The sequence below is a fragment of the Megasphaera sueciensis genome (assembly GCF_050219315.1).
Taxonomy (GTDB): domain Bacteria; phylum Bacillota; class Negativicutes; order Veillonellales; family Megasphaeraceae; genus Megasphaera_A; species Megasphaera_A sueciensis.
In genome coordinates this window covers 2,767,231-2,882,573 of sequence record NZ_CP116939.1, presented here as the reverse complement: position 1 = coordinate 2,882,573, position 115,343 = coordinate 2,767,231, and the positions used below count along the sequence as shown (strand labels likewise).

The following is a 115,343-nucleotide window of genomic DNA, read 5'->3' as shown; positions in this document are numbered from 1 at the left end:
CGTACCGGAAATTCGGGGTGATACCACGATTGCAGTATCCCAGTTTACCCCTTCCTTTATCATATAATATGCCACATCAATTTCTTGGGGGGCATCCCACGACAAGGTTATTTTCGTCCGATCCATTTTTGATTGTACAGCCTTAAAATTTTCCACATCTAAAGGTTGTATGAATGCCACAAAATCAATACCGGCAACCGAGCTAACATATCCCGCCACTGTAACTGTCTGCACCATGTAATGCCATGTACCATTTCCGGGAAGGGCTACGGTAAGTTTAATTTCTTTTGTTTTAGCTACAAGTATCCCGACATCCCATGAATTGCCATACTTTACAGCATAATAGGCAATATCATTACCACTCGGAGCCGTCCATGACAATACGGCTTTAGATTTATCCTGTACGGACTGTTCCATAGCTAAATTAGTTACTGCTGCCGGTTCCAGCGTAACCTGTTCTATCAATTTCACCGGATTGATACTATAAAATCCTTCTGCATTAACCGCTTTGATCCAGAACGTGTAACTACCCGAAGCCGGTACTGTATACTGTGTCGTGGTCGCTTTGGTTTTTGTGATAATGACGATACCCTCATCCCATGAATCCCCCATACGGATTTCATAGTATGATAAATCCACTTCTGTATTAGCAGACCAGTCAAACACCGCCATAGACCGGTCCGCATCACGCTGCTGCACCGTAAAATCGGTTACATCTGCCGGTTCACAAGTGATTATTTCCGTCACAGTTATCTGGTTGGCCGATTCATTGTCACTGTTATCTACGGCAACAACGGCAAACGTATATGTCCCAGACTTAAATGCGGTATACGTATAGGTTGTATCCGTCAAAATATTACTTATCAGTACCCCATTGACATACACTCGGTATCCTTTGAGGTCAACATCGGTGTTCGCTTTCCAGTCAAGTTTAACTTGCGTTCTATTGGATACAATCGAAGAAGCCGTCAATCCCACTACATCATTCGGTGGCGAATCCCATCCCGTCATAGCAATATTTGCTGTCGTAAATGCAGAGTTGATGCCACCCAAGGAAGCGCAGACTTTTACATAATAGGTTCCCGGTGGATTGACATCGGTTATTTCAGCCGTCATGCTTTCCGTAGAACCCCACGATTTCCAAGTTACTCCGTCATCAGAATAATATACATAAAATTTATCTGTTCGTTGTCCTTGCACTATATTCCAGGCAGCACGCAAAACATGATGTTTCGTACCATCAGCCATACAATAATTATATTCTGTCAGCTTTACCTCTGTTGGCGGTTTAAACGCCGTAGGGTTTGTATAATCAATAACAGGATATTTACTATAATCTATGGCATAAACTGCTTCATCGTATTCTGCAACAGTAAGTGTCACCCGGTTGTCACCGTCCCGTTCTGTTTTAATAATACGGAATGGTTTTACGGCTTTATCCACTAATCCAAAAGCATATGGATCATATTGTACTGGCATTTTTGCACTGTCAAAGGCAGTCGTTACGGTAAGTGTATTGGTCGTTGTATCTACAGATATCGGCACCGTTTCCACTTTCACAATAGTATCGCTGACCGACAAACTGATCAGAATCATATAGGTCGTATCCGCCGATAATTCTACTTCTTTATCAAGTATAACCGTGTTCCCACTGGCAGATACAATTCTGCCGCTTGCCATTCCTAATTGCGATACGGCATGGTTATACCCGATGATATCCCCATACTGGCATACAATACCCGCAATATCAACACCAAAACTGATGGACTGTACTTGCCGTTCATTCGTAGCCAGATAATAGCAGCCTTCCCTATGTGCCTGTGACCGCCGTTTCACGCCAAACAACGTAACTTGCGGAGTATTATCCTGCACGGTTAAGTCGTTGGCATAGGTAGGCGAATAAATCTTCATAGGTGTATTCTTGAAGTCATTATCTGCATCGTTGTAGATAAGCTCAACTGCTTTTGCTCTGTCCGATACCAATGCAAAACTTCCTTTCACACTGGATACGGTCGTCTGTCCTTCTCCAAATATCTGGCAAATCGTTCCCGGCTTATCCACGGTTATCCCATATTGGGTACCATGTCGAATGATAGCAGCATGGCCAACGGCAGCGGCTTTTTGTGCTGCTGTCCATGTAGTAATTGCCGTATTATAAAACGCGTCGAACTCAAATCGTGCTTCCGTGCCGCCGTTGTTGTTGTCAATCTGGTCGTCTGCATACGCGGCTGCTTCTACCCATTGATCATAATATTGGGTGAAATTTTTCTTATCGCTCCCTTCTACCACGTACTCGAATTGTCCCGTATTGATATTTTCTAATAATTTACATTTATGAAGTATTGCGTAGGCTGCCCATATTGGATTTCGTGCACTCTTTGCTTCATAAGCAGACGTATTCGGATTCCATACATATACCGTATTACGCCATTGCCGCCAGTTTACATTCGGCAGACTGCCCGACAATTGGTTTGTTGCCTTAATTCGCAGGGCAACAAGGACTTTACCGGGATGTGTCTTAGCCCCGTCATAAATAAAAGACGATAACGTATTCCACTGCATGTAGGTACAATACCGTGTCCCCGTTGGTAAATTTTCTCCAGTCACCCGCACATCATATTGTCCGGCTGTAAGATTTTGTGCAATGGTATAGGTCCGATAGATAGCCGAATTCGTACCTTTTTCCAGTTGATACGTGTTGGCAACATAATTATTATTTACAACCGGGTTAATCCAGTCCGTATCTCCCGTCTTTCGATATTCGATACGGAAATTGACTTTTTGTTTGCCATAATTCCCATCAGAATTAACATAATATATACCGCTTGGAAATTCTATCGTTACATCCAACCGTTGCGCCTTACTGGTTTCTGTTGTCCTGACAACAGATTTACCATTAACAATTTGCATTCCCACACTTTGGTCCAATACAGAATCCGGAAAAAAAGAAATTGGTTTTTGATCATTCGTTCCCAGTCTTGTTTCGATTTGCACATCATCAAAACTGCCATCTTCTAATCCAGTCGTCCCAATCCGTAAATCAGTTATTTTATCTACCGGTCCCCAGCCACCACACAGGAGTAAATCCAAATACTGAACATTACTGTCTTCATCATCACTGTTGTTGGTTTCTACATGTTCTTCCAATAACTGCGGGGTTGGCATAACTTCGCCGAATGTTTCTCCAATTACCCCACCTTCCGTTGTCTGTACTTCCGGTAAATTCCAACCATAATTTGTTTCGCTGCTTTCATTGGTTTGATCAATATGGCATATACTGTTTATAACCCTTCCGCCTAACGTAATAACAGCACCGGCAGCTAAGGTCCGCAACAATACCGCTCCAAAGGCTTTTGTACCACCAAACCATGTTGCCCCAATTCCACCGGCATATACCGTCAGCGCAATCATTGCCGCCCAGCCGAGGACTTGCATTACTCCTTTTCCCATATGTGGAGTTACGATAAGCTGACCGCCGCCTTGCGGATAAAAATTTTCCGGATTAGGAACTAAGTAGCCATTGTAATAAACTATTTTACCCGTTGGATCTAAATACGAAAAAACGGTACCATTGGTAACAGGTACCGTACGGATTGTTCTGTTTTTTGGTTCAAATGGATTTTTTATCTCCATTATTTGTATGGTCTTTTGCGAAATCACCATTAATTCACGTTTCATACGCTGCCTCCGTAGGCCAATAATATCCAACAATCCGCGGTCCCCATCGTTTGATGCGATCAATTACGACGCCGGTCTGTTCGCTATATGCGTGGATAAATTTTCCGTTCCCTATATATATCCCGCAATGGTTCGCCCATCCGGTATCCAATAGCCGGATCACCACCAGACAGCCTGATATCGAATGATCTAATTTTTTCCATTCCTGCCGACCATCTGCCATATAACAAGCTACGTCCTGCGTTGCTTCACTGCTGCAGACATAATCTTTTAATACAATTCCTTGCCGCCGGAACAGTTCTACTGCGAGACCCCAGCAATCATACCCGTGCCCATCTCTGCCACCATTCCTAAACGGCAGTCCTACTAAGTCATCATATTTAAACACTATTCATCCCTTCTTCCCCGCCAAACCGAGCTGGAATCAAACACGAGCCTGCCGTATTGTTGCAGCTTGTCCCCGATCCATTATATCCGCACCGGACAGACTTAAACTTGTACGGACAATATTGTGCCGCATACGTGGCAAAGGGAAATCGGTTCTTGATTTCCGGCGAAGAAGTAAGCTTGAATGTGATCCACTGTTCATCATACGATGTATTGTCAACGATAAAATCAAACTCATCCAGTGGAGTAGTCGTATCCAGATAGTTAGCATGGACAATATAAATAGTGACTTCTGCACCGCCAAACCCTTTGTTTTTTTGGATATATTTCTGGAGCAGCCCTTCACAGTTGCTGATAGTGATCTGCAAGCTTGGTTCTTCCTGCCCATCCACTGTTGCCATTCCAATATTCAAAGGATATCGAGTCCATATCTTTGCGTTCCACGTCACATCTTCTGTATTGCGGGCTAAGTAGATAGGTTCGTCCAATTCCTTATACGTTACTTTAACGAGTGCTAAAAATGGCGCATCACTCGCTAATTTATTCTTTTCGAGTATGGCAAGTAAAGGCCAGTTTAACATGTTATACCTCCTCAAATGTTAGCGTTCCATACCAACCGTTTGGTGGATCTAACTTAAAATTAAATTCTCCGATAAATCGCATTACATATGTCTTTCCGTCACTATAATTCGTAAAGTTGAATGAAGCAGATGTTCGTACTGATTCCCAAAAACTATTTAACGTCTGAAAATCTGCATCGGACAAACGCGTCCACGTATAAACAAACGTGTGAATAACTTTCGTTGTCCGTGGCCGTGTTACTTTATAATTGGCATCTGTTGTGGTAGAGATGGTGCTGTCCGTCATTTTATAACTATAGGTATCGCCGGAATCACTCGCATAAGGAACTACGGGTTCCGGTAATGTGTTTGGGAACGTATACATTATTTCACCCCCATTGCCGCTTTTAGCGCGGATAAGGAACCGCCATGATTCGTCAGAATTTTATCTATGTTGATATTAAACTGATATTCTCCATATTCATCCTGTGTGACGGAATCCACTTTGACATCGGCCCCGCTATTATTCGTAATGTTGACCTGCGGTGCACTACCGCGGCTGTTCATATTTTTACTGATGCCGTTGGCAATACCAGAAAGCGTATTCGTATTGAGCGGCAAAATAGCTTCCTTGTCTTTCCCTTCGCCTACCATGGAAAGCGTAGGAGCTGTAATAACTCCCCCATTAGCAAAAGCGGGTACAGATATTCCGATACTGTCCAAAATAGAACCCAAGCCGGACAAACTATTGGAACCCGAACTACGGATGCCTCCTATTGCATACGGCGCTACTCCATTTAGCACCGTCCCTAACACACTCGAAGAGGTACCTCCTGTCAAATATTTCCCAAAAATAGATTCTGTTACTCTGGCAGCTGCCATTTCTGCCACGATCTTTTCAATGGTAGTTAAAATTAAGTTGCCAAAACTCTGTAGCAAATCATCTACACTGTTAATATTGGAACCCAGACCAGTAAAAACTCCTTCCAGGCCATTATCAAAGGATTGTGCTACAGATGCCATCTGTGCCGTCATATTTAAATTACTTTTATCCCACAGATCATAATATTCCTTCAGTGCGGTTTTATTAGCAGCCCATTGTTTCGTGGTATTATAAGAATCCGTGTCTTTCATGAGTTCTTGCAGTCGTGAAAAATCGTCATTATCAATAGCAGCATTGACATTTTTCCCGTAGCTTTCCATTTGTGCGTCTTTTTCTTTTTTCTGAAGAGCTGACAAACTGGCAGCATACCAGTTATCAATAGCAAGTTTGGCCTGTACATCATCCTTAGTCTGCTGCACTGCCTTGATCCGTTCCTTACGTTCTTTATCCAGTTCAAATACAGCTAAATTATAATCAGCCACCGCCAAATCTTCATAATTTCCATGTATCCCTGCATAGATTTTAGCAAGATCATCCTTGAGCTTCATCCATGATTGCCGCCACTGCTGGGTAACTTTGTCAATCTCAGATATTTTATATTGGTCAAGCAATTTCTGCGGTTTGGAAATATCAATACTGCTATCCACATTCTTGATTTTATCAAGCGTATCCTGATATTTTTTTACAGATGCAAAAACTTTTGCTATGCCTGCTTCATAAGCAGTACCGGTATCAGTTGCAACAGTCTGTTCTAACTCATTGGTAGTAGTTTTTAAGTCTTTATTAGCTTGCATTATTTCCTGCCGGTGCTTTTCTAATTGTTTATCAATACCCGATTCTGTTTTATCTGATTTATTCACATCCGCCAAAAAATCCGTATAGGAATGAGTTTGTGTCCAATTTACAAAATTTCCATACCGTCGCTGGGCATCTTCCGGATTACTGTTCCTGCCAGAACGAATATAGTTATCTTCCACCAAATTATAGGCTGTATCCATATCGATATTGCTGCCCATGGCTTGTAACCCACTCAGAATATTAGCGTAGGAATGGTAATGTTCATACCCACCTGCTGATGCATCTGGATTTAATAATTCTTGGGCCGTAAAATCTGCATTTCCTGCCAATGTAAAAGCAGTTGAACCTTCTGTGTTACGTAAATGGTCCAGTCTATCAAGCCGCCATTGGAAGGCACCTTCCGAACCTCCATCGCCCGGAGTATCGCTAACATCAAGGTTTTCAAGAGTTCCGTTCGCGCCGCCTGATTCAGACGGGGCAATGCCGCCTAACACATACGATGTCATAGGATCAACCCCGCGTCTAGCTATTTCTACTGCCAAACGGTAGGCATCTGACCATGTAGATGAATCTGTCCCAGCTTTTGGTGTTTTTTCATGGGTACTTTTACCAGAACCAGTTCCTAAATTACCAAGATCGCCCACATCTATATTCCCGGCAGCCGCTTCCGCGTCTTTTATCTTTTGTTCCGCTAACTCTTTTTGGTAATCAGGATCATTTTTATGACGTGCCCACCATAGATTCTGCAACCCTGCATTTTGATCTGGATCTGTTTCTAATGTTTCTGAATCATCCCCAGCTGCACTTACACCGGATCCGGTCGGATCTTCTACCACACTTTCATTTGCATTCGGAACGTTATTCGTAGGTTGTTTGTAAAACTGGCCATTTTTTTCGAGATACGTTGTACCATCCAATACATACGTTTTATTTTCTATTTCTTTTTCTTTGGCGTGAAAATACTGATAGGCACAATAGGCCGCGTATAACGCTGCCGCCGCAACACCCATCCAGCCGCCAGCCATCAGAGATAACGCTGTTGTTACTTTACTTATGGCACTCGGAAGGCGTGACACGGCTTGTTCAGATTTAACACCTGCTTCTACCGCTTTATTGCCTGTAAGTTCATGCTCAACGCCTAATTCTTTGGCAGAATTTTTCGTATTATTGATACCACCCATAGCCGCGATATTGGCAGTTACCGTTTCAGCCCCTTCGACTTCGGCAGATTCGCCCACCAATGCATTACTGGAAATAACACCTTCATTACTAGCAATTTTTTCTTTGTTAGCTCCTACCTGTAATACCGCTGAATTTTCAGCCGCTTCTCCAGTCAAAGTTGTTGATTCAGATACAGCTGCATTACTGGTAATCACCCCTTCATTGCTGACTATTTTTTCTGTATTGGCAACCGCATGCAGTCCGGCAGATGTTTGTGCGGCTACCCCGGTCTGCGTAAGCGAACCATCAATGACTGCTGCGTTTTCTTCGGCAGCTGCATTCACGGCTATAAAGGCTGTCGTCATATTCGCACGTATTTTTTCTGCTGCGGTAGAGGCTGCTACCCCTATTTCCGCAAATTTCTGTGATAAAAATGTCTGTGTTTCTTCCGCAGACAGATTCTGCTGCTTTGCCGTTGCAATAGCGTCCTTACGCATCTTTGCATAGGTTTTATCACTATCTTTAATGGCACTATTGATCTGGCGGTTCTGTGTTTTAGTGAGTTCCGGCTTATCTGGTTGTGTAGGACTCATCATGGCCCCAACTGTACCAGCCACACCTTTAGCAATATTTATCCCCGACTGTAACAGTTTGAATGCCTTATAATACGCCAACAATTTAACAAATTCAATGGATAAACCGGCCACTTCCTGCTTATTTTTATCGAGCCATGCAGCACCTTCCTGCAAATATGGCAGGATTTTAGGGAGAATTTCCATCACAACGGGCGCAAATGCAGCACTAACTCCAATGCCTACCTGCTCCGCCTGCAGCTTCATGGTCTTTAATTCAAGGTCAATCTGGTGCATCTCTTCCGGATCCAAGGTAATCGGTTTTACTTTAGCCGCCGCTTCCGCCGCTTCCCTATAATCCATCAACGTTTTCTGTAACGCCAACCCTCTGGCACCCAGTGTATTCATCAGAAAAGCTTGTCCCTGCCCGCTTTTCAACGCTTTATTATATCCAATAGACAATTGTTCTAGCTGCTGATTGAGCGGCAATAATCTGCCGTTTGCGTCTGTAATAGATACGCCACAGGCCTGTAAGGTAGCCTGGGCCCGCTTCCCTTCCGTTGAATTTTCCGACAGGGACTTATCCAGCCGCATCACCGCTTTTGCTGCTGTTTCCGAACTCGTGCCGGTAATAGCCATGACATGACTCAGTTCAATCGCTTCATTGGTGGAAATCCCATACTGCTTCGTTAAATTATAGAGCGCATCACCGGCATCCACGGCTTCATCCACTAATTTTTCAAGACCAAATCCACCGGCAGCAACTGCCGTAATTGTTTTCAAATTCCAAATGAAGGAGTCTAATTTTTTCGTGGATCCTTCGACAGAATTTGCAAAATTATCAATCGGATTAGTGGAAAACGTTTGATTGATTGCTTGCTGTGATTTAGTTAATTCGGTATTCAGTCCACTGGAATCCGCCCCGATTTTTACCATTAAGTCTGCAATAGTTGACATGATATCCCTCCTTCCTTATAAATTGAATGTCTTTTTAAGTTCTGCCTGATCTTGTTTCAATTGTTCATCCGGTGTTTGCGTAGGATGAATCGTTTCCACCATACCTTTATAGACACGCACAAAATCAAAGTCTTTCCCACACTGTGCCATTAGCAACCATGTAGTAAAATATGCCTGTTTACTATCGCGTTCCTTGGTACGCACCTCATATCCATCCAGTAATTGATAAAATTCTTTCATAGATAAACGGTCAAACTGTTCCGGTAACAACTGCAGCGGTCCGAATGCTATTTTTTCGGCTTCCCCTGCCCATTCTTCAATACTGTCAACAACTCTGCCATTTCTTTTTCCTTGTTCTCCAGCACGTGCTTTGGGATAAAAAAACCAGTTTCAAAATAGGCTAATATAATGAACCCGCCTAATGTATCAATATTACATTGATCTTCCTGTGAACAATATGAATCAATCAAATCATATATTTCTTCTTCCGTGCGTGGCTTATCATGCAGTCCATATTGCAGAGATGCAATAATAACATCAATTGTCATTCTGTTTTCGACTACAGCAGGGCCGCGCATAATAATAGAATTTAAAGAGCGGCCAATTTTCCGTTCAATTTTACGCATGTCTCCAATCGTAAAATATAATTCGTGCTTTTTGTCGCCAATTTTAAGTATTTTGGTATTTTTCATGGGAACCCCCTATAAAAATAAGGCGTGACTGTGTAAGCCACGCCTATGTATGCATTTTAAAAAAATATTATGCTGCTGCGGTTACCGTAATCGTAATCGCAATAGAACCGGCTGCAAACTTCGCAGTTAGGGTTTTAGTTCCCACCGCTAACGTTGATAAATAGGTTCCTTTTAGCGTCAGTACTCCTTCTGCAAAGGTGTAATCTGTATTGGCAATCAGCGGCTGTTCTGTTTCATCGATCAACGAACGGATGGTACAATCTGTAGGCGTCACTGTAATCGTCTTATCCGTAGTTGCCTTACTTACGACAGACAGTGTCGGAGTTGCAATCGTAGCAGCATCTGTAGTCTGAATATCTGAAATAGCTCCATAGCCTTCTAACGTCATCTTTAATGTCTGTATCGCATCACTGGCATTGGAGTCATTATATCCCGTAATGTTGGCCCAACCGGTCCGATACGAGCCGTCGGGATATTCCTGCCGGATAAATACAGGCTTACGATTTCGATAGCAATAATTCAATATAGTAAGGGAATCGTCGTTTTGAATCAACAGGCCATCGTAATCAATCGTCCATGATAACATGCCCGGAACTTTTTTAGCCCAATTCCCGGACGATTTATCCGTAGCATCCAACGAATCTGCTTTTTGATTCATGGCTGAATTTTTTTGACCGCCTACTAACAACCACGTCAACGGATTTTGCGAAAGTGCTACATATAATAAGGTATCTTTACCCGCTGCTGCTTTTGTGTTTTGTGATGCAGCAGGTAAATTCTGTAAATTTTTTTCTGTTAAAGACATAATTAACCTCCTAATTGTTCCAGTTTATACTCTATAAGCAATATGCCATGATAGGCACTGGTTTTATCTTCATACCGTTCTCCCAGTGCTTGACATAATGCAATGTGCGCAGTACCTATTTGTTTATATCCCCGCAAAGATAATTGATATTTCGTTACGAGTGTTGTTACATCATCCAATATGCCGTTAATTTCTTTCTTGCCGCCCGCATGGGACCAAATATCAATCTGCTGACTGACATTATGCATAGTACCTGTCTTATTGTCGTCTATATTGGCATCATGAAATTCGCCTAACCAAATATATGGAAACGCTTCTGTACCTGTTGGAATTTTGTCATATACAGGCACCGTTTGTCCGTTGCTCAGCAGTTGATACACTGCCGACTGTACGGCATTAAATGGAATATGCTGTATCATTTAGTAATCACATCCTTGATAGCCGATTCAATCGTAGGCCGGACCGTATCCATGGCAGGTTTCATAAACGGCTTGGCCGCTCGATATGGGATAATCGCCTTGGCCATGAACCAACCATCCGCACCGGGATGCAGTGCTTTCTTTTTTACCGGGATTTCAACGGAACCTTTGGTCCCCAGTTCTATTAAATGAGCCACCGGATCATTTGATTCCACAATGCCCTGCGTACCTTCTGCGGAATTACTAATGCTTTCCTTGATATTGGCTTTTAAATTACCTGTCTTCATCGGTGCAAGTTGGACAGATATCTTATATACCTCATTTGTTTTATCCCGAACAACTTGTCGAATACCTTCCTGCGTTTTCTGGTTATATTGACCAATCTGCGACATAGCCTTATACACCTCATCCGATATATTGGCCTTAACAAATCTAATCATTATGTATCACCACCTGACAGGTAAGCGTCAAAATAGCAGCACTGCTATAATCAATGTGCAGAATAGTATAAAACATACCATTATATTTAACACTCCACCCATAGGTAATGTCTTTCCTAAGCCGAATAATAATCCCTTGCGTAATAGCGGAGGCAGGACCACTTTGCGCATTCACAGTCCAAAACTTAGGCTTAAGTAGTTTAGCCCATACGGTTTGTACTAATAGGGGATCACCGTCTATAAAACCACCTTGTCCATCAGGAACGGATACCGGTTTATATAAAGATACTCGTTTATTCAGTTCTTGTACTCTAATAGATTCATCCACTAACATCACTCCAGTACTGCATTTGAGCAATCAGCGTCCGAACCGTATAGCTATAATCCAATCGTTCTGCAGCCCCTCTATTGTCATAAAGTTCTGTAATAATAGCCAACGATACCGTTTTAGCCAGCTGTTTGAAATCATCATTGGCTAAATTAGTATCATAGTTATCAACAGCTCCCCGCAGATATACATCTGCCGTATTGATAAAACCATTTATCATATCGTCTTCTACATCATCATCAATACGTAAATACACTTTAGCTTCTGCCAAAGTCACTGGCAATCCGACCATAGTAACTCACCTCATTACTATTTAGAAGTAATGCTATACTGTCCGAAATACAGTGCGCCTGTATCAACTGCCGTAACGCCGAACCGTTCAATCGCTCGAACAAAAATAGCATTCGATGTAAAACCGGCTTGATCGGATACCGCAACTTCTACCCCTACGCGATCCCAAAAATATACTAAGTCAGCCATAGAACCAATGAGAAATGGTACTTTAGTCGTTCCGGCTGTCGAGGTATCACTGGTAAGCAACGTATCTTTTAGAACAACCACTTTACGACCTTTAAATAAATATTGTGTGGGATCTGCAAGAGATTGTGTAAGCAGCGGGCGCTTATTGGCATCTACCAAATTATCCAAGTAGTCATACCCGGTCTGGTTGGTAAAAATAACCGCATTCGCCGAAATAGCCGGATCCAGTTCTTTATTCAAGGCTGTCGCAATTCCGGTATAATCGCTAATACTATGCTTAGTAAGCCCATTAATGATGCCTACAATTTGTGCATTTTCTGTATTGACAGATTTTTGAGTAAACCGGCGGCCAACAAGTCCCATCAAATCCACATCAATATCTTGTAACAGTTCACGGGCAATCGGAATGATATCGCCATAGTCAGCCGTTGAAAATTGGATCTGTCCAAAGTCTAAGTCATCCTGCTTAATCGCATTCAATTCTTCAAAGGCAGTTAATGTTCCATCTTCATGTCCAATCGTCGGCATGGTTCCTTTACGGCTTGTCACAGAGACGATATTACAATACGGTTTTAACGCCTGATAGGCACGCCGAAATTCCAAAATCTGTTGAAATTGTTCTGTCGGAACTAAATAACCACCTTTAGTATCTGTACCACCAGCTTGTCCCGGTGTCCCTACGGCATCTAATACTTTTTGCTTAGAAAATGTATCTATAAATGCCTTTTCCTGATCAGATGGCTGCGCGAATTTAAACACATTATCTAAAATCAGATGGTTGAATGCCCGATTACGAATTTTCTTTTCGCTCACTTTATCTACCTTATTGATTGCTTTCGTCGGACCACTCACAAAATTTTCAAACTGGGATTCTTCCAACGTTGCCTGTGTCTTATAATCTCGGATCAGATCATTTAAAACTTTGGCTTCCGCTGCCGCATCATCCCATTGTTCCTTGCCTTGTAACGCTTCTACCTTGGTACGTTGTGCCGTAATCTGTTGTTTTATTTCATCAGACTTTTTCATGTTATATCATCCTCCCATTTAGTAATGACATTGAAATAGCAAATTTTTTACTTTTTAATTCGTTTTCAGCCTTAATTTTGGCGATTTCCGCCATTTTCGCCTGTTTTTCCTGCATTTTTTTAGCATTTGTATGATTAAAAGCCAGTAAATTTCTAACATTTTCCGGCATATTCTTGAAATATTTCGTCATATCCCCTGCATATGCTACTTGCTGCGCAATAGGTGATACTATTTCTATATCGAATTTTTCAGCCGCTTCTGACGCCGTATACCATGTTTCAGCTTCCATATCGGCCCGAATATCATCGATACTTACGCCTTCCTTAAGGTGATTACCATATGTCGTTAACATGGCTTCCTGCGCTGCCAGTAATCCATCAATACCGCGCTGCATATCATCGACATTCCCCATTACCCCGGTCATAGGCCGATGGATCATCAACATCGCATTTTCCGGCATGACTATTTTTTTAGCAGCCATCACAATCACACTGGCAATACTTGCCGCCCATCCATCTATATAAGCGGTTACATTTCCCTGATGACGGGCAATCATATTGGCAATAGCTATCCCGCAGCTGACAAAGCCGCCATCGCTATTAACATATACGTTTATATCCCGTCCGGATAATGCTTCTAATTGTGTCCGTACATCTACAGGGAATATATAACCGGCCCCTATCCAGTCCGAATACGAGTCATCTACGATATCACCGTAAATATATATATCTGCCGATGTTTCCGTTTGGTTTTTAATCTGCAGGCATTTTAGTTTGTTCATTTCCTCCCTCACCCCCTTTCGCTTTGTATGCCGCGCCAATATCCGATAATTTTGTATAGGTCCCGTTTACCAGCAAATCATCTCCGCTTTTATCTGGCGGCATATTATTGAGCCTCCGTGCTTCATTCGGTTTCATAATAGTGCCAGCCACATAGTTCCGCAGTATGGTGCTTTGCTGCAGCGGATCACCACGCAAAATGGTATTGACATTAAAATAAAAGCCCATACCTTTTTTCTGCTGCTTGATTGTCAGCAGTTTCCGGTTGAGCTCTTGTTCATATTCTGTAATATTGTATAAAAGTGTATCTACATAAAATGTTAAATTCTGCATGGAACTGTTATTATACGAGCTGTTTTCATACAGATTTAAATGATTCGGCATTACCCCAAAGGCAGCGGCAATTTGCAAACTGGAGAATTTCTTGATTTCAAAGAATTGCGCATCTGTCAGTTTTAAATCTAATGCCGATACATCCCATCCAAAAGGGACCGGTATAATACGATCTGTTTTAAGCCCTGCTAAGTTGACTAAATCTTTGGTAATTTCTTTTTGTCTGGCACTGTTCAAATCTCCTACATATTTCACAACCAAATTTGCCGTTAGGCCTCGTTGATACAAGTCATTTAAAAATTGCTGACTGGCTTTATTTCCTGCCATATTAGCGGCTAATATTTCACGGACACTTTTACCGGCAAGTCCCCATCGTTCCGTAATCCAACTCCGTACATGAATCATATCTTCCGGAGCTATCCAAAATGTAGTACCCGTCAACGTATCCAAATAGGTATAATAATAGGTTCGCTGCGTAAAAGAATGAGTCTCATTAATCCAAATAGTCACACAGCGTGGATCCAACGGATATAATCCTTCCAAACTGCCATCCAAATTTCGATTGATGTAGGCGTAGCCATTGCCATAATGATTTCGGCAAAATTCGAGAGTTGTAATCATTTGTGCCGGAGTCATAACCGCGTTTGGCTGTATATTGAGAGATTGATAGGACTCGTGATTCGTAATTCGGTTTTTATTCTGGTCCATTAAGTGAATCGGCATCTTAGCTAAAGATTCAGCCAATTTTTTTAAACACGTAAAATATGTAATTTCACCAATATCCGGTCCGTTTGCTGTATCTGTCTGTCGATTAAAAAAAGCATTGATATCCGATAGGGTAAGTGTTTTACCACCAGAATCATCTGCCATATCCGACACATGCCGTAATGCCCAACGATCTAACCATTTCAAGTATTGTCACCTCCTCCCAAGATATGATCCATAATTTCATTTGCCTGTTCCGCCGTAAGTCCGACTTGATTTTTATCTAACCAATACAAATCCCAGGCATCCAAAATACTATCCACCGTATCAATCCGTTCTGTCTGCGTCTTTTTGTCGACTTTGATTTCTCCAAAACTGTTCTTATCGACAATCGCATTGACAACCGACCACGTCAACAATGCGTTCCGCTTGTCGTACAATACCTGATGCGCTTTGACAGATAACTGAAAATCTACGGTACAATCATTGAGTGCCCGTGCCGACTGCTTTACTTCCGTTAAGTCACACGCTAATAATTCCCCTAAGTCAGATAAAAAAGCAGCCGCATTATGATTGTCATAGCCCACACCGATAATGTCGATATCATAGACTTGGATAAGTTTGGCCAAGTGCGCAATAATAAACTTGTAATCCGTCTTAATCCCGTACATACCGGTTGTTAGTGTTAACAACTTACGATGTACCCAATCCCGATACGGTGCTTTATCCGTCCGTTCATGCTCCTGCAGTCGCAATTTAGGCATGAAACTATGTGAATAGAGATAAATTTTTTCATCGTCTAATGGAAAAAGTAAAGCAATCGAGGTCAAATCACCGCCGGAACTTAGGTCAATTCCCAAATAGCAAGAACGTCCTTTCATATCAGCAATAGTTAATTCACTGGCACATGCTTTCCAATGATCTAAGTTAATCAGCTGACCTCCCGCGTATTTCACCCAGACATTCAATGATTTCGTCAAAAAATTAATTAAATCATCCCCCTGCTTTTCTTTAGCATCAATTGCTTTTTCTGCCATACGGGCTAACATTTCTTCATCCAGCGTCAGATCATCGGTCCATAGGTTAAGCGGGTTGGCTTTTGCCCAGTTCTGGGGATTCCAACAATCGTCATCTTCATCCATTTCCGCAATATACACAAACAAGGATTCTTTTTCGACTACACCTGCTAAAACCTTCTTTGCAAATTCATACTGCGCATAACAAGGACCATTTAAATCAAAACCCGCAGTTGTAATTGCAAGTGTCAGGGCATTATCCACTTTAATTTGCCCATCTCGCATGAGTGCATACATCTGATCTGTCGGATGGGCGTGGTATTCATCAATAACGGCCAAGATACTACGAAAGCCATCGGCTGATTTTGTATCACGCCCGATGGCTTTAATTGTCGTACCAGTCAGTAAACTGAGGATGGTATGATCGTACTGTTTAATTTTATATAACTCTTTTAAATCTCCATCTGATTCGATAAATTTATCTACTTCATCCCACACGATGTTTGCTTGATCTTGCTTTGTTGCCGTACAAAAAATACGTCCATACTGATATCCAGAAAACGATGCAAAATCATTACATAACTCCCCGGCAAGGAACGATTTACCGTTCTGTCTGCCTACTTGAACATACCCTTCACGAAAACGTCGTAAATGGCTGCGTTTTTTTCGCCAGCCAAACAGGCTGCCAATAATAAAGTTTTGAAATCCCCGTGTTTTGAGCTTCTGCGGAACATCGCCTTCGCCAATCGTTAATTCATTGGCGATATTGATATGTTTTTCCGCTTCCCTCACATCAAAAATATAGGGGAAATTCTTCTTGGCCATGTCGTTTAGATGCCGCTTACACGCCAAATATTCACTATGTCCTGCCAATCGTACCCCTGAACAAATTAATTTTGCATATGCCGTCGTTCGATCTTGTGCCATTATCCATTCACATACTTAAGATATTTATTGACAGCCTTGTCTTGCTTAACAGGTACGACTAATTTTAAGCGGTCTGTCGTGGCCATGCCTAATTTTGCAGAACAGTCCATGATCTGGCGAACATATTTTGTTTCGGCTTCCAAATAAGGGGACACCGTTTCATACCGGCCATACTTATTTTCACGATAGCCGATTTCTCCGTAATCACCCTCTTGAATATGCATAGCGATTTTAGTATACCGGCTCCATGCGTTAGCATAAATGGCAAGAATGCTGCGGTCAAGGTTGTCCAGAATGTCGATTTTCTCGCATTCATCGACAACTCGAATAAATTCTTCCTTGCCTTCTTCATCTAACCATTGAGGCGGTAACAATGCATCGCGTGGAAGTTTAAGCTTTTTTTCATTTTCTTTCCGGGCGGTCCGTTTTGCCTTCCCGATCTTGCCTGTACTAATATCAATTACTTTTCTCGGTCTTCCTGCAGCCATCATTATCACCCCCTGATTTTTTGATTTTGAATTTCTGGCATTTTTTCAAAAGAATAGGCCATACGCGGTCTGGCTTTCGAACTTAAAAACTTTTTTGCACTCCCCCGGCTATAGCAAGCAATACTTTCTGCATCTTGACCTTATCCTGCACCGACTTATTATAGGCTGCATGGATGGCCGCGTGGGTTCGGGCACTCACGTAAATTAAATTATGCACATCAAATGCCCGCTGCGGATTCTCTTCCACGGGAATAATATGATGTGCAATCGTTCCTTTTACAATATGATGTTCTATTACTTTCGCATATTCATCCAGACCGGCGGCCCGTTGTTTTACCTGCATACGGATAGGCTTCCAAAGTTTCGAATGATACACAACTTTGCCTATTGTATTACGGCGATATGTATCGTATTCCTTATGCCGGTTATGATTACAGATACAAGTGCTACCTTCAGAATATTGCTTGCCGCAATAAAGACATATCCTTGTTAACATACTCACTACCATCTCATTGTCTTGTTGTTGAAATTTGAAATAAAAAAGCACCCAGATTAGTGAGTGCTAAAAAATTCTATTCTACTATATCAAGAATTTGTTCTACAGATAAATCATATGTTTCATTTGGTATTCGACTAGCTTTTGTCAACATTTTTTCATACTTATCCATAGTTGTACAATGAGAATTTAAATCTTTATCTTTTAACTCTTCAAATCTATGCATATATTCTACAATAAACGTTGCAATAGAATATTCTCCTTCATTGTTTCCATCAAAACCATCAAAACATAATTCTTGTGTATTTGTTTTATCTAACACTCTTCTTTTATCATCGTCAGGCAATTTTTCAAATGATGTTTGAATCCTTCTCCATAAGGATAATATATCCCACACTTTATCTACTTGTTCTTTTGGAGGTTCTTCTTCATTTAAAAATGAGTATTCAGCATCAAGCGCCCATGTATTACCACTTGTTATAGCTTGTCGAATAAGCACAGGATCAAATCCAGTTTTAATATGGGTTTGTCAAGTTAAGTGTGTAAGTTTTTTTAGGTATCATAAAAGAAGATGCGTTACCAGTGATTGCTGGCTTTAAAATTTCTCGTATTTCAGGATACGAGCTTGCAGCTTATCATCCATAGCCAACTGGTTTCTGACCATCGCCCAGTTCTGGATATGATGCCCTTCCCACTTGGCATAGAGTTCCTTTACCCTGAGATAGAGAACCTTGAAGACAGATTCCTCGCTGGAGAACGAGCCCTTCTTGGTGACTTTTCGGAAGCTGGAATTCACGCTCTCTATCGCATTGGTGGTATACATCACCTTCCTTACGGCACTGCCATAGTTGAATAGTTGCTGGACATGCTGCCAGTTCCGCTTCCATGTTTCTACCGCACCGGGGTACTGGCTCCAGGCCTGCTTGAACCGCTCGAATTCGGCCTCAGCACTCTTCAGGTTCACGGCTCCATAGACCTTCCTGAGCTGGGTCGTGTAGGCCTTGTAATCCTTGGATGGGATGTACTTGATGGAGTTGCGGATCAGATGGACGATGCAGCGCTGCACGACCACCTGGGGGAAGATGGACTTTGCTCCCTCTTCCAAACCGGAGACACCATCCATGCAGATGAATCCGACATCTTCAACGCCACGGGCCTTCAGCTCATCGAATATCTGCATCCAGTTATGTTTGCCCTCCGTCTCGTTCATCCAAAGGCCCAGGACATCCTTCGAGCCATTGATGTCATAGCCGAGGATGACGTAGACAGCGTGGTTCTTGGTCTCATAATCCTTGCGTACAGAGACGTACAGGCAGTCTACGAACAAGAAGGGGTAGAAGGGGTTCAGAGGACGTGTCTGCCAATGCTGGACTTCGTCCATCACTCGGTCTGTGATGTTCGAGATGCTCTCTGCGGACAGCTCGAATCCATAGATGTCATCAATCGTCTTGGCAATATCCCGCTGGCTCATGCCGCGTGCATACATGGCCAGTACCTTGCTCTCGATCCCTGTGACATCCTTGGTGCGTTTGGGGACTACCTGGGGCTCGAAGGTAGATTCGCGGTCCCGTGGGACGCGGATGGGGACCTCGCCGACCGAAGTCTGGATGGTTTTCTCCGTATAGCCATTCCGACGGTTGGAGGTTTCCTTCTTGCTATGATCATTGGAGCTATACCCGAGATGGTTATCTATCTCGCCCTGCAGCATAGCTTCGAAGATAGGACCGAACACGTCCTTCAGCGCTATCTGCATGTCTTCCTGCGTCTTCGGCTGGTATTGTTCCATGATGAGCTTGGCGATTGCCTGGCCTTTCTCACTCGGGTTTCTACGTTTCTTCATCAGTGCTGTACTCAATTCCTTTCAACCTGCTTTCTGATAGTGTACCGCACCTCGACAAAAAAATGAAGTGCGTAAGTTAGTAAATTGGTTACCGGTAACTTACACACTTCATTTTACACTCCCTTTAATATCTAATTTTTCATAAATATCACATACCATACAAAGATTAATTTTTTCTGAAATTGTCATCATTACTCCTCCTTATTAGCTAATATATTATAAAATAAATTTTTAATTATCAACATTTAACTTCACTCAAGTAGGGAGTCTTAGTCTTCTGCACCTATTTTTCTATAATGTCATTATACCACACATTTCTTGTCCAAACCTGCTACAATTCTGCTATAAATCTGCTACAATAAAAAAGTTATCCACAATAAAATATATTTTATCTATCCTGACATAAGGGAGTGTAAAATGAAGTGTGTAAGTTACCGGTAACCAATTTACTAACTTACGCACTTCATTTTTTTGTCGAGGTGCGGTACACTATCAGAAAGCAGGTTGAAAGGAATTGAGTACAGCACTGATGAAGAAACGTAGAAACCCGAGTGAGAAAGGCCAGGCAATCGCCAAGCTCATCATGGAACAATACCAGCCGAAGACGCAGGAAGACATGCAGATAGCGCTGAAGGACGTGTTCGGTCCTATCTTCGAAGCTATGCTGCAGGGCGAGATAGATAACCATCTCGGGTATAGCTCCAATGATCATAGCAAGAAGGAAACCTCCAACCGTCGGAATGGCTATACGGAGAAAACCATCCAGACTTCGGTCGGCGAGGTCCCCATCCGCGTCCCACGGGACCGCGAATCTACCTTCGAGCCCCAGGTAGTCCCCAAACGCACCAAGGATGTCACAGGGATCGAGAGCAAGGTACTGGCCATGTATGCACGCGGCATGAGCCAGCGGGATATTGCCAAGACGATTGATGACATCTATGGATTCGAGCTGTCCGCAGAGAGCATCTCGAACATCACAGACCGAGTGATGGACGAAGTCCAGCATTGGCAGACACGTCCTCTGAACCCCTTCTACCCCTTCTTGTTCGTAGACTGCCTGTACGTCTCTGTACGCAAGGATTATGAGACCAAGAACCACGCTGTCTACGTCATCCTCGGCTATGACATCAATGGCTCGAAGGATGTCCTGGGCCTTTGGATGAACGAGACGGAGGGCAAACATAACTGGATGCAGATATTCGATGAGCTGAAGGCCCGTGGCGTTGAAGATGTCGGATTCATCTGCATGGATGGTGTCTCCGGTTTGGAAGAGGGAGCAAAGTCCATCTTCCCCCAGGTGGTCGTGCAGCGCTGCATCGTCCATCTGATCCGCAACTCCATCAAGTACATCCCATCCAAGGATTACAAGGCCTACACGACCCAGCTCAGGAAGGTCTATGGAGCCGTGAACCTGAAGAGTGCTGAGGCCGAATTCGAGCGGTTCAAGCAGGCCTGGAGCCAGTACCCCGGTGCGGTAGAAACATGGAAGCGGAACTGGCAGCATGTCCAGCAACTATTCAACTATGGCAGTGCCGTAAGGAAGGTGATGTATACCACCAATGCGATAGAGAGCGTGAATTCCAGCTTCCGAAAAGTCACCAAGAAGGGCTCGTTCTCCAGCGAGGAATCTGTCTTCAAGGTTCTCTATCTCAGGGTAAAGGAACTCTATGCCAAGTGGGAAGGGCATCATATCCAGAACTGGGCGATGGTCAGAAACCAGTTGGCTATGGATGATAAGCTGCAAGCTCGTATCCTGAAATACGAGAAATTTTAAAGCCAGCAATCACTGGTAACGCATCTTCTTTTATGATACCTAAAAAAACTTACACACTTAACTTGACAAACCCTGACATAATGCAATGAATATCAGCTACATATTTTTCTATATCATTAAAAGATTTAATAGTATTATATGTAATGGTAATTTCTTTTATAATTCTCATACTTTTTTGCATAATCTGATCCATATCTTTTATATAGTTTTTAAAATCATAAGATGATGTTGTTATCTCTATATCTCCATCAGCTTTAGTTGATAAATCATTTAAATTTCTTTTTCCATGATTCTTTCTTAAGGAATTTATACATACTAATAATTCTATAGTCTGAACCAAAATACTTTTATCCAACCCACCTAAAAATTCTTTTATATCATTAACTTCAATATTAGGAAATTTATTTTCTAGTGGCAACTTACTAAATTCATTTATTTTAATTTTTTCCATATATTGATTTTTCTCCACACAATATTTATCTAGTAAAGTTGCGCAATTTAAAATAATTTGATATAAAAAAATTTGTAACATAATAGCATTTCCCTTACTCTGCTCTTCATCTTTTTTCCTTTGCAAAGACAATTGAAATTTGTATGTAACACAACTACCAACTATTATGCCTATAACTCCCAACAAATCTCTAATTTCCATAAACAGTTATCACCTTTTCTTATAAAATATATAAATAGATTTTTTCTTTAATATGATAATATCATAAACCACAACAAATTCAAATCTTCAAATTCATCTGCACTGGAATATCGCCTGGACCAAATATCATCTCGTCCAATATCTCTAATACCTTTTCACTGCGCTTACGACAGTACCCTTCTGAGCAATTCACACAGGCAGCCGTCATTTTCCATGACATTTCTTTTATATATTTGTTGCAAACAATCATACGGTCTGATTCTGTCAATGCTTCCAATGATCTGTTTAACCGATTTATGATGGGTTCCTTTTCGTCAAGTTCTGCACGAAGCGCAGCAATTTTATCTGGGATAGCTTCTTTTTCTATGAAAATTCTTTCTTCCTGGCTTACGTTGGTATTACTGCCACACGGTGCAGGAGATAACGAGGACACCTTAGGTGCAGCATTCAACGGAAGTTTAGCTTCATAGTCAACAATATCGCCTTTTACATTGGCAATATACGTTGTAATCTCCTGATAATGCTGCAGATAATATTTAACGGAAGCAATATTCTCCTGTTTCATTCTTTATCTCCTTTCATGATAATGCTATTGTTCCACCGGTTTCAGCCAAGCCTCTATCCGTGGTTGATCATCATATAATTTAACTGCTCGAATAGACACAATTCGGCTATCGTCAGTAAATAATATCTTTGACTTTTGAAATCCCATACCATCCAATACCACCTTGATATAGTTATCGGTATCCGGTTTAGTGGATGGGTATAACCGATGCTCCCGTGCTGCCCGCTGTTTGGCCTTAGAAAACGACTTAGGAATACTCCGGTAAATATATAGGGCAAACTGTAACGGACAGTCTAACGGCAACGTATACCCCTTTTGCTTGGCCATGTACATGAGTTGTACTGTTTCAGCACAAATGGTATTTTTATAGTCTTTTGATTTTTTAGGATCGTAAGCATGAACATGTCCACCAAATACAGAAAAACGTGGCCGCTCTTGAGCAAATGGCTCACCATAGACGGTAATACGCATCGCGCCGGTCTTGTCATTGATATAACAACTCATAAAACCATCCTTTCTGTGATATAATCATCCTAAAGGAGATGAATCATAAATGGATACAAAAATTGACTGTTTAGTTCCAACAGGAAATGGTAATCAAACAAAGAGTATCGTAAACTTTAAACTTCCTAATACTTGTCCAATATGTGGATATGGAATAGCCCCTGATATGATAGAATACTCTACACCTCTACATATTCGAAATGTTCAAAATGAAAAACAAATTGGAATTTTATTACAATGTACACATTGTGATAATTTATTTTTTGCTTTATATGAAATTAAAATACTATCAGAAGCAACTGTGGTAAGTACTGCCAGATGCATTTCTAACTTAAAAAGAATAGAACCAAATGACTTTACTAAAATTCCTATACCAGAGGGAATGAAAGATTATTATCTTGATTTTTACGAAATTTACTCACAAGCTGCCAGAGCAGAAACATTAGGTTTAAATAAAATAACAGGTATCGCTTACCGTAGAGCTTTAGAAAAATTAGTTAAATCTTATGTCCCTGAAATATTCCCTGATGATAAAGAAACTATTTTATCAGAAACATTAAGTCAATCCATTGCTCGAATAAAAGATCCAAAGATTGAAGCTCTTGCTAAAGCTGCTTCTTGGATTGGCAATGATGAAACACATGAAATAAAAAAACATCCAGATTATAATGTGGAAGACATGAAAGGTTTTATTCTCTCATTATGTCATTTAATTTTATCAGGAAAAGAAGCAGATAAAGCATTATCAATGATAGATAAACATTGAGAACCATTTAATTCTCCAATTTTAACCCCACTAAGAGAGTAGAATTCTTCTACCCGCTTGGTGGGATTTTTTTCTGTTCCATCCCCCTGTGCTGATTCAATACAAATTACTGATATAATTTTTGCCCCGTCTATTCTTGTTTTTTCGAACCCATATTCATCTTTCATTCTTTATCATCCTCCCATTTAGGACCTTGCCGTTGACTCACCCCATTAAAGTTCAATACTAAGGATGTACTTTTCAGCCTGTCATAAATTCGTTCTTGATACTGTCCCATTAAGCCGTCGGCATTTAAATTTGTGGTAATAATAATCGGCAGCATCCGGTTATACCGTTCGCTGATAATCGCATCTACCTTCGTAATTACCCAATTGTTCTGATACTCCGTGCCTAAGTCGTCTAACAATAATAATGGCGTATTTCGGATCCGGCTTTCAAAGTTCAGCAGATCTTCCGGTGATCCTTTCTTACCCATGGTCAGCATCTTATCCAGCAGCGATGCCATACTGATAAAATAACCGCCGCCATAATGTTGGATCGTTTCCTGCAGGATAGCTACAGCCAGCGTTGTCTTCATTGTTCCGACAGGTCCTTTCATTAATAACCCGATGCCACGTCGTTTGTACGTTTCAAATTTATCCGCATAATTCTTACATCGCTGAATAGCATTACTTAATTCGGTTGGATAGGTACGTAACTGATCGAATGTACAGTTCCAATACCGCCGTTCAATCCCATGGGCAACAAGTTTTTTATGATAGTCGTCTTTACAACGTGTCAGGTTCTTTGGACCAGTCAATGGCGGCTGACTTGGCTGTAGATGTAATGCCACCATTTTTTCTTGAAATTTGGTGCATGTGTTTGCTATTGGTTCCAGTTCTGCCATGTAATGCATCTCCTTCTTCATCATATCCGTGCTGCTGCCAAGAATTCAGGATACCGGCAATGTAACTTAAATTTGGTTTACCGCGAACCACCGCTCGTTCAATTGCCTTCAAACAAGAATCCTTCCCATAGGTTTCTACCAAATCCATCAACTTGTCTGATTCAATCGCATTCATGACAGGTCGGATATTATCTTGATAGCTCTTGGCCACAACAGCAAATGTTTCATCGTATTCCGTAGTAGTAGGTATATCTACTTTACTTTCCTTTACTCTACTTTGTGATGAAATGTTGTCATTTTTTGTAGAAATGTCTACATTTTTATCTAAAATGTTAACATCATGTTTACATTTCCCGTTTAAATGCATACTTAAAGAAGACATGCCGATTTTTAGATTTTTAAAGTCTGCCGGATCGACCAACAACAATTGCTGATCGACCTCAACAGATTTCCTTCTCTCACATGCTTTAAAGAAGCGTTCCTGTATGCCGTGGGATGTTAAGATTCCGAGCGAATCAAAAAGGGTTTCATCGAAAAAACCGCGTTTGATCAATTCATTCACAACTTCATTTACTAAGCCAGGGGTAAACTCTTTTCCCGCAACTTTCGCGAATAAGTATGATGAATCCTCATCCCACTTTACGAAGTACCCGTTACGATAAATCCGCGTTAGCAGGCGTATCGCACATACTTCACCTTTAATTCCAAATCTGGCAGAAACAAACTGAATCTTCTCGTCTTCAAAGAAGTCTACATCCAAAGGGAAATAATCAATTCCCTTTTTCATGGGTTATCTCCTATGCTTGCGTTGGTGACTGCATATTATTCGCTGTTACTTTTCCAATATTCACAATATTGCCTTTCGGATCGTCGCGGAACGGATCCTCATCTCGCTCTTCATCCGGCTGTTCGTTTTGCCCCTCAAATAGCGACATTTGCGCCCGCTTACCCTGTAAATAATTTTCTGTAAGCTGCTGCAGCGTCTGCAGAACCTTTACCGTATCCTCATTAAAATAAGATGCTGATTCTTCCGTGTTCTCCGTTTTACAAGACCGGATAGGTGTATTAATGGCAATCTGTGTTTCGTTTACATCTAACTTACTGGATATAATGGCCGACATAGTACCATCTTTGCCGTACTTGTATGTAACGCCGTATGGATGGATACGATCCTCAAATTCTTTAGGATTAAAAGCTAAAATCTGAAGTACCGGATCAAGCAGTTTATCGAGTGTGCTATAAAAAGCCGGTTCGGCTTGTTCATCGAATGTACCCGAATATTCTGCCGTATGTCCATCTGCTGTCTTAGAAAATTCAACGCTTATTTTTCCGGCATTTTCACTATACTTGACCTTTTTAATCTGCATACTACTCGTCTGTTCCATGATTATTACCTCCCGTTATTCCCGAACCCATATTCCAACATTTAACAGCACATTCCGCCGTACTACATAATTTAGTATGTACCCCACATTGAGGACATTTTACTTGGTATGCGGAATACTGCTTTGTAATTTTACTTTTTACAACACTCGGTACCGATCCGCATTCCCTACAATTGGCTAATAGATAATTTTCTCGTTTTACCTTTTTGCTCATGTTCTCTCCTTTTAAAATACATATACAGCTGCGCCAGTTTCTTCCTCCACACGCCGCTTAAAATCCACTGCGTCACTGTTGGCATTGCTCAGATGCAACAAATAAATTTCTTTTACACCGCGTAAATCATTGGCTTGCAAGAAAGCCAGCAATGTATCAATACTCATATGCGTCTGCAGTACCCGTTCGCTCACGAAGTACGGTAATTTACTGGTTTTAGCATTGTTGGCCAAGGCATCAAAACTGTAATTTGCCTCGGCCATAATGTAATTGATAGAATGAAATCTATATTTGATATATGCGGTATCGGTAAAATACAGCAGTCGTTCTCCCGTTATTTGTGATTCTATCAGATACCCGTAACATTCCACATCGTGCTGACATTCAAACGCCCGGAATGCAAATGTTCCAATGCCATATGGAACACCCGCTTTTGCTATCTTTATTTCTGGAAACAATGCGCATACATCGTGATTGCTAAATACTTTGATGCCGCGCCGCAGCAGTTCCGGAACCGCTTTGGCATGATCACCATGCCGATGTGTGATCAATACTGCTGCAATACTGCTCGTGTGGAATCCGCAACGCTCCTGGATCTTCTTGAAAGGAATCCCAGCGTCCAGCAGGATGACGGTTTTGCCGTCTGATACATAATAGCAATTACCGCTGCTGCCGGATGCAAGTACTCGGATAAAAATCAAAACGTCGGTCCCCCCACTGGATCCGGCGCAAGATCGGCACGTCCTGCGGCTTCATTCATATCCTCAGTATCTTTGAACATATCATCGCCCATGCGGTCAATCTCATCAAACGGTTCTGTTGCTGGTGGTAATTCCGGATTAGTCGTTTTCTTCGTTGAATTTCGTACATTCTGACTGGAATGAGTATTTTTCCTGCTGTTTTTCTGCATATTTTCAGTTAAATTTGGTACACTTTCGGACGGTACCGGTATTGACTGTTCTTGTGATATTCCTGTCAATCCCTGTGCCAATTGTTGCTCTGGTTCTTCAAATGGTACGCTATTTGCCTCTATCTCAATGGCTTGCTGTACCTCATCATTAGCTGCATTCAATCGTTGTTCCTGCTGCTTCATGTACTGGTAACTGTCGTCAATTTTCTTGGGATCAATCAATATATGTTTGGGAGAATATACCTCACGCATCATGGTCTTTTGGCACATTTCCTCCAGCCATCCTTCTTTCTGTTCCTCGATTTGTTTTTCTTTTTTCCATACTTTCAAAGATCCGCCCCAAAAATTCGCACTGGCATATTTTGGTTTCCGTTTGAGTATGTCGGCCATGCTCATCATAACCAGTTCATTCTTTTTCGGATCTTCATATTCGATATAGCCGAATGCCCCAATAATCTCGCCGCGGTCAAATGGATTTTCAATGTCAAATTCATAGCTTTCGACAGGATTACTACGACTTTTCATAATTGGTTTAAATGTATCTGCTTTATGTACAATTTCCACGGTTACATTCGTCGGCTTATCAAGGGCATATTTCAAGGCAATATATCGTTTTCCCATATACCCAATCATTAGTGTGATGTCATAACAGTTTTCCTTGTTGTTTTTATAGGGGATCGGAAAAAGAAAATTGTCCTGCATCATATCAAGTCCCAGTTGCGCATAATGTACCACGTCCATACATAAGTCACGTACATTGACGTTACTCCAGCTATACGGCAATAGATTGTCGTACTTATGGTCTCTATTCGCATCATTTTTCCGTACCCGTTCCTCTTCCGAATTCGTAAGCGTCCGATCAATTCTAATAAAATATCCTTGTAAAATTTGTTTTTGGTAATCTGTTACGCGAATTTGCCCGATGTTATTTGTAAATTCTTTCAATACCTGCTGTTGAAATCGAATACTTAAACTTAACTTGTTTTCCGATTTTTGCATTGTTTTCTCTGCCATATATATTCACTCTCCTATTTATTTTCTACTCGCAGCGTTGCATCGTCCGGTGATACAATCAATCGGATCAATTGCGTGTTATCTGCATTCTGTATCACCGTTACACTTTCTGCCCGATCTATAAATACCGGCAAATGTATGTTGTAAAAATCAGACAGAACACTGATGATGTCCATCCCCGCATTCACCTGTGCAGCCGTATTTGCGCTGCGATAATCCACCCACGCACCTACTTCGTTCTGCACCATCGGTTCACAGAGTTCTTTTAAACCACCATTGAGCTGTTCCTCAAAAAGTTTAAAGTGTACGAAATGAAATCGATTGTTGATATTGTCCGTGATCATCCGCACCTTGGCCCGTGTGAATTCGTCACATAGGTACAAACCATGTTCCAACTCTTCAAGGTCTGCGCCGTTCTGCCGTTGTTCCTGCTGCAGTTCGTCAATACGCTGCTGTGCGCGTTTGGCTGCATCAATCGCCGCAAGCGTTCTATTCGTTACCTGTATTTGAATTTGCAAAGCTTCTTTCTGTTGCTTCTTTTTTTCTATCGCTGCGCTGATGACCGTGTTGGAATCAATGTTCTGGTCCTCTAATTCTCGTAATTGCTGCATGGATTTAATATAAATTTTCGTGTTCTCGAATTGGAGCTGATTTGCCAGAATCCGATGGACTGCCTCCTTGTTTTTATCAATCACCATTTTGTCGGCACCGATTTGCTCCATACTCTTTTTAATGGTATTGATTTGTGCTTCTAACGATCCAATAACTTCTTTACCACACAATTTGCCGCGTTCGTTGATATTTTCCAAATGAGCGGATTTTGCTGCATTGAATTGCTTCCGCATTTCTGCTACCTTGTCGGCAGCTAGTGGCCGGTGGCAGGTGGGGCATATCTGTTGTCCTTCATCCCACTGTGATGCCTGCACTTCTGAGAATTCTCGCAGCAATCGGTTACGTTGCTGCTTCATGTCCTCGACGGTTGCGACCTGTTTCTTTAGTTCTGCGGATGCCTTGGCGTATTCCTCATCCAGAGCATATCCCTGTTTTTGTATTTTAGCTTGCTGGGCATATTGCTTCTGGTATTCGGCACTTACCTTCTCAGTGAATGCCATCCGGGATTGTTCTAATTCCGTGGATAAGGCAGCAATTTTTTTCTGTATAGCAAGCGCCTGTGTATCTCCGTTCTGTATTTCACGGATATCGGCATCAATACCATTGCTTTGTTCCTGCAGCGTGGCGATTTTTTTCTGAATTTTCTTTTCATCCGGCAGCGTTTCTGGAATACTCTTGGTTACCTCGTCAATACGGGCTGGCAACATTTTTAAATTATCGTTAAGTTTACGCCGCTGATCCATCGCAATTTTTTTGTACTCATCGGGAGTGTACATTTGACCTGATGTTCCCGGCTGTTTAAGAAATGTCTGCAAATCGGCAAGCTCCGGTGTCTGTGCAATTACTTCTTCGTCCGTCATGTCACCGCAGACCTCAAATAATACCTTGCGGCGTTCCTCGACATTCATCACTTCGGGAAAATAGTCGTACATTGTCAAAAGCTTTGCTATTTCCAATGTTCCCCCACATAATGATTGAATTGTTTTAGTATAAACATTTTCCTTGTATGGAATATCGTCCACCCAGTAATCTGTCGTATTCCCAGAAAATGTTTTTGTCTTGGATCCTTTTTTCTTTGACCAGATTTCGTAAAAGTCTTTCTTTAACCGTACGATCCGGCCATTCTCGGCCTGAAATGTAACCTCGGCTAGATGGTGCAGATCATGTACGCCTACGGTTTTAGGATTAAAATCTTTTTCGCCTGTAGCTGCTTTGCCAAACAACAGCCAACTTACCGCGTTTGCTATGGTTGTTTTGCCAGTGCCATTTGCACCATAGATGTTGGTTACTATGGGACCGAAGTCGATATCCAGCTCCTTGATACCACGAAAATTTTCAAGGTGTAACCGTGTTATTTTCATATGTTCACTCTCCCTTGATGTTGAATACTCGTTCTAATTGAGTGACCGCCCATGCCAGGCATTCGTAATCTTGTTTGTTTTTCGTCATCTGTGCATGATTTCGTATTTCAATTAAATGAATCAAGTACTTGTTTACAGCTGTCATTTGCTAAAATCTCGCTTTCTGTGATACAATAATCACGAAAACATTTAAGTAATTACTTGTTGCTGCTCATTGCCGTGAGCAGCTTTTTACTGTATATTTTTCTTGCCTGCAAATGGTGAGGAAATGTTGCTTAATCGCTTTTCCATAAGTATCATTTGCGGTAAATCGTGTGCAAGGCTTTCTAAATTAATAGCCGGTTCTATTGCAGCTAAAAGCTGAACAGCAGCTTGCAATACGTCTCTTGATGTTGCTTTTGAGATTAATAATTGTATACCGCTTTCATCTTTTACCATTCCCACGATAGCACACCCATTATCTGCTGCCTTACAAAACATTTGTTTTATTTCCCTACTGTGGTCTTCCGTTTTCTGATCTGTCATTATGATCAATCTCCTTTTTGTTTTTATGGCACATTGCAGAATCCATAGGCTAGCAGACATCCCAATCCTGCATAAAATGCTAAATACCCGATTACCTGCAATGCGTCCTTCCATGTGGTCGGCTTTCCCATTTCGGCCCGTGTCCGTGCTGCCGCATTCTCGATCACTTCGTCATGCAGATTGTCGTAGTTGTCATTCACAAATAGCCACGGCGTTCCGATCGTATCCTCTGCTTTATTCATCCTTCGTTCACCTCATTTCTCTTGGCTATACTGTCAAGCCATTGCCGGATCTGCCAACCACAAAAACGAATTTCAGATTTTTCAGTAAGTTTGACATGCGGGATTTCTCCGGAATAGGCCATTTTATAAATCACCCTATTGTCCACGTGTAGCAGTTTTGCCATCTGCGGAGCCGAATACAATTGATCATAAATAATTGTGCCTTCCATATTGGTTCACCTTCTTTCCGTGTGGTATAATCTCCTCTAAGGAGATGGCTATAATGTTAACCAAAAAAGAATACGAAGTATTAAAATGCATATCTAAACATAAGTACACCGAACTAGAATATTTAATTCGTAATATGGATAGTTCCGTCAACTTCCGTATAAGTTCTCTTCTTAAATCAGGTGCTATAACACGGCCAAAAACAACAAAATTCGAAGGAATGGATGTGCCTGAAGATATATATGCTATTACCGATACAGGTATTGCTTTACTACAAGATTACAAAGACATGCACTTTGAAATTTATTTTTGGCGCGGTATTCCCATTTTGATTTCACTGATTGCTTTAATTTTCAGTGGAATAGCACTAGCGAAAGCACTACAATGGATATAAAGAGAATTATCAATGAAAATATTAACGAAAACTTATCACTCGGATGATCCTGATAAAATTGTTTCCCTCTTTGAAAGAACTTGAATAGATTTAAACACCACTGGTTCAAAATTCTCACTTCCTCTTATAGTGATATAATCATCTCAAAGGAGGTGATTACAATGCAGATTAATATTGATTTGTTACGTGACATACTTATTGACGTCTCTGATTGCCCAACTCCTACGGTTCGTAGTAATCGTTCTTTTACGTATCCCGAAATCCCGCAGGGAATGATTGATTACCACATTCATATATTAATGGATGCTCATTACCTAAAAGGTTTAGACGCTAGTTCAAAATTAAATCCATACCAATATCTTGAACTAGAACTAACGCTTGCCGGTCAATCTTTTCTTGATTCAGTAAAAAATGATACCGTTTGGGCAAAGACTAAAGATTATCTAAAGGAGCATGCCATAGAATTCAGCTTTAATGCAGTTTCAGTCATTGCAGCTAAATTTACTTCCGGATAATTTTGAAAATTCTCCATCAATTGATTCATCTAATGCTTGAATCAGTCGATGGATTTTTTTTGCATCCCATCCAGATATTTCTCTCATCTTTTGTAATAACTGTTCTCGTAAATCCACGAGTGCACACAGCCTCAATAACTGAAAACGGCGCGTATCTTGAGGTTCTTCCTTAAGCATCCTTCTCACCTCCTTTTCGTGATATAATCATCTCAAAGGAGATGATTATTGATGACTATTGATGAATTAAAAAAAGAATTTCAAGATATAAACCTTCATTTAGATGAAGAGTCTAAAAATGTTCGAGATTTAGAACATTTTAACGAATTATATGACAGTTTTTTCAATGCACTCGGAGAAACCCAAGATGCAATACTTAAATATCTAAAATCAAATTAGTGTTTAAGAACGGTTGACAGCAATCAATCGTTCTTTTCTTTTTCAGAAGTTAATACAATATCTACATCTGTTTTACGAGCTATTTCTCGTGCTATATCCCTCATGGAATCCAACTGTGCTCTTAATTTAATTATTTGTTCTGCAATCTCCTTATCCGGAATAACTATTTTCCCAATCATCCTCTCTCACCTCCTCTTTATGAAAATTAATTTTTATATTTTTTAGCCAATAATGTCGGAAATATGTAAAACCCTGTTATTTAAACTGTTATTGGATAATACATTACTTGTTATGCAGTGTTTTTTCTTTGTTCAATTTTTTGAACTTTAGGTGTAAAAAAAAATTCTTTTAAATCATTGTTTTGACCGTTCAACAATTTGGTTGCTTGTGTCATCTCCCCTTGATTAAAAAATATATGATTATTTAATTTAAGAGATAATGTTCTTTCAGACATATTCATTGCTCGTGCAAAAGCTTTTTGCGTTCCATATATTTTTACAATAGCGCCTTTTAAGGTACTATAATCAAATTTAATAATCACTTCTCTCACCTCTTTTCTTGGTTCAATTTATTGAACTTTATAGTCACAGTATACCATACATAAAAGCTAAGTCAAGAATAAAAGTTCAATAAAAGTAACTTTTTAATTCAAAATGTTGAATTAAAGTTCAACTAGTAGTATAATAAAAAAATAAGAAAGGGATGAATATAATGGTTAAAACAACAGCGAAAAGATTAAAAGAAGCATTAGATATGCGTGGTTTAAAACAAACTGATTTAGCGCAATTAACAGGATTACCAAAGTCTGCAATCAGTCAATATATATCTGGAAAAATAGAACCAAAACAAGACAAACTATATATTTTAGCAAAAACTCTTAATGTAGATGTTTTATGGTTAATGGGAATTGATTCCTCTACTAATAAACAAGATGGTTGTTCAGATAAAACCCTCTACTACAACGATCCAGAAGTTGCCGCCCTCGCTGAAGCCCTTCGTACCAATCCCAACGGAAGAATTCTTTTTGATGCATCTAAAAACCTAAAAAAAGAAGATATTCAATTTATCGTAAATATGATTAATGAATTAAAGAAAAAAGAAGGTATCGATGATTAATGAACGTGATTCTTATATACAAATCTATGCCAGTTGAGATTAAGGCATTAACCCATACAAATACAGATGGGACGTATACTATTTTTGTTAATTCACTTGTAGATCATAATGTACAAGTAAAAGGTGTTTTACATGAAATAAGCCATATTCAAAATGGTGATTTTAATTCCGAAGCCCATGCAGATGTCTTAGAACATTTATTACACAATCATGAAATAAAAGAATCCGATTTACCTTATATCCAATTTTTCGTTGTTGCATAACTAATAATATTGATCACACATATATCAATAACTAGGCATTCTAAAAAAAGGGGGAACACTTTATGAATGACATCTTAACAGAAATTAATGAACTGGAAATCGAGCTACGAAGTCTACGTCCTTTAAATAAATCCGAACTAAAACGTCTGCGTGATGAATTCATTATCGAAACAACGTATAATTCCAACGCCATTGAAGGTAATACACTAACACTACGGGAAACCGCTTTAATTTTGCAAGAAGGCATAACAATTGCAGAAAAGCCTTTGCGTGACCATCTTGATGTTATTGGTTTTAAAGATGCCTTCTACTATATTATTGATTTAGCCTCTCATAATGAACCATTAACAGAACAAACTATTAAAACAATTCATTCTCTCGTTCTAATGAATGACCGGGGAAATCGCGGAAAATATAGAAATGTTCCGGTCCGTATTCTTGGTGCTCTTCATACCCCACCGCAACCTTATTTAGTACCACCAGCCATAGAACAACTTATACAGCATTATGAAGAATGGAAACAAACAAGACATATTATTGAAGCAGTTGCTCTTTTTCATCTTGAATTTGAATCCATTCATCCTTTTATTGATGGGAATGGAAGAACTGGCAGATTGCTTTTAAATTTCGAACTTATCAAAAATGGTCTATTACCAGTCGATATAAAATTCACTGATCGCCGCGAATATTACAACTGTTTTGACGAATATCATACTCACAACAACAATCCCCAAACATTAATTTCTTTGATTGCAAAATACGAAAAGGAAGAATTAGAACGCTATATTCAGATTATCGAAAAATAAAAAATCCCGTCACCGGCGGCAACCAATAACGGGAAAACGCAATCGCACCAATCTCAAAGGAGTTGATAGCCATAGTCAAAATATATCAAAGTAATTCAACTAAAACAAAATAATATTGTACACTTCTCTTTATACTGTTATAATGAAAAAAAGGAGGTATTAAAATGAATAATCAAATTGAAATTAAAATTGATATGAAAGAATTAAAGAAAAGATACGATGAACATGCCTCCCGCTGTAAAAAAATATCTGAGGAGGTAGGAAAATGGGGAAAGAAGACAAAACCGGATCTGAGCTTTTTGAAGATTCAACGTTGATTGATTTTTTGTATGTAGATAAAGAACGTGTTGATTCGTTAATTTCGCAAATACGTAATGGAACCCTGAGAAGTGTGACCAAGACAACAGGCACTTCTGAGGGTTCTTCTATTTCTGGAAACGGTTCTGTTGGGGTTGTCTCTGGAAAATATTTTTCAGATAATAAAAGCAACGAAAAATCAGAAGAATATTATGACCCTTATCACAGCCAACTTATCAACTTATTAAATGATTTAGCGATTCCTTCTTTAGTAGAATTTCCAAACCCATGTATCGGAAAACTAGTTGTAATTGAGGCTCCCATAAAAATTCGTGACATGCGTTCCATAAAATCCCTAATGCCTATGGTTACTAAAAATCTTGCTATGTTTAAAATCCCTCAAGATAAAGACACTCGCAAAGGCATTAAACTAATGCAAGACATGATTTTTGCTATGGATGATGCAATAGAATTATCTATACCCTTTTTAGGCACACCTATTAACGGGACATTGCGGGAAGGATGTTTATCAATTAAACAATCTGATTTAAATAGAACATATGGTGTAGACTTACCCGGCAAGTGGTATACACTAGGCATTTTAGATGTATCTTCTACGCAATTGACCGTTCCATCTGATGATGCTAAAACATTAGAAGATTTTGTTGATATCTGTTCTAAAGCTTTAAATCAATTTTATTCTTCTACCCAATATTCTATTACTCCGATTTTAATTTATAGAACAATTAATTATTAATTGTTCTCATAGGTTTTTTTCTTAGTAGATTTTTATGCCTATATTATAGACACAAAGTAGCTTTACTACAACTACGGCAATGGAAAATGAACGACAATAAAAAATCCCCCACTGTGCTGGAACACAATGAGGGAAAACGCAATCGCACCACCTATCAAAATGGGCTGATTACTTGTTTAGTATATCATATCAACCCTTTATTCACTATACTTAAAGGAGTTGATTTTTTATGATTACACAAAAATATGGACATTATTATGTCGTTATCGTATATCGAGATTTTTCGGGTAAAAAGAAACGTAAGTGGTATAAAGTAGACGGTGGACACCGTGAAGCAGAAAAAATGGAACGCCATCTTCTTACTGATCGTGACGATGGTGTTCTGCTTCAGGCATCTAAAGATATCCCAGTTTTGAAAGAATATCTTACCGATTGGCTGGATACATCTATAAAACCTCCCGCAAGATCATTAGGAACCTATGAAAATTATAAATATTGTTCTAATAAAGTAAATGCTTATCTGGGCAGTACTCGACTTGATCGATTATCACCTTTACAAATATCAAAGATGTATCGAAAAATGATGACTGACGGCCTTTCTGCTTCAACCGTACGTATGATTCATCGAATGCTTAGAGCAGCCTTGAATAAAGCTGTAAAATGGGGAACATTAACTAAAAATCCTGCGACAGTAGCCGACATTCCCGCTATGACAGAATCCCCCGCTAAAGCATACGACCATGATCAGGCACTTGCACTTCTAAGACAGTCTGAACAAATGGATGTGCGATATAATCTAATCATTTCCCTTGGTATGTTATGTGGTCTTCGAAGTTCTGAGTCATGCGGGCTGCGTTGGCAGGATTACGAAAAAGAAACAGGGAAACTTTATATTCAGCATAACCTGTGCCGCCATGATATGGAAGGCATAAATGAAAATGCGTATGAATACTGTCATAAATCCGGCAATACATGGTATGTTCTCGATAAGGTTAAAACAAAAGCTTCTGAAGCCACAATACGACTGCCAGAATATGTAGGTGATCTGCTTAATAAACGTAAATTACAATATGATACTTTTCATCTAAAATTAGGACCAGTATATCATGACGATAATTTTATCTTGTCCAATGATGTTGGCGATCCATATGACAACCACTACATTTACTATGTTGTACATAAAGTAATTGAGGAATATAATATTTCACATCCAAATGATCCATTACCTATTATCCGGGCTCATGACCTACGTCACACTGCTGCTACTTTATTACTTGAATCTGATATTAATATCAAATACGTAAGTCGACAATTGCGGCACTCTTCAACAACAATAACACAAAATTTATACCAACATGTCACTGACAAAATGGCATCCATAACAGCGGATGCAATGGATAATCTTGTGAGGTCAAAAAGCGATAATTCATCTACACCGTTATCTACACCTTTGGTAAAAAATGCGCATCAGTGATATAGTGGCTTGATAGCAAGAATGTGACAACCATGCTATCTACACAGTCTTATACATTCTGCAACAACACCCCTTAGAGAACTCTTAATCAGGGTGTCCAGGGTTCGAGCCCCTGGTGGTCCACCATAAAAAAAATGATAACCATGCCGTTTTCCCGGTATGGTTATTTTTGTTTTTAAGTAATATTTCAATCTTTCTACCGCATTTTCTACCGCAATCAACAAAATTTTGCTTTTAGGTATATTTTGGTCATGCAAAAAAGAGGCCCTATTTTTTAAGTAGGACCTATTTTCTATATAATATTTACTACGGATAAATGCCATGACTTCTTGCGTGTCTAATCTTTTGTTGTAATACTCGATCTAAAACCGGACGTTCTGTTTCATCGACAACCGGTAATAATCCTTGTAAATCTTGCACACTTAGAATATCTACACCTTGTTCTAAGAACTTTAATATGTTTTTACACCAGAGTGTTTTATAAAGTGGAGGAAAAACAAAGCCCCACTTTTCAGCAGGGCCTAACAATATTTGCATCAATATCTATTTATATGTTTAATAAACGCATCCACATATTGCTGTAAAAATTCCACAGTACCTTCTATAAAGGTGCCATCATCCTTTAACAGTGTATTTACCTTGCCTAAATAAACTTCCGGTTGCTGTAAAAGGGGTACATCTAGAAACATAAGAGATTGCCTTAAGTGATGGTTTGCTCCAAATCCACCATATGCCCCCGGCGACACTGACATAACCGCTCCTGGTTTTTGTGCCCATTTATTTTGTCCTGTAGGGCGAGATGCCACATCCAATGCATTTTTTATGGCTGCTGGAATAGAACGATTATATTCTGGAGTAACAAATAAAAAAGCATCATATGTTTCAATTTCGTTTCGGAAAGATACGTATTCTTCAGGTGGAACTGTTTCATCAAATTCTTCGTTATATAGCGGCAAATGACTTATATCAACTAAAAATCCTTCATACCCTTGTGGTAATAATGCGATAACTTGTTTAGCTAGAAGAAGACTATAAGCTTTTTTACGCAAACTTCCTACAATAACACCAATTCGTCTAGACATATTGCATTCCCTCTCTTTCAAATTCAAATCACTTAACAGTACATCCTTATATTTATATTCTATAACAAGATATTAAAGTTTATTATGAGCTCTATCACAAAATGGTTAATTTTTATTTATTATAACATAATGGAGAAATACTTCTATAGAAAAACAATATTTTTTATAATTTGCTATGTATAACATAGGTTTTATTCCAAAAGAACAAAAACGAAGTGAAATTTAACAATTTTTGACAGTAATCTCTCCCCGTATCATGACGATACGGGGAGTATTAACATAGTATTTACTACTAATAAATATTGCGACTTCTTGTATGTCTAATTTTTTGCTGTAATACGCGGTCTAAAACTGGATGTTCGCTTTCATCGGAAACCGGCAATAGTCCCTATATTCTTTTGATATAATCTGCAAAAAACTAACTTCTGAAAGCACTGTAGATAAGAGGAAAATCAAATATACTTTTCAATACAACAAAAAAACTTGATGAGAAAATAATAATCATCTTCTCATCAAGCAGGATAGTATTAAAAAAAATGAAACTAATTGAAAATAAATTTTTCTGATATTATTTCTCCCTGAATAGCCTATGTTTAAAGCAATTTGATAAATTTTTACTGTAGTTTATTTCCTAAATTAGTCCATGTCGATTCTTTGTTTTTAAATCTAACAATTTCATCTACAGCCCCCGTTCCCATACGGATAAGGGCATCGCTGGTATTGGCTCCGTTATGCGGCGTACCTACAAAGTTAAAAGATAAAAACAATGCATGATCTTTCGGTACGGGTTCTTCAACAAATGCATCAATCGCTGCTCCAAAAATTTGTTTATTATCTAGTGCCGTTGCTAACGCTTCTTCATTTACAATCCCTCCACGAGAAGCGTTAATAAGAACCGCATTTGGTTTAAACATACTAAATTCTCTCGTATTTACCATATTCCGAGTTTGATCATTTAAAGGAACGGAAATCGAAATAACATCACACGTTTTATAAATATCTTCAAGATTTTCGGTGTAGTTAAACCCCATTTCTTCTGTTTTTTCCCGGCCTAAAAAAGGATCATATGCTAATACTTCCATATCAAATCCTGCCTGTAACCGTTTACCTACAATAGCACCTATATGTCCAATGCCAATAAGTCCTATCCTTTTACCGGAAATTTCATGACCGCTGAGAAACATTGGCTGATTTTTTTCCAATCCTTTTATACAAGCTAAATGGCTGGCTGTAATCTTGCGTGCACAATCAAGAATAAGGCCAATAATAAGTTCAGCAACAGAGTTTGAATTTGCTGTCGGTGTATTGGTTACAACAATACCTTTCGATTTTGCATAGGAAATATCAATATTATCTACACCAACACCATGTTTAGCAATAATTTTCAACTTTGGCATATGATCTATAATTTCTGGAGTCATTTTATACGTACGAACAATTACAGCTTCTGCCTCCGCAAAATTTTTAATTTCCGGGTCATTCCAGGTTACAACTTCCAATCGTTTCTTGGCATAGGCCAAGGCATCTTTAGAAATTGGGTCAAAAATATAAGTCTTCATGAACTATAGCCTCCTAGTTTTCATCTTCGAACTTAACTTGTTTCTGAATCGGTTCAATCATAGTAATTAACAATACAAATGTAATCAAAGAAATTATTGCTAAGAATACAAATACCGAATTCCAGCTAAAGGTATCCAATATAACGCCAACTACAAAAGGCGCAAAAGCTCCTCCTAAAGAACCTGCTGTATTTACTATTGAAGCTGCAAATGGACATTTTTCTTTTGTAGTAATACCCATTGGATAAGCTAAAAACATCGAATACCCTAAATTCAAAAATATACCCGCTACAAGCAATAGCAACCCCAGCGCAGTAGGATCAGCCGGTGCATATAATAAGGAGATCATAAGAAATACCGTACTGGCTGCCGTAATAAGCATTGTTGGTTTACGGCGGCTTTGAAACAGTTTATCTGAAATAATACCGCCAAGTAAATTGCCAATAACAGCTCCGACCCATGGCGCCGACGCTACAAGACCTACTTTAATAATAGAAAAATGCTTTACATGAACAAGATATGTAGGAATCCAAGTCATAATAGTATAGGTAATCCCTACCAGGAAAAAATACCCAAGTGCATCTGCCCATATATTCCATGACCTAAGAACGTCTTTATTAGTGGCCAGTGGATTAATAACGCGAGTACGAATCAGCGCATCAAGCGCATGATTTTGTTTAGCAGGTTGTATACTGTTACTTTTTGTTTCTTTCTTAACAGAAACTGCGGAAGTATTAATATAGTCAATCTCTGCTGCATTAATAAATTTACTATTTTCTGGACTATTACTAACAAAAACATACCATAGCACCGCTAAAAAAATACCCGGAACCGCAAATACATAAAATACTTCACGCCAACCATATGTCATGATAATCCAAGCACAAAGGGGTGGCACAAATGCCGGAGAAAATTTGATAGACGCCATAAACACGCCGGTAGCAATACCTTTCTCTTGTTGCGGAAACCATTTATTAATAGTAGAAAGACATCCAATATTGATTGGGCCTTCAGAAAAACCAAGCAAGGCTCTTGCCGCTTTTAAATGCGTTCCCGAATTTGCCAATCCCATAATTAACGTAGCTGCAGAAGTAAGAACAACTGCCAAAGAAAATAGTTTTTTAACACCATATTTTCCATATAAATGTCCTGACGGGATTTGTACCACCGCATAAGTAATATAAAAAAAACTAGCCATAGCGCCTATATCTGTATTGGTTAGATTAAAAGATTCTTTCAAATATGGCACAACCATCCCAATATTAGAACGATCTGCACCTGCAACCATGTAAATTAAAAATATTAACGCTAAAACGAGCCAGCGAACTTTTGTCTTTTTCATATTCAAAGACTTTGCAATCATTATATATCCTCCTTATCCCAACGTATTTGCAATTTCTTCCATCAAATCTTTTGATGGATTTTTTTGATTCTTAGCCGACACTTCTACGATTAGTTTATATAAATCAACATCTTTTTCCATCGCAACTTTTTTAAAATTTGGTAAAAAGCTAGAATGGCAGCCGGAATATCCCAGAATCAAATCAATCGGTGAAATAGGATTATGATATCCTTCCTTTTCCATAGCAGGCATCAATTCCTGATCAATAAAATGTAACAAGGTATACAAATCATATTCTTGTACTTTTCCTTCCCGGCGGAACATGGCAATCGCACCTTCTGTCGTAATATTTCCTGCACTGCGGGCCATTCCCATAAGTCCACAATCAATAAAATCAGCCCCGCTGCCTTCTGCTGCAAGCGCATTTGCCATTGCCAGTCCTAAATTGCTATGACCATGAAATCCTACCGGTATCGTCACTGCTTCTTTAAGTTTTTTCGTATATTCTGCGGCCTGTGCTGGAAACATATATCCGGCAGAATCCATTATCGTTACCGCTTGTACCCCAAATGATTCCAACATAGCCGCTTCTGCTGCAAGTTCTTCCGGTGTACATACATACGCCTTCATTATGCTGTACTTTGCTTCCAATCCGGCTTCACGTACTAGTTTGACTGCGCGTTCCGCATTTTTCCCATCGCCCGCATTAGCGCCAATACGTAAAAAACTAAGTTTTTTAGATGCGGCCAGCATGATCAATTCTTTATCTGCATTGGCCGCTGCTTGAAACATACCAATACTTGCTTTATCGACAAAAGGTTGTATCACTTCTAAATATTCTTCATCTGTTACCGGAGACTTTTTACCACCTGCTTTCATGCTACCCAATCCAGTACAATGTCCCATTTCAATAATAGAAATATTACTTTGAATCAGGCCCTCAAGCATCAATGTTGTTAGTTCTTTAGAAAAACCTGCCCCTACAATATTTGCTCCATCACGAAGCGTGCAATCCATTATTTCCATGTTTTTCCCTCCTAATATATATAACTTTATCAGATACGTATCTTCGATTAGTATCATATCATTCTACAAATTAAAATAAAAACAAATTAATTTTACTGTAAATATTAATTATATTAATATTTACAGTATTGCATAGAATACGTTATTATATAAACAGATAGAAGGTGATTTTATGAATACTGAACTAATTGAAACCTTTATAACTGTAGCAAATTCGAACAATATTACAAAAAGTGCGGCTCTTCTCTATGTCTCACAAGCAACGGTCAGTCACCGGATCAAACAATTAGAAACAAAAATGGGCGTGTCTCTTTTAGTGAGACATAAAGGTTCTAAACAGACAGAACTTACATTGGCCGGAAAAAACTTTCTTCCGTTAGCGCAAACCTGGTTAAACCTAAGTCACGAAATCGACGCTTTTCAATCACGTCCCCAAGCTATGGAATTAACGATAGGCTTAGTTAACAGCGCTAATAATTATCTATTTCCTGAATTCTATACTCAATTAAAAAAAGACGTTCTTGACTGGCACCTTACGATTAAAACCATGCATACACCTGAAATATATGAACAGGTCAGGCTAAATATGATTGATATAGGATTTCCTTTAGCCGAACAGGTTATCCTCGGAATTAATGTCAAAAAAGTTCATACGGAAAAATTAATGATCGTAAGCAAGAATCAAATTAAGGACAAAGCCACCCTCATGCCTATTGACCTTGATACCAATAACCAAATTTATATTAACTGGGGCCCTGATTATCGTCATTGGCATAATCGTTTTTTTCCTCCCAGTGGAACTCCTAAATTCTCTATTGACATGATAAAAGTCGCCTTAGATCTCCTTGACGAAAAAAGTTGGTTTTTCGCACCGTACAGCATTTGTCAACATTTACAATATAATCATAACTGTTATATATCTAAATTAGCACTCGATACACCCTCACGTAACTTATACATGATAACCAGCCGCCTCACGGAGCAAACTAAACGCCGGCAAATTATCTTATTTAAGCATAAAATCTTGCAATACATCAGAAAACGCGAGGACTACATTCAAACAATGCTGGATAATTGTTCTCCCTATGGTACAAAAAAACATTCCTATGCAGCTTATATTCATGAATTTGAACCTTCAGAGTAGCATTCCACGAAATAATAAATACAACTTTTACTTATAATAAAATTATTTAATATTTCCATATTTTAAACTATGTTGCATCTCATAAATGTTTTATGTTTTTATTGATAACAATAATACCATCGCCATTTTCTACAATGATGTCGCTAAAACAAATCACTTTACCACCAAATGAGATACCGTATTAATTTCTCCGGGACCGCTTTTATATGGTCTATTGGGAATAACCTTTTTGCATATACAGGAAAGTCCATTACTACAATTTCAATTAATGTTGCACCATTATGAACATACATCTTTATAGCTCCAACAATTAATTTATTAACGATGAATATATCTATGATAATGCTCCCTAATAGGATTTACTCTCAATTTAAATCAAAAACTTCTTTGCTTCCTAAAATAAATATTATTAACATACAATCATCCTGCAATCAAAAAAATCACGTTCGATATATTTTCTAAACGCGATTTTTGAGGTTATACAAAAAAATGATCTTATAAATTTTGATTTTGAATTTCTGGTATTTTTTCAAAATAATAGGCCATACGCGGTCTGGCTTTCGAACTCAAAAACTTTTTTTGCACTCCCCCTGCTATGGCAAACAATACTTTCTGCATCTTGACTTTATCCTGCACCGACTTATTATAGGCCGCATGGGTTCGGGCACTCACGTAAATTAAATTATGCACATCAAATGCCCGCTGCGGACTCTCTTCCTCCGGGATAACATGATGTGCAATCGATACTATTGTTGCTATACATTTTTATTCGATTTCTTTTGCAAAGAATGCCGCCGCTTTTTTTAGGAAACGATTTTCCTTTTCCATTTCTTCTAGCTGCTTCGTTAGTTTCAGGTTTTCTTTCATATAATCATATTCTGATTGGCTGCTTGCTGTTGTTTGGCATTCTTCGCGATATAGCTTAGTCCATTTTGATATAGCGGCTTTTTGATACACCATATTCATCGGCTAGCCCTCTTAATCGCTGTCCTTCTTCTAAATAAAGGCGAATTATTTTCTTCTTAAATTCTTCACCATATTGCTTCATGTTTATCCCTCTTTCTCTGATAGATTCATTGTAATCTATCAGACGGAGGTGTTACAACTTCACTATACCACTACACAGTTCCTTAAAAAAATTGTCCAGTTTATTGTAGCCTATCTATGTTATTGTGCTGTTTATGAGAGAGCGCCCTTTCTGTTGCGGTTTGGTATGACAACTTAAGCATAACACAAAACGGGGTTCTCTTTTTTCTGTTTTTGTAACATATCTATGGTAAACCTACAGTATTGATTAATAGAAAATGTTATTACTATAGGATTTTCTTATATTTTCGTGATATACTACATATAATGTTGTAAATCTAAAGAAAGGAGGGATTATCATCATGGAAAAAGATGCTATCCTTGCACTTATAGTTAAAAGATTACCTCCTCCATGTATGAACATCGTCAAATTTCAAGTACACTCCATTTAAGTGTAGAGGATTGCTTTGTTTATGCTTGGTTTGAATCACTGGCATCCTCTTGCTTAAATGCAAAATAGGAGGATTACAATGACTACGAATAAAATGTTCTTCGGAGTAACGTTAGCTGTGTTTTTAATGATGAATTTTGCTTTTCACAGTACCGCATTGAAGTATAGGGCGGTGGTATCGTGAGTAAATATATGGGACATCTATATTTGATTACTGCTGCGTCTTTATGGGGCGGCATATATGTAGTCAGCAAAATCGTCATGGAAGTCATTCAACCTATGGAGTTAGTATGGATACGCTATATCATTGCGATCCTCGTACTCCTTATTATTGGCAAACTAATGCATGTATCCTGGCATATCCAGAAAAAGTATTGGTCACTTATTATACTGATCAGCCTATGTGGTTATGTGATATCGATATGGGCTCAGTTTGCAGGAACACAATTATCATCGGCCCAATTCGGTTCTGTCATTACGGCAGCTTCCCCTGCTTTTATGGTGATTTTTGCCAAGATCATATTACATGAACAGATTACCTTACGTAAGGGAATGGCAGTAACGTTAGCTACATTGGGTGTCCTGCTGATTATCGGTATGGGACAAATAAATGGGCAGCTTCGTTCAGGAGCGATTCTGCTTCTTATTGCCGCCATTACATGGGCACTTGTCTCTGTATTAATAAAAAAAGTGCCGGATGGTTATTCCATGCTTGTAATAACGACGTATACCATGATAGTAGCATTTTTAGTAATTACGCCCATAGAATTACCGAAAATAACGGGTACTATGCTAGTATCTATGCTGAATCCATCTATTGCAGCCTGTATTCTATATATCGGAGTTTTTGCAACAGCTATCGCTTTTTACTTTTGGAATAAAGGACTGCAAAAAGTAGACGCATCCACTGCTGGAATTTATTTTTTCTTTCAACCACTATGTGGTACATTAGGCGGATGGTTATTCTTGGGAGAAAAAATTGGAATATCATTTTTAATAGGGACGGCATTAATTTTAAGCAGTGTTGTTTTAACCGCGAAAAAATAACAACTTTATGAAATCGAGCAGGAGGTCATCCATTAGTTGAGTAACCGACCTCCATTCCTGTATGTACCGTTAGGGATATGGCGTTTCCATTGTTTGCGTGCTATTTTCGTAATCGCTCGTATTGGTTCGGGAAGTTATACTATGATGTTGTACAATAAAAATTGGCACCCTATTCTCAAGGATTGTGATATATAATTGATAGAGAATAGGAGAAATAAGATGGCAAAACGAATTATAAAAACTTATGACCAAGAATTTAAATCACAGGCTGTAAAATTAGCTCAGGAGATTGGTGGACACAAAGCCGCAACGGAACTGGGGCTTCCTGATAGTACTATCTATACATGGGTTAAAGCCTTCAAAGGAGGTAGGTTGGAGGCAAAAGACGCTGTTCATACTCCTTCCAATGCCTTATCTCTTAACGAGGAACTTATTGAACTTAAAAAGCGTGTTAAAGAACTGGACAAAGAGAATCGCCATCTTAAAGAAGTGAATGAATTTCTTGAGGAAGCAAGCGCTTTTTTCGCCGCCAGCCGTCGGAAGTCAACAAAAAACAGAGATTGATATTTATTGCAATAAAAACTGAAGACGGCACTATTAAAGGTAAAATTTCATTCTATTGTAAAAGCCTATGCGTAACCAGACAGGGATTTCACAATTATCTTAAATATAAAGATAAGCCTTGGAAATATCAGTCTCTTGCAGATGCTATGTTAGATATCTGTGCTGAAGATGAATGCAATGATACTTACGGACGAATCAGAATGCATCAAGCGTTAGAGCTAAAAAAACCTGCTGGTATTGAGATTCCGAGTGAACGGACTGTATACCGTGTTATGGAAGAAATCGGTATTAGCCATAGACCAAAAAGAAAACCTAATGGAATCACAAAAGCTGATAAAGAAGCCAGAAAATCTGATGACTTAATTAAACGTGATTTCTATTCTGATAAACCGTTAAGCAAGTGCGTAACAGATATGACTGAAATAAAGTGTCTGGATGGAAAACTGTATGTATCCGCAGTTTTTGACTGCTTCGATTCTGCAGTACTGGGATTAGCAATGGATACAAATATGAAAGCCACGTTATGTGAACAAACAATAATTAATACATATAAAGCATATCCAGAAATTCGGGGCTGTATCCTGCATAGTGATAGGGGAACACAGTATACCAGTGAGCTGTACCGTAATGCAATTAAGCAATACGGAATAGTACAAAGTATGAACAGTGCAGGTGGCAGATGCCATGATAATGCCCGTTGCGAAAGCATGTGGGCAAGATTAAAGGAAGAATTAATCTATAATCGATATAATGCTTCAAAAACAACTGTTGAACATATGAAAACAATTATATGGAGATATTTCATTAGTTACTGGAATAACCGAAGAATCTGCTCCACCAATGGAGGATTACCTCCAATGATTAAGAGACAACAGTATTACCGCTCATTGAAGGATGCAGCGTAGATCCAATATCCTCGAGAAAAAAGTGTAAAGAGATATTGACAATATCACAAGATGTAAAGGGACAATCCCAAATTTTGTGTAAACCTTCGTGTGGTGTAAAATAAAATTACATCATACGGAGGTTTTTATTATGGTAAAAAGAAAACGCAGTCTAGAAGAAAGGGAACGTCGTGCCAAAATTCGTGAATTGTTGCAAATGAGCAACATCACCAGCATGGATGATATCCAAAATTTATTCAAAGATACGATTGCTGAATTTATGGAAAACGGATTGGATGCTGAACTGGATGATGAATTAGGGTACAGCAAATATGACTACAAGAACAAGGATACAAGCAACAGTCGCAATGGGCATAGTCCTAAGACACTGCGTACCAGTTTCGGGAATGTGGACATTGCGGTTCCTCGAGACCGCAACGGAGATTTTGATCCGGTGATCCTGAAAAAGAATCAAACCAGTATCAGCCACGACGTAGAAGAAAAGATTATATCGATGTATGCTAAGGGCATGACGACTCGTGATATGGAAACACCTATTCAGAATATTTATGGATTAGAGGTATCGGATACCACCATCAGCCGTATTACGGATAAAATACTTCCCGTTGCCAAAGAATGGCAACAACGGCCATTGGAACCGCTGTATGCCGTTGTATTTTTGGATGCGATTCATTACCCTGTCCGCAGTGAAGGACAAATCATCAAGAAAGCAGTGTATATTGCCATTGGCATCAATCTAGAAGGCCGAAAAGAGGTACTTGGCATGTGGGTGGGTGAAAATGAGAGTGCCAAATTCTGGGCGACCATTCTCAATGGCATCAAACATCGTGGGGTAGACGATATTTTGATTGCGTGTACCGACAACCTGACGGGATTTTCCCAAGCCATCGAAGCCGTTTATCCACAAACAGAAATCCAGAATTGTATTATCCATCAAATTCGGAATTCGACAAAATATGTATCGTACAAAGACATCAAAGCGTTGATGCACGATTTAAAAGCCATTTATGCCGCAGTGGATGAACCGGCAGCGTTAGAAGCGCTGGAGCATTTTTCCGAAACTTGGGATGCTAAATATCCATCCATTACGTTATCTTGGAGGTCAAACTGGGCAAATTTAAGTCCTTATTTTAAGTATCCAGAAGAATTACGCCGACTGATTTATACTACCAATGCCATCGAAGGATTTAACCGGCAGCTGCGAAAAGTAACAAAAGCAAAGTCTGTATTCCCAACAGATGACAGTTTGCTCAAAAGGCTGTATTTAGCCATGATGGATATTACTAAAAAATGGACAGGCCGACGGCCTGATTGGAGCAAGATTCATGCACAACTCGCGGTGTATTTTGCAGATCGGATGCCGAATTGATTGACAGGGGCATGCCCTTGTTGTTATATTGAAAACGAGCCAACGATATAACCGCTGACTCGTACGTTCTTATTATTTTGCACCACTATATGGAGTTTACACAGAATTTGGCGCGCTCTCATATTCGTATAGGACTTCGGCTATTCACCAGTATCCCAAGCAAGTATTTTTCAGGCCTACTATACGTACCGAGAAAATTGTTTGTTTTCACTATCTATATTGGTTCTATTTAGTGTCCCTCTTATACGTAAATTTTTCACCTCTGCCCATTTCATTTTTTAATACTCCTTCAAAAGGATGCTCGGAAATTTTTTTTACTGTATGATTTTATTATGTTTCACATATTGTCCTGTTTTATTGATGGGCAACCAGCCCTGTTTAATAGAAAATATAAGCAAGGTATTCATATGCCTACATTCAGAGAAAGATTAAGAAAATTACGTATATCCATGAATCTCAAACAAAAAGCAGTAGGCGCATGGATAGATCTCCGTGATTCTTCTATAAGAAACTATGAAACAGAAAACAATCGTACTTCCAATCCGGCGGCTATAAAAATTTCGACTCGGAACTTTTGAGTAACAAAAAATTATTTATTAGGAAATAATGATATTTCCAATAAATATATGCTTTCATAAGTTTCCCTTGATATAACCCGTTTGCTGGGAAAATCAGAAATTATATTTGATGGCAACGTATATGAAAGGAGTTCCCCCATTTAATCAAACCCTTTTCGTGTAATATAATATATTCTTACATCATACGAAAAGTTCTTTCTATGAAAAAACAAAACTAAAATCCAAGCGGTGTATCGCTATATGGATATACTCATGTATTTTGACAATCGTATTAATAACGGTATACATAGCATATATCCGCTGCGTTTTTTTCCTCTTCCGTATGCTACGTAAAGCAATAGGAAATCACAATTATTAATTGCTTTTTCACACAGCAAAAAAGCACCCATTGCTGAGTGCTTTTCGTTATTTACAATCACTGACACTGATAACACTAATATCTTCCAGATTATATCTACATTCTCTACATGTTGCTTTTTTCTTTGCTTGCTCGGATAATATAATATAGTTCGTTTTAGAATCGTGTGCTTTACAAATTCCTTCGTGCAGCGCTCTATTGCTGATCACTCGAATTTTTAAATACTTCTCTAAATAAGATGTCATATACTATTCCCCCTCATGATAAGAGTCACACAACGTCTATGAAATATTTATAATTACCTAGCTCATATTTATTACTTTATCATTATACCACATATTTCCCCTTTGAGTTTTAACATCCACCTAATTCATTTATAATTTTTTGTACTCCAAGAATATCACCGTGATAAATGACATGATACGCAAAAACACAACCAAATGAATTATCGTCAGGCGGCAGTTCCAACATATCTTTCTTTTGTACATGAATCGGAGATTTTTCGTCCCTTGCTGACGCTGCCGTCTGATAAATACTTTCTGCCGATACATTATTCTATATACATCAAAACCTTTTTTTGTAAAAAAACAGTGTGCCACCCCAGCCCGCATCCAATATTTAATTAGGATTGCCGTGTTCTTTATTGCTTCCTGTGGTTACAATGAAACCAGCCTAGTTAGTTTATTTTTATAAATTTTCAATTTGAGTACTGATATTTTTCTTTATTTCCACTTATTGTTACAATTTTATAACAATAAAGCGTACTTTATCACAGCCTTTTAACACTATCGTATCGGTTCTGTGTATTTCCTTGCTTCTCCAAAAAACACCTAGTATACTACATCTATCAAACAAGTTATGTAAAAAGGAAGTGAGCATCATGTTATCTACTTCAAAAAAGCTAAAAGTAACACTATTAGCCGGCATGCTTACCGTCAGCATGCTGGGGACCACGTTAGTAAGCGCTGCCGGGCCATGGCATCATCCGGGGCCCCCGCCAATTCATCATCATTATTATCATGACAATAGCAGCAACAATGCTGTCGCTGCCTTCGTTGCAGGTGCCATTATAGGTGCCGTCGTAGGACACAATACATAACATAAATTCGTTAAAGAGGAGAGGATGTTAATGAATCGTGCGTTCATAAAAAAAATAACACTGCTGTTAACCACAGTATGTACTGACCCCCATAAGTTAGACCTAGAAATCTAGCTTATGGGGGTCAGCTTTTTATGGCAAAATATAGTTTTGAATTTAAGATGAAAGTTGTCAACGAGTATTTGCAAGGAAAATTAGGCTATATGCTATTATCAAAGAAGTATCATATTCCTAGCAACAAAGTTCTCAGAGAATGGGTTGCCGTGTATCGTGAAAACGGTTCACAAGCTCTTCAACGGTCACGCCAGAAGAAAACATACTCTTTTCAATTTAAGCAACATGCGGTAGAGTTATATCTAAGTACAGAGTCATCTTACAACGAGTTAGCTCTTTCGCTAGGTATACATACGCCAAGTATGCTAACCTCTTGGGTTCAGCGTTATCGTGCGGTTGGTGTAGATGGCCTCAAACCGCAACGGAAAGGCAGGAGATCGAAGGTGTCAGATAAATCAACTATCCACCCAGCATCACCAGAAGCGCAGACGGAGAGACTTAAACAACTCGAGGAAGAAAATCTCAAATTACGAATTGAGGTAGCATATTTAAAAGAAGTGAGGAGACTGCGTTTAGCGGAAGAGGCGCAGAAAAACAAGCAAGGATCATCCACAGTCTCCGAGGATCATTCAAACTAAAAGATATCCTTGCCGTTGCCAAGCTTCCCAAGGCAACGTATATGTACTGGCAGAAGCGCTTCGATCTGCCTTCTCCAGATGCAGATATAGAAGCAAAGATTATAGCCATCCGTAAAAGTGATAAGGACTTTGGTTATCGTCGTATCTGGGGGAAACTGCATGAAGAGGGCCTTCTCATCAATCGAAAACGTGTACAACGACTGATTCAGAAGCTGGGGCTGCAGGTTACGTCATTTATACACAAAAACCGTAAGTATAATTCCTACAAAGGAACCGTGGGCCGCGTCGCGCCTAACCGTCTGCGCCGACGATTCGACACCTGTATCCCACATCAGAAAATCACCACGGATACGACAGAATTTAAATATTATGAGATCGACACAAAAGGAACCATCATTACACGTAAGGCGTACCTTGATCCATTCCTGGATCTATTCAATCGTGAGATTATCAGCTTCAGCTTTACGAAACGCCCGTCATCACAGGGAATCATGTCTGCCTTGGAACGGGCCATTGAGGTAACCGGCGACTGTCCTTATCGCCGGACCTTTCACTCCGACCAGGGTTGGGCCTATCAAATGGGAGGATATGTTAGTCGCTTAAAAGAAGAACGGATTTATCAGAGCATGTCCCGAAAGGGAACCTGCCTTGACAATAGCGTGATGGAAAATTTCTTTGGACTCTTAAAACAGGAACTATATTATGGCCGTACATATCACAGCTTCGAAGAGTTACAAAAAGCAATTGAGAAATACATCATCTATTATAACAACCGTAGAATCAAATCAAAGCTTGGCTGGTTAAGTCCGGTAAACTATCGGTTACGTCATGTCGCAGCATAATAAAAACCGTAGCAGCAATAAATGCTACTACGGTTAGGTCTAACTTTATGGGGTCACTACAGTATTTACAATGGGTTTATTTTCCAGTTTTGCCGAGGAAGCTCCAGCACCCATACCCCCACCGCCGTACCAACATCAGCATCACCACAAAACACCACCACCACTGCCACAAGAGTAGCACTTACCCAAAAAGTCCTCCGCACAAAAAGCGGAAGACTTTTTTATCATAATCTTACCATGTTTCACAAGAGAAGGCTACACTTGCATTGCATTACTGCTGCCACATTATAAAGGACATTTCCTCTTGCAATATTCATACCGATTAAAATGTCATTATATAGTTACTACTTTTTAAAAATACGTTGTATTATACTATGGATAAGTAGATTTTTATTACTATCGCACACCTTGCAACTGGCACATGACACAAAATTTACCAATCGCTTTTACGCATTGCAATGCATGATTTACATAGTCAATGAAAATCTGCTTTGAGACCGAATACGAGGAACAACAACCACATATTCGGTCTTTTTTCATTTTCCTGCTATGTATTAAATGGCAAACGGCATCTTTATATAATTTAATAAATATACCTATATTTTAATTAATATTATTGATTTTATCTATTTATTTTTAATAAATGCTTGTTTTATTTCTTATTTTCCTTATAATAGAATAAACAGGTTTCTTATGTGTTTCAATAGAGACACCTCCTGGTAAAAATGCCCATCACATTTCTAGGAACCCTGTTTAAGAGGACAAAGCCCACTACCCTTCTGCTTTGTCCTCTTTTTTTATAACTACCGGAAAATTACACTGCCTGTCATATCATTTTTCTATTCTGTGTTATAATTATCTCAAAGGAGTGGATGCGTCATGAAACATTCAATGAGTACTGGGAACCGGTTTTTCAAGACATTGCTGCTATGTCTGCTTATTGCTGTTCCCGTCACCGGCCTTGCTGCCGGAATACAGAAGGAAGAAGTCCAAATAACTCAAAAACAGGGGACACTAAAAGGAACGTTGGTATTGCCGCCATCCCAGAAGCAGTGTCCTGTCGTACTGCTGATCGCTGGTTCCGGCCCTACTGACAGGAATGGAAACAGCAGCCTGTCCGGACAAAACAACTCACTGAAACTACTAGCAGAAGGGCTTGCTGAAAAAGGCATTGCGACCCTTCGGTATGACAAAAGAGGCATTGGAGAAAGCCGATTCCCCGCCTTAAAAGAATCGGCTTTGACAATAGAAGATTATATACAGGACGCGTCCAAATGGATATATTATCTAAAAAAAGACCCGAGATTTTATTCCGTTATCGTACTGGGGCACAGTGAAGGCAGTCTGATTGGTGCGACTGCCGCCCGGCAATGTGCTGCGGATGCATTTATTTCTGTTGCTGGTCCCGGGAAATCACTGCAAACTATTTTATTAGAACAACTGCAGCAGAACACCTCAAAGGAATACTACCTTCAAAGCAAATGCATCATTTCCGAACTGGAAAAAGGCCACACCGTACCGATACCGGATTCTTCATTTGCCATCCTGTTTCGACCCAGTGTTCAGCCCTACCTGATTTCTGAATTCCGATATGACCCTGCAATAGAAATTTCCAAATTAAATATGCCCGTTCTTTTGGTACAGGGAACACACGATATCCAAGTAGCTCCAGAAAATGGACGTATATTAAAGTTAGCAGCTCCCAAGGCCACACTTGTGATGATCAATGGCATGAATCATGTGCTAAAATTGTCCGCAATGGATACAGCCGATCAGATTGCAACCTATAGCAACCCTCACCTGCCTGTTGTTCCGCAACTGATTACCACAATCGCTTCATTCATCAAAAGAATCCCTGCATTGAAAAAGTAAGACGGAATACAAGGTTAGCCTGTTTCATGAGGAAATATAGGAAAAATATATTCCACTTATATAACTATTTTTGAACCGCTCTGTAGTTTTATTTATATTTTGTAAGGTACCAAGGATATGCCATGCTAAACTTTTCATATGCCGATGGAAAGTCAAAAATATCAGCTTTCGGTAATTCGGCGATTACATTCTTTTCCAGTCCGTATAAAAAACTGCAGCACATAGTAGGTTCTTTTTTAATTGTATCCCATACTGCCCACAAGTATTTCTCTATTATTAGAACTACGCATACTTCTATTTTTCACTGTCGGTTACAAAGCTTTTTATAGATACGACGGCATCGTTACCGTATAAAATTAGTCATAATTTTATCTTCATACTGCGGTTCCGGAACACCCGCTCTGCCGCAGATAGCCAGACATGTCATAAGCCATGCCATATTTTCACCCAAGATTCGCATCGTCTGCATTCCTTCCAAATCCTGTTTTGCTTCTTCGGGTGTATTCCCATGGATTTGATTCCAATACAAAGAAGGCACGATTGGCATATTGGTAATGGAAAAATATTTATTTAATTGATCAAACGTAGTTGCTGCACCGCCGCGGCGGCAAGATACGACAGCGGCACCCACTTTCCTTTGCACTGTTTTTTTCACACAGCAGAATACACGGTCCATAACTGCCGTTACTATTCCAGTAGCCGAAGCAAAGTGAACAGGCGATCCAATGACTAATCCATCCATTCCTGCATTAATTTTATCGACCACTTGATTGGCCACATCATCCGTAAAAACACAGGTTCCTGTTTTTGCACACTTGCCGCAGGCAATACATGTGTATACGGGTTTATTTCCCAGCCAAAAAATTTCGGTTTCAATATCATGCTTTTGCAATGTTTTTTCTACTTCCTGTAATCCAATATACGTACAACCATGTTCATGCGGACTGCCATTAATCATAAGTACTTTCATCAAAATCTCCTCCCGTCATTGCTAAATTCAGATACTCAGCAGTAGTATATATTTTATATTATACTATGAATTAATACTATATTGTTTTAAATATCGGCTGTATTTACTATTTTTTTTACGGATGCCGTATATTATTTTCTGCAACGGCTACCGCTACAAGGTACAAGACAGTTTATTTGCAAATACGGGTAAGACTGCGGTTTATGGCGGTCTTACCCGTATATATTGTGTGATAAAAATATATGCTACGGCTCGCATGTACTCGATATAGCAAAAAAGTCACCATATGACTACCCTCGTTCCGGTGCTGCAGACATATGTTGTCCTACTACTTTTTTAATGGTTTTCTATAGGTTTCCTTCGCCAAAAAGACCATGACAAGAAAGGTCACCGCAGACCCGGCGATTAAATAATACGTGGGCGACAGGGTACTCCCCGTTGCGGATACCAGCCATGTAGAAATAAACGGTGCGGTTCCTCCAAAACAAGCAACTGCAATATTATATCCGATAGCGATCGCACTGCAACGTACATTTGTCGGAAAAATTTCCGTCATATAGACCGTGGCTCCACCGCATAACAACGCTTCTAACACAGCAAAGACAAACAATACGGCCATCAAAACAATTGAACTTTTTGTCGTGCTTAGTGCATAGAATAAAGGATAGCTTAATAAGACAAAGCCCAACGCCGAATACATGATGACAGGTCTCCTGCCTATTTTATCTGCTAATTTTCCGGTAAACGGAATGGCTATCATAAAAATAATAATCAGCAGGGTATTCAATGAAAACCCAAGTGTCAGGGGAAATTGCAATATTTTAGAAATGTAAGTAGGCATATACGCCATCACAAGCCAATAGGAAATTGTCCAGCCAATAACTAACCCAAAACTTAAAAATGTTTCCTTCTTATAGTTGCGCAGCACTTCTACCAAGGGTGTTTCTTGTAATGTGTTCGTCTGAACCGCACTCTTGAATTCCGGTGTTTCATCTACATGTTTCCGAGTATACAGTCCAAACGCAGCAATAAAAATACCGCTCCAGAAGGCAATGCGCCAGCCCCAGTTCGTTAACTGATCCGGAGTTAATGCAAAACTTAACCCCGTTCCTAATGCAGACCCCATCAATAAACCGACAGCAATGCTAAATTCCGACCAGCTCACTATATATCCGCGATTATAGGGAGTTGCGTATTCGGCCAAAAAGGACATACAGCTTCCCCATTCGCCGCCCGTGGAAATCCCTTGAAGCAGTCGGCATAAGGTCAAGAAAATCGGAGCCCAAATCCCAATCGTTAAATAACTGGGAATACAGCCCACAAAAAACGTACTGATTCCCATCAATACAATCGTCCAGGTCAATGCGGCTCGACGGCCTACGCGATCGGCATAATGACCAAAAACAAGGCCGCCGATTGGGCGCATGACAAAGCCAACGCCAAAGACGATAAATGAAAGCATAAGTGCCGTAATCGGTTCTTTTGAAGCAAAAAACTGCGAAGAAATAATAGCTGCAAAGTACCCATAAATCCCATAATCGAACCATTCCAGCGCATTTCCTATCGAACCTGCTAAAACCGCTTTAAATATGGACTCCGGAGCTTGTACAGCTTCGACTTTTTCTTCGATACTGACTTCCCCTCTTACCGATACATTCATATTACGCCCCCCGAATTATTTTATAGTTTACTGAAAATCAAAAGCAGGTATTCGTTTACCACGTTGATATACTGATTCTAAAGCGGTTTCAAAGGCATGAAGATTATCAAAAGGATTTTCTGTCAGCAGTAGGACATCGCCATCTTTGCCCACTTCTATAGACCCTTTTGCATCAGCAATTCCCAATACTTCAGCAGGTATAATCGTAGCTGCTTTCACTACTTCCTGCCGGCTCATGCCATATTCATTCATGACATACATTTCACCATAAACACTGGGATGGGGTCCAAAATTAGGAGATCCGGCATCCGTTCCTAATGCAATGCGTACGCCTTTATCCATGGCATTCTTAAATGTAATTTTTTGCTGTTCCACTACCTTTTGTGCTTTTTGATTCATATAATCATCTACGATTCCCTTGCTTTCTGCTAATACTTTATAAATCCACAGCGTGGGAATAAGAGTTTGTCCCCGTTCGCACATGATATCCATCTTTTCTTCCGGAATATCCGCTCCATGTTCAATGGTATCAATTCCGGCATCAATGCATGCACAAATACCTTCGCGTGACAAGGCATGGGCGCTTACTTTCATGTGGAGGCGATGTGCTTCCTCTGCAACCGTACATAAATTTTGGCAGCTGTACATAGAGGGGCCGACATCTTCCGGCCCTGCAGCGCCCCCCGTTGCCATCACCTTTATCCATTGGCATTTTATAGCGGCATGATTTTCAAGATTTTTAAGCGTACGGACAGCTTTTACCAACTCATCATCCGTATCGGCGATTCGTGAAAGAGATGGTACATGACCACAGCTACCGGTAATAGCACTGCCGCAAGGTATGATATCGCAACCCCAAGTCAAACCCTTGCGCATGGCATCTGCCAAAAAGATAGTTACATCTCCATTACACCCAACATCACGAACTACCGTAACACCTTTGCGCAGACTATCCTGGGCATTATGCAATGCACGGATCATAGCGATATATGGACCTTCCATAACATTGGCAGTAAGCGGATCTGCCAATGTTCCGTCCCAAACCAGATGTACATGCATATCCATTACTCCCGGACATAAATATTTGCCAGTGCCGTCAATCCTTTTAACAGACATATCCAATGTATCCATCTCATTTTGTGCTGTAACAGAAATTATTTTTCCTTCCGCTATTCCTACATTATAATGTTCTAAAATACATGCATTTTTGACATCTACCACATTTACGTTGCTAAAACATATTTTTTCCAAAATCATGCCTCCACTCTTATATATTTTTAAAAGCGTCGCTTATGCTTTACTTATTTAAATAAATAACCATATTTTTATTTATAATTCATAATATAGCGTTTATATTTCCATGTCAAGAATGCAACCGCCATAAATCTTTATGATATATTTATTTCTCTTTTGAATATTTTGTAATATACTATAGTCAGGTAGATTTTCATTGCAGCAAAAACTTCCAAATTACTTGCTATATAATCGTTCCACCTACTTTAATCACTCAATGAAAATCTGCTTAAAGACAGGATATACAGGAACAATAACCATATATCCTGTCTTCTATTTGAATATAGTACCCTATCATAATACAACGACAACGGAATATTTGACCGCAGCAGAAATATTTATTATAATCAGGGACAATTAGTTAAGGGGACTGTTCAAAAAGACACAGATTTATCAGCTAGTCCGAATAATCTAAACGAAACGATAAACATCGTTGTGCTTCAACTCAAAGAAAAAATACGACCGTATATATCGTTCGGTATACGGTGATTCTATCACTTGCGTATGTTTTTACGTAATCGAACGTATGGGTTTGGAATTTATAATATACCGCCGCATAGCAGTACATGGATATCATTAGTGATCACTCCGATATTACAGAAGTGCAGTGCGGGCACCGGGTTGCCTCTTCGGCAATTGGTTCTCGACAATACGGACAGTGCCGAACAGCGGGTACTTCCTTCTGCTTGGGAAAGAAAGTATTAATCTGCCGGATTACGACAAAAACCGCAAGGGCTATAATTAAAAACTCAATAACCGTATTGATAAACGCGCCATAGGCAATGACTGGAATCCCTTGTGCTTGAGCTTCCGCCAATGTCCCTGCATGTTTTGTTGTGCTCAATATAATAAAAAAATTAGAAAAATCAATACCTCCGAGAAGAACACCCAAGGGTGGCATAATAATGTATGTCACGAGAGAGCTCACAATTTTACTAAATGCCGCTCCCACGACAACACCGATAGCCATGTCTAAAACATTGCCCCGCATAATAAATCGTTTAAATTCACTCAAAAATTTATTCATTTTTTCGCACCTCTTTTTTTATCGATCCATAGAACTCCATCTATTTTACGCTTTAATTAACTACGCTTTTGTTGCTTTCTTATTTTATCCGGTATCTGATATTCACAAGGAACTTCGCATTGACACTCTCCATCCCCATAGCGAGGAGAAAAACGTTTTCGCGTACTATTCAAAAAACCGACACACATTTTTCAACCATATTTCTTCTATCATCCAGAATAAAACGAGTCACAGCCGATTCAAACTCCCACTTGTCCATTATATATCATCTCCAATCTTGTCTTGTAATTATTAAATGTACCAGCAATGTCATAATATACCTATCATTATATCACTGCAGTGATTCTGTATTCCAGTATATCATACCGGTCCCTCTATATTCTATATGCCTATTTCTATTTTCAAGTATTTTGTTATACCTATTCAGAAACAGAAACTCCGTTTATCCTGCCCACAGGATTTTTTTTGCTAAAACAATTGACAACTACAGTATAATAAAAAGTGAAAGGAGTTGATTATCGTGAAACAGATAGAAAACAGGAGAAGTATACGAAAATATCAAAATCGGATTGTAGAAAAAGAAAAAATCATGAAAATCCTGGAAAGTGCTCGTTTAGCACCCTCTGGAAGCAATACCCAGCCTTGGAATTTTATCATTGTAGAATCAGAGAAAACAAAGAAAAAATTAGTACAGGCCGATCATAATCAAAAATGGATGATGGAAGCTCCCGTTTTTATCGTATGTACTACGGATATTAAGTGCCGTATTTCTGATAGCCGCCCTCTCTATATAGACGAAACCAGCCCTGAAGTGGAATTAAAACAATGTATCCGAGACACCTCCATTGCCATAGAACACCTACTTCTCGAAGCTGAAAATCAAGGTCTCGCGGCATGTTGGACCGGTTGGTTCGAACAAAAAGATGTGCGTCCCATATTAGGCATCCCCAATGATATATACGTTTGCGGGATCGTAACGCTGGGATATGGAAATGAAATGCCCTTACCCAGACCGCGAAAATCCTTGGATGAAATAATCAAATACGAAACCTGGAACTGATTTTCCTATTTTATACCACATTGCATTGCTCAAGGATCCCTACCTATATCGCACGCAATAGATTCCTCCTCCTTATGAAAAATGCCAATTCCCAAATGGAATCTGTAATTGACTTCTATTCGGTAATGACACTATTAAAAGCATATACTGATCAAAATAAGAGTGTCGCGTCGACTTCAACTGCAATACTATTACTGTAAATATTACACGGGATAAACAAGGTCCCGCCCATTTTGACAGTACCGGTTATCCTTGTACAAACAACCTTGCCGATTATCATGACATCTATTACGATCTGAAAAACTTATACTTCTGTAAAATAATTACACTACGGCATGGTGCATACTGCAAAAATCACGCTAGAAATAGACTTCTGGCGTGATTTTTGCATTGTTTTTATTTATGACTTTCAACGTATCGTTAATGATGAAACTCCGGTACTTTTAATTCATTAGAATCTGCTTTCTTAAATAAATTAGACACATTTCCGTTATAATCAACGTCACCGCTTAACGAAAGTTTCATAGCCGGAGCTCCTGCATTATTGTCAAAGGAAGAAAAATCAGCCCATACTAGGAAAGGACTCGTTGTCGACTCAAAATAATAATATCCATTGGTCAAATCTCCTACGGTACTCCATATCGTTGCCGCCGTATACGGGTGTTTGGGATCCAATGTCTTGATATACGGTTGCGCGGCGTTCCGCGTCACACTAAACATATGCGCCAAAGCCTCCCGCAAATTACCCGGCTGCGGCAGATTTTTTAAATAAAAGGAGGCCCGAACAAAGCGGTCAGAAGGGGTAGAATTGCCCGGTAGTTCCTTTGTACCGCCAAACCCTTTATATTGCCGTAAATTTTCCTGCTGCTTATCAAAAGTCGGTGAATTGGTCATGATTTTATACTTACGGTCATGATAAATCACGGCTTTTCCATCTATATATTCAATAATTGCCGAGTCTCCCGTCTTATCGGCTAATGCTAAATGCAACGATGCTCGAGTCATAGTGGTACCCACTGTGGGAATATACATAGGAACATTTAAATCCACAATAGTATATTGATCTGACTTAGTCAAATGTACCGCTTCTTCCACCGTAGCACAATTATCTAAAATATACTGCGCCCATTTGGCAACAGATAATCCTGGTTTTGTTTCATCTCGTTTGCCATAATTGCTTTCATCGAGCCATAGCAAATTAGCTTCCAACCCTTTTTCATTAATTCCATCTGAAGCAAAAGATTGTCCATGTACAGACGAAGCAATAATCAAAGAACTATATTTAGATTGCCAATTCAAGGAATTTTCTCCATTCAATCCTATATTTTTAATTCCTCTCGGCAAAAACCAAAACGCAACATCCGTTTTTTCCGGCCAATCCATATTACGCCCTACCAATACGGCCTGACCATTATCAGCAGATAAAATTCTACTGCAGGCTTGTGTATTTTCCATGCTGCCAAATGAAAAAACACCGGCACATATTGCAATCTGTACTGACCCCCATAAGTTAGACCTAGAAATCTAGCTTATGGGGGTCAGCTTTTTATGGCAAAATATAGTTTTGAATTTAAGATGAAAGTTGTCAACGAGTATTTGCAAGGAAAATTAGGCTATATGCTATTATCAAAGAAGTATCATATTCCTAGCAACAAAGTTCTCAGAGAATGGGTTGCCGTGTATCGTGAAAACGGTTCACAAGCTCTTCAACGGTCACGCCAGAAGAAAACATACTCTTTTCAATTTAAGCAACATGCGGTAGAGTTATATCTAAGTACAGAGTCATCTTACAACGAGTTAGCTCTTTCGCTAGGTATACATACGCCAAGTATGCTAACCTCTTGGGTTCAGCGTTATCGTGCGGTTGGTGTAGATGGCCTCAAACCGCAACGGAAAGGCAGGAGATCGAAGGTGTCAGATAAATCAACTATCCACCCAGCATCACCAGAAGCGCAGACGGAGAGACTTAAACAACTCGAGGAAGAAAATCTCAAATTACGAATTGAGGTAGCATATTTAAAAGAAGTGAGGAGACTGCGTTTAGCGGAAGAGGCGCAGAAAAACAAGCAAGGATCATCCACAGTCTCCGAGGATCATTCAAACTAAAAGATATCCTTGCCGTTGCCAAGCTTCCCAAGGCAACGTATATGTACTGGCAGAAGCGCTTCGATCTGCCTTCTCCAGATGCAGATATAGAAGCAAAGATTATAGCCATCCGTAAAAGTGATAAGGACTTTGGTTATCGTCGTATCTGGGGGAAACTGCATGAAGAGGGCCTTCTCATCAATCGAAAACGTGTACAACGACTGATTCAGAAGCTGGGGCTGCAGGTTACGTCATTTATACACAAAAACCGTAAGTATAATTCCTACAAAGGAACCGTGGGCCGCGTCGCGCCTAACCGTCTGCGCCGACGATTCGACACCTGTATCCCACATCAGAAAATCACCACGGATACGACAGAATTTAAATATTATGAGATCGACACAAAAGGAACCATCATTACACGTAAGGCGTACCTTGATCCATTCCTGGATCTATTCAATCGTGAGATTATCAGCTTCAGCTTTACGAAACGCCCGTCATCACAGGGAATCATGTCTGCCTTGGAACGGGCCATTGAGGTAACCGGCGACTGTCCTTATCGCCGGACCTTTCACTCCGACCAGGGTTGGGCCTATCAAATGGGAGGATATGTTAGTCGCTTAAAAGAAGAACGGATTTATCAGAGCATGTCCCGAAAGGGAACCTGCCTTGACAATAGCGTGATGGAAAATTTCTTTGGACTCTTAAAACAGGAACTATATTATGGCCGTACATATCACAGCTTCGAAGAGTTACAAAAAGCAATTGAGAAATACATCATCTATTATAACAACCGTAGAATCAAATCAAAGCTTGGCTGGTTAAGTCCGGTAAACTATCGGTTACGTCATGTCGCAGCATAATAAAAACCGTAGCAGCAATAAATGCTACTACGGTTAGGTCTAACTTTATGGGGTCACTACAATCAGACAAAAAATTGATAATTTCTTTTTTGATACATAACGCATAACTATGCCCCCTTAGACAATGAATTGGTTAATTATCCACGTATGATCAGCAAATTTACATACAAAACACCTCCTACTTACTTGTTGCTTATGTCTGCTTTTAAAACAAAATCGCTAAAATACAGTATGCTCTTGTTTAATTCTATATCATATAAAGTAAATCCTTCCCTATTTTTATTTATATTAACAAATAATGGCAATTTATAAAATAATTTAGTTAAAGTCCATATGTATAGTATGATATAGGCTTGAATGTTCCCTATCATTTTTTTAATTGGATTATGGTATATTATAGTATTTTTCTAAATTTTCCACTAAAAAAGTGTTGCACTTGCAACATATAGGTGCATTTGCCTCTGTTACAATATATAATAGTAGACATATATATTAAAGGGGTGATTTTATGTATCCTATCAATATACGATTGGATAATGTGCCTTGTGCTGTCCTTGGCGGCGGCAGTATTGCCCTGCAGAAGATTCAGTCACTTCTTGCAGCATCTGCCGATGTAACGATCATTTCTCCGAAAGTGACAAAGGATATAGAACAGCTAATTACAGAAAGCGATCTTCACTGGCGCAGGAAAAAATATGAAATCGGTGATGAAAAGGGATTTACACTGCTAATTTGTGCGACCGACGATATAGTTGCTAACCAGCTTGCTGCCGAAGAAGCACAGCGTCAACATATACTCGTCAATGTCTGCGACACCCCTGCTCTCTGCACTTTTACTCTTCCTGCCGTTGTCAGACAGGGAGATTTAACCATTACCATTTCTACTAACGGCACTTCTCCCGCATTAGCTCGCTGGATGCGTATTATCTTGACCGAGGAATACGGGCCTGTATATGGACATTGGCTAACCCGTTTGTCCCTTCTTAGAAAAGAAGTACAGCAGACCTTCCTCTCCAGCCGAGACCGCCAGAACTTTTGGCAGCATGCACTGACGGACGAGGTCATGGAACTAGTGCGTCAAGAAAAACTTGAAGAAGCGGAGGAACAAATACGTCATGCAATTAGTCGTTTTAGGTCTCAATCATAAAACCGCCCCCGTTGAAATCAGAGAGCGTTTTACCGTATCTTCTCAAGATATTGCCAATCAGCTCCTGCAGCTTGATGACTACAGTGGTATCGATGAAATCGTTGTACTATCCACCTGTAATCGTTCTGAGATATATGCCGTTGTAAATGATGAAAAGAAAAATAATCAAGTGCTGTACGAATTTTTTTCCCATCTGACTCATACGAAGGAAGACAATCCCAACTATTTTTATTATTATACCGGCAGCAATTGTATTTTTCATCTTCTTCGAGTAGCTTCCAGCCTGGATTCATTAGTACTCGGTGAAGGCCAAATTCTCAGCCAGGTAAAACAAGCATACACACTTGCCCATACATGTGATGCCACCGGTGCCATCTTAAATGTACTTTTTCATCAAGCTATTGCCACAGGAAAACGCGTACGTACAGATACACATATTGCTTATAATGCTGTCTCTGTCAGCTACGCTGCCGTACAATTAGCTGAACAAGTCTTTGGCAGCGTGGAACATAAAAACATTTTACTATATGGTGCCGGCCAAATGGCCGAATTAACAGCACGCAATTTCCGCGGCAAAAAAGTTAATCAAATTTATGTTGTCAACCGTCATATGGACCGAGCACGCAAGCTGGCCGGCAAGATTGAAGGTACAGCCGTGCACTTTCGAAATGTGGAATCTGTCGCCGACAAGATCGATATTGTCATTACTTCTACGGGGGCTCCCCATTATGTCATATATCCGCAGCGAGTTCATCAATTTCTTACTGTCCGCAACGGCCGACCACTTGTTTTTATTGATATTGCCGTACCGCGGGATGTAGATCCCAAGGTAGGCTCCATGCAGAACGTAACACTGTATAACATAGATATGCTGGAGTCTGCCGTACAAAACAATGAAAAATTGCGCCGTCAAGAAGCTGCTGCTGCCGCCCTTATTGTCCGGGAGGATACGGATTTCTTATTAGAACGGTTCCGGTACCTTTCGGTTCGTCCTGTTATGGTGCGGCTGGCTGAAAAAGCAGATCGAATCCGGCGTCACGAATTAAAACGCAGTATTACAAAACTTCCTGAATTAGAGGAACACCAATACCGCATATTGGATCATATGTCCCGCATGATTGTACGCAAACTGCTGCGTGACCCTATGATTTGTGCCGCACAAGCCGCCGAAACCCCGGAAGAAAAACACATAATCGAGGCTATGGCTGATTTATTTAAGCTGGATATAGCAAAGGAGAATAGCTTCCATGAACTTGATTATCGGAACGAGGAACAGTAAACTTGCCCAATGGCAGACAGCCTTTGCCGCACATGCCCTGAAAAAAAAATTTCCTCATATATCTACACAAATAAAGCCGATCCTTACTAAAGGAGATAAAATTCTGGATGTACCACTGACTAAAATCGGCGGCAAAGGCTTATTTACAGAAGAACTGGAAGCTGAAATACTATCCGGCCGCATTGACATTGCAGTACACAGCTTAAAGGATGTTCCGGCTATATTGCCGCCGGGACTCGTCCTCGGCGCTGTTATGAAACGCGCCGAACCGGGAGATGCTTTGATATCCCCTCGATACGGTACCTTGGATAAACTGCCTGCCGGAGCCCGCATCGGCACATCCAGTCTGCGTCGTACAGCGCAGCTGCTGCATTATCGTCCCGATCTAACTATATGCAGCTTGCGCGGCAACGTAGACACACGGTTGCATAAACTTGATGAAGGAAATTATGATGCTATCGTCTTAGCTATTTCCGGTTTACAGCGATTGGGAAAAGAAAGCCGCATCACGCAAAAGCTCCCTATGAGTTTATGCCTGCCAGCCGTCGGACAAGGTGCGTTGGCAATTGAAACGAGAGCCGGAGATACGGCTGTCCTTTCTTTGATTGCCGCCTTAAATGATGCACCTACAGTTGCGGCCGTAACGGCAGAACGTGCATTTCTCTCTCATATAGGAGGAAATTGCCAGATTCCTGTCGGTGTATACGGTTGTATAAACGACACCGTGATAACGTTGAAAGCCGTTATTGCTTCTCCCGACGGAAAAATCGCATATCACTGCAGTGAAACGGCTCCTCAGCAAGAAGCTGTCGCTTTAGGCCACTTTTTAGCAGAAAAATTGCTGGCAGAAGGCGGAAAAAACATATTGCAGCAATTGAATGTACTGATAGAAAATAAGGAGGAATAGTCTCATGGCAGGTATTGTATATCTCGTCGGAGCAGGTCCCGGTAACTATAAACTGCTTACCCTGCGAGGCAAAGAAGTATTATCTCACGCCGAAGTTGTTATTTATGACCATTTGGCAGATTCCCGCCTCTTGAAATTTGCCCCGGCTGAAGCTGAATTCATATACGCAGGGAAAAAAGCACAACAGCATACACTAACACAAGAAGAAATAAATTCACTTCTTATCCGCAAAGCCAAAGAAAATAAAACTGTCGTCCGTCTAAAAGGTGGTGATCCGTTTGTTTTTGGCCGGGGCGGTGAAGAAGCGCAATCTCTTGCTGCCGCACATATTTTGTTTGAAATAGTCCCCGGCATTACTTCTGCCATTGCGGTGCCGGCTTATGCAGGTATTCCTGTAACAGAGCGCGGTACGGCCTCATCCTTTGCCGTCGTTACCGGACATGAATCACCTGACAAAACGACGTCATCTATCCGCTGGGAAAAGTTATCGACTGCAGTAGATACGCTTATATTTCTAATGGGCGTGAAAAATTTATCTTACATTACAGAAAAACTTATTGCCAATGGAAGAGCACCCGAAACCCCTGCCGCACTGATTCGCTGGGGCACAAAGGCAGAACAGAAAACACTTATTACAACACTGGAAAATGCGTCCTGCTCTGCTAAACTCCATGGTTTAAAACCGCCGGCAGTCTTTCTCGTCGGTTCTGTCGTCAATTTCAGCAAACAAATTTCCTGGTTTGAAAATAAACCGCTTTTTGGAGAAACAATTCTCATTACGCGTACATCTGTTCAAGCTTCGGATTTAACAAACTTGTTAGAAGATCTAGGGGCCCGCTGTATGGAATTTCCGACGATCCAAATTATGGAACCGGCGGATAAATATGCCTCTTTGCAAACAGCTATCTGTCATATCGACAGCTATGATTGGATCGTTTTCACCAGTATTAATGGGGTTCATGCTTTTTTTAACCAGCTGAAAAAACAGCACCGAGACAGCCGCGCTTTAGGACATACTAAATTTGCCGTTATCGGTACTGCTACAAAAACAGCCTTATCTCAATATGGTATTACTGCGGATATTATGCCTGGCCGTTATTGTGCCGAGGAACTGGTGGAAGCCATACGGCCACACATAAAAAAAGATTGCCGCATACTGATTCCCAGAGCCCGGGATGCTCGTCCTTATTTACCAGAACAGCTTTCTAAAATAGCCGCTGTCGTTGACGTCGCTGAAGCGTATCGTACAACGGCTGCCACAGAAAACAAAAACAGACTTATTTCTCTTTTACAAGCGAAAACAGTTACTATGATTACTTTTACAAGCTCTTCTACAGTTAAAAACCTGATATTGCTGCTCGGTGAACAAAAAAGTCTTCTTTCTGATATAACGCTAGCCTGCATCGGTCCTATCACAGCCTCCACCTGCAGGGCATATGATCTAGCTCCGATTATTACGGCAGATACATATACGGTGGACGGACTTGCAAAAAAAATTAAAGAATGGAAGTTGATTACACATGAAGTTTAATACATTACGTCCTCGTCGTCTGCGCCTATCGGTCCCTATCCGCAACATGATCTGTGAAAATACATTGACTGTCCATGACCTTATTTATCCTATTTTTGTCGTTGCCGGCAATTGTATAAAAGAAGAAATTCCCAGCATGCCCGGCTGCTATCATCTATCTGTTGACCAAGTAGTCAAACTGGCCCGGGAAATTTATGATTTGGGAATACCTGCTATAGAAATTTTCGGATTACCTGCCTATAAAGATGATATCGGATCCAGCGCCTGGGATATGACAAGTCCGGTACAGCAAGCCATGATGGCCGTGAAAAAAAGAATACCAAATCTCATTATCGTCGGTGACGTCTGCCTATGTCAATATACCTCACACGGCCATTGCGGCAAACTCTGCAATCACTACGTAGATAATGACGCTACTATTGAACTTCTCTCCAAGATTGCCATCAGCCAAGCACAAAGCGGTGCAGATATCATTGCTCCCTCCGACATGATGGATGGCCGTATTGCAGCTATACGCAGCGCCTTGGATAGCAACGGGTTTCAAAATATCTCCATTATGTCCTACGCTGTAAAATATGCTTCCGCTTATTATGGACCTTTCCGCGATGCAGCTGATTCTGCACCTCAATTCGGTGATCGTCGGCAATACCAAATGGACCCGGCTAATTCACGAGAAGCCATGAAAGAAATTGATCTTGATATGGAGGAAGGCGCTGATATTATCATGATCAAACCTGCCATGACCTACTTGGACATTGTCCGCCAGGCCCGAGACCGTATTGACCGGCCTATCGCCGTATATAACGTCAGCGGGGAATATGCTATGGTCAAAGCAGCTGCACAAAATGGCTGGATTGACGAAAGGCGGATCGTATTGGAAAGCTTGACTTCCATGAAACGGGCCGGTGCCGACATTATCATTACATATCATGCTATAGATGCCGCCCGATGGCTGCAGAAATAAAAAAAGGAGAGAGTATCCTATGCTGCATTTAGAAAAATCAACGACTGCTTTTAACAAGGCAAAAACACTGATGCCGGGCGGCGTTAACAGTCCTGTTCGCTCATATGCCCGCGTGCATTGCACACCGCCTTTTATTGCATATGCCAAAGGCAGCCACATATATGATATTGACGACAACGCCTATATTGATTATGTCGGTTCTTGGGGACCTATGATTGCCGGCCATGCTCATCCGCGTGTGGTAAAAGCACTGCACAATGCCGTTGAACGGGGAACTAGTTATGGTGCTCCCACAACCATTGAATCTGATCTGGCAGAAATGGTACAATATTTATACCCTTCTATAGAAAAAATCCGCATGGTCAATTCCGGTACGGAAGCTACCATGAGTGCTCTCCGCGTTGCCCGCGGCTTCACCGGCCGCAATAAAATCATTAAATTTATCGGCTGTTATCACGGACATGGTGACAGTCTTCTGGTAAAAGGCGGATCGGGACTGGCTACTTTCGGCTGTCCCGACAGTCCCGGCATCACACCGGGAACAGCAGCTGACACCATCGCCCTCCCGTACAATGACATCTCCGCCTTTCAAAAAACAATGCGTACACTGGGAAATTCTGTTGCCGCCGTTATTGTCGAACCGATTGCCGGAAATATGGGTCTTATTCTACCGCAGGAAGGATTTCTTCAAACCTTGCGGGAAGTAACGAAAGCCTATGGCACGGTTCTTATTTTTGATGAGGTTATGTGTGGTTTTCGTTGCAATTTACGAGGAGCCCAAGACATGTATCATATTCTGCCCGATATGACCTGCCTCGGCAAAATTATCGGCGGCGGCCTTCCCGTTGCTGCCTATGGCGGACGAACCGATATTATGCATTGTGTATCTCCTGAAGGTCCTGTCTATCAAGCCGGTACATTAAGCGGAAATCCGTTAGCTATGACAGCTGGATTGGAAACACTGAAAATTATTGCGGAGGATCCTTGTTACATTTCTAAAACAACAGCATTAACCACCTTGCTCGTCGACGGCTTGAAAACAGCTGCTACCGCTGCCGGGATATCTATATGTGCTCATCAAGCGGGTACCATGTTCAGTATATTTTTCAGCAAAAATGCCGTGGTTGACTATGAAGGAGCAGCGGCTGCCGATCAAACCATGTTCTGCAAATATTTTTCATCTATGCTTGCACAAGGTATTTATTTACCTCCTTCCCAATTTGAAACGTGTTTTGTATCTGGTGCTCATACAGATATTGATATCCATACTACTATTGAGGCTTCTCGAACAGCTTTCCAAAAAGCGGCTCAATGAAATGAGGTGTATATAATGGCTCCCTGTATTGATAGTTCCGAAAAATATTCTGATTTATCTCTTTTTTCTGGTATAAAAATGGGAGAACTGGCACCTATGCTGCAATGCTTAGGCGGCAGGACAAAACTATATAAACGAAACGATTTTATAGCTTTATCCCAAGAAGAAATCAACTATGTAGGTATCGTCCTAAACGGTACAATTCACATGATCCATGAGGATGCTTGGAATGATACATCAATTCTCGCCGTCATCAGAAAAGGCGAACTTTTTGGTGAAACCTTTGCCTGCGGCACTGATTTGACTTCCTGTGTTTCCTTTATGGCCGCTGAAAACACAAAAGCCATGATTCTCCCTTTCCATAAGGTTCTTCATTCTTGCAGTCAAGCTTGTCCCTTTCATCATAAACTCATTGAAAATATGGTAACTATGCTGGCCGACAAAAATGCTCAACTCATGAAAAAACTGCAAGTCACATCAAAAAAAACGCTGCGCAAAAAAATTCTTACCTTCCTTTCTTTTCAGTCACAGCATTCAAAAAACTCCAGTTTTTCTCTTTCCATAAATCGTACAGAACTTGCCGATTACGTTTGTGCCAATCGTACCGCACTGGCTCGTGAACTGGCACGTATGAAAAAGGATGGGCTTATTGATTTTGACCATAATACTTTTACGTTGCTATAACGTAAAAAATTCTGGGCGCTTATAGTAAGCACCCAGAATTTTTTTATATTACAGCAACGTAATCATAGTCCTATTACTTTATTTTTGTTTCTCTCGCCATCAGTCCATACGGTACCGACAGAAAAATAACAGCCCCGACAATATTTCCCAATGTCACAAAAGTTAGATTATATATGTATCCCGATACACTTACTGCCGCATTAAAAGGCGCTAATAAAGAAACGGTGAGCAATGTCATATTGGCTATGCTATGTTCAAATCCGCAAGTTATGAATGCAAATAAACACCAAAAAATCATAATTAATTTTCCACTGTCTGACTTGCAGCGGAATCCGCACCATGTAGCAAGACACACAAGTATATTACATAGTACGCCTCTAAGAAACAGCACCAACGGCGATAACCCCATTTTCGCAGCTGCACTAACAGCTATATATTGTCCTATACTGCCGGAAGCCCCTTGCGCTCCATAAAAAACCAAGGACAAGAGCACCGCACCGACCCAGTTTCCTGCATAGCAGATACACCAAAGCTTGATCACATCCATAACACGAATGGTCTTCTTTACAACACCACTGGCCATAATAAAATTATTTCCTGTAAATAATTCCGCTCCGGCAATAACGACCAAACTCAAGGCAATGCCAAAGGAGGCTCCCATGATAATTTTGGTATAAGGCTGATTTCCCAGCATACCACCAATCGTAAAGATAAGCAAAATACCAAAACCGATATAGGCACCTGCTAAAATAGATGCTGCAAAATAGCCTACCGGATTATTTTCCAACATAGTAATTTTTGCCTTTGCTGCTATGGCAGAAGCATTATATTCATCTGAAAACATGGGTATATCCTCCTTATTTTAAACCACTATATCGAATGCCGTTCCAATATAATGGGGAATACACTTCGGCCTTATCCGACAGATGTACGTCTTTCATTGCCCATTTAAGAAATTCGGCAGTACCTGTACGATCTACAATATACCCGATATGTTCTTTACCACCCGGTGCCTGCGGGTCAATATACTGCGCTGCATAGGCATAGGTATTGGTAATGATTTTGACTATACTATCCGCATCCACCCATTTAATAAAATCAATCCCCATCCGCGGATTTTTTTTCCCAGAACGACCTAACAGGGTTAACCGAAAATACCTTATTTTACTGCGCGTCCAGGCGCGATTAGGGCAAGTATGAACACAGACTCCACAACCAATGCAGCGATCTGTATTGCGAACCGGCCTGAATTTTTCCATCCGCAACGCTTTAACAGATAACTGCTCACATTTCTTTACACAGGCTCCGCAGCTGATGCAGCGATTTGGATCAAATTTCGGTTCCGTCATGCCAATAATCCCAAAATCATGCATACGAACCTTGCCGCAATCATTCGGACATCCCGTGAGTGCTATTTTAAAATGCAAGTCATTAGGAAAAATTTCTTTTTCAATACGCTGTGCGAATGCCGTCGTATCATAATTGGCAAAAGGACATACCCGATTGCCGATGCAAGCCATAACATTGCGAGTCCCGGAAGAACTGTATCCTGTATTGACAATCCCTTGATTGATATGTAGTTCTTCAATAATTGGCTGCAGGGCCTTATTAACTTCCTCGATCTTTTCAAAAGGAATCCCCAAAATTTCAAAACCTTGCCGTAGCGTCACATGCACCTCTCCGCTGCCATAGGTTTCTGCAATATGCTGGATTTGTCCTAAAATGGCAGCATTCATATGTCCTCCCGGAATACGTACGCGGGAAGCGGTAATTCCACGTTTTTTTGTCATGCGAAAGGCATTCTTTTTCAAATTGCCACAATTCATATCCATGTCATATACCCCCTATTAATCGATCAACGTACGCAATTTAGTATATTTAAAAACGGGACCGTCCTGACAAACATATACATCACCAATACGACAATGACCGCATTTTCCAAGACCGCAGCACATTTTTCGCGATTCAGATAACCAGATATCTTCTTCATCCATCCCAATATCCTTCAAACCTTTGATAGACCATTTGATCATAGACGGCGGACCTACAACAACGGCCATGACATTCGCCATATTTTTAAACTGTAATTCTGATATATACTTAGTAACCATCCCCGTACGTCCCGTATATCCTTCCGGAGCTGCATCCACTGTATCAATAATACAGATTCCGTCTTCCTTCCAACGGGCAATATCGGCACGAAACAGTACATCTTCGATAGATTTGAATCCTGCAATAACAGTCAGACTCCGGCATTCTTCCATATGATCGGCAAAATAATCAATAACACCATGCACTGGAGATAGTCCTGAACCACCCGCTACCAGAACAATGTCTTTATCTTTAAACATAGTTACATCAAAACCATTTCCGTACGGTCCCCGCATAAAAAAGGAACCGCCTTCATAGTTTTCAAAAATTTCATCTGTAAGGGACCCGACACGGCGAATTGTAAAATCCAAAGAATGAGGGGTGATACCACTAACTGAAATAGGTGCTTCTCCATATTTCGGAATAGAAACCTCAAAAAATTGCCCCGGTTTCACAGGAAACTCATTTGCTTTATCATACGCCATGCGAAATGTATATTCTTTTTCGGAATGTCGTATAACTTTCAATATAGTAGAATGAAACGGTAAATATTCATTTTTTGCCATTTTCTTTTACCTCCCGCATAGCATCGCCCAGTTTATTTACACAATGAGAAAATGAAATATATTCCGGGCATATAGCATCACAGCGGCCACAGCCGACACACATTTGAAAGCCTGCGCGTTTCTTGAAATCAAGAACTTTATGAAGTACTTTAAAACGCATGCGTTGTCCGCTTTTTTGACGAAAACATCCACCGCCCGCTACATCTGTATACCCATCAATCATACAGGATGCCTGGACACGCCGGCGTTCTCCGGCTTTTCCATTTTCTGTATAAAACAAATCCTGCATTGACCAGCAAGTGCAAGTGGGACAAACGATTGTGCACCGTCCACATGTGATACAGCGTTTATCATATTCATCCCATATCGTACTTGCTGCCACTCTCGAATCAAGTTCTTCAGGGATATGTACCATCACCGAATTTCTTGTTACATATTCTACGGCAACGGAAATCTCACTGACCGCCGATTCCTGTAACGCTTTCTGCAAATACTCATCTTTACAGTCAAAAAAATACGCTTCATTCTTGACATTTACCGCCGCATCATACGCATTGCTTTTATTCGTTCCCATGGAAACACAAAAACAATCTTCAAAGCTTTTCTCACAACCGATAAGTACAAACTTTACATTTTCACGAAGTTTTTCATAATAATAATCTATCGGTCCATTATCGCGAAACATATAATCCAATCGTTTGACTGCATGCAAATCACAGCTGCGCAAAAAAATAATGGCCTTTTTAGGTGGAAAATCTGCTTCTTTGATTTGTGTTTCCGTAAAATAAAACAAGGTTTGACAAATGGGTACTATTATTTCCTTAAAAGAATATTCCGAACGTTGATCCCATACGATTTCTTCCGGAGATGAGACTATCCCATAACGAATTACATCGGTTTCAGAAAAACGTCCCGTACCTTCAAATATCTTCGGAGCGTAGATATTATACTCTTTACTCCATGCATCAAAAACCTTGCGCAGTGATTCTGTGCGTAATTGATACCCCATTTTTTCTTCCTCTTTTCTTAAGTGAAAAATATAATAGATAAACACATACGTTATTCTGCCATTATGATAACAAAAAAAATCACTGCTAAGAGTTGCATCCGCAACACCTAGCAGTGATTTTTCATTTGCATTTATACGAAATTTGCAAACAATGTACAAAAAAGCAGAATGTATTACTTTTTTTATTTACCGCAATATGCAATAACTTCCACTTCAACCAAGGCATCTTTAGGAAGCTTGGAAATTTCTACGCAAGAACGTGCCGGCAGTGTCTTCTGGAAATATCTTCCATATACAGCATTGACAGTCCCAAAGAAATTCATGTTGGTGATATAAACGGTTGTCTTTACAACATCATCATAGGTTAAGCCTTCAGCTGCCAAAATGGCTCCCACATTTTTCAAAGACTGTTCTGTCTGTTCAGCAACACCGCCGCCTACGATTTTACCGTTTTCCGGATTCAGAGGAATCTGTCCGGAAGCAAAAAGAAAATCACCGGCTTTGATAGCTTGAGAATAAGGGCCAACGGCACCTGGAGCTTTTTCGGTACTAATAACGTTAACTGACATAATACAACATCTCCTTAAAATAAATTATTCTATTTAGTTTGCGATAAATAGCGATAAATAGTACTTCCAGCAACATTAAGCAATTTGCTGACTTGATTAACGGCGCCTTTAATTTTAAATATACCATTCTTTTTCAGGAGATGAATAATTTCTTTTTTCTCCTGAAAAGTCAGGCGGGCTACTGTCGTTTCCCGTTCCTCTACCAGGTCTTGCACCGCTTGACTTACCACCTGATCAGAAGAAGGACGCAGCCATTCATTAACATCATGTACTCCACTATTAAGTGTTTCCTGACGATGGATATCAACATTATTTATTTGCGGCAACGAGGCTGCTACTCCGGATTTTAATATATTAACACATAACATCCCCACGAGTTTTCCCTCATCGTCACGGATGAAATAGGTTGACGAAACAAGGTTTTCTCCATTACTGGTTTTACTAGCATAATTAACCAAAGATTCCTCTTGAAAATCCGGGGAAGATTCGATAAGCTTCAATCCCAAATTCGTAAGCGGGCCGCCAATAGTCCGTCCACTTACATATCCATTGCGTATAGCAATAATAGAAGTACCTGGTGTTTGGACATCATGTAGTACCACTTCACAATGGGGTCCAATAATATCTGCAATATATCGAACCATCGGGATATAATACCGCAATATACTTTTCCCTATTTTTTCTTTCTTATTTTTTTCCAATCAATTCTCCCCCAAGATACAATTTACTACTAATGCTTATATTAATGTATAAAATTTTATCTCTTATAAAATAAATTATATGATTATTTATTTTACTGTATTTTTCAAAATACGTCAATATCCGTCACTTATTTTAGTAAATCCAATATAGAAGAAAGGATTGAATAAAAAGCAGCCTGTATCCCGGAGTTGACAGGCCAGACTGCCTTTTATTCCTTTTATTTAATTAATGTCCTTCTCCTTCCGGCATTTCAGAAGAAACATCAGAAGTTTGATCGGCATATTTTTTCTTATGAAGACCCGCAGCAAAATATCCTACCGTAAGTATAGCCATAAAAATCCATCCAACAATAAGAGACATGCGGGTATCTGGATTAAACCACATACCTACCGTTACCAATACCAAAAATGCTATACAAAAATAATTAGCATATGGATATAACGGAGATTTAAAAGGATGTGCTGCCATGACTTCTTCTCCCCAATGTTTTCTAAAATTTTTCTGAGAATATGCAAGTACAAACCAAGCAACCATCCCAGGAAAGACACTGGCGCTGTAAATATATAAAAACAATTTTGAATCAGGAATCAAGAAATTTAAGAGAACTCCAAAAATCAGACAGGAAATCGTAACCATAACACCGTTGCGAGGAACACCATTTTCTGATAATTTCCCGAAAATTTTCGGTGCCTGGCCATTCTGAGCTAACGTATACAACATGCGGCCAGAACTATATATACCGCTGTTACACCCAGACAAAGCTGCTGTAAGAACAACAAAATTGATAATACCGGCTGCCGAAGTGATACCAACTTTAGCAAAAGTGGTCACAAAAGGACTTCCCAACATTCCCAGCTGATCCCAAGGATATAATGTGACAACGATAAAAATTGCACCGATATAGAATATCAAAATACGCCATACAATATTTTTTGTAGCTTTGCGCAGTGTTTCCTTTGGATTCTGTGCTTCGCCGGCTGTTATTCCCACTAATTCGACACCTTGGAAAGCGGCAGCAACTACACACATAGCAGATAGCATACCACCTAATCCATTAGGAAAGAAACCGCCATGCGACCAAAGATTTGAAAATCCAATGGGAACGCCGCCATTGCCAAAACCAAACAGAATAACCATAGATCCGACAACAAGCATCACTACGATGGTCGTAACTTTTATAATAGCAAACCAGAATTCAAATTCACCGTAATATTTGACAGCAGCCATATTAGCAATCGCAACAATAAGCATACCGCCAAAAGCCGATATCCATTGCGGTACCAGCGGGAACCAATAATGAACATATATCCCTACTGCCGTAACTTCCGACAGCCCTACTGCCACCCACAAAAACCAGTAGCACCATGCAGTCATATAACCTGCAAACGGACAAATATATTTATGTCCATAGGTTGCAAACGAACCTGTCACCGGTTCAAGATACAACATTTCTCCCATAATACGCATAATAAAAAACATTACCAATCCTGCAATAGCATAACAAATAAGTACGGATGGCCCCGCCATCTGGATCGTGCTGGCTGATCCCATAAACAATCCTACCCCGATTGTTCCTCCCAGCGCAATCATTTCTACATGGCGCGGCTTTAAACCACGCTCCATTCCTTGTTTTTCCATCACATTTCCTCCTAATAAAGTTTTTATATATTACTTACTTAATGGAAACCTGATATTGTTTTTCCTTCAACTGTTTCATTAATCGTTCCACATGTTTTTCATTGACTGTTTCCAATTCAAGAGAAACAGCAGTATATCCAATTTCGATACCATGCTGGCTGCGTTCGTGCGTAACTGACAAAATATTTGCTCCCGACTCGCTGACAATAGATAAAAGCCGTACGAGTTCTCCCGGACGATCAGGAATTACGGTGTTAAAATAAGCTTTACGCCAAGACTTCAACAAACCTCCATTAATAATACGAGTCATTTGGTTCACATCAATATTACCGCCGCTGACCATAGCTGCAACCTTTTTATTACGCAGTCCTGTAATTTTACCATTCATAAGCGCTGCTACCGGAACCGCTCCGGCCCCTTCCGAAACAGTCTTTACTCGTTCAATAAGCCAAAGAATAGCTTCTGCAATTTCTGTTTCATCAACCGTCACAATATCATCAACATATTTTTTTACCAATTCAAAGGTTAAATCTCCAGGAGTTTTAACGGTAATACCATCTGCCAAACTTGCTTTTCCTTCCACTGTCAAAATTTTTCCCTGATTGATAGAAGTCTGCATAGAAGGCATATTTTCTGTCTGAACACCAATAATTTTAATTTTAGGATTAACACTCTTTGCTGCAACTGCAATACCGGCAATCAATCCACCGCCGCCAATAGGAACCACAATGGCATCTACATCGGGAAGCTGATCTATAATTTCCAAAGCAATTGTACCTTGACCGGCAATGACAAGAGGATCGTTAAATGGGTGTACAAAGGTATATCCATTTTTTTCAGCCAGTTCATTTGCTTTGGCAGCCGCTTCATCAAAAAAATCTCCAAAAAGGACTACATTTGCCCCATAACTGCGTGTTGCAGCAATTTTAGACAGTGGGGCATGTTTCGGCATGCAAATCGTCGACTGACAACCGTATACGCTAGCAGCCAATGCCACCCCTTGTGCGTGGTTGCCTGCTGAGGCGGCAATAACACCTTTATCTCGTTCTTCTTGTGTTAGTGAAGCTACTTTGTTATACGCACCTCTTAATTTGAAAGATCCTGTACGCTGTAAATTTTCTAATTTTAACCATACATTGCAATCAGCCACATCGCTCACAGAATTTGTAAAAGATAATCCCGTCTTTTGGGCAACCCCTTTCAACCGTTCCTGTGCTTCCTGCACCATTTTTAAAGTTACTTCCGGCTTACTGCTCATCTTTCCTTCGTCTCCCTTCAAATAGTAACGCAATTCGGTAATAATTTATCTTTCATATAATTTATTACCTGTCTACATACTTATCATACTCTTTCTAAATGTATACTGTCAAGAGATTTATTTCCCTCTAATCTATTTTTAATTTTTTACTTAATATTCTCATTTTATGTGTATTTTAAGCCATTTTCTATTGACATTACATAAAAATATTCACCTGCATTTTCTCTTATTGTCCATTACCATTAAACATTTGTCTTATTTATACAATGTAATTTTTTATTTTTATTGAAACAATTCTACTAAAATACAATATCTCTGACTCAATTAAATTATATCCTATAGAATGATCAAAAAAAAATAAGACCCATTTATACGGATCTTATTTTTGGTGGGCGATAACGGGTTTGAACCGCTGACATCCTGCTTGTAAGGCAGGCGCTCTCCCAGCTGAGCTAATCGCCCATATATTGAAATCTCAGTCCGAAGACTGAGATTTCATTGTGGTGACCCCTGCGGGATTTGAACCCACGTTCACGCCGTGAAAGGGCGGTGTCTTAACCACTTGACCAAGGGGCCATGGCTCCCCGAGTAGGACTCGAACCTACGACAAATCGGTTAACAGCCGATTGCTCTACCAACTGAGCTATCGAGGAATAAGGTGTTCGTCTGTCTGTATCGAACAATAAGTATTATACTATTAATTAAGACATTTGACAAGTGTTTTTCTCTAATTATTATCAAAACTTTTAAGTCATCGTGTTTTATTCATTTTCGTGATGTAAATTCATGCCATCAGGTATAGGACATCGTATCTAAAAAGCACTTTTCTCAATTTTACCGCTATTTAAAAATATAAAAATAGGACGCACAGCAAAGCTGTACGTCCCTTTATAGTGAATAGGAGTTTGTAGATTACACGGAGAATTTACAAGCAGGATGATTTACATCATGCCGCCCATACCACCCATACCGCCCATGCCGGCACCAGCTCCTGCAGGCATAGCAGGTTCTTTTTCCGGTTTGTCAGCAACTAACGTTTCTGTCGTCAAAACTAAAGCTGCAATAGATGCCGCATTCTGCAAAGCAGAACGAGTTACTTTAGCCGGATCGACGATGCCTGCTTTAACCATATCGACATATTCTTCTGTTAAAGCATTAAATCCTACTCCATCAGGTTGTGCTTTAACCTGAGCTACAACAACAGAGCCTTCAAGGCCCGCATTATTGGCAATCTGACGAACAGGTTCTTCTACCGCACGTTTAACAAGATTGATTCCTGTTTGTACGTCACCTTCTGCTGTCAATTGATCCAACGCTGACAAAATATCGCAGAAAGTAGTACCACCACCAGCAACAATCCCCTCTTCAACGGCAGCACGTGTAGCATTCAAAGCATCTTCAATACGTAATTTTTTATCTTTAAGTTCTACTTCTGTAGCAGCGCCTACTTCAATAACCGCTACACCGCCAGACATTTTTGCTAAACGTTCTTGCAATTTTTCTTTATCAAAATCAGAAGTCGTGTCAGCAATTTGCGCTTTAATCTGAGAAACACGAGCTTTAATTTCATCGGAATTGCCATGCCCTTCCACAATAGTTGTTTCTTCCTTAGATACACGAACTTGACGAGCTGTACCTAGATCATCCATTGTAATGCTGTCAAGTTTACGGCCTACATCTTCAGAAATAACAGTTGCACCGGTAAGAACAGCAATATCCTGAAGCATTGCCTTGCGGCGATCACCAAAACCAGGAGCTTTAACAGCTACAGCTTTAAACGTACCGCGAAGTTTATTAACAACCAAGGTTGCCAATGCTTCCCCTTCCACATCTTCAGCAATAATCAGCAATTCTTTGCCGGCCTGTACAACTTTTTCCAATGTCGGAAGCATTTCCTGAATAGAGGCAATTTTGCGATCTGTAACCAAAATATATGGTTCGCTCATAACTGCTTCCATCTTATCCGGATCTGTTACCATGTACGGAGAAATATAACCACGATCAAACTGCATGCCTTCAACAACAGACAACTGTGTTCCCATTGTCTTTGATTCTTCAACAGTAATAACACCGTCTTTACCAACTTTTTCCATTGCATCAGCAATGAGGCCGCCAATTTCTTCATCACCTGCAGAAATAGACGCAACTTGTGCTATTGATTCTTTATCAGAAACAGCAATGGAGCGTTTCTGAACTTCTTCAACCAATTTTTTTACAGCCATTTCAATCCCGCGTTTTAAAATCATCGGGTTAGCACCGGCAGCAACATTGCGCATTCCTTCCTGAATCATAGCCTGAGCCAATAACGTAGCTGTCGTTGTACCATCACCTGCTACATCATTGGTTTTTGTAGCAACTTCTTTTACAAGTTGTGCACCCATATTTTCAAACGGATCTTCTAATTCAATATCGCGGGCAATAGTAACACCGTCATTCGTAATTGTCGGCGCACCGAACTTCTTATCTAATACGACATTACGACCTTTAGGTCCCAATGTTATTTTTACGGCATTAGCTAACGCATCAACGCCTTTTCCTAATGCACGACGTGCATCTTCATTAAACAAAATCTGTTTAGCCATAATATATTCACTCTCCTGTTTTATATAGTTATTTTATATTACATAATAGCCAAAATGTCTCGTTCGCTGACAATTAAATATTCATTGCCTTCTACCTTGACTTCTGTACCGGCATATTTGGAGAAAATAATCTTGTCACCCACACTGACTTCCATAGCAACGCGGGTTCCGTTGTCCTGCAACTTACCCGAACCAACGGCAATAACTTCACCTTGGGAAGGTTTTTCTTTTGCTGTATCTGGTAAGAAAATACCGCTGGCAGTCTTTTCTTCCTTTTCTAACACACGAATTACTACACGGTCTCCTAACGGTTTAATCATGTTAACTCCTCCTCGAAAAATATAAATTTTTCACCTTTTTGTTAGCACTCATTACTGTCGAGTGCTAACCACTCTTATATATTACATAAGAATGGGAAAAAAATCAAGTCTTTTCCCATTCTTTTTTATATTTCCTATCATTTATTATGCTGTTGTCGGCGCTGCGCACTATCAACAACAGCATCCGCCACTGTTCTTAGTGACTTTCTGTTTTTCATGCTATACTGCTGCAACCGCCGATATGCTTCACGTTCAGAAATTTTATATATTTCCATCAAATATCCCTTGGCCTTATCCACGGCCTTACGTGTTTCTAACGTTTCATTCATTTCTTCCAACTGGCTGGCAATTTCCCTTTGCCGCTGGAACTGTGAAATGGCAATTTCCATTGCAGGAAATAGATTTACTTGACTGATAGGTTTTACAATATAGCCTAATACGCCTGACACCTTTGCTTTATCCACAATATCCTGCTGGCTATATGCTGTAAGAAGAAGTACGGGAGCAATATTATCATGAACAATCATCTTAGCAGCATGTATCCCATCTAACCGCGGCATTTTAATATCCAGCAAAACAATATCCGGCTTTTCTCTGCGAGCCATTTCCAATGCTTCCACACCATCTACTGCTTCCCCTACAACAGTGTGACCCGCTTCCTCCAGCAGTTCTCTCAAATCCATGCGAATAATAGATTCATCATCACCAATTACTACTCTATATCCCATAATGTATTATTCCCCCTTCTCATGTAACGGAAATCGAATAATGGCTTTTGTCCCCTGCGGCTCTGCCAAAGAAAAGTTCAATGTTCCATGCAGATCCTTTTCTACTAGTGTAGATACAATCTGCAAGCCTAAATGCTTACGTCCTTTATAATTCCGTACCGCATCGATATCCATGCCTCTTCCATTATCGGCTATTACCATCATTCCCCATGTGCCTTCATTATGAATAATTACACTTATAGTGCCTTCATGAATTCCCTCAAATCCATGTTCGATAGCATTCGTAATTAATTCATTGATTACTAATGCTATCGAAGTAGCCGCCTCTGAAGGTAAAATTAGTTTCTGCCCTTCAAATTTAGCTTCGATACGACTTTCTCGACTTACCATGCTATGTAAAAGCAAAGTTAACAATTTTTGTGCTACATCTGAAATATCAATATTTTCTTCATCATGATGGGATAATATTTCATGCACCAGAGAAATACTCAAAATACGATGCAAACTTTCTTGTAATACATCTCTGGCCTCCTGACTCTCTACCCGGCGCATCTGCATCCGCAAAAGACTGGCTATCGTTTGGAGATTATTTTTGACACGATGATGAATTTCTTTGATGACCGATGTCTTGACCATCAATTCTTCTTCTTTACGGTGAATTTCTGTTCGTTCTGTAATAACAATGATAATCCGGGATACTTTTCCTCCACTGAGGAGCGGTATTACTCTTTGTGTAAAAATAATTTTTCCATGACGTATATCCTCTACAAAACCTTCATGTGTTGCTAGCGCTTTTTTGGCTCCGGATAAATTTACGCGGCTGTTATAAATATTTTCACCTATCAATCGTATATCCCGGCCACGAAGATGCATGATACTTTCAGCCATTTCATCTGCATATACCACTTTGCCTTCCCCACTGATAAGGATAATACCATCTTGTACCGATAACGCCTGATACAGTTTGCACGATTTATCTATAATAGGCACCTGCAGTGCTTGAAATGCCGTATCCGTAAGTATATTTCGATTATTCTCAACTTTCCCAACAAACGTAATGACAGCAATTGTATCTCCCGCATTATCAACAAAAGGATACGCCATCATCGGCTCCATCTTACCGAATTCTCGTTCTTTAGCTCCTTTTAAAGGTGTCCCTGTCTGAAAGACTCGTAAGGCCAAAGGTTCATCATAGGCCGTAATGCTTTCACCAGCGCCGGCTTCTGCAACGGTTTCACTTAATCGCAGAAATAAAGGGGTGCGTTGTGCAGCAAGGACAAGTGTGTCTTTTTGCTTACCCAGTACAAAAACATTAATTTCACGCTGTGATAAATCACTGGCAAACTGCAACAAGTCCATACTATTATTTAATATGCGAATCTGTACATCAGATAGTATGCTTTTTTCCCGACATATATCATTCATGGACGCCATTTTTATCACCTCTGTGAAGATGTTATTGCCAAAGCCGGATCAGCATTAAGTGTTAAATCGGAAAACCGGTTTTCTATGGCCATATAATATGCCCGACAGCCAATCATGGCACCATTGTCGGTACAAAGAACCGGGTCTGGACGATATAATGTATACCCCTGAACACGGCAGGCAGTTGCCATAGCTTTCGCCAAACCGCTGTTAGCTGCCACGCCGCCCGCAACAGCTATCTTTTTCATGCCGCAATAGGCGGCAGCATTGATTGTTTTCTCTACCAATGTATCCACCACCGTCTTTTGAAAACTTGCCGCAACATCACTTGCAACATAGTTCAAACCACGTTGTTCTTGTGTATGAAGATAATTAAGAACTGCCGATTTTAACCCACTGAAACTAAATTCAAAATTATTTTTTTCATGGAGCGCTTTAGGAAATATAATGGCATCTGGATTTCCTGTCTTAGCCAGTTTATCAATCTGAGGACCTCCCGGATACGGATATCCCATAACTCTGGCAATTTTGTCAAAAGCTTCCCCAGCAGCATCATCCCGGGTCTGTCCCAAAAGTTTAAAAGAATTATACCCTTCAATACACACAAGCTGTGTGTGCCCTCCCGATACAACTAAAGATAAAAACGGCGGTTCTAACTCAGGATGACTTAAAAAATTGGCAAAAATATGCCCTTCCATGTGGTTTACCCCGATAAGAGGCTTATCTAGAGCAAAGCTAATTGCTTTTGCCACAGCTACTCCGACAAGCAATGCCCCAACAAGTCCGGGACCATACGTGACTCCGATATGATCTATTTTCTGTAGTGTAACCCCAGACTGCTTCAATGCTTCATCAATAATCGGCATGACATATTCTATATGCTGTCTGGATGCTATTTCCGGGACAACCCCGCCAAACTTGCGATGAATAGGAACCTGCGTTGAAATAACATTGGACAAAATGTTGCGTCCGTCTAATATGACTGCTGCTGATGTTTCATCACAGCTGGTTTCTAACGCTAATGTATACATATATCATAACTTCTTTCTCCAGACCTATTTATCGGCCCAGTGATATTTTTTTTGCTCACAACTCATGACATAAGCGTCCTCCGTAGGCTGTGTATAATATTGCTTACGGACACTTACGACCGTATATCCCAATTTTCGGTATAGATGAAGTGCCGGTAAATTAGAAAAACGTACTTCAAGAAATATCACTGAACAACCGCGTTTCCACGCAGCTTCCATCAATAAGCGCAACAATAATTCCCCGTACCCACGATCGCGGCAAGCTTTTCGCAACGCGATGTTGGTAATCTGGCCTTCATCAAGTACATGCCATAACCCAGCATAACCCCATATAACACCTTGTTCATCTTCTAATACATAATACATGGTAAGATCTATATTCATAAGTTCTCTAATAACAGCATCTTTAGTCCAAGGCTGAGAAAATGCTTCCTGTTCAACTTGACAAATCCCTTCCCAATCCTTCCGCTGCGCTTCACGCACTCTCATAGACATGATTGACCGCCATGCCGTTTTTCCCAAAGTACCTCAGCTTCACTGCGCCTTTTATACGAAGGCGTTAAGCTCATGCAGTCATCCACGCTGCCTTCGGCAAGCCGCAGAGCACCTGCCAACGCCACACTACCAGCTCTGGGTATAACCATGGTTGGCGGTGCCATACGAAAAAAACAATTTTTCTGTTCTATAACACGCCGTCCCAACAATGCTCCATCTCCACAAAACGCGACAGGTCGATCATATTTTTCAATCGTAACAAGAACATCCTCCAATTTTTTTATGCCAATAGGAACCCGTTCTATAAGCTGCGTTCCCTGCCATTCATATAAGGAAAAATAAACATTCCCCTTCTGCGCATCAATTAACGGGCAAATTAAATCAGCACAGCCTATACTATTCCATGCTAAACTTTCCGGCGTAGAAACACCTACAATAGGAATGTTCCAAGCATACGCCAACCCCTTAGCTGTGGCCAGTCCAATCCGCAGTCCCGTAAAAGAACCGGGACCGACAGCAACCGCAATACTGTCAATTGTATTTTTCGGCACAAAGGCCTTATCCAGCATATCAGCAATATGAGGCATAAGTTGCTCAGAATGGGTCAATTTTGCCTGTATCGTAAGTTCGGCACGTAATGTGTCATTATGCAAAAGAGCAACGCTAGATACTAAACTAGATGTTTCAATGGCTAGCAACATAATTCTGTACCTCTTTTTCAGCTTGTATCCAACGTTCACTTGAAAATATAAAATGAAATAAGCGATCCGTCGGACCTTTTTTTTCTATACTAATGGTTGCAGCATCAACGGGTAAACGATCCGGAAATTTTTCAGACCATTCAATGACAGTCACTCCATTTGATATATAATCGTCAAAACCTAGATCGTCTAACTCATAGTCTTCTTCCAATCGATAAAAATCAAAATGCTGCAATGGCAGTTCATTTTCATAATAATTAAATATCGTAAAAGTCGGACTCACAACTATATCCGTAATTCCCATTCCTTTTGCAATTCCTTGAACAAAATGAGTTTTACCAGCGCCCAAGTCGCCCTGCAAAGCTAAAACATCCCCCGATTTTAGAATAGCTCCAAGAATAGTTCCTAATTGTATCGTATTCTTTTCCGAATGTGTATATACATCTATCTCCATTACTTTATTCCTCGCTAAAATGATGAAATCCCAAAGGCAGTAATTTATTCTCTATTCCCTTATGAGAAATTTTTACTCCCACAGGTCCCTGACGGACACTGCCAATAGCAGTTACATAAATGTATGTTTTTTGAAGTACTGCGAAGTCTTCGGGGCTCATAGTAAATACCAATTCATAATCTTCTCCGCCGTTTAGAACAAATTTCCAAATATCCTGCGCTGTCTTTTCCGACCATAGTTTCAATTCATCACTAATAGGAATTGCCTCGCGATCCAACATAATTTCCACCTTGCTGGCTGAAGCAATTTCATTTATTTCACTGGCTAAGCCGTCGCTTATATCATTTAAGCTATGACAATTATGTTCTACCAGTAATCTTCCTAATTCTATCTGCGGCTCTGGTAAACGATGGGCTTTTTTGAGTTTTTCATACCCTTTTTCCCCAGAAAGCAGAACATCTAATCCACCCGCTGAGTCTCCCAAGGTATGCGAAACCGCTACGATATCACCGATCCTTGCCCCACCTCGGGGAATCGCTCTGCCTGCTTCAATTTCACCAAAAGCAGCTACTGTAATAACTAATCCCTCTTTAGACATTACCGTGTCACCGCCAATAATATTCACACCATATTTTCGACAAATATCCTTAATCCCCTTGTATAAAGATATCAGGTCATCCACTTCCATATTCTCGGCAATTGCTGTTGAAAGAACAATATGAGTAGGAATGCCCCCCATCGCTGCAATATCACTTAAATTAGAAACAACAGCTTTAACGCCTACATCATACCAATCTCCCGTCCGTTGAATAATAAAATGGCTATTTTCTACCATCGTATCAATGACCGCTATTTGTTCCATTCCCGCCGTCGTCTTATAAACTGCGCCATCATCGCCAATACCGATAACGACAGACTCGGGACTAAACAGTGTGCCATCTTTAATTGCATCAATAAAACCAAATTCACCTAACTCAGAAATTTTCATGAATTGAATACTCCTTACTCTTCATATCCACCTATATCAATCACATATAATATATATAATAGTCGAAATAAAAGAAAAATACAACTAACATTCATTATAGCTTATTTATATAAATACTGCATCAGCCTTATAATCTGCAACTCATATTTTAAATATCCAAAAAAACAACAGATAAATCCAGAATATTTCAACATACGCAGCCAAGTAAACTAGTAATATAAAAAAACACTCACTATATCTGTACTGACCCCCATAAGTTAGACCTAGAAATCTAGCTTATGGGGGTCAGCTTTTTATGGCAAAATATAGTTTTGAATTTAAGATGAAAGTTGTCAACGAGTATTTGCAAGGAAAATTAGGCTATATGCTATTATCAAAGAAGTATCATATTCCTAGCAACAAAGTTCTCAGAGAATGGGTTGCCGTGTATCGTGAAAACGGTTCACAAGCTCTTCAACGGTCACGCCAGAAGAAAACATACTCTTTTCAATTTAAGCAACATGCGGTAGAGTTATATCTAAGTACAGAGTCATCTTACAACGAGTTAGCTCTTTCGCTAGGTATACATACGCCAAGTATGCTAACCTCTTGGGTTCAGCGTTATCGTGCGGTTGGTGTAGATGGCCTCAAACCGCAACGGAAAGGCAGGAGATCGAAGGTGTCAGATAAATCAACTATCCACCCAGCATCACCAGAAGCGCAGACGGAGAGACTTAAACAACTCGAGGAAGAAAATCTCAAATTACGAATTGAGGTAGCATATTTAAAAGAAGTGAGGAGACTGCGTTTAGCGGAAGAGGCGCAGAAAAACAAGCAAGGATCATCCACAGTCTCCGAGGATCATTCAAACTAAAAGATATCCTTGCCGTTGCCAAGCTTCCCAAGGCAACGTATATGTACTGGCAGAAGCGCTTCGATCTGCCTTCTCCAGATGCAGATATAGAAGCAAAGATTATAGCCATCCGTAAAAGTGATAAGGACTTTGGTTATCGTCGTATCTGGGGGAAACTGCATGAAGAGGGCCTTCTCATCAATCGAAAACGTGTACAACGACTGATTCAGAAGCTGGGGCTGCAGGTTACGTCATTTATACACAAAAACCGTAAGTATAATTCCTACAAAGGAACCGTGGGCCGCGTCGCGCCTAACCGTCTGCGCCGACGATTCGACACCTGTATCCCACATCAGAAAATCACCACGGATACGACAGAATTTAAATATTATGAGATCGACACAAAAGGAACCATCATTACACGTAAGGCGTACCTTGATCCATTCCTGGATCTATTCAATCGTGAGATTATCAGCTTCAGCTTTACGAAACGCCCGTCATCACAGGGAATCATGTCTGCCTTGGAACGGGCCATTGAGGTAACCGGCGACTGTCCTTATCGCCGGACCTTTCACTCCGACCAGGGTTGGGCCTATCAAATGGGAGGATATGTTAGTCGCTTAAAAGAAGAACGGATTTATCAGAGCATGTCCCGAAAGGGAACCTGCCTTGACAATAGCGTGATGGAAAATTTCTTTGGACTCTTAAAACAGGAACTATATTATGGCCGTACATATCACAGCTTCGAAGAGTTACAAAAAGCAATTGAGAAATACATCATCTATTATAACAACCGTAGAATCAAATCAAAGCTTGGCTGGTTAAGTCCGGTAAACTATCGGTTACGTCATGTCGCAGCATAATAAAAACCGTAGCAGCAATAAATGCTACTACGGTTAGGTCTAACTTTATGGGGTCACTACAATCTCCCTGGTGAGTGCTTTTAAAAAAAACATAATTCTTCAAACATTATAGTTCAATGGAGTAATACTAACAAAAAAACTCCCAATTCTAAACAAAATGTTAGGATTGGGAGTTCGAACAAAATTCCTTTGGTGACCCGGTAGGGATTCGAACCCTAGACCTACTGATTCGTAGTCAGTCACTCTATCCAGCTGAGCTACCGAGTCATAAAAATGGCAGGGGCAGAAGGAGTCGAACCCTCAACCAACGGTTTTGGAGACCGCTACTCTACCAATTGAGCTATACCCCTATATACTGAAAAAATCAGTATAAGTGTATCCAGACTTAAACGTCGACTCCGACATTTAAGTCTGATTCACTCTATAATCAGCGGCTTCCTATCCTCCCAGGGCGCTTCCACCCAAGTACTTTCGGCGTTTGCGGGCTTAACTGCTGTGTTCGGCATGGGAACAGGTGGATCCCCGCAGCTGTCGCCACTGAATCGTTCAGGGTCATACCCTGACAACCACAAAGAAAAGTATCTGCGAACTAAAGGTCTTACATAGCGGATGTTTCGTGCTTAAGTCAAGTCCTCGGTCTATTAGTACCGGTCCGCTCCATACATCACTGTACTTCCACTCCCGGCCTATCAACCACATCGTCTCTGTGGGACCTTACTTACTTGCGTAATGAGAAACCTCATCTTTAGGCTGGTTTCACGCTTAGATGCTTTCAGCGTTTATCCGTCCCGGACGTAGCTACCCAGCTGCACACCTGGCGGTATGACTGGTACACCATTGGTCCGTCCACTCCGGTCCTCTCGTACTAGGAGCAGCCCCTTTCAAGTTTCTTCCGCCCGCGATGGATAGGGACCGAACTGTCTCACGACGTTCTGAACCCAGCTCGCGTACCACTTTAATGGGCGAACAGCCCAACCCTTGGGACCTACTTCAGCCCCAGGATGTGATGAGCCGACATCGAGGTGCCAAACCTCCCCGTCGATATGGACTCTTGGGAGAGATAAGCCTGTTATCCCCAGGGTAGCTTTTATCCGTTGAGCGATGGCCCTTCCACTCGGATGCCACCGGATCACTAAGCCCGACTTTCGTCCCTGCTCGACCTGTCCGTCTCGCAGTCAAGCTCCCTTCTGCCTTTGCACTCTGCGCGCGGTTTCCGTCCGCGCTGAGGGAACCTTTGGGCGCCTCTGTTACTCTTTTGGAGGCGACCGCCCCAGTCAAACTGCCCGCCTGAGACTGTCCGCAAGCTTGTTACGCTTTTCGTTAGAATTCCGGTAAAACAAGGGTGGTATCCCACCAGCGGCTCCGTGAATACTGGCGTACTCACTTCCCTGCCTCCCACCTATCCTGTACGTCTCTTACCAAAATTCAATCTCAGGTTACAGTAAAGCTCCATGGGGTCTTTCTGTCCAGTCGCGGGTAACCTGCATCTTCACAGGTACTTCAATTTCACCGGGTCCCTCGTTGAGACAGTGCCCAAATCGTTACACCTTTCGTGCGGGTCGGAACTTACCCGACAAGGAATTTCGCTACCTTAGGACCGTTATAGTTACGGCCGCCGTTTACTGGGGCTTCAATTCACTGCTTCGCTTGCGCTAACACTTCCTCTTAACCTTCCAGCACCGGGCAGGTGTCAGCATCTATACATCAGGTTTCCCTTTAGCAGACGCCTGTGTTTGTGGTAAACAGTCGCTTGGGCCTCTCTTCTGCCGCCCATTCCGGCTCCGCGCGCTTCTGCGCTTCACCTACTCTGGGCTATCCTTTTCCCGAAGTTACGGATATATTTTGCCGAGTTCCTTAACGAGGGTTTTCCCGCGCACCTTAGAATTCTCTTCCTGCCTACCTGTGTCGGTTTACGGTACGGGCACCACAGTCCTCACTAGAAGTTTTTCTTGACAATTTAGGTCCGGCCCCTTCGCTTCTGTCTCCAGAAGCTCCCCATCGCTTCTCGGCCTTCCGGATGAGGGATTTGCCTCTCATCCAACCTACCAGCTTGGACATGCTCTTCCAATCGCATGCGCGCTTTCCTTCTTGTGTCGCTCCTTCGCTCGAACAGACTGTCGTGGTACAGGAATCTCAACCTGTTGTCCATCTCCTACGCTTCTCCGCCTCGGATTAGGCCCCGACTTACCCTGGGTCGACGATCGTTGCCCAGGAAACCTTAGGCTTTCGGTGGAAAGGATTCTCACCTTTCTTTTCGATACTCATACCGGCATTCTCTCTTCCTGCCGGTCCACCTGTCCTTCCGGTCAGGCTTCTTCCCTGCAGGAACGCTCCCCTACCCATGTGTCCTCAGACACATGCCAAAGCTTCGGTTCCGTACTTTAGCCCCGGTCATCTTCGGCGCAGAGTCTCTCGACCAGTGAGCTATTACGCACTCTTTTAATGGTGGCTGCTTCTGAGCCAACATCCTGGTTGTTTTCGAAATTCCACATCCTTCGCCACTTAGTACGGCATTGGGGACCTTAGCTGTTGGTCTGGGCTGTTTCCCTTTTGACTACGGGCCTTATTACTCGCAGTCTGACTCCCATGTATAAGTACAGCCATTCGTAGTTTGATTAGGTTCAGTATCCGGATAGGACCCTACCCCGTTCAGTGCTCTACCGCCTGTACTCTCGCCATGAGGCTAGCCCTAAAGCTATTTCGGGGAGAACCAGCTATCTCCACGTTCGATTGGCATTTCACCCCTACCCACATCTCATCCAAAAGCTTTTCAACGCTCACTGGTTCGGTCCTCCACACATTTTTACCTGTGCTTCAACCTGGACATGGGTAGATCACTGTGGTTTCGGGTCTACTCCATCCAACTTGTCGCCCTGTTCAGACTCGCTTTCGCTGCGGCTCCACGTTTCCCGCTTAACCTCGCTGGATGAAGTAACTCGCCGGTTCATTCTTCAATAGGCACGCCGTCGAGCTGATATATATACGCTCTCCGACTGCTTGTAGACATACGGTTTCAGGTTCTCTTTCACTCCCCTCCCGGGGTGCTTTTCACCTTTCCCTCACGGTACTATGCGCTATCGGTTCATGTCAGTGTTTCGCCTTGGAGGGTGGTCCCCCCTGCTTCCCACAAGGTTTCTCGTGTCTCGTGGTACTCTGGATCCTACCCCGCGCGCGCCGTTTCGCCTACCGGGCTTTCACCGTCTCTGGCCCAGCTTCCCAGCTGGTTCGGCTCGCCTTGCGCGCTTGTTGGTAGTCCGCAACCCCGGGTCGGTTGCCCGTCCCGGTTTGGGCTCTGCCCCGTTCGCTCGCCGCTACTTGGGGTATCTCTGTTGATTCCTTTTCCTCCGGCTACTTAGATGTTTCAGTTCACCGGGTGCCCTCTCTCACTTGCGTGGAGTGGCAGCACTCCTGCTGCCGGGTTTCCCCATTCGGAAATCTGCGGCTCTCTGGTTACTTGCACCTCCCCGCAGCTTATCGCAGCTTATCGCGTCCTTCTTCGGCTGACATGGCCTAGGCATCCGCCGTACGCCCTTACTTACTTGACTTTCTCTTGGTACGTTCGTACCCACCTACTATGTTTGAGTTTCTTCGGTTCGTTAAGTTTGACTCTCTTTATTTAAAGAGGTTTTACTTATTCAATACTTTTCTATGCAGTTGTCAAGGTACGAGAAAATAAAATTTGGTGGAGACGAGGAGAATTGAACTCCTGACCCCCTGCTTGCAAGGCAGGTGCTCTCCCAGCTGAGCTACGCCCCCACTTAATTGCTCCGGCTTTCCACCCCTAGATATTAAATCTCAGATGGCTTGTCATCGCAACGTTACTAATGCGCCCCGATTGTCCGTATCCCACATACTGTGTCTTCGGGTATATCGGATTGCCATGGTGGGCCTAGGTGGACTTGAACCACCGACCTCACGCTTATCAGGCGTGCGCTCTAACCAGCTGAGCTATAGGCCCATGGAACTATAAAATTGAGATACCATACAAAAATGGCCTCTCAAAACTAAACAATGTAACGTACATGTACCAAAGTGCCGACCTAAAGATGACTGCAGGCACCCCGTCGGGGTCCTGCCCATGTCTCCCTAGAAAGGAGGTGATCCAGCCGCACCTTCCGATACGGCTACCTTGTTACGACTTCACCCCAATCATCGCCCCCACCTTCGACGGCTGGCTCCTTGCGGTTACCTTACCGGCTTCGGGTGTGAATGACTTTCGTGGTGTGACGGGCGGTGTGTACAAGGCCCGGGAACGTATTCACCGCAGTATGCTGACCTGCGATTACTAGCGATTCCTGCTTCATGCAGGCGGGTTGCAGCCTGCAATCCGAACTGGGACTCTGTTTTTGGGGTTTGCTCCGGATCGCTCCTTCGCGTCCCTCTATTGAGAGCCATTGTAGTACGTGTGTAGCCCAAGCCATAAGGGGCATGATGACTTGACGTCATCCCCGCCTTCCTCCGCATTGTCTGCGGCAGTCTCTCCTGAGTCCCCACCCTTACGTGCTGGTAACAGAAGATAGGGGTTGCGCTCGTTGCGGGACTTAACCCAACATCTCACGACACGAGCTGACGACAGCCGTGCACCACCTGTTTTCTTGTCCTCCGAAGAGGAAAAAGGCATCTCTGCCTCGTTCAATCAATGTCAAGGCTTGGTAAGGTTCTTCGCGTTGCGTCGAATTAAACCACATACTCCACCGCTTGTGCGGGCCCCCGTCAATTCCTTTGAGTTTCAGCCTTGCGGCCGTACTCCCCAGGCGGGATACTTATTGCGTTAACTCCGGCACAGAAGGGGTCGATACCTCCTACACCTAGTACCCATCGTTTACGGCCAGGACTACCGGGGTATCTAATCCCGTTTGCTCCCCTGGCTTTCGCGCCTCAGCGTCAGTTGTCGTCCAGAAAGCCGCTTTCGCCACTGGTATTCCTCCTAATATCTACGCATTTCACCGCTACACTAGGAATTCTGCTTTCCTCTCCGACACTCCAGCCTGCCAGTTTCCGTCCCATCACGGGGTTGAGCCCCGCACTTTTAAGACAGACTTGACCGGCCGCCTGCGCGCCCTTTACGCCCAATAATTCCGGACAACGCTTGCCACCTACGTATTACCGCGGCTGCTGGCACGTAGTTAGCCGTGGCTTTCTCTTACGGTACCGTCACTATCTATGGGTATTGGCCATAGATACGTTCGTCCCATATAACAGAGCTTTACGACCCGAAGGCCGTCTTCACTCACGCGGCGTTGCTCCGTCAGGCTTTCGCCCATTGCGGAAGATTCCCCACTGCTGCCTCCCGTAGGAGTCTGGACCGTGTCTCAGTTCCAATGTGGCCGTTCGTCCTCTCAGACCGGCTACTGATCGTCGCCTTGGTGGGCCGTTACCCCTCCAACCAGCTAATCAGACGCAAACCCCTCCTCCGGCGATAGCTTATATATAGAGGCCATCCTTTCATCATCCGGCCATGCGGCCGTTTGATCGTATTCGGTATTAGCAGCCGTTTCCAGCTGTTGTCCCCATCCTGAGGGCAGGTTGTTTACGCGTTACTCACCCGTTTGCCACTCGGTCTTTTAAGAAGCAAGCTTCTTGAAAGACCTCGTTCGACTTGCATGTGTTAAGCACGCCGCCAGCGTTCGTCCTGAGCCAGGATCAAACTCTCCATGATATATGAAGAGCCATTCGGCTCCTTCTTGCTATTGTTTTTGGTTCGTTTTCTTACTCGTTTTGACGTCTTGTTTCCAAGACCTCGCACTCTGGCGTTTGTTTGTTCGTTACATTGTTCAGTTTTCAAAGGTCATTGCTGTTTTTAAGTTTGCGTTTGCTCACCTAACAGCTCATTCAGTATATCACATTTTGAGATTCTGTCAAGCACTAATTTGAACTTCATTCTTTCGTTTCATTCACTAGTACTCCGGGCTCATGCGACTTTTGTATTTTAGCATTAAAAACAATCGCTGTCAATAGAAATGTACCATTTTCACGCTATATTTTCTAACAATTATACAAAACATCTTCATTGAACGTTATTTATAAGACTCTCCGACAAAGTATAGCTTGATAAAAGTCTTCCCAAACAACCTGATATCATTGTTTTCAACAGTATTATTTTGTTTTTATTTTTTAAAATATCTCTCCGGTGAAATCACGCCCTAATGCATTTATACCTTCCTCTTCGCTGCATAGGCTTTTAGAAAACTTAAAATGGAAATTATGCATTCCTTCTCTCATATAAAATAAATGAGAACTTTTTCGTAATTGATTGCAAGCGACTTCAATTTGTATGCAACCTCGATTTTTTGCGATTTCACAAGCCCGCTGAAATATTCTTTTACCAATACCTTCTCCTCTGCAGTTTTCTGAAACAATAAATTCCAAAATCTCAGCAATCTCAGCAGCATGATGAAGTTGTTCTTCAAAACGCAGGTTAAGCATCCCCTGTATACTATTATTTTGTTCATAAATCAAACAATAGTATTGTTCATCAAGCAGTTGTTTCCCATAAATTTCAGCAAATCGTTCATAAGAAAGATTCCGATTTTCCAATGCACAAATCAAAGAGTATATAGTTTTGCAATCTTTTACTTCACTTTTCCTATACATATCCGTATCCTTTGTCCATTCAATACTATATTTTTTTTAAAACAGCCTGCACTTTTATAAAGAATCAATAATATATATTATAATATATATTATACTGTTAATGGTATATTATTTTTCTTTCATACTATTTGTTACTATCGATTTTTACCATTATAAGCAACCCCTCTGTTTTTTCTACTTATGCGCATTTATATTACAAAAGGTGATACCATGCAAAAAGAATCAAACATCAACAGAGCTTTTACGTGGTTGGAACCAGGCTCCGTACTATTAGTTACGACCAACAACGGCAAAAACAATGTATGCACTATTTCATGGTATATGGTCATGGATTTTTCGCCGCATATTGCCATTACTAGCGGAAATTGGAACCAAAGTTTCGACACCATACCGTGCACACGAGAACGCATATATCGATAAGTTTGCTCACCTTCATGTAACGGCATTACAAGGAAATTTTGTTAAAGCGCCTTTAATAGAAGAATGCTTAGCCTGTATAGAATGCAAGTTGGAGTCTCATTTCGTATTCGAAGCTTTCTTCTGTTTCAAGAAATGCTTTCCAGATTTTTCTGTTTGCTTTCTATTCCCAAGCCCATTACAATTGCCGAAACGGCCACTAAAACAAATGCAAACATATAAAATACAGTTCCTATATCAAAACCGCGTGATAGCATGACACCTACAAGGACCGGCGCCATCATACCGCCAATGCGTCCGAAACCGGCTGCCCATCCGCTGCCTAACGCTCGTATAGAGGTGGGGTATAATTCCGGTGTATATGTATATATAACGCCCCATGCACCTAAATTAAAGAAGGACATAATAGCGCCCCATATCATAATCATACCGGCAGTTCCAGCATTCCCAAAAAAATAACTTGCTATGCCACTGCAAAGCAAAAACAGTGATAATGTATATTTTCTTCCAATATAATCCACCAGCCAAGCCGCGCAGTAATATCCCGGCAATTGCGCCAGTGTCATGATCAATACATACTCAAAGGTTTTGACCACCGTAAAGCCCTGTTGATATACAAGAGATGGCAACCACATAAAAATACCATAATAGCTATACACAATACCAAACCAAGCCAACCACAGCATAACGGTTCGCTTAATAAACGTTTTTTTCCATAAAGCGCTGAAAGATACGGAAGCGTCTTTCGGTATTACTTCTGTTTCGTCATCAAACGGTTTTACCGGAACATGCAATTGTGTTTCTAAATCAGTAATAATCTGCCTTGCTTCTGTTATATATCCTTTTGATAAAAGATAACGAACGGATTCCGGCATATGCATCCGAATTAAAAAAACATAAAAAGCCGGCAGTGCTCCAATAAAAAATGCCATGCGCCATCCATAAAGAGGAATCAGAAAATATGCAATGCAAGCTGCCACAATCCAGCCGACAGCCCAAAAACTTTCAAGCAACACAATAAATCGGCCGCGTATTTTTGCAGGAGCATATTCCGATACCAGCGTAGCTGCTACAGGTAGTTCTCCGCCCAGTCCAAAACCGACAAGAAAACGAAAAGCAAGCAAACTCGCATAATCCCAGGAAACAGCACACAGCCCGGATGCTATACTATACATCAATACGGTAATAGTAAAGACTTTTTTACGCCCTATATGATCAGCAATAGTTCCTGCTATAATCGCCCCCAAAGCCATGCCTACTAAACCAATACTGCCGATCATCCCCATTTGACTCGTTGACAATTGCCATTCTTTTGCTAATACCGGCAAGATAAAAGCAATCAGCCCTGTATCCATAGAATCAAATAACCACCCTAATCCCGTTACCAAAAGAAGTTTATAATGAAACCGTCCTGTTGGCAATGCTTCTAATCGTTCCAATATCATCTATATTTCCTCCTTGCTTATATTATTGTCATCTGTCATGACATTTATATTTACATTTACTCATTTTACTCTTATGTAAGAAAAAATGCAATATAAAAAAGACAAGATAGTAATATGATTTACTCCCTTGTCTTAAAAAAATGTATTTTTTTTTTGGTTATACTTATTCTTTATATAAGACACCTATGCAATCCAACGCTTCTTCAATAGCAATCAATTCTTCTGAAGTTGCCGCTTCAACCAAATGCGTATGAATGCCCCCGTTAATACTGCAGAGAAGTTCTGCTTTAGATTCTTTCATCCGCTTGATATATTGTGCTATATCACGACGAGAGCGCAATTTCAGTGTTCCTTCCAAGTATCCGTACACGTCATGTTCAACAACCACATTCTGAACCAATCCGCCATTATCAACAATAGCTTCTAATTCTTTTCTCACTTCCTCATTGCCATGACAGCAAACAAATACTTTCTTTACCCCTTCTATTTGGTTATGAACCAGCTGATATCCTCTCGGCGTAGAAATAATAGGTGTACCTTGTGCCCTTAAAATAGCTACATCCCCAACAATAATCTGACGGCTTACATCACATTGTTTAGATAGTTCCGTTCCCGTAATAGCCGTTTTTGCTAAAGAAAGTATATCTAATATACATTTTCTGCGTTCTGCACTGTCCATATTAATCCCACTTCCTCTCTTTACTAGTATACGCATATTCCCTAAAAAAGCAACGTAATCTAGTATCCTGATTCAACTACGACGAAGATGTAAAAGAACAATCTTCATGAAATTCATCAACCCATTGAACATTGAGCAGCATAACACCAGCACTCCCCCAACATAAACCCATAAAAATTCCAATCATCAACCCCATACCTTCATTAAAGTTCCAATTGTACATATAGTCTGGATAATTATATAAAAACAACTGCAATATTCCAGCAGCCAGTGCACTGATAAGAAAATATCCAGTTAAAACAGTTGCTTTATGACAACTAATAACATGCTTTGACTGTATATAATACAATTGTGAAAACCAATTACGTTTATAGACAGAAATAACTATGCCAAGCAAAAATCCAAGCAACATCCAAAGCAAAGTCAAATATAAAAAATAAGAAAAATGATAAATCAATACACTTCCCCAGCAAATATACATAATGGGCATACCAAATAAAAATAAAATATGAAATTCCTGTCTTTTTTGAAATAGAAAAGCCATAGCCACGTAAATAAACGCTATACATAATTGAGTCCCTGTTAATAAATCATATGCACGGACCACGGTTTTCATCTCCTTCTATACCAAAATGCTTATATTTAATTTTATACAGTATATCCACGAAAAACTAAAAAAAGGTTAAATAATGATTAGAAACAGATTAAATATTACGAATTCCATGAGTTATTATTATTAAATTAAATATGCGTGGTATTACAAAAAGTGCACTTCATATGCCAGCTTGCGCTTAACAGGTAAAATGCACTTTATATGATCAATTGATTATTTAATTATAGTGCCGAAAAATCTAATGTTGCAAAAAGATCTTTTACTGTTTCCGCACGTCGAATTTGCGTTACCGTCCCATCGGCATGAAGCAGAAGTTCTGCTGAACGAAGTTTGCCATTATAATTAAATCCCATGGAATGTCCATGTGCACCTGCATCATGAATAACCAAAATATCACCATCCACAATTTCAGGAAGGTTACGATCCACCGCAAATTTATCACAATTTTCACATAGAGATCCCGTTACATCGTATACATGATCTGCAGGAGCATTTTCTTTCCCCATAACAGTCAAGTGATGGTATGCCCCATACATTCCGGGACGCATAAGATTCGCCATGGAAGCATCTGTCCCAATATATTGTTTCCAAATATTTTTATGATGAATAGCCGTTGTCACAAGATATCCGAAAGGTCCCGTAATAACACGTCCACATTCAAAAGAAATGCGTATATCTCCCATGCCATTGGGAATCATAATTTCTTCAAAATATTTTTTAATACCTGCACTGAGAATCGTATAGTCTACCGGGGTCTGTTCCGGTTTATACGCAACTCCGATGCCTCCTCCAAAATCAATGAACTCAACCGAAATCCCCAATTCAACTTTTATTTCCACAGCTAATTCAAACATCATTCTTGCAGTATTAATCAATCCATTAGGATCAAGTTCATTCGAAACAACCATAGTATGCAAGCCAAAATGTTTGACTCCCTTTTTGCGGCAAATCCGATATGCTTCAAAAATCTGTTTTTTGGTCATTCCGTATTTTGCTTCTTCCGGCATACCAATAATATCATTACCACTTTTCAGCAACGGTCCTGGATTATAGCGAGCACATATCCATTCCGGCAAAGGTCCGTGTTTTTCCATATAATCAATTATAGTAATATCATCAAGATTAATCATAGCACCAAGTTCCAGCGCTTTTTTATATTCTTCATAAGGCGTATCATTAGATGAAAAGATAATATCATGTCCTGTAATTCCAACTTTTTCGCAAAGAATTAATTCTGCCATCGAGCTGCAATCTGATCCAACACCTTCATCTTTTAAAATTTTCATAATATAAGGATTCGGTGTAGCTTTGACAGCAAAATATTCTTTAAAATCAGCCGCCCAAGAAAACGCGTGAATGAGCTTGCGTACATTTTCTCTAATTGCCTGTTCATCATAAATATGAAACGGTGTAGGATATTGAGAAATAATTTTACGAATCTGTTCTTCAGTAAAAGGCACTGTTTTTTTATTCATAATTTTCAACTCCATTTAATATAAATTAGTATTAATTAGGCACATATCATTGCCTTATTACAAGATTTATTATATAATAACCTTTATAAATTTGTAAAATAGATTATATCAATCATAATAATTCGTTTTTCGAATTTAGGAGTGTATAATGGATACAACGACGATACGAACCTTTATTGCATTAGCACAAATTAAAAATTTCACGAAAACAGCTCAACAACTTTTTGTTGCCCAATCTACGGTCACTAACCGCATACGGGATTTGGAATCAGAGTTGGGAAAATTACTTTTTGCGAGAACCCATAAGCAAATCGAATTAACACCCGCGGGAATAAAGTTTCTTGAATACGCTCAACGTTTTATTACCCTGGAAAATTCAGCCTTACAGGAACTACATTTATCGCCAGACTACTCTCAACAAATTCGTATCGGCACGACTAATACCATTTATGATAGCCATCTGCAAAAACGATTATGCCATTTTCTCAAAACCAATCCAACAACTGCATTGCAAATAACCATCAGTCATACACAAAAAATGCTTCAGGATTTGCAAGACGGTTTACTCGACATGGTTTTTTCCTTTAGCCCGCTATATAAAGATGGGTATTCTTGTCATGTTTATCGATCGGACTCCATGGTCTTAGTCGTTGCAGCCGACAATATCGAATATGCAGGAGGTATCTACAAGGACGATTTGCAAAAAATTAAATATTTATTTTGTAATTTTGCTTTACAAGGAGTGGGACTCTTTATTCAAGATTTATTTCCTCACCATCATCGGTTTCCTTTTGAAATTGATAATAGCACAAAACTATCTCAATATATTATCGCAGGATTAGGATATACATTTTTACCGCGCAGCGTTATTGAAGATGATCTGCTTCAAGGAAAAGTAAGAGCTATACCACTTCTTGATTTTGCCCCGCCAAAGGTAAATAGTTACTACATTACCCGTGAACCGTCCATTATACCCGAAGAATTAGAACACTACCTGATAGAATAAAAAAAGACGCCGGGAGCTATAATCACCGACATCCTTTTTACCTGAAGAAATATTGAAAATTACTGTTGTTTTGCGACTTCCACTAATTTTGTAAAAGCAGCTGCATCATGTACAGCAAGGTCCGCCAACATTTTGCGGTTAACCGCAACACCAGCTCTTGTAAGGCCACATATAAAACGACTGTAACTCATACCATTGGCACGAGTCGCCGCATTTATACGGGCAATCCACAATTTACGGAATTCACGTTTTTTTGCACGACGGTCACGACGAGCATACGACAGTGCTTTCATAACACTTTCATTCGCTTTTTTAAACAAACGGCTCCTCGTTCCACGATATCCTTTTGCCAACTTCAATATTTTTTTATGACGACGGTGTGCAGTAACACCTACTTTAATTCTAGCCATGTTATATTTCCTCCAAATCTATTCAATAATAATTACTTATATTAAGCGTATGGACACATCTTACGTACAGCATCCATATTTGTTTTAGCAACCAAGGTTGCTTTTCTCAGATTCCGTTTCCGCTTAGGAGATTTGGATTCCAAAATATGGCTTTTATAAGCCTTTGCTCTCTTGAACTGACCGGAACCGGTCTTTGTAAAACGTTTGGCCGCAGCGCGGCGAGTTTTTAATTTAGGCATAATATATATTTCCTCCTCTTAACTTTGACCCTTAATAGCAGCAATAACCATCGTCATATTTCTGCCTTCAATTTTCGGATCCTTTTCGACATGGGCAATTTCTTTTAACTCATCGGCAAAACGCACAAGAAGATTTCTGCCCAATTCAGGGTGACTCATTTCTCTTCCCCGAAACATAATGGTAACTTTAACCTTGCTTCCTTCTGCCAAAAATCGTTGTGCTGCCTTCATCTTGACATAAAAATCATGATCTTCAATATTGGGGCGCAGTTTTACTTCCTTGAGCGTCAAAATCTTTTGTTTTTTCTTGGCTTCTTTTTCCCGTTTCTGCTGTTCATAACGGTATTTCCCATAATTCATTATGCGGCATACCGGCGGTTTGCCATTAGGAGCGACTTCTACTAGATCCATGTGTCTTTCCTCTGCAATTTGCTGTGCCGAGCGCAAAGACATGACTCCCATTTGTTCATTTGTATCGCTAACCACACGAACTTCGCGGGCTCTAATCTGTTCGTTAATGCGCAATTCTTTACTAATAGTATTTCACCTCCAAAACAATATAAAAATAAAAAGCGGATAGTAATACTATCCGCTATACGTTCAAATCCGTATCAACCTTAGTAACAATAACGCCATGTAAGGTGAGAAGCGGATAGCTTCTTCTTTGTTTTCATACGCTAATTATTTTACCATTGCCATATCATCTTGTCAATGTTTTTATACAACTATCCTTCTCTTTTTATAAGACCGGTATTTTTTTATGCGTTTCTTTCATTATGACAGCAACAACAATCAAAGTTGCTTCAAAAGCTACTACAACAATATCCAATGCATTTAAATAGCCTAAGCTGTCGGTTAAATACCCCATAAGCGGTCCAGAAAAAAAAGATAAGAAATAACTAGATGCTCCGACAATACCTGTCGCTAATCCAATTTGCGCTCCACTGACACCATCCTGTGCAATCGTATACCCCAAAACATAAATAGCGTGCAACCCAATTCCCATAAAAATACCTACCAAATAAAGGATAGATGAATTGGCAGGAATAATATGGAAAATCAAAATAGCACAAAAAGTATTTAAAACAGCTAAGAAAATAATGGTCGGTTTACGGCCAAAATGATCAGCAAAAAAGCCTAATACAACTCCACTCAACCCGCCAATACCATAAATCATACCAAAAAAATGGCCGGCCTGTGTTGCTGTAAATCCTTTATAAGTCATAAATAAATAGGGTCCCATGGAGGCAAATCCCCAATACGGTATAATATTTAAAATTTGAATTAAAACAGCCAACCATACAATTTTATTGAAGCCTACCGTATGCAGTGCTTCCATTAGACAAGTATGCTTGATATCACTTGATGTATCCGTATATTTCGCCTTGAATCCAACAACAAGCAATAATCCAAAGGCTACAGTAACCGATCCCATCGTTTTCAATCCTACACTCCAATCTCCAGTTTGTTCCAAACTCCACCCATAGTACGAAGGTCCTACAAAAGCACCGATAGAATAAAACGTCATCATCAGTCCATTCAACATGCCCCTAGCCGCTGGAAAAATAGACCCGGCAACAGAATACATAACAATATTCCAACATCCTTCCGTCATACCAAAAAGAAGACGCCAAAAAGCTGCTTCAAAAAAACTATGCGCAGTTGTTACCATGGCAGTCATAAAACCAAGCCCGGTCATTCCCATAACCAGCATTCGTTTACGGCCAAACCGGTCAGCAAGAAAACCCGCCGGAACATCAATAAATGCCTGTCCCAATGTAAAAATAGTCCCTATCGTACCAATTTCCACTGTTGTAAGTGCTAATTGACCGGCAATAGCCTTTAATCCAACACCAAAAGATAACCGATTTGCCGAGTATACGGCATATCCTAACGCTAGTAAAAATAATTGCACCCAAATTGCCCTGGGAATTTTTGATATATTTTTCGTAAACATAGCTGTTCCTCCAATACTAATAAACTTTTAATTTCAGCATGCTGCCAGTTGCAATCCGGCAAAGAAAAATATATATGGCCATATATAAATACGCCCCTAACAGTGCCAATATGGCATTGTTAGGGGCGTATGATCGCGGTACCACCCTAATTGGATCTTATTACGACGGAATAGGTTCCATCTCCGCTTAACGCACCGGTTACGCTTATCCCTACTTCGTTCAGCATAAGAGCTTATGGGCGAGAAATAAACGCTTTACGTATCAGGCTCACACCAATCACCCAACTCTCTGAACGGCTTATCGTTTACTATGCTCCCATTCATTGCTTATTCAACCATCTTAGATTGTTTTTTATTGTACTCCTCGCTTTATAATTTGTAAAGAGACAAATAATTGATATTATAAAATATTTTATATAGTATAACGTTTTATTTAATATAATATGAAAAACAACTATCCCTTAATGACAATAAGGTCCGATTTCCCAACACTTTAATATTTTTTATTATCACTCACTTGACAACAGTGCTAACAAACATTATACTATATTTGTAAACAAGATGAAGTGAGTTATATTAAAAGGTCAAAAGGACAAACTTCTTGTTTGCATCATTTTCATTATTACACTATATTGTAGAAAGAGGGTTATATTATGAGAGATTTATTTCCTGTAACTAATGATTTCAGATTCCCTGACTCCGCTTTTGATAATTTTTTCAACGGGTTGTTCCAGCCAAATCCGGCAATGCAGATTAAACTTCCTAAAGTAGACATCGAGGATAGTGAAAATGCTTATATCATAACAGCTGACTTTCCCGGCATGGTAAAGGGAGATATTAATATTACCTATGACAATGATGTATTGACTATTGCAGCTCAGCATAATCAGGAAAAAGAAGAAAAAGAAGAAAACAAACATTATATTCGGAAAGAACGCAGCAGCAGTACATTTAGCAGACAATTCATTATTCGCAATATAAAAAAAGATCAAATCGAAGCTGCTTTTACCAACGGCATATTAAAAGTCAACTTACCCAAACTTGAATCTAAGGTTATCGAAAACAGTCATCGGATTGACATCAAATAAAAATTATGCGTAACCAGTAAAATAGCCTCTCCTATTTTTGTACCGACCCCCAAAAGTTAGACCTAAAAATCAACTTTTGGGGATCGGTATTTTTTATAATCATCCTAATTTTTCAAATCGATATTTTTGTTCGGCGTACGGATATTTTTCATGGTCAACTTCCCCCATAAACATCTTCACAGGTCGTGCATATGTTTTCTTTGTATCTGCCAACGCTTTGTATATTACGAACTGTTCCCCGGTTTCTGTGTGTTCGGCAATGGTAACAATTTGATACTTATTCTTTTTAAAATGGATCCATACTTCATTTTCTTTAGGTAATTCTCTCATGATGAACCTCCTCTTTTATAGTATTATGATATATATTTTACCACAGAAATCTAAAACGTGGTTAGTTCATCAAAAATTTTTTCGGCATATGTATCTGTCATTCCCGCAATATAGTCAATACAGGCAGAGCGGTATTCTGATTCATTCTCCTTGATATGATAAATAACGCGATTACCAAAAACATTTCCTAAATTATCTTCTACAGCAATTTCTCTGCCGATATCAGAATATTTTCTCATGCGTTCCAAAAAATGAGCACCTAGTGTAGGATACTCTTCACTCAATTTAACCAGTTCCTTTATCGTGTCAGGACCGCGATAGCAGCGGCTTAATATATCATAAATAGATTGTATGATAAGTTTTGCATACTTATGATATATTTCCAGCCGTGGATTACTATAAATAAATTTATAATTAAACTGCATAACCGTATCCATCAAATTCAAATGCTGTTCAGACAATACCAGTCCTTTATCCGGTATACTTTCTTTACAAATATCTGTAATCAGAGGATACATAATAGCCGTATTGGTAACCGATTGCAACTGTGCCTTAAGATGTCCGTTCAGTTGTTCCTTTAAATCTCGCAAAGGATTTCCATCTTCTTTTAAAATTCCCAACCGAACAGCATCCTCAATATCTCTTCCAAGATATGCTATCTTATCAGCAATTTTCACAACACATCCTTCCCAAGTATACGGTTCAAATTCCCCTGCTCTTTCTATTTTATTAAGGTCTACATATTCTTTACGCGGGCGCAGTACGGTTTGTTTCATCTCACCACAATGGCTTACAATACCATCACGAACAGCATACGTCAGCATAAGATTTGAAGTCTTGCCCGCTGGGTCCAGCAGCGTTTCAATATCATCAACCACACGCAAGCCTTGGCGTTCATGCCAAAAGGGCTGTCCTAATTCTTTTTCACTAATTTTTTTTAGAACCCGTTCTCCTAAATGTCCGAATGGAGAATGTCCCAAGTCATGTCCATTTGCAATAGCTCCAATAAGTTCCGTATTAAGCCCTAAGTACTGCCCTATTGTACAACTCACAGAATCCACATGATTTACATGTTCAATCCGTGTACAAATGTGGTCATTCTTAGTCGTAAAAAACACTTGTGTTTTATGCTTCAAACGGCGATATGCCGTTGAATGCAAAATACGAGTATAATCACGTCCAAAAGGCGTCCTAAAATCATCGGGACGCGTATATAGGTTTCCATTGCGCTTAATAGCTAATTTCCAATTAGGGTGATTTTCATCCATCCGTTCCTTGTAAAAAGCACCGTTCCCCATTATTTTCCTCCTAACGTGTATCACCATCCGTATGGCTTGGCATTCTTCATGTTAAAAATCCGCTTTTACCTTATATAACAAAAAGAGGAACCGTCATATACGCAGACTGTCCTCTATTTGCTCATTTTATTTGGGCGGTATTGGGCCGTTCCCTTTTTCCTGCGAAACACGCCATTCCGGCACAGGTTCTTCATAATTCAAATCTGCAATTCTTTTTTTTAGCGTTTTGTTCTCATATTCCAATTTATTGATTCTATCCTGTGCCTTGCGTTCACGAATATAATGTTGTGTTTTAAGCTTCAACCCCCAGCAGAAAGCAATAAATATCCCTGCTAAAAGCGATAAAATAATAACAACAATCAGATTAGAATTAAATTTCATCGTAAAAAAAGAAAGTTCCACAGGCATAGAATTCTGTATTGCTAATACTGCAACAAAAAAACTGGCAATTCCTATAAGAATAATATACAACATGCGGACACGCCCTCTCCTATGGCTTTGTTTGCGAGAATGTTCTCATATTTTCATCATAAGCTTACCCGTGGACTTTGTCAATCATCTGGCAATTAATTTTCTTTAGGTTCCGGCAGAAAAAGAGTACTGACCGCCATTGCCGCAGCAATCGCTATAATAATAACCATAACTGGCATGATTCCAAAATCATCAGCAAAATGCCCCATAAAGGGGACCACAATACCACCGGCACTAAAAGACAATCCCAATGTGACCCCGGAAGCAAAACCAATACTTTTAGCTAAATAACTCTGTCCCAGAACAACAAAGGATGAATAGGTTCCATGCATAGAAAGGCTTAACGGTAATAGAAGAATAAACAAAATCCATATGTTTTGCAAAAATACCGCTGCAATAAGAAGCGGAACCATAAAAAAGCTGCCTCTTTTAAGTACCGTGACAAATCCCCAATGATCTGCAAGATATCCTCCAATCATAGTTGTCACTATCCCAACTAAATTGAATACAGATAAAGTCAAACTTCCCACCGCATTGGATGAGCCCATGACATTAATGCAAAATAATGGTAAAAAACTACCCAATGCAGTAGCCACTATCGAACGAAAAATAATAACAACCGTCAATCTGCCGAATCCATTCCAATCGTTGCTTGCTTCTTTGTGTATAATGTGGTTTGCTATATCGGCGTTCTCTTTTTCTCGAATCATAGCCGTCGCCGTTTTTCTAATTTTTGGCACAATATAAAGGAGTATCATAGCCATAACCACACCTACAATACCGAAAAACAGCAATCCTTTCATACCAAACAGCTCAATCACAGCTACCGCGATAAGCGGTCCAAAACCGTACCCACCATTTCCGCCAATAGAAAAAATACTCATGCCGGAACCGCGCTGATCACCCGACACGGAATTAACAAGGCGTGCCGCTTCCGGATGAAAAACGGCAGCCCCCACCCCCATCACAGTAACTGCTGCAAAAATCAACCAGTAATTACTCACGAATCCGGTTACGGCAAACGTTACCCCCGTGAGCAAAACGCCAATACTCATAAACCATTGAAAAGATGTTTTATCTGCTAAGTAACCAAAAACAGGCTGAATAAAAGATGATAAAAAACAAGACGCAAACATGATACCTGCTATATCGGTATAATTCATGCCATAAAAGGTAACAAAAAACGGCAAAACTGCAGGCAATGCCCCTGAACTGATGTCATTGCATAGATGCGCCGCTGCTAATATATATAAGTATTTTTTCTGCATACACTGACGCTCCTGCTTATTTGTTTACTCTGCAGCCTTCTTCTGCTGCCAGCCAACAATTATTATTTTTTCTTTCTTTTATAATGACGGTAAAAAAGGTATGCTACTGAAGCAATCGTAACCCAGATAAGAAACCGTCCGCCATACTTACTAAATTTCAATAAATCATGACCCAGCCAAACTTCTACAATCACTGCCGGCATTTTGCCAATAAGGGCAGAAACGGTATGATCCCGAAGACTGATTCGGCTCAGAGCAGCAATAGCGGTAAACAATACATTCGGAGTATATGGAATGGCCCGAAAAAATGTCATCGTTCGTATATTGCTGTATTGATCAAGTTTTTCCGCCATATGATTGTCTTCAATTAATTTCTGTGCTTTCTCCCTCAAAATATTCCGCATGATGATAAAACCCAGATCAATTCCAATAACCTCTCCGATCCAAGAAATAATAATTCCTGGTACGAGACCAAAAATAACCCCATTTACGGTGAGAAACGGAATAGAAGGCAAGCCTGTCATGTTAGTAATAATAATCATAAAAATGCTTATAATAATGGCCCAATAACCAAAAGAAGTAATATACGCTACCAAGCCCTCCATATTGCCTGTCATTGTTAAATGAAACAACGTACTATAAAATCCCGGAACTAGGAAATGAACTCCGGCAAAAACAAATAGTATAATGGCAATAACAAATCCTTTAAATACCTTATCTAAGGTTGTTCCTTTTATCATATCACACACTTCTTTATTTAGAAATAGAATGGCGCTATCTTTACTAATTATACTACAAAACATCGATGTATAGGAAAAATAAAAAGGAATATTAGTAAATCTGTATAAATAAGACAGCTTATATAGTACCTTATTTCACTACCTTACCTCTAAAAAAGTAAAAAGCTAACAGATTTTCAACGGCAAAATTCGTATCGTCTTGTATTGCATTCCCTACCATTTCGCATTATGTCTTTTAACTATTCGCATTGAATGCACGACATAGTATTTCTCTTCCCAGACACTAGAATCTACTACACTCATATTTATTTTTTACTATTATATTCCTCAAAAAGCAGCACTTAATTATATAAAAGAAGCCGCTAGGCAATATCGTGCTTCTTCTTTTAATACTATGCAAGGTCACACAAAGCCATATTAATAAAAGCTGCTTTGAGATTTTTCCCCAAAACAGCTTTTATTAATATTCTCTTTTTATGACACCATACATCAGCCGTAGTAAGTAATCATCCCAAACAGCTTATTTAAATATGAGTTCATGATAAAACAATACGTTGTATATATCAATGTTCTGCTACACGGATTAAATTAAACACTTGTGTTGCTGTATTCGTCATATTTTTTAAAGCAACATCCTTATTCATTGCTTCTTTCAATGACATTGCCGAATCTACAATGGAAAAAAATGCGTCAATCCCATGTTTATTGCAAGCTTTTGCATCATCAGTAGTACAGCCGGCCAATGCAATTACTTTAGCACCATATTTTTTTGCCAATTTCGCAACTCCAATAGGGGCTTTTCCCATAGCCGTCTGTGCATCTAAACAACCTTCTCCCGTAACAACATAATCTGCATCTTGTATAGCTTCGGCTAGATGAATAGAATTGAGTACAATTTGTATTCCCGATTGAAGACTTCCCTTAATATATGCCAAAAAAGCAAATCCTAAACCGCCCGCCGCTCCTGCTCCCGGTGTTTGAGATAAATCGGTTCCTATAAATTTTGCAGTTACTTCAGCAAACACACGGCTTCCGGCATCCAAACGGTGTACCATATCCGGTGTTGCTCCTTTTTGTGGTCCAAAAATATAAGCTGCCCCATGGGTACCGTATAACGGATTATTTACATCACAGGCAATATGAAAAGTGCAGTCTTTTATAGCCGGCACAGCTTGAGAGGCATCAACAGATGCTATATTTTCAACAGCTTTTCCGCCCAACCCCACAGGCTGTCCTTGCTCATCCTTAAAAATAAAACCTAATGCCTGCAGCATACCGACTCCGCAGTCACTGGTCACGCTTCCGCCTATGCCGATAATAAAATTTCTGGCTCCTTCAGACATTGCCTGCACAATAACTTCTCCAACACCATATGTCGTAGTGTTCAGCGGATTTCGTTCTTCCTCCGGCACCAGTCCGATTCCTGCGGCCCCTGCCATTTCAATGATCGCGGTTTTAGATTCTTTCAAAAAACCATATGGACATTGAACCATTCCGGCAAGCGGTCCATGAACCGCTGCATACCGCAATTCACCGTGCAGTCCTTCTACCAGTGCTGCCACCGTTCCCTCTCCACCATCGGCCAGCGGTTTTACAATAACTTCTACCTCCGTATCACTGTAAGCATTGCGAATACCTGCTTCAATCGCCTTACCTGCTTCATAGGAAGTCAGACTGTTTTTTAAAGAATCGACAGCTACAACTACTTTCATAAAATTCATCTCCCGCATAATATGTATAATAAGTATTCATATTATGAGTATAGCAAAATTAAAAAAGATAAACTATGTTATACAAGCCAAAACCATATAACTATTTCATTCTTTATTTATCATAGATACTACTCTATTTTTTTAAATTGACACCTATATATAAAACGACTGCATTTGTAAATTTCCGCGGGTCCAATCCTGTTTTAACATAAATTTGTTTGAGTCGGTACTGCAATGTGTTTTTATGAATCATCATTTCATTTGCTGTCGACTGCAGAGATAATTCATTTTTAAAATAAGTCTGCAATAATTGAAACTCTTCCTCGTTTAATGCTGTACAAACTTTTTCCACATACTGCCGCTGTACTTGTTCATCAATGCTCTGTAACAATAATTCCAAATTCATATTTTCAGCAAACATACAAAAGAATTGATGATCTTTTGCATATTTCATGGCCATACGAGAAAATCGGTATGATAAATAAATATGCCGGACAGCTTCCCATGTTCCTACGCCAATATATAATTTAGGAGAAAAAGCAGTTTCCCACGCTGCTACCCGTTGCTTCCATTTTTTATACTTAGATTCCGGCACAAGACAAACAACCATATTAGGATAAATATGAACATGCAGAGGCAATTCCAATTCCTGTAAATTTTCTGTAATATTACGCTCAATTTGGCGCTGAATCTGCCCATCGCCCAAACAATCGAGCATATAACTGATAGCAACATATTTTTCATCTGCCAGAATATCGGCATCCCCCATAATTTGCTGTATTCCTTCTAAATCATGATATAAGAGGGCCATGACTAATTTTCCTATACGCTGCTGATCATCATACGATTGTATCTCCAATAAATATTCTTTCATAAAAACTTCACAAATTTTTGTCAATAAGAATCCATATTGCCCTACAACATTTGGTTCACCCGTAATTCCGATAACTCCGACAACTTGATCGTTCATCGTAATAGGATAATTAATTCCGGAATTTGAACCTTTATATTCATCCTTGTGATAAACGGTCCGGGTCTGTCTGGTACGAGCCGCTAAATGTCCTGCTTCATGATACGTTCCAATGCGTTTGGAATCCGTACTAGCTAAAATAATGCCCTGCGGATCAATAAAATTAACATTCCATCCCACAATCGTTTTTGCAGAATCTACTATTTGCTGTGCAAAATCCATATTGATACGTACCATAAATTTTCCTCCAATTATATAGTACCCCGGATAAATCCGCTACTTTGCATTCAATCCTGTCAATAACCCTTTTAATATATCAGCTGTCGCTGGCGGACATCCCGGTACAGAATGTATAAATCCACAGGTACACGAACCAATTCCAAGAGAATTTCCACTTTGGTCTCTAAATGTTTGTCCAATGCAAACAGGGTGTTTTTTATAATATGACAAAAGTCCTCGCTCTTCTAAACGTGCCAATGCCTGAATTAGATTTGCATAGCAGGCAGAACAGGCATTTTTTTCAGTTACTGCTTTTGCCAAGACCTGTACTTTGCGGGAACGAATCATTTTAACAGGGCAAGTATCTTTTTCCAAAACTATGAGATTTGCATGCTTAAGATCCATAGAACCTACACCTAATTCAGCTGCCATCTTGATGTAGCCGATCTCACCGGGTTCGTACCCCATTGCCGAAGCCGCATATGAATCTATCAACACTGGATCCAAGCCGGCAACAATACGATTCATAGGGACCGGGTTTCCCCCCTCTTCAAAATCCAAATCACCGCAAAGCCCATCCATAAGGATAAAGCCTGGATGCAGAACAGTATTTAGATAAGCAATCGGACGATGCAATCCCAAGGTATGAAAATGCCGTTTTTCCTTATCAGATAAACATCCCTTAAAATTTTTTAGTGCACCCGTGATTTTTGTTTGACAATGGCCTTTTAATACGGGCATGGTAATAATAAAATCCAAATCAAGTGCCGTTTTACTTATTTCCATTTCAATGGGACCTGCCTGAATCTTGCAATACGTATCATCTTTGGTATCTAACAAGGGAACTTTATATTTTTCGGCAACGTTTTCTATACCGCTTATTGAAAACGCCCGTTTGGTATCGTCGCCAATCCAAGAGCCTTCCAAAATAATGATATCGTAAAATCCATGCTCCTGCAAATATTGGATAAGAGCCTCTACCATAAGCGGCGATGTTGTTGCTCCGGAGTCATGCGTCTTGGCTACCACTAAATTAGGTTTAATACCAATTCTGGCATGCTTAGGAATAGATAAAGCCAATTCCGCTTTATCCAATACCATCCGTACCATTCTTGAAATATGAGTACCATACGTAATAATAATATCATCTTTTTTCATTGCTTTACATCTCCTAAAAAACACAAATGCCCTTATTATTTTTATGCAAATTCCAACAAATTCAGTCCTACCGCTTCACTGTATTTTCTATCTATCTTCCCTTTTATCAAGGTAATAATAACTTCTCCCGTTGCACTAATAACAGCGCGATTTAAATGTCCCCCAAAAACATGTCCCAATGTATCCCCTACACTAATATGAAAATGACTGTAATAGTTTCCTTGCATAGAATCGATCGTTCCCGTAAGTGATACAATTTCAAAACTGCCTGTAAATTGATTGGCTTTATATTTTTTAGCCATAACATCAAAAACTCCAACGACAATCTCACAAACAGCCCCTAACCCTTGTATCATAGCTAAGTTAACATGTTCCTTCTGTGCAATGACCTTAAGTGTTTCTACTATTTCTTCTCCTTTGTCTAACCTCGCAATTATATGTGTTTCATCGATTTTTCTATAATCCATGTTGCATATCCTCCTTTTTCGTAATCAAAGCATATATTTTCTATAATAAATTATATATTAATGGAATTATTAAGTCAATATTCAAAATATTCATTTTAATATATGAAATATTCATTTTAAAATTATTTACTAAAAAACGGCACATACATGTGCCGTTCAAAATTCCGTATAAATAGTAAGGGGTAATACAGCCTATTCAGCGTCGCCCAAATTTTGCATCGCCAAAGAAACCCGGCTTGCATATTCCAATAATATAGGCCTATATCCAAGGATTTGTTCTCTGGTATAAGTAGAAACAGGTCCGGATATACTAATTCCACCAATAATATTTCTGCCAATATCAAAAACAGGTGCAGCAATGCAATTTCTCCCATTTGACCATTCTTCCAAATCTGTCGCATACCCTTGAAGACTTACCTTTTCAATCTCTTTGCGAAATTCTTGTTCATCCGTAATCGTATTCATCGTACATTTAATAACTCCGTTCGCAAATATCTTGCCAATCAATTCGGGATGCTGAGATATCAACACTTTGCCCAATGCTGTACAATATACCGGGCGTCTCATACCTACATGAAAATATCCATATCGGCAATAGGGCGTTTCCGCTCTGGCAATATATAGTACTTCATCGCCCTCCAATACGGCCAAATTTACATTGATTTTTTCCTTTAGTGATAATTCTTCTAAGTAAGGCATACCTATGCGCCGCAGCGAAATAGAGTTTAATACTATGCTTTCATATTTTAATAAGCCTAATCCTAATGAATATACATTTCCATGTTGTTCCACAAGGCCTGACTGTTTCAGCGTAGTTAACATCCGGTATGCTGTAGGCTGGCTGATTCCAGTCATTGTACTTATTTCCTTCAGACGCAGCCGGGGCTTTTCCATCGAAAATGTATTTAATAATTGTATTGACTTCACTATGCTGTTGTTTGTATTGGCACCGACCGTATGTGTTGGCATAATCACCATTCCTAATTATTGGTAAAATTTCAATATATAAAATAATAATTTAATTATAAAACGGAATTTTATATATTGCAATGAAAATAAATCAATTTCGTATAAATAAGAACACGACGGGAAACTATCCCGCCGTGCCATGGTAAAAACAAATTAACGTTTTACTTCAATATTATTCATTTTTTCATAAAAACGAACAATGCTGCTATGATCGCATGCTTCCAAGCCATCATTTTTTAGTACCTGCATTTCTTCCATTACTTGTGTAACAAGAGGAAGGGCAAGGCCTAAATTATGAGAAGTTTCAATGACATTATTCAAATCTTTTATATGCAGATTGATACGGAATCCAGGTTTGAAATTACGATCCATCATCATCGGACCTTTTGCATCAAGTACCGTGCTTCCTGCCAATCCTCC

120 protein-coding genes, 7 tRNA genes, 3 rRNA genes, 1 pseudogene and 1 other annotated feature (2 of these 132 only partly in view) are annotated in these 115,343 nt (G+C 40.2%); of the genes and pseudogenes, 33 read left to right on the top strand and 98 right to left on the bottom strand.

Annotated features, from left to right (window positions below; translation table 11 throughout):
- The 20 genes from NXG62_RS13920 to NXG62_RS13825 all read right to left on the bottom strand — a co-directional run.
- Positions 1-3,678, bottom strand: the 5' portion of a protein-coding gene (locus NXG62_RS13920; protein ID WP_427113003.1) for a host specificity factor TipJ family phage tail protein. 1,359 nt of this gene lie to the left of the window's left edge; 3,678 of the gene's 5,037 nt are visible here — the first part of the coding sequence; its start codon is at positions 3,676-3,678; its stop codon lies off the left edge, out of view.
- The gene (locus NXG62_RS13915) at positions 3,668-4,066 is read right to left on the bottom strand and encodes a C40 family peptidase (RefSeq protein ID WP_427113002.1); all 399 of its coding nucleotides are present in this window, start codon (positions 4,064-4,066) and stop codon (positions 3,668-3,670) included. Before NXG62_RS13915 ends, NXG62_RS13920 begins: the two co-directional genes overlap by 11 nt.
- Entirely contained in the window at positions 4,059-4,646 is a 588-nt protein-coding gene (locus tag NXG62_RS13910; protein ID WP_427113001.1) for a DUF1833 family protein, read from the bottom strand. The genes NXG62_RS13915 and NXG62_RS13910 overlap by 8 nt, the downstream gene beginning before the upstream one ends.
- Before the next feature lies 1 nt (position 4,647).
- Positions 4,648-5,010, bottom strand: a complete 363-nt coding sequence (locus NXG62_RS13905; RefSeq protein WP_427113000.1) for a hypothetical protein — start codon at positions 5,008-5,010, stop codon at positions 4,648-4,650.
- Complete coding sequence (locus NXG62_RS13900; RefSeq protein WP_427112999.1) at positions 5,010-8,996, bottom strand: hypothetical protein; 3,987 nt, start codon at positions 8,994-8,996, stop codon at positions 5,010-5,012. The genes NXG62_RS13905 and NXG62_RS13900 overlap by 1 nt, the downstream gene beginning before the upstream one ends.
- A gap of 15 nt (positions 8,997-9,011) precedes the next feature.
- Positions 9,012-9,266: a hypothetical protein gene (locus NXG62_RS13895; protein WP_427112998.1), complete on the bottom strand. Its 255-nt coding sequence runs from the start codon at positions 9,264-9,266 to the stop codon at positions 9,012-9,014.
- 17 nt (positions 9,267-9,283) lie between these two features.
- Complete coding sequence (locus NXG62_RS13890) at positions 9,284-9,688, bottom strand: DUF6096 family protein (protein WP_427112997.1); 405 nt, start codon at positions 9,686-9,688, stop codon at positions 9,284-9,286.
- Between the two features lie 67 nt (positions 9,689-9,755).
- Positions 9,756-10,493 (bottom strand): phage tail tube protein, encoded by a 738-nt coding sequence (locus NXG62_RS13885; RefSeq protein WP_427112996.1) that lies wholly within the window; start codon positions 10,491-10,493, stop codon positions 9,756-9,758.
- 2 nt (positions 10,494-10,495) lie between these two features.
- Positions 10,496-10,912, bottom strand: a complete 417-nt coding sequence (gene gp17, locus NXG62_RS13880; RefSeq protein ID WP_427112995.1) for a tail completion protein gp17 — start codon at positions 10,910-10,912, stop codon at positions 10,496-10,498.
- Positions 10,909-11,352: a hypothetical protein gene (locus tag NXG62_RS13875; protein ID WP_427112994.1), complete on the bottom strand. Its 444-nt coding sequence runs from the start codon at positions 11,350-11,352 to the stop codon at positions 10,909-10,911. Before NXG62_RS13875 ends, gp17 begins: the two co-directional genes overlap by 4 nt.
- Positions 11,345-11,680 carry a head-tail adaptor protein gene (locus NXG62_RS13870; RefSeq protein ID WP_427112993.1) on the bottom strand — a complete coding sequence of 112 codons (336 nt, stop codon included), beginning with the start codon at positions 11,678-11,680 and terminating at the stop codon, positions 11,345-11,347. The genes NXG62_RS13875 and NXG62_RS13870 overlap by 8 nt, the downstream gene beginning before the upstream one ends.
- Entirely contained in the window at positions 11,673-11,972 is a 300-nt protein-coding gene (locus tag NXG62_RS13865) for a head-tail connector protein (RefSeq protein WP_427112992.1), read from the bottom strand. Before NXG62_RS13865 ends, NXG62_RS13870 begins: the two co-directional genes overlap by 8 nt.
- A gap of 17 nt (positions 11,973-11,989) precedes the next feature.
- Entirely contained in the window at positions 11,990-13,186 is a 1,197-nt protein-coding gene (locus NXG62_RS13860; protein WP_427112991.1) for a phage major capsid protein, read from the bottom strand.
- 1 nt (position 13,187) lies between these two features.
- Positions 13,188-13,967 carry a head maturation protease, ClpP-related gene (locus tag NXG62_RS13855; RefSeq protein ID WP_427112990.1) on the bottom strand — a complete coding sequence of 260 codons (780 nt, stop codon included), beginning with the start codon at positions 13,965-13,967 and terminating at the stop codon, positions 13,188-13,190.
- A complete protein-coding gene (locus tag NXG62_RS13850) occupies positions 13,939-15,210 on the bottom strand; it encodes a phage portal protein (protein WP_427112989.1) in 1,272 nt (423 codons plus the stop codon). The genes NXG62_RS13855 and NXG62_RS13850 overlap by 29 nt, the downstream gene beginning before the upstream one ends.
- Positions 15,207-16,946 (bottom strand): terminase large subunit, encoded by a 1,740-nt coding sequence (locus NXG62_RS13845; protein WP_427112988.1) that lies wholly within the window; start codon positions 16,944-16,946, stop codon positions 15,207-15,209. Before NXG62_RS13845 ends, NXG62_RS13850 begins: the two co-directional genes overlap by 4 nt.
- The gene (locus NXG62_RS13840) at positions 16,946-17,437 is read right to left on the bottom strand and encodes a phage terminase small subunit P27 family (protein ID WP_427112987.1); all 492 of its coding nucleotides are present in this window, start codon (positions 17,435-17,437) and stop codon (positions 16,946-16,948) included. The genes NXG62_RS13845 and NXG62_RS13840 overlap by 1 nt, the downstream gene beginning before the upstream one ends.
- A gap of 79 nt (positions 17,438-17,516) precedes the next feature.
- Entirely contained in the window at positions 17,517-17,930 is a 414-nt protein-coding gene (locus NXG62_RS13835; protein WP_427112986.1) for a hypothetical protein, read from the bottom strand.
- A 76-nt stretch (positions 17,931-18,006) separates the two neighbouring features.
- Positions 18,007-18,429 carry a YfbU family protein gene (locus NXG62_RS13830; RefSeq protein ID WP_427112985.1) on the bottom strand — a complete coding sequence of 141 codons (423 nt, stop codon included), beginning with the start codon at positions 18,427-18,429 and terminating at the stop codon, positions 18,007-18,009.
- A 96-nt stretch (positions 18,430-18,525) separates the two neighbouring features.
- Complete coding sequence (locus NXG62_RS13825) at positions 18,526-19,770, bottom strand: IS256 family transposase (RefSeq protein ID WP_083615847.1); 1,245 nt, start codon at positions 19,768-19,770, stop codon at positions 18,526-18,528.
- Between the two features lie 529 nt (positions 19,771-20,299).
- Between NXG62_RS13825 and NXG62_RS13820 the strand changes: the two genes are divergently transcribed.
- Entirely contained in the window at positions 20,300-21,544 is a 1,245-nt protein-coding gene (locus NXG62_RS13820) for an IS256 family transposase (protein WP_083615847.1), read from the top strand.
- Between the two features lie 49 nt (positions 21,545-21,593).
- Here NXG62_RS13820 and NXG62_RS13815 read toward each other — a convergent pair whose 3' ends face one another.
- The 3 genes from NXG62_RS13815 to NXG62_RS13805 form a co-directional block, all read right to left on the bottom strand.
- Positions 21,594-22,196: a hypothetical protein gene (locus NXG62_RS13815; protein WP_427112984.1), complete on the bottom strand. Its 603-nt coding sequence runs from the start codon at positions 22,194-22,196 to the stop codon at positions 21,594-21,596.
- A gap of 79 nt (positions 22,197-22,275) precedes the next feature.
- The gene (locus NXG62_RS13810; RefSeq protein ID WP_427112983.1) at positions 22,276-22,761 is read right to left on the bottom strand and encodes an RNA polymerase subunit sigma-70; all 486 of its coding nucleotides are present in this window, start codon (positions 22,759-22,761) and stop codon (positions 22,276-22,278) included.
- 24 nt (positions 22,762-22,785) lie between these two features.
- Positions 22,786-23,265 carry a RusA family crossover junction endodeoxyribonuclease gene (locus tag NXG62_RS13805; protein ID WP_427112982.1) on the bottom strand — a complete coding sequence of 160 codons (480 nt, stop codon included), beginning with the start codon at positions 23,263-23,265 and terminating at the stop codon, positions 22,786-22,788.
- Between the two features lie 49 nt (positions 23,266-23,314).
- On the opposite strand from NXG62_RS13805, the gene NXG62_RS13800 reads away from it, so the two are divergent.
- A complete protein-coding gene (locus tag NXG62_RS13800) occupies positions 23,315-24,031 on the top strand; it encodes a hypothetical protein (protein WP_427112981.1) in 717 nt (238 codons plus the stop codon).
- Here the strand turns inward: NXG62_RS13800 and NXG62_RS13795 are convergent.
- The 12 genes from NXG62_RS13795 to NXG62_RS13740 all read right to left on the bottom strand — a co-directional run bounded on the left by NXG62_RS13795 (position 23,971) and on the right by NXG62_RS13740 (position 31,389).
- Positions 23,971-24,198 carry a hypothetical protein gene (locus NXG62_RS13795; RefSeq protein ID WP_427112980.1) on the bottom strand — a complete coding sequence of 76 codons (228 nt, stop codon included), beginning with the start codon at positions 24,196-24,198 and terminating at the stop codon, positions 23,971-23,973. The genes NXG62_RS13800 and NXG62_RS13795 overlap by 61 nt on opposite strands.
- Positions 24,195-24,917 (bottom strand): ATP-binding protein, encoded by a 723-nt coding sequence (locus tag NXG62_RS13790; RefSeq protein ID WP_427112979.1) that lies wholly within the window; start codon positions 24,915-24,917, stop codon positions 24,195-24,197. The genes NXG62_RS13795 and NXG62_RS13790 overlap by 4 nt, the downstream gene beginning before the upstream one ends.
- A complete protein-coding gene (locus NXG62_RS13785) occupies positions 24,799-25,704 on the bottom strand; it encodes a Lin1244/Lin1753 domain-containing protein (RefSeq protein WP_427112978.1) in 906 nt (301 codons plus the stop codon). The genes NXG62_RS13790 and NXG62_RS13785 overlap by 119 nt, the downstream gene beginning before the upstream one ends.
- 10 nt (positions 25,705-25,714) lie before the next feature.
- Positions 25,715-26,302: a hypothetical protein gene (locus NXG62_RS13780; protein ID WP_427112977.1), complete on the bottom strand. Its 588-nt coding sequence runs from the start codon at positions 26,300-26,302 to the stop codon at positions 25,715-25,717.
- On the bottom strand, positions 26,286-26,516 hold the full coding sequence (locus tag NXG62_RS13775) for a hypothetical protein (RefSeq protein ID WP_427112976.1): 231 nt from the start codon (positions 26,514-26,516) through the stop codon (positions 26,286-26,288). Before NXG62_RS13775 ends, NXG62_RS13780 begins: the two co-directional genes overlap by 17 nt.
- Before the next feature lie 11 nt (positions 26,517-26,527).
- Complete coding sequence (locus NXG62_RS13770) at positions 26,528-27,217, bottom strand: MBL fold metallo-hydrolase (protein WP_427112975.1); 690 nt, start codon at positions 27,215-27,217, stop codon at positions 26,528-26,530.
- Positions 27,214-28,440, bottom strand: coding sequence for a recombinase RecT (locus tag NXG62_RS13765; protein ID WP_427112974.1), 1,227 nt, complete (start codon positions 28,438-28,440; stop codon positions 27,214-27,216). Before NXG62_RS13765 ends, NXG62_RS13770 begins: the two co-directional genes overlap by 4 nt.
- 14 nt (positions 28,441-28,454) lie before the next feature.
- Entirely contained in the window at positions 28,455-30,413 is a 1,959-nt protein-coding gene (locus NXG62_RS13760) for an AAA family ATPase (protein WP_427112973.1), read from the bottom strand.
- 4 nt (positions 30,414-30,417) lie between these two features.
- Positions 30,418-30,558 carry a hypothetical protein gene (locus tag NXG62_RS13755; RefSeq protein WP_427112972.1) on the bottom strand — a complete coding sequence of 47 codons (141 nt, stop codon included), beginning with the start codon at positions 30,556-30,558 and terminating at the stop codon, positions 30,418-30,420.
- An 86-nt stretch (positions 30,559-30,644) separates the two neighbouring features.
- On the bottom strand, positions 30,645-30,938 hold the full coding sequence (locus NXG62_RS13750) for a hypothetical protein (protein ID WP_427112971.1): 294 nt from the start codon (positions 30,936-30,938) through the stop codon (positions 30,645-30,647).
- 23 nt (positions 30,939-30,961) lie between these two features.
- Positions 30,962-31,180, bottom strand: coding sequence for a hypothetical protein (locus tag NXG62_RS13745; RefSeq protein ID WP_427112970.1), 219 nt, complete (start codon positions 31,178-31,180; stop codon positions 30,962-30,964).
- Entirely contained in the window at positions 31,177-31,389 is a 213-nt protein-coding gene (locus NXG62_RS13740; protein ID WP_427112969.1) for a helix-turn-helix domain-containing protein, read from the bottom strand. Before NXG62_RS13740 ends, NXG62_RS13745 begins: the two co-directional genes overlap by 4 nt.
- Positions 31,390-31,442: 53 nt before the next feature.
- On the opposite strand from NXG62_RS13740, the gene NXG62_RS13735 reads away from it, so the two are divergent.
- Positions 31,443-31,781 carry a hypothetical protein gene (locus tag NXG62_RS13735; protein ID WP_427112968.1) on the top strand — a complete coding sequence of 113 codons (339 nt, stop codon included), beginning with the start codon at positions 31,443-31,445 and terminating at the stop codon, positions 31,779-31,781.
- A gap of 161 nt (positions 31,782-31,942) precedes the next feature.
- Positions 31,943-32,296, top strand: a complete 354-nt coding sequence (locus tag NXG62_RS13730) for a DUF2513 domain-containing protein (protein WP_427112967.1) — start codon at positions 31,943-31,945, stop codon at positions 32,294-32,296.
- On the opposite strand, the gene NXG62_RS13725 is transcribed toward NXG62_RS13730, so the two are convergent.
- Positions 32,264-32,473, bottom strand: coding sequence for a hypothetical protein (locus NXG62_RS13725; RefSeq protein ID WP_427112966.1), 210 nt, complete (start codon positions 32,471-32,473; stop codon positions 32,264-32,266). The genes NXG62_RS13730 and NXG62_RS13725 overlap by 33 nt on opposite strands.
- 51 nt (positions 32,474-32,524) lie before the next feature.
- Here NXG62_RS13725 and NXG62_RS13720 point away from each other — a divergent pair, with 51 nt between their 5' ends.
- Positions 32,525-32,692: a hypothetical protein gene (locus tag NXG62_RS13720; protein WP_427112965.1), complete on the top strand. Its 168-nt coding sequence runs from the start codon at positions 32,525-32,527 to the stop codon at positions 32,690-32,692.
- 23 nt (positions 32,693-32,715) lie between these two features.
- Here the strand turns inward: NXG62_RS13720 and NXG62_RS13715 are convergent, their stop codons facing one another.
- Together NXG62_RS13715 and NXG62_RS13710 are read right to left on the bottom strand one after the other, a co-directional pair.
- The gene (locus NXG62_RS13715; RefSeq protein WP_427112964.1) at positions 32,716-32,871 is read right to left on the bottom strand and encodes a hypothetical protein; all 156 of its coding nucleotides are present in this window, start codon (positions 32,869-32,871) and stop codon (positions 32,716-32,718) included.
- 110 nt (positions 32,872-32,981) lie between these two features.
- The gene (locus tag NXG62_RS13710; RefSeq protein WP_427112963.1) at positions 32,982-33,233 is read right to left on the bottom strand and encodes a DUF739 family protein; all 252 of its coding nucleotides are present in this window, start codon (positions 33,231-33,233) and stop codon (positions 32,982-32,984) included.
- 170 nt (positions 33,234-33,403) lie between these two features.
- Between NXG62_RS13710 and NXG62_RS13705 the strand changes: the two genes are divergently transcribed.
- The 6 genes from NXG62_RS13705 (at position 33,404) to NXG62_RS13680 (ending at position 37,405) form a co-directional block, all read left to right on the top strand.
- Positions 33,404-33,808, top strand: a complete 405-nt coding sequence (locus NXG62_RS13705) for a helix-turn-helix domain-containing protein (protein WP_427112962.1) — start codon at positions 33,404-33,406, stop codon at positions 33,806-33,808.
- Positions 33,808-34,071 carry a hypothetical protein gene (locus tag NXG62_RS13700; RefSeq protein ID WP_427112961.1) on the top strand — a complete coding sequence of 88 codons (264 nt, stop codon included), beginning with the start codon at positions 33,808-33,810 and terminating at the stop codon, positions 34,069-34,071. Before NXG62_RS13705 ends, NXG62_RS13700 begins: the two co-directional genes overlap by 1 nt.
- Before the next feature lie 62 nt (positions 34,072-34,133).
- On the top strand, positions 34,134-34,877 hold the full coding sequence (locus NXG62_RS13695) for a Fic family protein (RefSeq protein ID WP_427112960.1): 744 nt from the start codon (positions 34,134-34,136) through the stop codon (positions 34,875-34,877).
- Between the two features lie 164 nt (positions 34,878-35,041).
- Positions 35,042-35,194, top strand: a complete 153-nt coding sequence (locus tag NXG62_RS13690; protein WP_427112959.1) for a hypothetical protein — start codon at positions 35,042-35,044, stop codon at positions 35,192-35,194.
- The gene (locus NXG62_RS13685; protein ID WP_427112958.1) at positions 35,143-35,931 is read left to right on the top strand and encodes a DUF6414 family protein; all 789 of its coding nucleotides are present in this window, start codon (positions 35,143-35,145) and stop codon (positions 35,929-35,931) included. Before NXG62_RS13690 ends, NXG62_RS13685 begins: the two co-directional genes overlap by 52 nt.
- Positions 35,932-36,160: 229 nt before the next feature.
- The gene (locus tag NXG62_RS13680; RefSeq protein WP_427112957.1) at positions 36,161-37,405 is read left to right on the top strand and encodes a tyrosine-type recombinase/integrase; all 1,245 of its coding nucleotides are present in this window, start codon (positions 36,161-36,163) and stop codon (positions 37,403-37,405) included.
- A gap of 536 nt (positions 37,406-37,941) precedes the next feature.
- Here the strand turns inward: NXG62_RS13680 and NXG62_RS13675 are convergent.
- The 4 genes from NXG62_RS13675 to NXG62_RS13660 form a co-directional block, all read right to left on the bottom strand.
- Positions 37,942-38,487 carry an NADPH-dependent FMN reductase gene (locus NXG62_RS13675; RefSeq protein WP_427112956.1) on the bottom strand — a complete coding sequence of 182 codons (546 nt, stop codon included), beginning with the start codon at positions 38,485-38,487 and terminating at the stop codon, positions 37,942-37,944.
- A gap of 614 nt (positions 38,488-39,101) precedes the next feature.
- Positions 39,102-40,046 carry an NAD(P)-dependent oxidoreductase gene (locus tag NXG62_RS13670; RefSeq protein WP_322351629.1) on the bottom strand — a complete coding sequence of 315 codons (945 nt, stop codon included), beginning with the start codon at positions 40,044-40,046 and terminating at the stop codon, positions 39,102-39,104.
- Positions 40,047-40,059: 13 nt separating this feature from the next.
- Positions 40,060-41,409 (bottom strand): MFS transporter, encoded by a 1,350-nt coding sequence (locus NXG62_RS13665; protein ID WP_427112955.1) that lies wholly within the window; start codon positions 41,407-41,409, stop codon positions 40,060-40,062.
- A gap of 12 nt (positions 41,410-41,421) precedes the next feature.
- Positions 41,422-42,414 carry a hypothetical protein gene (locus NXG62_RS13660; protein ID WP_427112954.1) on the bottom strand — a complete coding sequence of 331 codons (993 nt, stop codon included), beginning with the start codon at positions 42,412-42,414 and terminating at the stop codon, positions 41,422-41,424.
- Between the two features lie 172 nt (positions 42,415-42,586).
- On the opposite strand from NXG62_RS13660, the gene NXG62_RS13655 reads away from it, so the two are divergent.
- Positions 42,587-43,558: a LysR family transcriptional regulator gene (locus NXG62_RS13655; protein ID WP_427112953.1), complete on the top strand. Its 972-nt coding sequence runs from the start codon at positions 42,587-42,589 to the stop codon at positions 43,556-43,558.
- A gap of 495 nt (positions 43,559-44,053) precedes the next feature.
- On the opposite strand, the gene NXG62_RS13650 is transcribed toward NXG62_RS13655, so the two are convergent.
- Positions 44,054-44,248 carry a hypothetical protein gene (locus NXG62_RS13650; RefSeq protein ID WP_427112952.1) on the bottom strand — a complete coding sequence of 65 codons (195 nt, stop codon included), beginning with the start codon at positions 44,246-44,248 and terminating at the stop codon, positions 44,054-44,056.
- A 67-nt stretch (positions 44,249-44,315) separates the two neighbouring features.
- Positions 44,316-44,606 (bottom strand): annotated as a pseudogene (locus NXG62_RS13645) (transposase); the annotation flags it as partial.
- A 609-nt stretch (positions 44,607-45,215) separates the two neighbouring features.
- Here NXG62_RS13645 and NXG62_RS13640 point away from each other — a divergent pair.
- The 5 genes from NXG62_RS13640 to NXG62_RS13620 all read left to right on the top strand — a co-directional run bounded on the left by NXG62_RS13640 (position 45,216) and on the right by NXG62_RS13620 (position 49,498).
- Positions 45,216-46,082 (top strand): DMT family transporter, encoded by an 867-nt coding sequence (locus NXG62_RS13640; protein ID WP_427112951.1) that lies wholly within the window; start codon positions 45,216-45,218, stop codon positions 46,080-46,082.
- A gap of 219 nt (positions 46,083-46,301) precedes the next feature.
- On the top strand, positions 46,302-46,646 hold the full coding sequence (locus NXG62_RS13635) for a transposase (RefSeq protein WP_427111881.1): 345 nt from the start codon (positions 46,302-46,304) through the stop codon (positions 46,644-46,646).
- Complete coding sequence (locus NXG62_RS13630) at positions 46,643-47,551, top strand: IS3 family transposase (protein ID WP_427112048.1); 909 nt, start codon at positions 46,643-46,645, stop codon at positions 47,549-47,551. Before NXG62_RS13635 ends, NXG62_RS13630 begins: the two co-directional genes overlap by 4 nt.
- Before the next feature lie 130 nt (positions 47,552-47,681).
- Complete coding sequence (locus NXG62_RS13625) at positions 47,682-48,920, top strand: IS256 family transposase (protein WP_427112192.1); 1,239 nt, start codon at positions 47,682-47,684, stop codon at positions 48,918-48,920.
- A gap of 407 nt (positions 48,921-49,327) precedes the next feature.
- A complete protein-coding gene (locus NXG62_RS13620) occupies positions 49,328-49,498 on the top strand; it encodes a hypothetical protein (protein WP_427112950.1) in 171 nt (56 codons plus the stop codon).
- 405 nt (positions 49,499-49,903) lie between these two features.
- Here NXG62_RS13620 and NXG62_RS13615 read toward each other — a convergent pair whose 3' ends face one another.
- Both NXG62_RS13615 and NXG62_RS13610 read right to left on the bottom strand, forming a co-directional pair.
- Positions 49,904-50,101 (bottom strand): hypothetical protein, encoded by a 198-nt coding sequence (locus NXG62_RS13615; protein ID WP_427112949.1) that lies wholly within the window; start codon positions 50,099-50,101, stop codon positions 49,904-49,906.
- Positions 50,102-50,210: 109 nt separating this feature from the next.
- On the bottom strand, positions 50,211-50,390 hold the full coding sequence (locus NXG62_RS13610; protein ID WP_427114289.1) for a class I SAM-dependent methyltransferase: 180 nt from the start codon (positions 50,388-50,390) through the stop codon (positions 50,211-50,213).
- A 346-nt stretch (positions 50,391-50,736) separates the two neighbouring features.
- On the opposite strand from NXG62_RS13610, the gene NXG62_RS13605 reads away from it, so the two are divergent.
- From NXG62_RS13605 to NXG62_RS13595, 3 genes are all read left to right on the top strand, one after another.
- The gene (locus NXG62_RS13605) at positions 50,737-50,955 is read left to right on the top strand and encodes a hypothetical protein (RefSeq protein WP_427112948.1); all 219 of its coding nucleotides are present in this window, start codon (positions 50,737-50,739) and stop codon (positions 50,953-50,955) included.
- 134 nt (positions 50,956-51,089) lie between these two features.
- Positions 51,090-52,489 (top strand): IS3 family transposase gene (locus NXG62_RS13600; protein WP_427111916.1). Its coding sequence is split into 2 segments (ribosomal slippage): positions 51,090-51,581 and positions 51,584-52,489, totalling 1,398 coding nucleotides; the frame shifts between segments, so codons are not numbered across the junction.
- Between the two features lie 879 nt (positions 52,490-53,368).
- Positions 53,369-54,361 (top strand): alpha/beta hydrolase, encoded by a 993-nt coding sequence (locus tag NXG62_RS13595; RefSeq protein WP_427112947.1) that lies wholly within the window; start codon positions 53,369-53,371, stop codon positions 54,359-54,361.
- 343 nt (positions 54,362-54,704) lie between these two features.
- On the opposite strand, the gene NXG62_RS13590 is transcribed toward NXG62_RS13595, so the two are convergent.
- The 4 genes from NXG62_RS13590 to mscL all read right to left on the bottom strand — a co-directional run bounded on the left by NXG62_RS13590 (position 54,705) and on the right by mscL (position 59,311).
- Entirely contained in the window at positions 54,705-55,331 is a 627-nt protein-coding gene (locus NXG62_RS13590; RefSeq protein WP_427112946.1) for a flavodoxin family protein, read from the bottom strand.
- 328 nt (positions 55,332-55,659) lie between these two features.
- Complete coding sequence (locus NXG62_RS13585; RefSeq protein ID WP_427112945.1) at positions 55,660-56,991, bottom strand: MFS transporter; 1,332 nt, start codon at positions 56,989-56,991, stop codon at positions 55,660-55,662.
- 27 nt (positions 56,992-57,018) lie between these two features.
- Positions 57,019-58,242 carry an amidohydrolase family protein gene (locus NXG62_RS13580; RefSeq protein WP_427112944.1) on the bottom strand — a complete coding sequence of 408 codons (1,224 nt, stop codon included), beginning with the start codon at positions 58,240-58,242 and terminating at the stop codon, positions 57,019-57,021.
- Between the two features lie 625 nt (positions 58,243-58,867).
- Positions 58,868-59,311 carry a large conductance mechanosensitive channel protein MscL gene (mscL, locus tag NXG62_RS13575; protein WP_427112943.1) on the bottom strand — a complete coding sequence of 148 codons (444 nt, stop codon included), beginning with the start codon at positions 59,309-59,311 and terminating at the stop codon, positions 58,868-58,870.
- A gap of 520 nt (positions 59,312-59,831) precedes the next feature.
- Here mscL and NXG62_RS13570 point away from each other — a divergent pair.
- The gene (locus NXG62_RS13570; protein WP_427112942.1) at positions 59,832-60,371 is read left to right on the top strand and encodes a nitroreductase family protein; all 540 of its coding nucleotides are present in this window, start codon (positions 59,832-59,834) and stop codon (positions 60,369-60,371) included.
- Between the two features lie 420 nt (positions 60,372-60,791).
- On the opposite strand, the gene NXG62_RS13565 is transcribed toward NXG62_RS13570, so the two are convergent.
- The gene (locus tag NXG62_RS13565) at positions 60,792-61,826 is read right to left on the bottom strand and encodes a linear amide C-N hydrolase (protein WP_427112941.1); all 1,035 of its coding nucleotides are present in this window, start codon (positions 61,824-61,826) and stop codon (positions 60,792-60,794) included.
- Between the two features lie 93 nt (positions 61,827-61,919).
- Here NXG62_RS13565 and NXG62_RS13560 point away from each other — a divergent pair.
- The 8 genes from NXG62_RS13560 to NXG62_RS13525 all read left to right on the top strand — a co-directional run bounded on the left by NXG62_RS13560 (position 61,920) and on the right by NXG62_RS13525 (position 71,146).
- A protein-coding gene (locus NXG62_RS13560; RefSeq protein ID WP_427111916.1) for an IS3 family transposase occupies positions 61,920-63,319 on the top strand; the annotation gives its coding sequence in 2 pieces (ribosomal slippage) (positions 61,920-62,411 and positions 62,414-63,319; 1,398 coding nt in all).
- Positions 63,320-63,827: 508 nt separating this feature from the next.
- The gene (locus NXG62_RS13555; protein ID WP_427112940.1) at positions 63,828-64,466 is read left to right on the top strand and encodes a precorrin-2 dehydrogenase/sirohydrochlorin ferrochelatase family protein; all 639 of its coding nucleotides are present in this window, start codon (positions 63,828-63,830) and stop codon (positions 64,464-64,466) included.
- Entirely contained in the window at positions 64,435-65,745 is a 1,311-nt protein-coding gene (gene hemA / locus NXG62_RS13550) for a glutamyl-tRNA reductase (protein WP_427112939.1), read from the top strand. Before NXG62_RS13555 ends, hemA begins: the two co-directional genes overlap by 32 nt.
- On the top strand, positions 65,714-66,652 hold the full coding sequence (gene hemC, locus NXG62_RS13545; protein ID WP_427112938.1) for a hydroxymethylbilane synthase: 939 nt from the start codon (positions 65,714-65,716) through the stop codon (positions 66,650-66,652). Before hemA ends, hemC begins: the two co-directional genes overlap by 32 nt.
- 4 nt (positions 66,653-66,656) lie before the next feature.
- The gene (gene cobA / locus NXG62_RS13540; protein WP_427112937.1) at positions 66,657-68,183 is read left to right on the top strand and encodes a uroporphyrinogen-III C-methyltransferase; all 1,527 of its coding nucleotides are present in this window, start codon (positions 66,657-66,659) and stop codon (positions 68,181-68,183) included.
- On the top strand, positions 68,173-69,147 hold the full coding sequence (gene hemB, locus NXG62_RS13535; protein ID WP_427112936.1) for a porphobilinogen synthase: 975 nt from the start codon (positions 68,173-68,175) through the stop codon (positions 69,145-69,147). The genes cobA and hemB overlap by 11 nt, the downstream gene beginning before the upstream one ends.
- Positions 69,148-69,166: 19 nt before the next feature.
- Entirely contained in the window at positions 69,167-70,462 is a 1,296-nt protein-coding gene (hemL, locus tag NXG62_RS13530) for a glutamate-1-semialdehyde 2,1-aminomutase (protein ID WP_427112935.1), read from the top strand.
- A gap of 15 nt (positions 70,463-70,477) precedes the next feature.
- Positions 70,478-71,146 carry a Crp/Fnr family transcriptional regulator gene (locus NXG62_RS13525; RefSeq protein WP_427112934.1) on the top strand — a complete coding sequence of 223 codons (669 nt, stop codon included), beginning with the start codon at positions 70,478-70,480 and terminating at the stop codon, positions 71,144-71,146.
- A 73-nt stretch (positions 71,147-71,219) separates the two neighbouring features.
- Here NXG62_RS13525 and NXG62_RS13520 read toward each other — a convergent pair whose 3' ends face one another.
- From NXG62_RS13520 to thiL, 20 genes are all read right to left on the bottom strand, one after another.
- Entirely contained in the window at positions 71,220-71,990 is a 771-nt protein-coding gene (locus NXG62_RS13520) for a formate/nitrite transporter family protein (RefSeq protein ID WP_427112933.1), read from the bottom strand.
- Positions 71,991-72,003: 13 nt separating this feature from the next.
- Positions 72,004-72,978, bottom strand: a complete 975-nt coding sequence (gene asrC / locus NXG62_RS13515; protein WP_427112932.1) for a sulfite reductase subunit C — start codon at positions 72,976-72,978, stop codon at positions 72,004-72,006.
- Positions 72,979-72,993: 15 nt separating this feature from the next.
- A complete protein-coding gene (gene asrB / locus NXG62_RS13510) occupies positions 72,994-73,803 on the bottom strand; it encodes an anaerobic sulfite reductase subunit AsrB (protein WP_427112931.1) in 810 nt (269 codons plus the stop codon).
- Positions 73,790-74,812, bottom strand: coding sequence for an anaerobic sulfite reductase subunit AsrA (gene asrA, locus NXG62_RS13505; RefSeq protein WP_427112930.1), 1,023 nt, complete (start codon positions 74,810-74,812; stop codon positions 73,790-73,792). The genes asrB and asrA overlap by 14 nt, the downstream gene beginning before the upstream one ends.
- A gap of 182 nt (positions 74,813-74,994) precedes the next feature.
- The gene (locus NXG62_RS13500) at positions 74,995-75,381 is read right to left on the bottom strand and encodes a RidA family protein (RefSeq protein WP_427112929.1); all 387 of its coding nucleotides are present in this window, start codon (positions 75,379-75,381) and stop codon (positions 74,995-74,997) included.
- A gap of 29 nt (positions 75,382-75,410) precedes the next feature.
- Positions 75,411-76,082, bottom strand: coding sequence for a helix-turn-helix transcriptional regulator (locus NXG62_RS13495; RefSeq protein ID WP_427112928.1), 672 nt, complete (start codon positions 76,080-76,082; stop codon positions 75,411-75,413).
- A gap of 226 nt (positions 76,083-76,308) precedes the next feature.
- Positions 76,309-77,721, bottom strand: coding sequence for an amino acid permease (locus tag NXG62_RS13490; protein WP_427112927.1), 1,413 nt, complete (start codon positions 77,719-77,721; stop codon positions 76,309-76,311).
- Positions 77,722-77,755: 34 nt separating this feature from the next.
- Positions 77,756-78,979, bottom strand: a complete 1,224-nt coding sequence (gene ilvA / locus NXG62_RS13485; RefSeq protein ID WP_427112926.1) for a threonine ammonia-lyase — start codon at positions 78,977-78,979, stop codon at positions 77,756-77,758.
- Positions 78,980-79,365: 386 nt separating this feature from the next.
- Positions 79,366-79,441: transfer RNA gene (locus NXG62_RS13480), tRNA-Val, on the bottom strand.
- Between the two features lie 39 nt (positions 79,442-79,480).
- Positions 79,481-79,555: transfer RNA gene (locus NXG62_RS13475), tRNA-Glu, on the bottom strand.
- Position 79,556: 1 nt separating this feature from the next.
- Positions 79,557-79,632: transfer RNA gene (locus NXG62_RS13470), tRNA-Asn, on the bottom strand.
- A gap of 288 nt (positions 79,633-79,920) precedes the next feature.
- On the bottom strand, positions 79,921-81,561 hold the full coding sequence (gene groL / locus NXG62_RS13465; RefSeq protein ID WP_427112925.1) for a chaperonin GroEL: 1,641 nt from the start codon (positions 81,559-81,561) through the stop codon (positions 79,921-79,923).
- A 38-nt stretch (positions 81,562-81,599) separates the two neighbouring features.
- Positions 81,600-81,881, bottom strand: coding sequence for a co-chaperone GroES (groES, locus tag NXG62_RS13460; protein WP_427112924.1), 282 nt, complete (start codon positions 81,879-81,881; stop codon positions 81,600-81,602).
- A 137-nt stretch (positions 81,882-82,018) separates the two neighbouring features.
- On the bottom strand, positions 82,019-82,609 hold the full coding sequence (locus tag NXG62_RS13455; protein ID WP_427112923.1) for an ANTAR domain-containing response regulator: 591 nt from the start codon (positions 82,607-82,609) through the stop codon (positions 82,019-82,021).
- Positions 82,610-82,615: 6 nt separating this feature from the next.
- Positions 82,616-84,034: a sensor histidine kinase gene (locus NXG62_RS13450; protein WP_427112922.1), complete on the bottom strand. Its 1,419-nt coding sequence runs from the start codon at positions 84,032-84,034 to the stop codon at positions 82,616-82,618.
- A 14-nt stretch (positions 84,035-84,048) separates the two neighbouring features.
- Complete coding sequence (tsaD, locus tag NXG62_RS13445) at positions 84,049-85,065, bottom strand: tRNA (adenosine(37)-N6)-threonylcarbamoyltransferase complex transferase subunit TsaD (protein ID WP_427112921.1); 1,017 nt, start codon at positions 85,063-85,065, stop codon at positions 84,049-84,051.
- Between the two features lie 24 nt (positions 85,066-85,089).
- The gene (rimI, locus tag NXG62_RS13440; RefSeq protein WP_427112920.1) at positions 85,090-85,560 is read right to left on the bottom strand and encodes a ribosomal protein S18-alanine N-acetyltransferase; all 471 of its coding nucleotides are present in this window, start codon (positions 85,558-85,560) and stop codon (positions 85,090-85,092) included.
- Positions 85,551-86,261, bottom strand: a complete 711-nt coding sequence (gene tsaB / locus NXG62_RS13435) for a tRNA (adenosine(37)-N6)-threonylcarbamoyltransferase complex dimerization subunit type 1 TsaB (RefSeq protein WP_427112919.1) — start codon at positions 86,259-86,261, stop codon at positions 85,551-85,553. Before tsaB ends, rimI begins: the two co-directional genes overlap by 10 nt.
- Complete coding sequence (tsaE, locus tag NXG62_RS13430) at positions 86,245-86,715, bottom strand: tRNA (adenosine(37)-N6)-threonylcarbamoyltransferase complex ATPase subunit type 1 TsaE (RefSeq protein WP_427112918.1); 471 nt, start codon at positions 86,713-86,715, stop codon at positions 86,245-86,247. Before tsaE ends, tsaB begins: the two co-directional genes overlap by 17 nt.
- A gap of 4 nt (positions 86,716-86,719) precedes the next feature.
- Positions 86,720-87,703: a thiamine-phosphate kinase gene (gene thiL / locus NXG62_RS13425; protein WP_427112917.1), complete on the bottom strand. Its 984-nt coding sequence runs from the start codon at positions 87,701-87,703 to the stop codon at positions 86,720-86,722.
- Positions 87,704-87,998: 295 nt separating this feature from the next.
- Here thiL and NXG62_RS13420 point away from each other — a divergent pair.
- A protein-coding gene (locus NXG62_RS13420) for an IS3 family transposase (protein ID WP_427111916.1) occupies positions 87,999-89,398 on the top strand; the annotation gives its coding sequence in 2 pieces (ribosomal slippage) (positions 87,999-88,490 and positions 88,493-89,398; 1,398 coding nt in all).
- A gap of 190 nt (positions 89,399-89,588) precedes the next feature.
- Here the strand turns inward: NXG62_RS13420 and NXG62_RS13415 are convergent.
- The 8 genes from NXG62_RS13415 to NXG62_RS13380 form a co-directional block, all read right to left on the bottom strand.
- Positions 89,589-89,665 (bottom strand) — tRNA-Arg (locus NXG62_RS13415).
- 7 nt (positions 89,666-89,672) lie between these two features.
- A tRNA-Trp gene (locus tag NXG62_RS13410) sits at positions 89,673-89,748 on the bottom strand.
- 75 nt (positions 89,749-89,823) lie between these two features.
- A 5S ribosomal RNA gene (gene rrf / locus NXG62_RS13405) occupies positions 89,824-89,940 on the bottom strand.
- A gap of 79 nt (positions 89,941-90,019) precedes the next feature.
- A 23S ribosomal RNA gene (locus NXG62_RS13400) occupies positions 90,020-92,943 on the bottom strand.
- 135 nt (positions 92,944-93,078) lie between these two features.
- Positions 93,079-93,154, bottom strand: a tRNA-Ala gene (locus tag NXG62_RS13395).
- Between the two features lie 125 nt (positions 93,155-93,279).
- Positions 93,280-93,356 (bottom strand) — tRNA-Ile (locus NXG62_RS13390).
- Between the two features lie 132 nt (positions 93,357-93,488).
- Positions 93,489-95,057: ribosomal RNA gene (locus tag NXG62_RS13385) — 16S ribosomal RNA — on the bottom strand.
- The 16S, 23S and 5S rRNA genes sit together here with 4 tRNA genes alongside, the layout of an rRNA operon.
- A 455-nt stretch (positions 95,058-95,512) precedes the next feature.
- Positions 95,513-95,992, bottom strand: coding sequence for a GNAT family N-acetyltransferase (locus NXG62_RS13380; protein ID WP_427112916.1), 480 nt, complete (start codon positions 95,990-95,992; stop codon positions 95,513-95,515).
- A 210-nt stretch (positions 95,993-96,202) separates the two neighbouring features.
- Between NXG62_RS13380 and NXG62_RS13375 the strand changes: the two genes are divergently transcribed.
- Entirely contained in the window at positions 96,203-96,412 is a 210-nt protein-coding gene (locus NXG62_RS13375; RefSeq protein WP_427112915.1) for a hypothetical protein, read from the top strand.
- Between the two features lie 125 nt (positions 96,413-96,537).
- On the opposite strand, the gene NXG62_RS13370 is transcribed toward NXG62_RS13375, so the two are convergent.
- From NXG62_RS13370 to NXG62_RS13355, 4 genes are all read right to left on the bottom strand, one after another.
- Complete coding sequence (locus tag NXG62_RS13370) at positions 96,538-97,854, bottom strand: MFS transporter (RefSeq protein ID WP_427112914.1); 1,317 nt, start codon at positions 97,852-97,854, stop codon at positions 96,538-96,540.
- Between the two features lie 163 nt (positions 97,855-98,017).
- Positions 98,018-98,533 carry a transcription repressor NadR gene (locus tag NXG62_RS13365; RefSeq protein WP_427112913.1) on the bottom strand — a complete coding sequence of 172 codons (516 nt, stop codon included), beginning with the start codon at positions 98,531-98,533 and terminating at the stop codon, positions 98,018-98,020.
- 76 nt (positions 98,534-98,609) lie between these two features.
- Positions 98,610-99,140, bottom strand: coding sequence for a hypothetical protein (locus tag NXG62_RS13360; RefSeq protein WP_427112912.1), 531 nt, complete (start codon positions 99,138-99,140; stop codon positions 98,610-98,612).
- A gap of 227 nt (positions 99,141-99,367) precedes the next feature.
- A complete protein-coding gene (locus NXG62_RS13355; protein ID WP_427112911.1) occupies positions 99,368-100,621 on the bottom strand; it encodes a diaminopimelate decarboxylase family protein in 1,254 nt (417 codons plus the stop codon).
- Between the two features lie 148 nt (positions 100,622-100,769).
- Here NXG62_RS13355 and NXG62_RS13350 point away from each other — a divergent pair, with 148 nt between their 5' ends.
- Positions 100,770-101,627: a LysR family transcriptional regulator gene (locus NXG62_RS13350; protein ID WP_427112910.1), complete on the top strand. Its 858-nt coding sequence runs from the start codon at positions 100,770-100,772 to the stop codon at positions 101,625-101,627.
- 59 nt (positions 101,628-101,686) lie between these two features.
- Here NXG62_RS13350 and rplT read toward each other — a convergent pair whose 3' ends face one another.
- From rplT to NXG62_RS13330, 4 genes are all read right to left on the bottom strand, one after another.
- On the bottom strand, positions 101,687-102,037 hold the full coding sequence (rplT, locus tag NXG62_RS13345) for a 50S ribosomal protein L20 (RefSeq protein ID WP_427112909.1): 351 nt from the start codon (positions 102,035-102,037) through the stop codon (positions 101,687-101,689).
- A 41-nt stretch (positions 102,038-102,078) separates the two neighbouring features.
- Positions 102,079-102,276, bottom strand: coding sequence for a 50S ribosomal protein L35 (rpmI, locus tag NXG62_RS13340; RefSeq protein ID WP_322351580.1), 198 nt, complete (start codon positions 102,274-102,276; stop codon positions 102,079-102,081).
- A gap of 18 nt (positions 102,277-102,294) precedes the next feature.
- A complete protein-coding gene (gene infC / locus NXG62_RS13335; RefSeq protein ID WP_091652440.1) occupies positions 102,295-102,801 on the bottom strand; it encodes a translation initiation factor IF-3 in 507 nt (168 codons plus the stop codon).
- A gap of 33 nt (positions 102,802-102,834) precedes the next feature.
- Positions 102,835-102,947, bottom strand: a sequence feature (ribosomal protein L20 leader region).
- A 68-nt stretch (positions 102,948-103,015) separates the two neighbouring features.
- Complete coding sequence (locus NXG62_RS13330; protein WP_427112908.1) at positions 103,016-104,233, bottom strand: MFS transporter; 1,218 nt, start codon at positions 104,231-104,233, stop codon at positions 103,016-103,018.
- A gap of 653 nt (positions 104,234-104,886) precedes the next feature.
- On the opposite strand from NXG62_RS13330, the gene NXG62_RS13325 reads away from it, so the two are divergent.
- The gene (locus tag NXG62_RS13325; RefSeq protein WP_427112907.1) at positions 104,887-105,321 is read left to right on the top strand and encodes an Hsp20/alpha crystallin family protein; all 435 of its coding nucleotides are present in this window, start codon (positions 104,887-104,889) and stop codon (positions 105,319-105,321) included.
- Positions 105,322-105,420: 99 nt separating this feature from the next.
- On the opposite strand, the gene NXG62_RS13320 is transcribed toward NXG62_RS13325, so the two are convergent.
- The 11 genes from NXG62_RS13320 to garR all read right to left on the bottom strand — a co-directional run.
- A complete protein-coding gene (locus tag NXG62_RS13320; RefSeq protein ID WP_091652445.1) occupies positions 105,421-105,651 on the bottom strand; it encodes a DUF1653 domain-containing protein in 231 nt (76 codons plus the stop codon).
- A 50-nt stretch (positions 105,652-105,701) separates the two neighbouring features.
- Entirely contained in the window at positions 105,702-106,949 is a 1,248-nt protein-coding gene (locus tag NXG62_RS13315) for a deoxyguanosinetriphosphate triphosphohydrolase family protein (RefSeq protein WP_427112906.1), read from the bottom strand.
- Between the two features lie 126 nt (positions 106,950-107,075).
- Positions 107,076-107,423, bottom strand: a complete 348-nt coding sequence (locus tag NXG62_RS13310) for a LapA family protein (protein WP_427112905.1) — start codon at positions 107,421-107,423, stop codon at positions 107,076-107,078.
- 92 nt (positions 107,424-107,515) lie between these two features.
- Positions 107,516-108,688, bottom strand: a complete 1,173-nt coding sequence (locus tag NXG62_RS13305; RefSeq protein ID WP_427112904.1) for an MFS transporter — start codon at positions 108,686-108,688, stop codon at positions 107,516-107,518.
- Positions 108,689-108,750: 62 nt separating this feature from the next.
- Entirely contained in the window at positions 108,751-109,428 is a 678-nt protein-coding gene (locus tag NXG62_RS13300; RefSeq protein WP_427112903.1) for a TVP38/TMEM64 family protein, read from the bottom strand.
- Between the two features lie 563 nt (positions 109,429-109,991).
- Complete coding sequence (locus tag NXG62_RS13295) at positions 109,992-111,140, bottom strand: glycerate kinase (protein WP_427112902.1); 1,149 nt, start codon at positions 111,138-111,140, stop codon at positions 109,992-109,994.
- A 133-nt stretch (positions 111,141-111,273) separates the two neighbouring features.
- Positions 111,274-112,347 (bottom strand): CdaR family transcriptional regulator, encoded by a 1,074-nt coding sequence (locus tag NXG62_RS13290; protein WP_427112901.1) that lies wholly within the window; start codon positions 112,345-112,347, stop codon positions 111,274-111,276.
- Between the two features lie 39 nt (positions 112,348-112,386).
- Positions 112,387-113,487 carry a DUF362 domain-containing protein gene (locus NXG62_RS13285; RefSeq protein WP_427112900.1) on the bottom strand — a complete coding sequence of 367 codons (1,101 nt, stop codon included), beginning with the start codon at positions 113,485-113,487 and terminating at the stop codon, positions 112,387-112,389.
- Positions 113,488-113,528: 41 nt separating this feature from the next.
- A complete protein-coding gene (locus tag NXG62_RS13280; protein WP_427112899.1) occupies positions 113,529-113,954 on the bottom strand; it encodes a PPC domain-containing DNA-binding protein in 426 nt (141 codons plus the stop codon).
- A 192-nt stretch (positions 113,955-114,146) separates the two neighbouring features.
- Positions 114,147-114,923 carry an IclR family transcriptional regulator gene (locus tag NXG62_RS13275; protein WP_427112898.1) on the bottom strand — a complete coding sequence of 259 codons (777 nt, stop codon included), beginning with the start codon at positions 114,921-114,923 and terminating at the stop codon, positions 114,147-114,149.
- A gap of 153 nt (positions 114,924-115,076) precedes the next feature.
- Positions 115,077-115,343, bottom strand: partial view of a 2-hydroxy-3-oxopropionate reductase gene (gene garR / locus NXG62_RS13270; RefSeq protein ID WP_427112897.1) — the final stretch only. The gene runs 669 nt beyond the window's last position; 267 of the gene's 936 nt are visible here — the last part of the coding sequence; the start codon falls outside the window, past its right edge; the stop codon is at positions 115,077-115,079.

Coding starts and splice junctions, on each gene's coding strand:
- NXG62_RS13910 (WP_427113001.1), bottom strand. CDS start 4,646: ATGTTAAACTGGCCTTTACTTGCCATACTCGAAAAGAATAAATTAGCG.
- NXG62_RS13905 (WP_427113000.1), bottom strand. CDS start 5,010: ATGTATACGTTCCCAAACACATTACCGGAACCCGTAGTTCCTTATGCG.
- NXG62_RS13900 (WP_427112999.1), bottom strand. CDS start 8,996: ATGTCAACTATTGCAGACTTAATGGTAAAAATCGGGGCGGATTCCAGT.
- NXG62_RS13890 (WP_427112997.1), bottom strand. CDS start 9,688: ATGAAAAATACCAAAATACTTAAAATTGGCGACAAAAAGCACGAATTA.
- NXG62_RS13885 (WP_427112996.1), bottom strand. CDS start 10,493: ATGTCTTTAACAGAAAAAAATTTACAGAATTTACCTGCTGCATCACAA.
- gp17 (WP_427112995.1), bottom strand. CDS start 10,912: ATGATACAGCATATTCCATTTAATGCCGTACAGTCGGCAGTGTATCAA.
- NXG62_RS13875 (WP_427112994.1), bottom strand. CDS start 11,352: ATGATTAGATTTGTTAAGGCCAATATATCGGATGAGGTGTATAAGGCT.
- NXG62_RS13865 (WP_427112992.1), bottom strand. CDS start 11,972: ATGGTCGGATTGCCAGTGACTTTGGCAGAAGCTAAAGTGTATTTACGT.
- NXG62_RS13860 (WP_427112991.1), bottom strand. CDS start 13,186: ATGAAAAAGTCTGATGAAATAAAACAACAGATTACGGCACAACGTACC.
- NXG62_RS13855 (WP_427112990.1), bottom strand. CDS start 13,967: ATGAACAAACTAAAATGCCTGCAGATTAAAAACCAAACGGAAACATCG.
- NXG62_RS13845 (WP_427112988.1), bottom strand. CDS start 16,946: ATGGCACAAGATCGAACGACGGCATATGCAAAATTAATTTGTTCAGGG.
- NXG62_RS13840 (WP_427112987.1), bottom strand. CDS start 17,437: ATGATGGCTGCAGGAAGACCGAGAAAAGTAATTGATATTAGTACAGGC.
- NXG62_RS13835 (WP_427112986.1), bottom strand. CDS start 17,930: ATGTTAACAAGGATATGTCTTTATTGCGGCAAGCAATATTCTGAAGGT.
- NXG62_RS13825 (WP_083615847.1), bottom strand. CDS start 19,770: ATGAAGAAACGTAGAAACCCGAGTGAGAAAGGCCAGGCAATCGCCAAG.
- NXG62_RS13820 (WP_083615847.1), top strand. CDS start 20,300: ATGAAGAAACGTAGAAACCCGAGTGAGAAAGGCCAGGCAATCGCCAAG.
- NXG62_RS13815 (WP_427112984.1), bottom strand. CDS start 22,196: ATGGAAATTAGAGATTTGTTGGGAGTTATAGGCATAATAGTTGGTAGT.
- NXG62_RS13810 (WP_427112983.1), bottom strand. CDS start 22,761: ATGAAACAGGAGAATATTGCTTCCGTTAAATATTATCTGCAGCATTAT.
- NXG62_RS13805 (WP_427112982.1), bottom strand. CDS start 23,265: ATGAGTTGTTATATCAATGACAAGACCGGCGCGATGCGTATTACCGTC.
- NXG62_RS13800 (WP_427112981.1), top strand. CDS start 23,315: ATGGATACAAAAATTGACTGTTTAGTTCCAACAGGAAATGGTAATCAA.
- NXG62_RS13795 (WP_427112980.1), bottom strand. CDS start 24,198: ATGAAAGATGAATATGGGTTCGAAAAAACAAGAATAGACGGGGCAAAA.
- NXG62_RS13790 (WP_427112979.1), bottom strand. CDS start 24,917: ATGGCAGAACTGGAACCAATAGCAAACACATGCACCAAATTTCAAGAA.
- NXG62_RS13785 (WP_427112978.1), bottom strand. CDS start 25,704: ATGAAAAAGGGAATTGATTATTTCCCTTTGGATGTAGACTTCTTTGAA.
- NXG62_RS13780 (WP_427112977.1), bottom strand. CDS start 26,302: ATGGAACAGACGAGTAGTATGCAGATTAAAAAGGTCAAGTATAGTGAA.
- NXG62_RS13775 (WP_427112976.1), bottom strand. CDS start 26,516: ATGAGCAAAAAGGTAAAACGAGAAAATTATCTATTAGCCAATTGTAGG.
- NXG62_RS13765 (WP_427112974.1), bottom strand. CDS start 28,440: ATGGCAGAGAAAACAATGCAAAAATCGGAAAACAAGTTAAGTTTAAGT.
- NXG62_RS13760 (WP_427112973.1), bottom strand. CDS start 30,413: ATGAAAATAACACGGTTACACCTTGAAAATTTTCGTGGTATCAAGGAG.
- NXG62_RS13755 (WP_427112972.1), bottom strand. CDS start 30,558: ATGACAGCTGTAAACAAGTACTTGATTCATTTAATTGAAATACGAAAT.
- NXG62_RS13750 (WP_427112971.1), bottom strand. CDS start 30,938: ATGACAGATCAGAAAACGGAAGACCACAGTAGGGAAATAAAACAAATG.
- NXG62_RS13745 (WP_427112970.1), bottom strand. CDS start 31,180: ATGAATAAAGCAGAGGATACGATCGGAACGCCGTGGCTATTTGTGAAT.
- NXG62_RS13740 (WP_427112969.1), bottom strand. CDS start 31,389: ATGGAAGGCACAATTATTTATGATCAATTGTATTCGGCTCCGCAGATG.
- NXG62_RS13735 (WP_427112968.1), top strand. CDS start 31,443: ATGTTAACCAAAAAAGAATACGAAGTATTAAAATGCATATCTAAACAT.
- NXG62_RS13730 (WP_427112967.1), top strand. CDS start 31,943: ATGCAGATTAATATTGATTTGTTACGTGACATACTTATTGACGTCTCT.
- NXG62_RS13725 (WP_427112966.1), bottom strand. CDS start 32,473: ATGCTTAAGGAAGAACCTCAAGATACGCGCCGTTTTCAGTTATTGAGG.
- NXG62_RS13720 (WP_427112965.1), top strand. CDS start 32,525: ATGACTATTGATGAATTAAAAAAAGAATTTCAAGATATAAACCTTCAT.
- NXG62_RS13715 (WP_427112964.1), bottom strand. CDS start 32,871: ATGATTGGGAAAATAGTTATTCCGGATAAGGAGATTGCAGAACAAATA.
- NXG62_RS13705 (WP_427112962.1), top strand. CDS start 33,404: ATGGTTAAAACAACAGCGAAAAGATTAAAAGAAGCATTAGATATGCGT.
- NXG62_RS13700 (WP_427112961.1), top strand. CDS start 33,808: ATGAACGTGATTCTTATATACAAATCTATGCCAGTTGAGATTAAGGCA.
- NXG62_RS13695 (WP_427112960.1), top strand. CDS start 34,134: ATGAATGACATCTTAACAGAAATTAATGAACTGGAAATCGAGCTACGA.
- NXG62_RS13690 (WP_427112959.1), top strand. CDS start 35,042: ATGAATAATCAAATTGAAATTAAAATTGATATGAAAGAATTAAAGAAA.
- NXG62_RS13685 (WP_427112958.1), top strand. CDS start 35,143: ATGGGGAAAGAAGACAAAACCGGATCTGAGCTTTTTGAAGATTCAACG.
- NXG62_RS13680 (WP_427112957.1), top strand. CDS start 36,161: ATGATTACACAAAAATATGGACATTATTATGTCGTTATCGTATATCGA.
- NXG62_RS13675 (WP_427112956.1), bottom strand. CDS start 38,487: ATGTCTAGACGAATTGGTGTTATTGTAGGAAGTTTGCGTAAAAAAGCT.
- NXG62_RS13670 (WP_322351629.1), bottom strand. CDS start 40,046: ATGAAGACTTATATTTTTGACCCAATTTCTAAAGATGCCTTGGCCTAT.
- NXG62_RS13665 (WP_427112955.1), bottom strand. CDS start 41,409: ATGATTGCAAAGTCTTTGAATATGAAAAAGACAAAAGTTCGCTGGCTC.
- NXG62_RS13660 (WP_427112954.1), bottom strand. CDS start 42,414: ATGGAAATAATGGATTGCACGCTTCGTGATGGAGCAAATATTGTAGGG.
- NXG62_RS13655 (WP_427112953.1), top strand. CDS start 42,587: ATGAATACTGAACTAATTGAAACCTTTATAACTGTAGCAAATTCGAAC.
- NXG62_RS13635 (WP_427111881.1), top strand. CDS start 46,302: ATGGCAAAACGAATTATAAAAACTTATGACCAAGAATTTAAATCACAG.
- NXG62_RS13625 (WP_427112192.1), top strand. CDS start 47,682: ATGGTAAAAAGAAAACGCAGTCTAGAAGAAAGGGAACGTCGTGCCAAA.
- NXG62_RS13620 (WP_427112950.1), top strand. CDS start 49,328: ATGCCTACATTCAGAGAAAGATTAAGAAAATTACGTATATCCATGAAT.
- NXG62_RS13615 (WP_427112949.1), bottom strand. CDS start 50,101: ATGACATCTTATTTAGAGAAGTATTTAAAAATTCGAGTGATCAGCAAT.
- NXG62_RS13605 (WP_427112948.1), top strand. CDS start 50,737: ATGTTATCTACTTCAAAAAAGCTAAAAGTAACACTATTAGCCGGCATG.
- NXG62_RS13595 (WP_427112947.1), top strand. CDS start 53,369: ATGAAACATTCAATGAGTACTGGGAACCGGTTTTTCAAGACATTGCTG.
- NXG62_RS13590 (WP_427112946.1), bottom strand. CDS start 55,331: ATGAAAGTACTTATGATTAATGGCAGTCCGCATGAACATGGTTGTACG.
- NXG62_RS13585 (WP_427112945.1), bottom strand. CDS start 56,991: ATGAATGTATCGGTAAGAGGGGAAGTCAGTATCGAAGAAAAAGTCGAA.
- mscL (WP_427112943.1), bottom strand. CDS start 59,311: ATGAATAAATTTTTGAGTGAATTTAAACGATTTATTATGCGGGGCAAT.
- NXG62_RS13565 (WP_427112941.1), bottom strand. CDS start 61,826: ATGGAAAATACACAAGCCTGCAGTAGAATTTTATCTGCTGATAATGGT.
- NXG62_RS13555 (WP_427112940.1), top strand. CDS start 63,828: ATGTATCCTATCAATATACGATTGGATAATGTGCCTTGTGCTGTCCTT.
- hemA (WP_427112939.1), top strand. CDS start 64,435: ATGCAATTAGTCGTTTTAGGTCTCAATCATAAAACCGCCCCCGTTGAA.
- hemC (WP_427112938.1), top strand. CDS start 65,714: ATGAACTTGATTATCGGAACGAGGAACAGTAAACTTGCCCAATGGCAG.
- cobA (WP_427112937.1), top strand. CDS start 66,657: ATGGCAGGTATTGTATATCTCGTCGGAGCAGGTCCCGGTAACTATAAA.
- hemB (WP_427112936.1), top strand. CDS start 68,173: ATGAAGTTTAATACATTACGTCCTCGTCGTCTGCGCCTATCGGTCCCT.
- hemL (WP_427112935.1), top strand. CDS start 69,167: ATGCTGCATTTAGAAAAATCAACGACTGCTTTTAACAAGGCAAAAACA.
- NXG62_RS13525 (WP_427112934.1), top strand. CDS start 70,478: ATGGCTCCCTGTATTGATAGTTCCGAAAAATATTCTGATTTATCTCTT.
- NXG62_RS13520 (WP_427112933.1), bottom strand. CDS start 71,990: ATGTTTTCAGATGAATATAATGCTTCTGCCATAGCAGCAAAGGCAAAA.
- asrC (WP_427112932.1), bottom strand. CDS start 72,978: ATGGATATGAATTGTGGCAATTTGAAAAAGAATGCCTTTCGCATGACA.
- asrB (WP_427112931.1), bottom strand. CDS start 73,803: ATGGCAAAAAATGAATATTTACCGTTTCATTCTACTATATTGAAAGTT.
- asrA (WP_427112930.1), bottom strand. CDS start 74,812: ATGGGGTATCAATTACGCACAGAATCACTGCGCAAGGTTTTTGATGCA.
- NXG62_RS13500 (WP_427112929.1), bottom strand. CDS start 75,381: ATGTCAGTTAACGTTATTAGTACCGAAAAAGCTCCAGGTGCCGTTGGC.
- NXG62_RS13490 (WP_427112927.1), bottom strand. CDS start 77,721: ATGGAAAAACAAGGAATGGAGCGTGGTTTAAAGCCGCGCCATGTAGAA.
- ilvA (WP_427112926.1), bottom strand. CDS start 78,979: ATGAGCAGTAAGCCGGAAGTAACTTTAAAAATGGTGCAGGAAGCACAG.
- groL (WP_427112925.1), bottom strand. CDS start 81,561: ATGGCTAAACAGATTTTGTTTAATGAAGATGCACGTCGTGCATTAGGA.
- groES (WP_427112924.1), bottom strand. CDS start 81,881: ATGATTAAACCGTTAGGAGACCGTGTAGTAATTCGTGTGTTAGAAAAG.
- NXG62_RS13455 (WP_427112923.1), bottom strand. CDS start 82,609: ATGGGATATAGAGTAGTAATTGGTGATGATGAATCTATTATTCGCATG.
- NXG62_RS13450 (WP_427112922.1), bottom strand. CDS start 84,034: ATGAATGATATATGTCGGGAAAAAAGCATACTATCTGATGTACAGATT.
- tsaD (WP_427112921.1), bottom strand. CDS start 85,065: ATGTATACATTAGCGTTAGAAACCAGCTGTGATGAAACATCAGCAGCA.
- rimI (WP_427112920.1), bottom strand. CDS start 85,560: ATGTCTATGAGAGTGCGTGAAGCGCAGCGGAAGGATTGGGAAGGGATT.
- tsaB (WP_427112919.1), bottom strand. CDS start 86,261: ATGTTGCTAGCCATTGAAACATCTAGTTTAGTATCTAGCGTTGCTCTT.
- tsaE (WP_427112918.1), bottom strand. CDS start 86,715: ATGGAGATAGATGTATATACACATTCGGAAAAGAATACGATACAATTA.
- thiL (WP_427112917.1), bottom strand. CDS start 87,703: ATGAAAATTTCTGAGTTAGGTGAATTTGGTTTTATTGATGCAATTAAA.
- NXG62_RS13380 (WP_427112916.1), bottom strand. CDS start 95,992: ATGTATAGGAAAAGTGAAGTAAAAGATTGCAAAACTATATACTCTTTG.
- NXG62_RS13375 (WP_427112915.1), top strand. CDS start 96,203: ATGCAAAAAGAATCAAACATCAACAGAGCTTTTACGTGGTTGGAACCA.
- NXG62_RS13370 (WP_427112914.1), bottom strand. CDS start 97,854: ATGATATTGGAACGATTAGAAGCATTGCCAACAGGACGGTTTCATTAT.
- NXG62_RS13365 (WP_427112913.1), bottom strand. CDS start 98,533: ATGGACAGTGCAGAACGCAGAAAATGTATATTAGATATACTTTCTTTA.
- NXG62_RS13355 (WP_427112911.1), bottom strand. CDS start 100,621: ATGAATAAAAAAACAGTGCCTTTTACTGAAGAACAGATTCGTAAAATT.
- NXG62_RS13350 (WP_427112910.1), top strand. CDS start 100,770: ATGGATACAACGACGATACGAACCTTTATTGCATTAGCACAAATTAAA.
- rplT (WP_427112909.1), bottom strand. CDS start 102,037: ATGGCTAGAATTAAAGTAGGTGTTACTGCACACCGTCGTCATAAAAAA.
- rpmI (WP_322351580.1), bottom strand. CDS start 102,276: ATGCCTAAATTAAAAACTCGCCGCGCTGCGGCCAAACGTTTTACAAAG.
- NXG62_RS13330 (WP_427112908.1), bottom strand. CDS start 104,233: ATGTTTACGAAAAATATATCAAAAATTCCCAGGGCAATTTGGGTGCAA.
- NXG62_RS13325 (WP_427112907.1), top strand. CDS start 104,887: ATGAGAGATTTATTTCCTGTAACTAATGATTTCAGATTCCCTGACTCC.
- NXG62_RS13320 (WP_091652445.1), bottom strand. CDS start 105,651: ATGAGAGAATTACCTAAAGAAAATGAAGTATGGATCCATTTTAAAAAG.
- NXG62_RS13315 (WP_427112906.1), bottom strand. CDS start 106,949: ATGGGGAACGGTGCTTTTTACAAGGAACGGATGGATGAAAATCACCCT.
- NXG62_RS13310 (WP_427112905.1), bottom strand. CDS start 107,423: ATGTTGTATATTATTCTTATAGGAATTGCCAGTTTTTTTGTTGCAGTA.
- NXG62_RS13305 (WP_427112904.1), bottom strand. CDS start 108,688: ATGCAGAAAAAATACTTATATATATTAGCAGCGGCGCATCTATGCAAT.
- NXG62_RS13300 (WP_427112903.1), bottom strand. CDS start 109,428: ATGATAAAAGGAACAACCTTAGATAAGGTATTTAAAGGATTTGTTATT.
- NXG62_RS13295 (WP_427112902.1), bottom strand. CDS start 111,140: ATGAAAGTAGTTGTAGCTGTCGATTCTTTAAAAAACAGTCTGACTTCC.
- NXG62_RS13290 (WP_427112901.1), bottom strand. CDS start 112,347: ATGGTACGTATCAATATGGATTTTGCACAGCAAATAGTAGATTCTGCA.
- NXG62_RS13285 (WP_427112900.1), bottom strand. CDS start 113,487: ATGAAAAAAGATGATATTATTATTACGTATGGTACTCATATTTCAAGA.
- NXG62_RS13280 (WP_427112899.1), bottom strand. CDS start 113,954: ATGGATTATAGAAAAATCGATGAAACACATATAATTGCGAGGTTAGAC.
- NXG62_RS13275 (WP_427112898.1), bottom strand. CDS start 114,923: ATGCCAACACATACGGTCGGTGCCAATACAAACAACAGCATAGTGAAG.